We start from the raw sequence: 115,343 nt of genomic DNA, 5'->3' as shown, positions 1-115,343 counted from the left end.
GTGCGTCCCGCGCTGAAGTGGTGGACGAACCGCCCCGGTGCCCTGCTGGCCAACCATGTCCCCCTCGCCGCCGCACTGGCGCTGGCCTCGGCCTGGGCCACCAGCGCGCTCGGACTGCATGTGATCTTCGGTGCGCTGCTGGCCGGGATCATCATGCCCCGCCAGCCCGACGGCGCCCCGGACAGCCAGGTGCTGCGCCCGCTGCAGGAGACGGGCGGCCTGCTGCTGCCGGTGTTCTTCACGATCTCCGGGATGTCGGTCCAGCTCAGCGGGCTGCACGCCTCCGACCTGTTGCTCCTGCTGGTGATATGCGCCGCCGCGATGGTGGGCAAGGTGACCGCCGGCACCCTGTCGGCCCGGGGCGGTGCGCGGCTGCCCTGGCGCGACTCGCTGCTGATCGGTGTGCTGCTCAACACCCGGGGGCTGACCGAACTCATCGTGCTCAACGTCGGGTTGCAGGCCGGGGTGATCGGCCCCCGGCTGTACGCGCTGCTGGTCGTGATGGCGCTCTTCACCACGGCGGCCACCGGACCGCTGATCCGCCCGCTGTACCGTCCGGCCGACGCGCAGGCGGCCGGACCACCCGCCACGACCGGCCCCGGCGAGGACGGCACCCCGGACTCCGGGCAGGCCCCGGCCGTCGGCGCCGAGCCGACGCCGCAGCCGTAGGCCGCAGCCGTAGCCCGTAGCCGTAGCGCCACCGGACCCGGCGCCACCGGCCGTGGCGCCGCGTGCCGGGCCGAACCGGCCGGGCCCTCGGCCCGACCCGCGGCCCGGCCGTCGGCCCTCGGTCAGAACGGCACCGGGGCGATGTCCGCCTCGGCCCGCTGGCTGCTGGCGGCGGCGACGGTCGCCGGGTGGCTCTCGCCCAGCGTCCGGCGGAACCGGGTCAGGGTGTCGGTGTGCAGCACCGTGGCCTCGTCCACGCGTTCCAGCGCACGCAGGTCCAGAGCGACGTTGTTGGCGCAGGCCAGGGTGGTCGGGTGGTCCGGACCGATGTCACGCCTGAGGATCTCCAGGCTCTGCCGGTCCAGTTCCAGGGCCTCCGTGTGGCGCCCCAGCGCGCTGAGGTGGTTGGCCATGCCGAGCGCCGTGGTCACGGTGAGGATGTTCTCGTCGCCCAGCGACTCGCGCATGCCCCGCAACGCCATGTCGAGGTGTTCCCCGGCGGCGTCGAGCTCGCCCAGGTGGCGCAGGGTGATGGCCACGTTCGTACGGGCCGACAGGGTGTAGGGGTGAGCAGGGCCCAGCTGGGCGGCGTAGCGCTCGACGGTCGCCTCGCCCACCTCCCGGGACCGCTCCAGCTGGCCGTCCTGCCGCAGGTCGACGACCAGGTTGGCCGCGAAGGCGATGGCGTCCGGGTGGTCGGCCCCGTAACGGCTCCGGACCTGCGCCAGCCCCAGTTCGGCGAGTTGCAGCGCCCCGTCGTGGTCGCCGGCGCGCCGACGGCACACCGCGAGCACCCGGGCACAGGTGATGCTGGCCGGGTTGTCCTCGCCGTAGTTGGCGAGGTAGCGGGCGTAGACGTCCTCCTGGTGGACCAGCGCTCCCAGGTAGTCGCCGACCTCGCGCATGTCGAGGGACAGGCCGCTGAGGGTGTTCAGGGTGTCGAGGTGGTTCTCGCCGAGGGTGAGGCCACGCAGCCGGGCCGTCTCCGCGTCCCGCTCGCGGGCCTCCTGGTACAGGCCCATCAGCCGCAGGCCGATGCCCAGGCTGTGCGCCGCGCGGAGGGTCGCCGGGTCGTCCTCGCCGAAGGCGCGCAAGGAGCGTTCGTAGACCGACCGGTTGATGTCCAGCGCCTGCGCCATCTCGGCCCTCAGCCGCAGTCCGCTGGTCAGCTGGATGAGGGCGTCCAGGGTGCCCTCGTCGTCCTCGCCCGCGACCCGGACGTACGTGTCCGCGGTGCGCTGCATCATGGCGGCGGCTTCCTCGTACTCGCCCACCCTGCGCAGCAGGAAGGCCAGCCACTTCGCCATCTCCAGCGTCTGCTGGTCCTCGGCGCCGAACTTCCCGGTCCACACCTGGAGCGCCTCGCGCGCCAGGGAGACCGCGCCGTCGAAGTCACCCCAGATGGAGAGGAACTCCACCACGTCCCGGATCAGGCCGCGCACCCAGGGCGAGTCGCACTCCACGGCCCGGGACACCACGATGTGCGGCAGCAGCTGCTGGTAGCGCGGCCACAGCTCCCGGGAGCCGGGGCTGTTGGGGTTGGCGTCGGCGAGCAGCAGGTGCGCGCCGTGCCGCATGTCCGCCTGCTGCTGCGGGGACATGCGGTTGACCAGGACCGCCTGGACCAGACGGTGCAGCTGGATGGTGTCGTGCCGGTGCTCGATGCGGGCCAGCGCGTAGACGTTGATCTCCCGGATGGCCCGGCCGAGCCGGATCGGGTGGCGCAGGGCCTCGTCGATCTCGGGCGCGATGGTGCTGCGCGAGTTGTTGAAGAGGGTCCGCGAGATCGGCTCGGGGGCGAAGAAGGAGCAGACCTGGAGGAGCTGGAGCGCGGCGGGATTGCGCTGTTCCAGCTGGCGCAGCGAGACGTCCCAGGCGGCGGCCACCGACATGGGGTAGTCCGGCGACGGGACGAGTTCCAGCATCAGCTCCGCGATCTTCTCCCGGATCAGCCCCAGGTACTCGTCCACGGCCATGCCGGTGACGGCCTGCCAGGCCGCGGCCTGCTCGATGGCGAGGGGCAGGTCGCCCAGCTCCTCGGCGAGCAGGTCGGCGTCGGCGTCGCTCAGGTCGCGGGCCCGGCGGCGCAGCAGCGCCTTGCTCTCCTCACGGGTGAAGACGTCCACGGAGAGGGTCCTGGCCACCCGGTCCCACTCCTGGTTCCGGGAGGTGATGAGGATCTTGCCGGTGCCGCCGGTCGGGAAGTAGGGGCGTACGGCCTCGACGTTCTCGGCGTTGTCGAACACCAGGAGCCAGCGGTCGTAGGGCTCGCCCCGGCGCAGCGCCTCGCGCACCGCCGGGACCGCCCGGTTGGCCTCCGTGCCCACGTTCAGGTCGAGCCGGTGGGCGAGTTCGGTGAGCGCGGTCAGGATCATCGTGGGCTGTTCGGAGGGGATCCACCAGATCACGTCGTACTCGGCGGTGTGCCGGTACACGTATTCGATGGCGATCTGGGACTTCCCGACACCGCCCATGCCGTGCAGGGTGTGCGGCAGCACCGCCGAGGTGTCGCCCGTCAGCAACTGCTCGTGCACCTGTGCGAGAAGTTCCTCCCGCCCGGTGAAATTGGGGTTGTTCGGCGGCACGTTGCCCCAGACCACCGGTACGGAGGCGCGCTGCGGGGTGGCCGGACGGGACTGCGGTGCGGCCGGGTCCGGGACCGTCCTGCCGGGTGACAGGAGACCGGCGCCCGGCTGTCCGTCGGCACTCGGAACGGGAATCTCCCGCACCGGAGTCCCGCTCGCGGATCCTTCCGCTGCGTGCTGGTGCTCACTGGCAGTGGTGTCGGTCATGTCCGGGCCGCCCAAATCTGAATTTACAACATCTTCATTACGGACATCGTGGCCTAATTGCCGCGAATTCTCGGTGATCGACGCACCCTGAGGGGCCCCTTCCAGGGCTGCCCCGACCCGGCGGGCGCGCCGCAGGTAGGGCCCCGACAACGCGCGCAGCACGGCCAGTTCGACACGCACGAACGGCAGGCTCTCCGCCGTCACCTGTGGAACCGGCTCCTCCTCCGGGGCGAGCAGCGCACCGTGCAGCCCGCGGGCCGCCTCGAACCGGTCGCCGTAGAACTCGGAGACCGAGCTCACCACCCGGGCCGTGTCCGCGCGCATCGCGCCCGCCAGCAGCGCTTCGCGCGCGCCGTCGACGAACTCCAGCGGCGCGGGCGCGACGGCGCTCTGCGCCCCGGCGGGCGACGGCTGCTCCAGCAGGCCGCTCAGGAAGAGCTCGGCCAGATGGGCCGGCCGCGCCTCGGGCACCAGTCTGCGCCGTACGTCCCGCACCAGGCGGGGCTCCAGGATAGCGGCGGCGAGATGGGTGGCCAGCCGGAAGGCGATGGGGGTGGCCTGGCTGCGGAAGCGCCGGATCCGCTCCTGCACCGAGGGGGCCGGGACGACCGGCGGCGGCTCGTCGAGGTCCGCCTCGGACGTCTCGGGCGCGCCCAGCAGCAGGACCGGGGCCTCGACCCAGCCGGGCTCCGTACCGGCCACCAGACCGGCCCAGCGGCCCAGCCACCGGGCGTCCAGCTCAAGGACCGGGACCGCCGCGGTCCAGGTGCCGGGCGGCGGGTCGAACGGATCGTGCCACTCGGCCGGGAAGTCCACGGCCAGTTCGGTGGTGCGGGCCCCCGCGCGGGGGCTGCGCAGCCGCGCCGGCCGGGGCGCCAGCGCGGTGCGGTGCCAGTCCCGCTGGGACAGCAGGTGCACCACCGCCACCGGCCCGGCCGCCGACCAGAGCTCCAGCGCCCGCCGGCCGGCCTCGGTCCGCCACAGCGGCCCCAGGCCGTCGGTCAGGACCAGGACGATGCGACGGCCGGTGCGGTCCACCAGCTCGCCGGGGACACCGTGGACGCCGTGCTCCGGGTACGGCCCGCGCAGTACCGCCTCCGGCCCCCGGGCGGTCTCGCGCAGGCCGAGCCGGCGCACCCGGACATCACGGAAGGCACCCAGCCGCTCCGCCACGGCGGTGAACTCGGCGACCGTCTGCTCCCAGATCACCAGGGTGGCGTGGTCGTCCACGACCACGACCAGCTCGAACCGGCGCTCGTCCGCCGACCGGGTGTAGGGCACCCACACGCCGTCCTCGGCGGCGCGTTCGGCGGTGGTCTCCTCGTCCAGCTCGACCTCGGACGCCGAGGGCACCAGCTGCTTCAGGGGCCGCAGCGCACGGGTGATCCCCGCCGCGTCCCCCAGGTCCGGCACCTCCTCGGGCGGCCCGGCCGCCTCCGCCGCCTCGGCGCCGGCCCGCCGGGCCGCCCGCTCCCGCGCGGAACCGGGACCGGCGCCCTCCGGCCCGGCGGGCGGCAACGGCAGGAACAGCACCTCGGCCAGGTCGCCCGGCTCGTCCCGCGGCTCGCCGCCGACGGACCCGCCCGCCGTTCCGGCACCGTTCCCGGCCGCCGTGGGGCCGACGGCCCCGCCCTCCGTGGCGCCGCCCGCCCCGCCCGTTCCGTCCGTCCCGCCCGTCGTACTGTCGCCGGCCGAACTGCCGCCGGCCCCGGCCGTACGGCCCGACCCGCCTGCCTCGCCTGTCTCGCCTGCCGCGTCCGCCCCGCCCGGCCGGCCCGTGCCGTTCGCCCCGTTCACCCCGTGCGCCCGGCCGCCGCGGCCGGACTCCGGTGCCGCGTCGAGGGTTTCGGGCAGCCCGGAGAGGCCCGACAGCCCGGTCGGCCGGGGCTGCGGCGGGCGGTCCGACGCCGGCAGCCGCGCCGCCAGCGTCTGGTACGCGTGCAGCCAGAGGGCCTCCGCCACTTCGAAGGCCTCCGGACGGGCACGCGAGTCCTCTCCCATCAGGGCGCCCCCGACAGCTCACGCCAGAGGGCCTCCAGCAGCTCGCCCCAGGACTCGTCGTCCTCCCGGACCCCGGCCGTGCGCAGGAACACGGCGTTGAGCAGCTGGTCGGTGGCCAGCCCGCCGTTCTGCCGGCTGCGCTCCACGAACGCCCGGATCATGTCGTCGTACCGGCCCTCCTGGTCCCGGAAGTGCGCGGCGATCATGGTGGCCAGCTGGTCCTCGCGGGGCGGGGAGACGTCCAGCCGGACACAGCGGCGCAGGAAGGCCGGCGGGAACTGCCGTTCCCCGTTGCTGGTGATGACGACGAACGGGAAGGCCCGGCACCGGACCCGGCCGTCCGTCACCGTGACCGTGGCGTCCGGGTCGTCGGTGAACACCCGTGCCCGGCCCTCGTGATGACGGGCTCTGACCAGCTCGGGGATGTCGTACGAGCCGTTCTCCAGCACATGGAGGAGGTCGCTGGGCAGGTCGATGTCGCTCTTGTCCAGCTCGTCGATGAGCAGGACGCGGGGCAGCTCGTACGGGAGCAGGGCGGTGCCGAGCGGGCCGAGCCGCACGAAATCCCCGATCCGTGGCCCGGTGCCGCCCTCCGGTGCCGCCGACGCGGCCGCGTCCGCCGCCTCCGGGGTTCCGCCGGCGGCCGGGCCCCGCCCGAGGGAGGCCTGGGCCCGGCCGATCGCGTCGTACTCGTACAGACCGGAACGCAGGGTGCTGCGTGAGGTGATCCCCCAGTGCAGCACCCGGCCCAGGCCCAGCTCACGCGCGACCAGATAGGCCAGCGTGGACTTCCCGATACCGGGCCGGCCGGTCACCAGCAGCGGCCTGCGCAGCAGCAGCGCCGTGTTGATCATGTCGATGTCGTGCGGGTTCTGCCGGGAGGTGGTGCGGCCCACGCTGCCGAGCCGCCGGTCGGTCTCGGCGCTCTCGGAGGGTACGGGCGGCAGCACCGGGCCGCCGTCGAAGTCCCGCCAGCCGGGCGGCGGGGGCAGCACGTCGGCGAGGCGGATGTCGGGCAGCGGCTGCCCCGTGCCCCGGTAGATCCACCAACTACGGCTGGCCGGACCGCCGTTGTGGCCGTTCCCCACCGGGTGCTGGACGCGGCTCATGAGGCCCCCTCGTCGTTGTGTCCGCCGCGTACGCTCCCGGGATCCGACGCCGGGTATTCGGACCAGTCCACCATCCGGTTCGGGTTGTCGAGGAGCACCGCGAGATGACGTCCCGCGTGCGCATCGCGCTGCGCCGCGGCGGCGGTGGCCGCCTCGTTCCGCAACTGCCGTACGCGTTGCGGCATTTCGGCGGCGGTTCCCTTCAGCAGCTTGTCGACCCGCTTCCTGAGGTCGCCCGGGGGTGTGGGCCGGCGGTCCCAGACCGCCAGCGGCACCCCGGCCCGCAGCGCGGCCTCCAGCATGGCCTGACGGCCGCCTGGTCCGGGCAGCGGCGGTCCGGTGAGCGCGACCGACACCAGCCGCTCGTCCGCGACGAGCGTGCTGCTCCACCGCACGGGGTCGTGGCCGCGCTCCCCCGTGGTGTCCCAGTGGCAGACGATCCGGGGGGCGGCCGCCAGCTGCTGCCAGCGGTTGCGCCAGCGCCGGTGGTACCGCCGGGCCCGCATCCGCTCCAGACTCCGCAGCGCCACCGGGTAGTCCAGGCACAGCGCGGTCGCGGCGGACGGGTCGGAGGCCGTCGGCAGCCATTCCATGGGATGGTTCAGCAACTGGAGCGGCAGTACGAACTCCAGTACCGGCCTGCCGGGTTGCTCGCCCCAGTCCTCCTCGACGCTCTCGACCAACTGCTCGACCGCGGCCTCGATCCCGCCCAGGGCCACGATCTGGTCCTCTCCGCGCTCCGGCCGCCAGGAGCCCGGACGCCGCTGACGCCAGTGCGACAGCAGGTACTCGTCCGAGCTCATCCCGTGTTTGCTCAACTGGACAACGAGGCAGGCCGGAGCCGGTTCCGCGGCAGCTCCCCGGGCGATCTGCGAGCGCAGGGCCCCGAGGGGTTTCTCCAGGTCGAGCCGGGTGCTCTGATCGTCGTTCCAGCCGCGCAGGCCGTCGATGACCTGCCGGTCCGCGCCGCCCGCCGCGCCCGCCGCCATCGCGTGCTCCACCAGGACCAGCACCGGGAGCAGGCCGTCGGGGCGGGCGTTGGCCCCGGCGAGGAAGTCGAAGGCCTCCTGGAGGCTGCCGACCGGGTGCGCCGGAAGCGGCAGGTCACCGGCGGCCGCGTACAGCAGGCCCTGTGCGTCCGGATGCGGCAGGCGGGCCAACAGCGAGCGTGCTCTGCGGAGTTCGGGTTCGGGCAGCACCGCGAGCACCGGTGAGGCGGTGACCAGCTCCACGATCCGCAGGACCGGGATCGAGCCGGGGTCGTACACCTGGAGGGTGTCCACCAACACCGAGAGTCCCGCGGGCCGCTGCCAGCAGGCTCGGGCTATCTCCATAATGTCGTGCCGCTTACGGTCGTGTCGCCGGACGTTGGCTAACTCGGGTAACCGGCCCGCCAGCATGTCGATCAAGAGATCGCGCCCTCCCGGTGCATCGAGTCCCGACACCGCGCACATCTGGTCTACCAGCTCATGCTCGAACCCCGCCGCATGACCGCCGTTTCTCCCACTGAACAAAAGTCCCCCCGTCACGGCTCCGGCGTCCCCCAACTCCCTCCCGTTGCAGAGCAGTCCGGGTGCCGCAGCCCTGGGTCCAGGGTATGGCCCAGGCCTTACACGTGGCCACCCCGGAAGCGCAATGACCGGCATCCGCCGGACGGCCGCACGGACGTGCGCAAAGCCGGGCGCGGCGGGCCCGTCGGCACGGCTTCTCGCCCGTGTCCTAAGGTCGTCCGGTGACGAACACCAGCGCGACGCGTGCCCACGACCTCGACGGCATACGTCCGGCGCCGGCCCCCCTCGGGCGGCTGGACCGGCTGCGCCGGTTCGGTTACGCCGGGGCCCCGCCGCACACCGACGTCCGGGAACGCCTGGTCCCGCCCTTCCCCCGGCCCGCCACCCGCCCCTGGCTGCTCCTGGGCCTCGGCCCGGACCGGGCCGGGCGCCTCGCGCGGGCGACGGAGTGGCTGGGCCCGCTGCTCGTCGCCGTCCTGGCCGGCGCCCTCCGCTTCTGGCACCTCGGCCGGCCGCGCGACCTCATCTTCGACGAGACGTACTACGCCAAGGACGCCTGGGCACTGCTGCACCTCGGGTACGAGGGCACCTGGCCGGACCGCACGGTCGCCGACCCCCGGATCCTGGCGCACCCCCAGGTGATCTCGCTCTCCGACGCCGGCTCCTTCGTCGCGCACCCGCCGACGGGCAAGTGGCTGATCGCCGTCGGCGAGGGGCTGTTCGGCCTCGACCCCGTCGGCTGGCGCTTCATGACGGCGCTGCTGGGCACCCTGTCGGTGTTCATGCTGTGCCGTATCGGCCGCCGCCTGTTCCGTTCGACGTTCCTGGGCTGTCTGGCCGGGGCGCTGATGGCGATCGACGGCCTGCACCTGGTGATGAGCCGCACCGCCCTGCTGGACCTCGTCGTCATGTTCTTCGTGCTGGCCGCCTTCGGCTGCCTGCTGATCGACCGGGACCGGGCGCGGGCCCGGCTCGCGGCGGCCCTGCCGGCCGACCCGGCGGGCCGGGTGCGTCCGGACGCCGGCACCGGTGACCGGGCCGGTACGGGGCGGCGGCCCTGGCGCCTCGCGGCCGGCGTCCTCCTCGGCCTGGCCGCCTCGACCAAGTGGAACGGCCTGTACGTCCTGGTCTTCTTCGTGGTCCTGACGCTGCTGTGGGACGTCGGCGCCCGCCGCGTGGCCGGGGCGAGCCACCCCTACCGGGCGGTGCTGCGCCGGGACCTCCCCTGGTCGGTCCTCGCCCTGGTCCCGACCGCCGTGCTGACCTACCTGGTGACCTGGACCGGCTGGTTCCTGTCCGACGACGGCTGGGGCCGGCACTGGGCGGACGGCCGCGGCGGCACCTGGTCGTGGATACCGGCCCCGCTGCGCAGCCTCTGGCACTACGAGTACCTCGTCTACCAGTTCAACGTGAACCTGCACTCGCCGCACAAGTACCAGTCGAACCCCTGGAGCTGGCTGGTCCTCGGCCGTCCCGTGCTGTTCGCCTACACCTCCCCGGAGCCCGGCCAGGACGGCTGCACCACCGCGTCCGCCTGCACCCGCACGGTCCTCGCCCTGGGCACCCCGGTGCTGTGGTGGTCGGCCTGCTTCGCCCTGGCCTACCTGCTGTACCGGTGGGCGCTGCGCCGCGACTGGCGGGCCGGCGCGATCCTCTGCGCGGTGGCGGCCGGTTACCTCCCCTGGTTCCTCTACCAGGACCGCACGGTCTTCTCCTTCTACGCCGTGGTCTTCGTGCCGTACCTGTGCCTGGCCGTGGCGATGATGCTCGGTGCCGTGCTGGGCCCGCCGGGCGCGGACCGCCGGCGCCGTACCCGGGGCGCGGTGGCCGCGGGGACGCTGGTGCTCCTCATCGCCTGGAACTTCGTCTACTTCTACCCGATCTACACCGGGCAGACGATTCCCTACAGCGGCTGGCAGGCCAGGATGTGGCTCGACACCTGGATCTGAGGGCCGCCTGCCGCCGGGGCTCAGCCCAGCGCGGCCCTCTCGCCGGTGCGGACGGCGCGCAGGACCCGGTCGACGGTCTCCCGCCGCTCACCCACCGGTGCCGTGTAGCCGACGACCTCGCGGACGGCCCGGTCGCCGAGCGTCCGGGAGATCACCCAGGCGCCGAGGTACTGCGAGGCCATGCAGCCGCCGGCCGTGGCGATGTTCCCCGCGCTGTGGAACGGCGCGTCCAGCACGGGGACCCCGAGGTCCTCGACGAAGGGCCGGCTGACCGTGTCCGTGCACGCGGGCCGGCCGTCCAGCAGGCCGAGCCGGGCCAGTACCAGGGCGCCTGAGCACTGCGAGCCGATCAGCTGGCGTGCGGGGTCGAGCGGCAGCCGGGAGAGCAGCCGGTCGTCGGCGACCACGTCCCGGGTGCGCACCCCGCTGCCGATCAGCACGGCGCCGGCCTCGGCGACGAACTCCAGCGGCCGCTGCCCGTGCACCTCGACGCCGTTCATGGACGTGACGACCGGGGCGGGCGTGGTGAGGAACGCCTCCAGCCCGTCCCCCCGGCACCGGTTGACCAGCGCGGCGGCGATGAAGGAGTCGAGCTCGTTGAACCCGTCGAAGGTGACCACGGCTACCTGCATCGCGACTCCTCCGGTCCGGCACCGGACACCCACACTACGGTCAGCGGTGGGCCGAGGCCGTGGGCCTGGGCGTGGGCTCCCGGCCCGCCGCGCGGACCGAGGCATGGCCGGGCCGGGGGTCGGGGCTGGAACCGGCACCGGGAACGGCACCGGTACCGGTGCCGGGTCCGCCGGCCGCCTCGGTCGCCGTCCTCCCCGCGTGGTGGCGGGGTACGACGTCCTGGGGGAAGGTCAGCTGTCCGTTCATCCACTGCAGGGCGGCGGGCATCTCCCGTACCCAGGTGGGGAAGTTGTGGCTGCCGTTCTCGGGGAGGATGGAGACGACCCGCATGGGCGCCTTGACGGCCTTGATGAAGGCCTCGGTCTGCGCATACCCCTTCTCGCCGTGCCTGCTGTTGGCGACCAGTACCGAGACCTGCGGCGCGGGCAGGTGCTTCAGCCGCCACATCAGGTCGTGGCCGTCGACCCGGGCCTGGCGGTCGGGACCGCCGCCGAAGAGGTTGCCCGTCGTGGGGTCGTCCTTGACCTGGTAGTCGGGCGACAGGGCGGCGGCCGTGGTGTAGACGCCGGGGTCGCGCATGGCGAGCTGGAGGGCGCAACTGCCGCCCGAGGAGTACCCCATGACGCCCCAGGAGTTCGCGTCGTGGCCGGCCCGGTAGACGGACTTGATCGCGTCCGGGAGGTCCTTGGCCAGGAACGTCTCGGTCTGCGGTCCGCCGGGGACGTCCACGCACTCGGTGTCCCGCGGCGGGGCGATGGTGGGCCGGATCATCACCATGATCGTCGGCTGCATCCGGCCCCTGCGCTGGAGCTCGCCGGCGGTCTGCGAGACCCGCAGGTGCTGGGCGAGGTTGAAGATGCTGCCCGGGTAGCCGCTGAGCGCGACGACCACCGGGAAGCGCATGCGGTGGTACGCCTTCTGGAAGTACTGCGGCGGCAGATAGACGAAGGCCGGGTCGACCACGCCGGTGCGGCGGCCGATGATCTTCACCGACTCCACCCGGCCGACGGCCGCCGCGGGCCCGCTCGGCAGCCCGCTGACCCGGCTCAACTGCTGGTCCCCGGCGGGCTGCACGAGCGACGCCCCGCGGACGCTGCTTATGCCGTTCACCGAGCCGCCGCCGTTCCCGCCGGCCGCCTGCGTCACGCCGACGGGAGCGGTGTCGACGTTGCCCAACAGCTCGTTCCAGGAGCCGAAGAACTGGTACGACGAGTTCACCGCGCACGCGAACGCCGCGACGATCGTCACCTGCGTCACCGCGATGGCCCCGAGCCGCCCGAGCACGTGCAGCGGACCTGGCTTGGCGAACCGCGGCCACAGCCAGACCAGCAGCAGCACACACAGGGCGGCCAGCGCCGTCAGCGCGTATACGGTCGTTCGACTGGTCAAACCCATGTCACTCAGTCCCTGGTTTCCCTGCCCGTGCCTCGTCGCTTCCGCACAGGAGGAGGGCGGAACAGCCTTCCGCGTTCCGTAACGAGGGATTCAGGAAGAAGACATGACCTGTTGGGCCATGTCGGGCAGGGGCCGTCCGGCGGGATGGTGACGAACGTCATTGACACGGCGGATCACCGGAGGTTGTCATGAACACATGGTTCTGACCGGGCGCCGTACGCTGCTCGACGCCGCCCGGGTCCAGACGGCGGCGCGTCCCGGAGTGCTCTTCCACGGGCCCGCCGGCATCGGCAAGTCCACGCTCGTGGCGGCCCTCGCCGCCGACGCCCCCGCGGCCGGCACCGTACTGCGCTGCGCGCCCGCCGAGGAGGACGCCCGGCTGCCGTTCGCGGGGCTCGTCGACCTGTTCGCCGGGGTCCCGGAGAGCCGGCTGGAGACGCTGCCGCCCGAGCCCCGGGCGGCGCTGCGGACGGCCCTGCTGCGCGGCGGCGGACCGGCGGACGGCCGCGGGCTGCTCGCCGTGCGCGTCGCCGTCCTCGACGCGCTGCGCGCCCTGGCCGCCGGCGGACCCGTCCTGCTGGTCGTCGACGGCCTCCAGTGGCTCGACGAACCGACCGCCGACGTCCTCGCCTACGCCGTGTGCCGGCTCGACGGTCCCGGCGTCCGGATGCTCGCCGCCGAGCGGGTGGCGGACGGCGGCCAGCCGGAGCGGCTGCGCTGCTGCCCGCCCGGCACCGTCGAACTCCCCGTGCCGCCCCTGACGGACGACGAGACCGCCCGCCTCGTCCGCACCGACCTCGGCACCGACCTGCCCCCGACCGTGCTGCGGGAGATCCAGCGGACCGCCGCCGGAAACCCCTACTACGCGCGTGAGTTGGGGCGCGCGGCGCTGCGCGCCCCGGCGCCCGCCGGGTTCGGCGCGCTGCCCCCGGTGCCGGAGGGACTGCGCACCCTCCTGCTGGCGCGGGTCCGTGCGCTGCCGGAGCCGGTGCGGCACGCCCTCCTCGTCGCGAGCGCCGCCGCCCGCCCCAGCCTCACCCTGCTGCGCGCCGCCGGGCTGCCCGACCCGGCCGCCGACCTCGCCCAGGCGGAGCGGGCCGGCATCGCGACGGCCGACGCCGACGGGGTCGTACGCTTCCGGCACCCCGTGCTCCGGGCCGCCGTGCACGCCGACGCGGACGGACACGGGCGGCGGCAGGCGCACGCGCTGTTGGCCGGCGCGGTGCCCGAACCGGTGGAGCGGGCCCGTCATCTCGGGCTCGCCCATCCGTACGAGGACGAGACCACGGCCCGCACCCTGATGTCCGCGGCCGGGTCCGCGCGCCGTGACGGCGACCCCGGCACCGCCTTCGAACTGGCCGTCCTCGCCGCCCGCCGGACCCCGGCCGGCCACCCGGCGGAACGTGCCGAACGGCTGCTGGCCGCCGCCGAGTACGCCTGCGACGCCGGACGCACCGAGGAGGCGGGCGAGGCCGCCGGGGCGGTGCTCGCCCGGTCGGACTCGGCGGCGCAGCGGGTACGGGCCCGCCTGGTCCTGCTGCGCGGCGCCGGGCAGGCCCTGGAGGGCGCCGAGGACCTGATCTCGGACGGCCTGCGGGACGCGGCCGGTGATCCGCGCGCCGAGGCCCGGCTGCACAGCTGGGCGGCCGTACGCGGCCTGCTGTGCGGGGAGTTGGCGGAGGCGGCCGGGCATGCCCGGCGGGCCGCCCGGCAGGCGGGCGCGGCCGGCGACACCGACACCAGGATCGACGCGCTCGCCACCCTCGCCCGGGTACGGTCCCTGGCCGGAGACCCGGTCGCCGCCGACGCCGCACTGACAGAGGCACTGACCGTACTCCGCCACGCCCCACCAGCACCCTGCGCCACCAACCACGACAACACCACAACCGACACAACCCACCCCAACCCACCAGCGCCCCAAAGGGGCGCGGGGAACTGCGCGACCAGCCACGACGGCGCCGCAGCCGGCACACGGCATGTCGCGGCGCCCCCGGACACCGCAGCGCCCCCGGACACCGCGGCGCCCCCGGACACCGCGGCGCTCCCGGCGGAGCGTTCCGGTGGGCCGGAGAGGCGGCGGCTGATTCGGATGCGGGCCATCCTCGCCCTGGACTCCGACCGGGTGACCGAGGCCCGCGACCAGGTCGTGCCGCTGCTCGCCGCGACCGGGGAGCCGGCCGGGGCGGAGGAGACCGTCGCGACCCTGGTGGCGCTGACCCGCATCCAGGTGCGCGCCGGGCAGTGCCGGGAGGCGCTGCGCACCGCGGCCCGCTGCTCGCGCGCCCTGCCCCGGGCGGCTCCGGCGCTGTACGCGGCGGCGCTCGCGGCGACCGCCGGCGGAGCCGCCGACGAGGCCCGGCGGCTGGCCGCGCAGGCGGTCCGCGCCTCGGAGGCGGACGGCGACCGGCTGTTCCTGCTGCGGGCGCTCGCGGTGCTCGGGCAGGCCGAACTGCTCGGCGGCGATCCGCGGGGAGCGGCTGCCGCCGTCGAGGCTCTGCAGCGCGTCAGGGAACTCGGCGAGGCCATGTGCGCCGCTGACCCGCCGTTGCTGCTCTGGCACGGCGACCTGGCCGAGGCCCTGGTGCTGCTGGGCGAGACGGACGCGGCCGGGGCCGTGCTCCACGACGCCCGGGAGCGGCTGCCGGACGGCGCGCCCGGCAGCGTCCTGGCCGCGCTGGACCGGGCGGAGGGACTGCGCGAGGCGGGCCTGGGCCGGGCCCGGGAGGGGGCGGTACGGCTGCGCGCCGCCGTCGACCGGCTGCGCCGGCTGCCGCTGCCCGTCGAACTGGTACGCACCCTGATCGCACTCGGCGCGGTCGAGCGCCGCGCCCGCCGCCGGAACGCGGCCCGCCAGGCGCTCGCCGAGGCCCTGGAGACGGCGACCCGTATCGGCGCGGCCCCGCTCGCGTCCCGGGCCCGGGACGAACTGGCCCGGCTGGCCGCCTGGGAGCGCGGCGGCGAGACGGGCGCGCGCGGGCCCGAACTGACGCCCGCGGAGGCCCGGATCGCCGAACTGGTCGGCGGCGGGGCGACCAACAGGGAGGTCGCCGCCGAGCTGTTCATCAGCGTCAAGACGGTGGAGGGGGCGCTGTCCCGGGTCTACCGCAAGTTCGGCGTGCGCTCGCGTACCGCGCTGGCGCACGCGATGGCGGTCGCCGTCATCGCGGCCGGCGCGGCGGTGGACACCGGTGACGACGACCGGCCCGGCCCGGCCGCCCAGACGGTGACGGTGAGTCAGCCCGTCCGGGCCCGGCTGCCCCGGCCGCTCGACACACGCCGTTGACATGACATCCGCAGTTAACACGTGACGCAAGGGTTCCCCCGCTTACGGGGGTGCGGCCGGAGTTCCTACGGTGATCCCGTTCCGCTTCCGGGACGCAACTCCCCACCCCCCACTCTCCATTCCTCGGAGGACCCCAGTGAAGTCACGCCTGAAGCTGCTCGGCCTGATCGCCGCGCCGGCCCTGGTCACGGCCGTCGTTCCGGCCGCATACGCGGTAGGCGCCCCGCACACCGCGCGGGCCGCCGTCGCCGGAGACGTCCTGCCCGGCCTCAAGCACGACGCCGCCCGCACCGGCGAGGTGGCGGCCGGCAAGCGGATATCCGTGGCGATCAGCCTGACCCCCCGGGGCGGCACCGCGCTCGACACCTTCGTGGCGAAGGTCAGCGACCCGCACTCGGCCTCCTACGGCCACTACCTGACCAAGGGCCGGTTCGCGGCCCGCTTCGGCCGGACCGACGCCGAGGTCAAGCAGCTGAAGGACTACCTGCGTTCGCAGGGCGTCACCGTCGGCAGGGTGCACTCGGGCAACCTGCTGGTCGACGCCAGCGGCACCGCCGCCCAGCTCCAGAAGGCCTTCGGCACCCGGCTGTCGACCTGGAAGGACGCCGCCTCGGGCCGGTCCTTCTACGCCAACGACAGCGCGCCGACGCTCCCGTCCTCCCTCGCCTCCATCGTCAGCGACGTGGCGGGCCTCAACAACCGGGTCCAGCTGCACCACCAGGCGACCCCGCACACCGTCTCCCCGCACGACGGTCCGGGCGGCGGCTACACCCCGGCCCAGCTCAAGGGCGGCTACAACGTCTCCAGCACGTACACCGGCAGCGGCCAGAAGATCGCGCTGCTGGAGTTCGACGGCTTCCAGCAGTCCAACATCACCAAGTACGACAACAACTACAGCCTCGGGTCGCCCACCCCGACCGTGTCCAAGGTGGACGGCGGCTCCGGCTCGCTCGGTGACGGCCAGGTCGAGGTCGAGCTGGACATCGAGGTCCTGCACGCGATCGCCCCGAAGGCGAACGTGACGGTCTTCGAGGGCCCCAACTCCGACGCCGGCGAGGTCGACACGTACCAGGCCATCGTCGACAGCGGCATCCCGACCACCTCGATCAGCTGGGGCGCCGCGGAGTCGGCCCGCACCACCTCCAACATCAACGCGGTGGACGCGGTCTTCAAGGCGGGCGCCGCCGAGGGCCTCGGCTTCTACGCGGCCTCCGGTGACGACGGCTCCGACGACGCGGGCGACGGCGGCACCTCCGTCGACTACCCGGCCAGCGACCCGTACGTCACGGGCGTCGGCGGCACCAAGCTGACCGTCACCTCCGCCAATGCCTTCAGCAAGGAGGTGGCCTGGTCCGGCGGCGGTGGCGGCAGGTCCACCGTCTTCAAGATCCCGAGCTGGCAGACGGCGGTCCAGAAGAGCGCCGGCGGCGGCTACCGCCAGGTCCCGGACGTCTCGGCGCACGCCAACCCGAGCCCCGGCGTCTCCATCTACTCGCAGGGCTCCTGGTCCTCGGTCGGCGGCACCAGCGCGGCGGCCCCCGAGTGGGCGGCGTTCGCGGCCCTCTACAACCAGCAGGCCGCGGCGAAGGGCAAGGCCGACCTCGGCTTCGCCAACCCCGCCCTCTACACGGCGAGCGGCACCGGCTTCCACGACATCACCAGCGGCAGCAACGGCGCCTACTCCGCGGCCACCGGCTGGGACTTCACCACCGGCTGGGGCTCCTACAACGCCACGACCCTGGCGGCCAAGCTCCTCGGCTGATCCACACCCTGAACCGACCGCCCCTGCGCACCCCGGGATCCGTCCCGGCCCGCGCGGGGGCGGTCGCGCGCCCGGGGGATCAGGATCTGCGCAGGACCCGGTTGGCCCCCGCCACGACCGTGGTCACGAGCACCCAGCCCACGCTGACCAGGACGACCACCACCCACTGCATGGCGCCGTGGGAGCTGTACGAGCGCTCCTGCCCGAAGTCGACCACCGGAAGCAGCAGGTCGAGGGTGTACACGGCCGGCTGGAAGTCCGGGGGCGTGCCGTCGCCGTAGGGCGACGGCGGCCGGGCCGCGAACAGCACCGTGCCGACGGTGAAGAAGACGGCGAGCAGCAGCACCGCGCGCAGCGGCCGGTAGCCGTAGCCGACGGTGAGGTCCTGGAGGAGGCTCCAGATCCGGGCGGGCCAGGCCAGGGTGGCCCGCCTGCGGCGCTGTTTGGCGAGCAGGACGAGGCGGGCGTCGGCGTCCCGGCCGTGGCGCCGGTAGTTGGCGGCCAGTTGCTCGTAGGGCTGCGGTGCGAAACCGGCCGGGTCGCGGTCGAGCCAGGTCAGCCGCCGGTGTCCGGGCAGCGCCGGCTTGGCGCTGTCGTAGGCGAGACCCTCCAGGACCAGCGAGCGGGACCAGCCGGCCGGGTCGTCGCGCAGTACGCCGACCCGGGTGTGGCTGAGGTCGACGATGCCCTGCGGTGCCTCGCGGGGCTTCAGCGTCAGCTCGGCGGCCGCGGAGCGCCGGCAGATCAGGGCCCGCTCCCCCGCCGGAACGTCCAGCAGGGCGTTCTCGAAACAGAGCCTGGCCCGTACGGTGATGCTGCTGAGGGAGATCCGGCCGTGCGCGGTCAGCCCGTCGCAGCAGTTGAACTCCGCGCCCACCTCTATGCCGTTGGCCCGCAGGGCGGCGGCCCCGGCCAGGCCGGTCAGCTCGGCGCCCTCGAACAGGGCGGAGCCGCCGACCCGGGCGTCGCAGAGGTCCACCGTCCCCTGCGAGGTGAAGCCGGCCCGGCAGTCGAGGTCGCCGCCGACATGCAGGCGGTGGGCCCTGAGCGCGGTGCCGGCCGGATGGTGCAGCCGGGCCCGCCGCAGCACGACGCTGCCCCGCACCGAGGTGTCCCGCATGTCGACGCTCCCCCGCACACCGAACCCCGAGCCGGCCTGTATATCGCCGCCGACCGAGGCGCAGAGCAGTTGGAGAGCGGGTTCACCGCCGGGGGCGTCCGGGCCGGTGAGGGTGGCGTCCTCCAGATGCAGCGAACCGCCTATCGAGGCACCGTAGAGGTCGATGCCCCCGTCGCCGGAGAACCCCCGGTCGAGGTAGAGGCCGCCGCCCACGGTGAGTTCGGGGGCCTGGAGACAGGCCCGGTCCCCCTGGAGCCGGGCGCCGCGGAAGCCGAGCGTGTCCTGCACCCGGGAGCTCCCCAGCCGGACCGGCCCGGTGCACACCAGTCCGGTCGCGGAGAGGTGTTCCTCGACGGCGAGCGACCGCGCGTCGACGGCCGCCGTGCCGTCGGGCACCCGCACCGTCGAGCGGTCGAGCAGCAGATGCGTACCGACGGTCAGGGAGCGGAGGTTGAGCGTGCCGTCGAGGGCGCAGCCCACGATCTCGCACTCCTGGCCCACCCGCGCCCCGGCCGCGCTCAGTCCGGGCAGGGCGCAGTCCTTGAGCTGGAGCACACCGAACTGCCCGCCGTCGAAGCAGGGCACCTCCTCGAAGCGGCAGGCGTCGAGGCGGATCGCGCCCTGGACGGCCGCCTCGGCCAGGTCCAGGGTGCCGGTGATCCGGGCACCGCGGAGCCTGAGCCGGGCCAGCCGCCCCGGTGCGGGCCGCGGCGCGGCGACGAGCAGCCACCGCAGGGCCTCGGCCCGTACCTCCGGCACGTCCTCGCACCACTCGCCGTGCCGGTACGCCTCCCACAGCCGGCGTTCGTGCGCGTCCCAGTCGTCCGGCGGGCCGTCGTCCGACACCCTGTGATCCCCCTTCACACACGTCCCGCGAGCGGCGGCGGAGCAGGACGTTGCTACCCGGCCGGAACGCAGATCACGCCTGGCACGGCCGGGAGACCGGAACGGCCGGGAGGGGGGTCACCTGACGTCGACGAAGTCGCCCGTCGCCGTGGCCGGGCCGGTGGTGGCGGTGCCGGCGAAGACGTACCGGAAGTAGCCGTCCGCCTTGGCCTTGGTGGTGGTCCGCAGCGCGCCGCCGGTGCCGGTGGTGACGGTCTTCAGGGTGGTGTAGACGGAGCTGCCCTTCTTGCGGAACTGCAGCTTGACCGACTGGCCCTGGTAGCCGGTGTAGCTGCCGCTCGTCCAGTTGGCGCGGGTCAGCTTGCCGGTGACCGTGATGGTCCTGCCCTTCTTCACCGGCTCCGGCGCGGCGTTCACCGTGGCCTTGGCGAGCCGCTTGACCGAGGCGTGGCCCGCGGCGTCGATCTCCGTCCAGTCGTCGGTGCGGTCCTGCGCCCCGGCGAGCACGTTCCAGGTACCGGCGAGGCCGTTGTGGTCGAGGTCGCGGGCGGCGTCCACGGCGATGCTCACCGTGCAGGACGCGGTGGTGGGGTCGGTGGACGACTGGGTGCACGTACCCGCCGGGTACGCCCCCAGGGTGCCGTCCTCGTCGTCGGTGTTCGGGCCGTGCCACAGGTAGGCCCAGGACGCGGCGATGCCGTCCGGGTCGGTGGCCGTCCAGGTGATCGTGACGGTCTTCTTCGTGGTCAGGCCGAGCACGATGTCCTTGCCGCCGTTGACGACGACGTCCGAGAACGTGGTGTCACTGGCCGCGGCCGGTGCCACCGCGTGGGCGGTCGCCGGAATCACGGACATGGACAGGGCGGTCGTGAGGCTCGCGACGGCGATGGCCGGGCGGATACGCATGGGGTCCCCCTCCGGGACGGCAGGCCGCGCCGTCTCCCCGCGGCGGGCCTGATGGTGTGTCATCAGTGGCTAGACCCACGAGGGGCGGTCCCGGTTGCCCTGTTGTTCGGACGGATGTCCGCATCCGGCAACCCGGCGGCCCGGCCCGGCCACGGCGGACCTCGCCCTCGCCTGTCCCCGACTGTCCCAGGCGCGTCCCAGCGGCGCCGCGTCACCGCAGGTCAGCGACGCCCGACCGTCCCGGCGTCCCGGTTGCGGAGCAGCGGGCCCGCGGCCGGGCGGGCGCTGCCAGCCTGGTCGGTGCCGGGATCTCCCGGCCACTCGGACAGAGGGGGAACACCAGATGGGACAGAGGACGCTTCTGCGGGGCCTGACCCTCGCCGTGGCAGCGGTCCTGCCCTTGTGCGGGCCGGCGGCGGTGCAGGCGGCGGAGTCCGCCGCGGCCACCGCGGTCGCGGTCTGCGGGCACACGAGCGCGCAGCCCACCCTGCGACAGGGATCGACGGGGGACGCGGCGGTCGAGGCGCAGTGCGAGCTGAACCTGGCGACGAAGCCGAGCCGGTACACGCCGATCGCGGCCGACGGCTCGTTCGGGCCGGCCACGGCGACGCGGGTCGAGGAGTTCCAGCGGTGTGCCGGGCTGAGCGTGGACGGGGTGATCGGCCCGCAGACCTGGGCGGCGCTGAACACCTGGTCCGCGCAGCCGCACAGCTGCGCGACCCAGGGCACGTCCGGCACCGCGCAGACGGCCGTGTGCGGCCACACCGCCACCCGCCCGACCCTGCAACGGGGCGCGACGGGCACCGAGGTCGAGGAACTGCAGTGCCGGCTGAACCTGGCCATGGAGCCGTTCCACTATCCGCCGCTGACGATCGACGGCGACTTCGGAGGCGGCACCGAGGGCCGGGTCGAGGAGTTCCAGAGCTGCGCCGGCCTCGGCACCGACGGCGTCGTGGGCCCCAACACCTGGGCGAAGCTGGCGGACTGGTCCGGCCTTGACACCTACTGCACGCCGCCGCGCCCCGCCGGCTACCCGATCGAGGGCCTGGACACCGCCGAGTACCAGCACCCGGACGGCGCGCCGATCGACTGGAACGCCGTGCGGGACTCGGGCGTCGAGTTCGCGACGGTCAAGGCCACCCGGGGCCTGAACGTCACCGACGGGTACCTGGCCACCGACCTCGTGGCGGCCAGGGCGGCGGGCCTGGCCGTCGCGCCGTACCACTTCTACACGGGCACCGCGCCCGACACCGGTGGCGCCCAGGCCGACCGGTTCATCGCCGCGGTGCGGGCGACCGGCTACACCGGACAGCGCGCGGGCGACCTGCCGCCGGTGTTCGACCTGGAGCGCATGGACGACGGCAGCGAACGCTGCCCCGCCTACGGCACCGTGGCCGACGCCCAGGCCTGGCTCGACAAGGTGGAGGCGGCCTTCGGGCGGACTCCGGTCATCTACACCCAGAAGTCCTTCCTGGACGACTGCCTGGGCTCGACCACCGCCTTCGCCCGGTATCCGCTGCAACTCGCGGACTACCGCCGGTCGATCACCCAGCCTCCGGTGCCGGACGGCTCGACGACCTGGACGATGTGGCAGTACACCGACGCCGCGCTGTTCCCGGGCCTCCAGGCACCGGCGACCGGCGACGTGTTCAACGGCACCCAGGCCGACCTGGACCGGCTGGCCAACCGCGGCACCGGCCTCACCGCCGCTCCTCCGGAGTGACCAGTACGCGTACGTCCCACGGGCCGAGGTCCAGTGCCGTGCCCGTGGGGACCGCGGTGCCGTCCAGGGCGTCCGTCAGATCGGCCGGCGCCGCCACCCGGGCGGGCTCCCAGCTCCAGTTGTGGACGATGTGCACCCGGCGTCCGTCGGGCGCCGTGCCGGTCGTCGCCGTGACGGACGCCGGCAGGTCGCCCCAGCCGCTGCGGGCGGCCGGTGCCAGCCAGTCGGCCAGGGCGCGGGCGAGGTCCCGGCCGGGCACCGTGCCGACGTACGTGACCCGGCCCTCGCCGTGGCGGCGGGTGGTGACGGCGGGCCAGCGGCCGAAGTGCGGGTGCTCGTACTCGGCGAGGACGTCGGCGTCGGCGACCGTCAGGCCGTCGGCCCAGTGGGTCGCCGTCGCGGTGTCCGGCAGCCGGAGGGGGCCGCCGGGTACGGCGCGGACCGGGACGGCGCGGGTGAGGTTGCTGAACTCGTCGTACGACACTCCCGCGGCGTCGGAGAGACGGGCGGGGGCCGTCTCGTGCCGGGCCCGTGCCTCGTGGTCGGCGTAGCCGGTGCGGGGGCCGAGCACCAGGTGGCCGCCGGCGTGGGCGTATGCGGCGAGCCAGTCGAGCGTGGTGTCGTCGGCGATGTAGAGGGCGGGGACGACGAGGACCGGGTGGCGGCGGACGGCCTCCCGGGGCGTCAGGCCCTCCCGCTCCCCGCGCGGGTCGTGCAGCTGACGGGCGTGGACGATGCGGACCTGGCGGCCGGCGTCGAAGGCGCCGCGGTAGAAGGGGTCGAGGATGCGGTGGTAGGCGGCCGGGTCCGGTTCGCCGTCGGGGGTCGCGAGCGGCGGGTACTTCTGCATCAGCCACTTGCTGGGGGTGGAGTAGACGATCGTGATGTCGGCGTCGGGTTCAAGACCGGCGACGAGCGGTCCGGCGGCCTCGAACTCCGTGCCCAGCGAGGCGAGTTCCCGGTACGTGCGGCCCGGCCGGCCACTGTGCGGCAGGACCCCGCCCCAGTAGGTCTCCGCGCCGAAGCGCAGGGTCTGCCACTGCCAGTACTCGATCATGCGGGCCCCGCGGCCGACGAGAGCCCAGGCGGCCTGGCGCCACTGGCCGTCGTAGGCGGGGCGGTTGTCCCACGGGAAGCCGATGGAGGACGCGTTGGTCTCGGTGACCAGGAAGGGCTCCTGGCGTGAGGAGAACATCCAGTCGGCGGTCTGGTAGAGCGCCCACAGACCGGTCGTCATCCACATCTGCTCGTGGTCGTCGGGGGTCGGGTCGGGGAGCAGGAGACCGTCCTGCATGGCGTAGTAGGGGTTGCCGGTGGCGATGTCGAGGCGGTCGGTGAGTTCGTCGTCCTCGACGGCGGGACGCGTGTAGGAGATGCAGGTGGTGACGAACTGTCCGGGCCGGGCGTACTCGCGGACGAGGTCGGCCTGCCAGCCGATGAACTCGGTGCACTCGCGGGCCTGGAACTCCCGCCAGGCGACGTCGTACTGGGGCTGCACGTTGCCGTCCGGGGTCCACAGGTCGGCCCAGGTGGACAGGCGGTGGGACCAGTAGACCAGGCCCCACTCCCGGTTGAGGGTCTCGACGTCGCCGTACCTGGCACGCAGGTGGTCGGTGAAGCGCTGGAAGACGCCGCGGTTGTGGAAGAGCTCCAGACCCGGTTCGTTGTCCACCTGGAAGCCGATGACCGCCGGGTGGCCGGCGTACCGGGCCACGACCTTGCGGATCACCCGCTCGGCGTGGAAGCGGAAGGCGGGGTGGGTGAAGTCGACCTCCTGGCGGGCGCCCCAGCCGATGCGCTCACCGGTGCGCCGCTCGCCCGTGATCTCGGGGTACTGGCGGGCCAGCCACGGTGGCACGGCGTACGTGGGGGTGCCGAGGATGACGGAGATGCCGCGCTCGTGGGCGCCGTCCAGCACCGGCTGCAGCCAGTCGAGTTCGAAGCGGCCGTTCTCCGGTTCCCAGGTCGACCAGACCGATTCGCCGACCCGGATCACGGTGAAGCGGGCGTCGGCCATCAGGTCGAGGTCGGTCTTCAGCTGCTCGTCGGGCCGTACGTCCGGGCCGTACGCGGGCTGGTACTCGTGGTAGTAGGCAGCACCGAACAGAACGCGGGCGGGCAGATCCGCCATGGACAAACCTCCGGAGAGTAGGGGGTGTTACTGCTTGACGCCGCCGGTGGCCAACCCGCTCTGCCAGTACCGCTGGAGCAGGAGGAAGGCCAGGACGAGCGGGACGACCGAGATCAGGGAGCCGGTCACGACGAGGGCGAGCATGTCGCTGCTGGCTCCGGCGCCGCCGTTCTGGGCCTGGGCGGCCCAGGAGGAGAGCCCGACCGTGATGGGGTAAAGGTTCGGGTCGTTGAGCATGATCAGCGGCAGGAAGTAGTTGTTCCAGGTGGCGACGAGCGTGAACAGTACGACGGTCACCAGGCCGGGTGCCAGCAGCCGCAGCGCGATGGTGCAGAAGATCCGGACCTCTCCGGCGCCGTCCATGCGGGCCGCCTCGACGATGCTGTCGGGGACGGCGTCCTCGGCGTAGATCCGCATGAGGTAGAGGCCGAAGGGGCTGACGAGCGAGGGCAGGATGACGGCCCAGGGGGTGTTGACCAGGCCCGCCTTGGCGAAGAGCAGGTAGGTGGGGATGGCCAGCGCGGTGGTCGGGATCATGATGGCGCCCAGGACCAGGTTGAAGGCGGCGCCGTGTCCACGGAAGCGGTACTTGGCGAAGCCGTACCCGGCGGCGGCCGCGAGCAGTGCGGCACCGGCCGCGCTGACGCCCGCGTACAGGACGGTGTTGAGCAGCCAGCGGCCGAAGACACCGTCGTCCTGGGTGAAGGTGGCCCTGACGTTCGACAGCAGCTGCGGGGCGTGCGAGAACCACAGACCGAAGCTGTTGAACAGGTCCTGGGTGCTCTTGGTGGAGGCGATGAGCAGCCAGCACAGGGGCAGCAGGAAGTAGGCCAGGACGGCCAGCATGGCGATCGTCAGCGGGGTGCTGCGCCGGTGGGCCGACGACCGGCGCCGCGACCGCGCCGCGGCGGGCGGCCGCCCGGCCTTCGAGGAGGTGGCGGCCGTGGGGGTCACGGTGGTCATGAGGTCCTCCCGCGGTTCGCCGTGAGCAGGAAGGCGTACGACACGATCACGATGACCAGCCCGAGGATGAAGGACACCGTGGCCGCGTAGTTGGTCTGCTGGCTGATGAAGGCGACGGAGTAGGCGTACAGGTTGGCGGTGTAGGAGCTGTCGATGACGTCCGGCGCGACCTTCATCAGCAGGTTCGGTTCGTTGAACAGCTGGAAGCTGCCGATCACCGAGAACAGCAGGGTGAGGGTCAGCGCCGGGCGCAGCGCGGGGAGTTTGATGGACCAGGCGATCCGCCAGGCTCCGGCGCCGTCCATGGCGGCCGCCTCGTAGAGCTCGGCGGGGATGGTGCGCAGCGCCGCGTACAGGATGATCATGTTGTAGCCGGCGAACTCCCAGGTCACGATGTTCGCCAGACTGCCGAGCATCCAGCTGTCGCTGAGGAAGTGCGGGGCCGGCAGGTGGAGGTCGTGGCTGATCTGGGCGAAGGGGCCGAAGTCCGGGCCGTAGAGGTAGCCCCACATGAGGGCGGCGATCACGCTCGGGACGGCGTACGGGACGAAGATGCCGAGCCGGATGACCCGGGCGAGCCGCAGCAGGCCGCTGTCCAGCGCGAGCGCGAGGACGAGGGCGAGCAGCAGCATCACGGGGACCTGGATGACGAAGAACAGCGCCACGCGGCCGATGCCCTTGAGGAGGAGCGGGTCCTTCAGGGCCGTCACGTAGTTGTCCAGGCCGACGAAGGTCGAGCCGCCGATCAGCCGCTCCTGGAAGAGGCTCAGGTAGGCGGCGTAGCCGAGCGGGGCCAGGAAGAGCAGCAGGAACAGCGCCATGAACGGGGCGATGAACAGGGCGCCCGCCGTGCCGTGGCCCCGGCGGGCCGGGGTGGTGGCCATCGTCAGCCTCCCTTGACCGTGAAGCCCTGGCTCTTGGCGAAGGTCGTGATGCGCGACTGCCAGGAACCGAGGGCGCGGACGGTGTCGGACTTGTCGGCGAGGGACTTGCCGACGGTCTCGGTCCAGTCCGTGGCCACCCGGTCGAGGAACGGCGGCCACTGGAAGGACGGGTCGACCTCGGTGCTGATCTCGGCGAAGACCTTGTTGACCTTCTGGCCGCCGTAGAAGGCGGGCGCGTCCCCGAGGAAGGAGGAGTCGGCGAGCAGTGCCTTGGTCGCCGGGAAGAAGAACTGCTCGGTGGCGAACATCCTGGCGCTGGCCGGGTCGCTGTTGAGGAACTGCGCGAACACCGCGGCCGCGACCGGGTTCTTGGTGGAGCGGACGACCGCGGTGGTCGAGCCGCCCCAGTTGCCGGCACTGGGCTTGGCGGCGTCCCACTGCGGGAGCGGGGCCACCCGCCACTTGCCGGCGGTGGCCTTGGCCGAGCCGGAGAGGAAGGCCGGGCCCCAGGCCCCGGTGAGCCAGGTGGCGTACTTGCCCTTGTTGAGGGCGGCGTACCAGCCGTCGGTGAAGTCCGGCTCGACGCCGATCACGCCCTCCTTGGCGAGGGCGCCCCAGTAGTCGCCGAGCTTCCTGGAGACCGCGTCGTCGACGCTGACGGTGATGTCGCTCCTGCCGGAGGTCACGTACGGCTTGCCGCCCGCCTGCCAGAGCAGGCCGTGCCAGGCGGCGGGCTGGTTGGCCGCGAGGTTGGTGAGGTAGACGTCCGGGTCGGCCTTGTGGAGCTTGCGGGCCGCCGCGGCGAACTCGTCCCAGGTGGTGGGGACTTCGATGCCGTGCTTGTCGAAGATGTCCTTGCGGTACAGCATGCCCATCGGGCCGGTGTCCTGGGGGATCGCCCAGACCTCGCCGCCGCTGCCGCTGACCTGGCCCCAGGTCCAGTCCACGAAGGTGGACTTGAGCTTGGCGGCGCCGTACGGGCGCAGGTCCAGCAGGCTGTCGGTGACGGTGAACGTCGGAATGGCCTGGAACTCCAGCTGCACCATGTCCGGGGCGCCGCTGCCGGCCTTGAGCGCGGTGCGCAGCTTGGTGTACTGGGGCGTGCCCTGACCGGCGTTGACGACCTTGACCTTGACGGCCGGGTACTTCTTCTCGAAGAGCGCGACCTCCTTGTCGATGTTCGGGACCCAGGTCCAGAACGTCAGCTCGGTCGGGGTCTTCATGGCCTTGTCGATGTCGGCCTGGCTGACCGCCTTGGCGGAGGAACCGCCGGTGGAGCCGCCGTCGCCGCCGCAGGCGGTCAGGGTGGCGGCCAGTGACAGCGCGCCCGTGGCGGCGAGGAAACCACGACGGGTCAGGGGCGACGGGGAGGGGCTGGCGAAGGGTCCGGACATGGTGAACTCCCGCAGAAGGGTGTGAGGGATCGGCACACCGGTCGACGGCGTGCTGAATTCGGGTGGGTGAGGCGTTGTGTGCGGCGATGACGGGCGGGGCAGGGAGGGCGGGGCCTGTCAGGGGAGGCGCCCTCCCTGCCGGCTCTGGCCCGGGCCCGTCATGCGTACCGGGTACGGGTGCTGAGAGAGGATCACGCCGGTGCGGGCGTGACGGGGAGCGAGCGGCGGCGGCCGGTGCGGGGCCTGTTCGAGGCCTGGGACCGGTCGTACCCGCTGTCGGGGAGCCGGGGCGACGCCGGTGGCGGTGTGGGCGCGGGCGTCACGGGGCCGGGGTGGTGCTGGTGCGGTGTTCGGCGCTCGGGCGCCGGTGGCAGTGCCGAGGGGTGCGGGTGGCTGTGGTGTGGGCGGGTCTCCGTTCCTGGGTGGGACCGTGCGCGGTCGGGTGCGGGTGGTGCGTGGGGGGCGGGGGGTCGGGGGGTGCGGGGGGGGCGTGCGTGCGGCCGGGTGCGAGGCGGCCGCGTGCGGTCAGTCGTGCGGGGAGCGTGCGGTCCGGATGCCGCCCGGTGTCGTGCCGGGCCGCGGGGGCGCGGTCGCCGAGGAGCGGACGACGAGTTCGACCGGTGGGTCGGTCATCGGCAGCGGGTCGGCCTGCGGGCTCTCGATGGCGTGCACCAGGAGTTTCAGGCCGTCCTGCGCCATGGCGTCGAACGGCTGACGCACCGTGGTCAGCGGCGGGGTCACGTAGGCGGCGAGGGGGATGTCGTCGAAGCCGACCACGCTGACGTCCTCCGGCACCCGCCGCCCGGCTTCCGTCAGCGCGCGGATCAGGCCGATGGCCATGTCGTCGTTGGCGGCGAACACCGCGGTCACGCCGGGGTCGGCGGCCAGCTGCCGGCCGGCCGCGTAGCCGGAGGCTGCCGACCAGTCGCCCTCGACGAACGGTGGCCGGGGCCGGCCGTGCGCGGCGAGCGCCGAGCGCCATCCGTCGAGGCGGTCCCGGGCCGAGTACCAGCGCTGCGGGCCGGCGAGGTGGTGGACGGTGGGGTGGCCCAGCTCCAGCAGGTGCTCGGTGGCGGCCCGTGCCATCTGGCCGGAGACGATCCCGGCGGTCACCAGGTGGGGGGCGGGGAACGGCGGGGGTGCGCCGAGGACGAGGACCGGCACGTCGACCCGGGAGGAGAGATCCGCGCCGCCCTCCTCGTCGATGGGCTCGGAGATGACGATGCCGTCCACGCCCTGGTCGAGCAGCGAGTCCACGGCGCCGGCGATGCCCGCCGTGTCACCTTCCATGGTGTTGACGACACGGAGCGCGTAGCCGTTGTCCCGCACGGCACGCTCGACGCCCATGAGCAGCGAGGCCGGACCGTACAGGGCCGTGCCGAGCGTCACCACACCGATGGACCTGGTGCGACCGGAGGCCAGGACGCGGGCCGCGTTGTTCGAGCGGTAGCCGAGTTCGTCGGCGGCCGCCAGGACGCGACGGCGCACGTCGGCGGAGACGTAGGGCTCGTCGTTCATGACCCGGGACACGGTCTTCTGCGACACCCCGGCCAGGCGTGCGACGTCCACGCTGCGCGGTGCGGCCCCTGCGCCGCGCCCTGCCCCTGATGTCATGGTGTCTCCCGATCGTCGGCATCCGAATCCTAGTGCCCGTCTGCCGTATGACTGCGCTGTCATGACTGCGCAGTCATATCTACGCAACGGGACGGGGCACGTCAAGACCTCGCGCAATATCTCTGCGAGGGGGCCTTGCCCGCGGGGCCGGGAGAAGCGGCACCGGCCATCACCGGGAGGCCGGGCCGGCCACGGCGGCGATCCCACGGTTCGCGATGCCGGTCGCGGCCTCCTGGAAGAGCGCCGTCGTTCGTGAACCGCCGCTCCGGGATCCGTCGCTTTGCGTCTCGCCGGCCGGACGCCAGAGCGAAGGCACCCCGGCCCTGGCCGCACACGACGTGCCGGCACCCGCGGGATCGCTCTACGCACACGAGCCCTTCACCGTGCTGAAGCTCCAAGGCCCCGCGCTACGGGCGGGGCCGTCCCCCTACAACACCCCCGACGACGTGGACCGGCTCCTGGACGGCCTCGCCGCCTTCCTCTGACCCAAGGCGCCTACGGGCCGGAAGTGGTGGCATCGCGACGAGGCGGGTCCTCGCGGAATTCCCCCTTGGCATGTTTCGGGATCACGAACGAGGGCCGGCCCCAAAAGACGAGAGAGATCTGGGCCACGAGCCCGAGGAGAAAAACAGTCAGCCCTGCGGTCGCGATTCCCAACGCGACCGGGTTCGCCGCGGCCGGGCTCCCCGCGGGCGGCAGCCAGACGCCCCCGAGCAGAAGGAGCGTCAAGCCGCTCAGGCAGACGGCGTCGAGTACACAACCGCATTCGAGCCTTCGGCGGGATTTCGGACCGAGAAGCCGCGAAAAAGCCATCACCGACGTGGGCGCCGTAGCATCACGCCAATACCTGACCGCTCGCACCCAGGAGCGGGCGGAAAGAGCGGCGAAAGCGACGGCACCCGCAAGGGCGGTCCAGGACATCACGGCCAACACCAGTTTCCTGCCACGGTCGATCACCACTACGCTGAGCTGGTTCTGCACTCTGGCCACGAAGCGGGCCACCGGGCTAGCGGTCAATGAGCCAGCGGACGCCTTCGAACAAAAACGCACCAAGCATGATGACGATCGGAATGACGAGAACCAACTCCATGTAGCCACGGGACGGCACCTCGACCACTTCGCCGCTGGGCTCTACCGCACGGGTGCGCCGCGCCACGTCGATTTCATCGCGGATGTGCACGGCCCTTCCGACAGCGGGCCAACCGTTGAACGCTTCGAGCGACACCGGCTCTTCCCGGCCTTCGACACGGACCTGAACACCCCGCCCTTCCTTCACATCCACCTCACGGATACACGCCCAGGGAATCGTGTAAGTGGCGGAGAAGTTCCTGACAATGAGCGCATCGTGCTCGCTGCGCACTCCCGGCCGTAGAAGGCTCAAGGCATACAGCACCAGCAGCGAATAGGTTCCACTCAAAGCCGATACCTTGAAGAAGGTCGGATCGGAGCTATGCCACAGAGTCCATGCTTCGAAGACGGCGAAGCCCAGGATGAGCATCCAGCCGAATATCTGTCTGTCCCGCCACCGCTTCACGACCAACCGCCTTCCGCCCCTGTGCAGGGCGTCCGCCCGGCACAGGGGTGCACTCTTGTCGCTGACCGACTAGCCACGCCACTCCTCAGAAAAGTCCCCTGATCCTGCTCCAGGTCGATGACGCTGCCGACCGCCCTGCGGTCCAGCCGGATGTCGCCGCCGACCGCCCCGCATTCCAGCCCGACTTCATCCCGTTCCACGCCCCCTTGCCCACCTGCAACCCGAATTTTCCTTCTCTGAGTGCGCCAACACCGGCCACCGTAGTGACGACACCGATCACGCAATCCGTGCTCAGTCCCCCCGTGGCGCAAGAGCGGGCTGTCGTATACACACCGAGAACTGAGGCCACTACGGCCGCAACTGTTCCACAGGCTACATATGCGGTGCCTTCGGTGGCGGCACCTGCGATTGCGCAGTACCCCGCCGCGCCTGCCGCTGCCAGACCGACCCACTTGACGACGGTGTCCCCCGTGTCCCAGAAACTGTGACCGCTGTCCGCATCGGCCTTCGCGGCAGCCAGCTCGCGCTTGAGCTCCTGGTTCTTCCGCCTCTCAGCAGCAAGCTCCCGCTTGAGCTCCTCCGCCTTGCGGGCTTCACTCGTGCTGCTCGTGCTACTCGTGCTACTCGTGCTGCTCTTGCTGCTCGCGTGCGCTGTTCCGCTGCTGCATTTGTGCGTGTCGCAGTAGTGGCTGGAGCCCTTGTAGTCGCTCGACCCGGGGTCTTGTTCGGAGTGGTAGTCGCCGTATGTGCCGTTGTTGCCGGAGCAGAAGTGAGCCCCGCAGCTTTCCAGGCCGGTGGGGTCGCTCTCGGTGACGGGGTTGCTGCCGGCGTAGGTGTAGCCGCCGAGTTCCTGGGGGCTGGTGGCTTCGAAGACGGGGTCGAGGCTGATGAAGCGGCCGAGAGTGGGGTCGTATTCGCGGGCGCCGATGTCGGTGAGGCCGGTGGTGGTGTCGGTGGTCTTGTCGAGGAAGGTGCGGTTGTCGGCCCAGGTGGTCGTGGTACCGCGGGCGTTGCCGTAGGGGTCGAACTGGCGCCAGGTGGGGGTCTGCGCGGTGTTGTCGAGGGAGAGGGTGTTGGTGCCGTGCTGGTCGGAGGCGAGTTCGAAGCCGTAGTTGGTGCCCGTACCGGTGCGGACGATGGTGGCGCCGCCGGGGGCGGTGTAGTAGCGCACGCCGGTGGCGGTGCCGGCGGAGTCGTTCAGCGTGATCTGTTCGCTGCCGAGGTAGAGGGTGGTGGTGCCGGGGTCGATCTGGAGGAGCAGGTTGCCGTCGGCGTCGTAGATGTAGCTGGTGGTGGTGCCGGTGGTGCTGTTGGAGATGTTGGTGAGCTGTTCGGCGTTGTTCCAGGTGAGGGTCTGGTCGCCGGTGCCGGTGGTGCGGGTTTTGGTGTTGCCGGCGGCGTCGTAGGTGTAGCTGGTGGAGCTGGTGTTGCCACCGGTGTTGGTGGTGCCGGTGAGGGTGTTGGGCTGGGTGCTGGACCAGGCGCTGGTGGTGAGGGTGTCGTTGCCGGTGCCGGAGACGGTGTGCTGGGTCTGGGTGAGCCGGTTGCCGATGTCGTCGTAGGTCCAGCTGGTCCAGTACGTGCCGCCGCTGATGCCGTCGCCGACCATGCTGTGGTCACTGCTGGTGGGCGTGGCGTTGCAGGTGTCCGTGGCGGTCGAGGCGGTGGTCCACGCACTGGTGAGGCGGTCGAGGGGGTCGTAGGCGTAGCACTGGGTCTCGGCCGTGCTGCTGGAGCCGGAACGGGTCTCGGTCTGGCTGGTGACGTTCCCGGACAGGTCGTACTTGTAGGCGGTCTCGTCGACGCTGGAGGGGCTGGTGGTGGAACGGGTGACGAGTTGGTCGGTCAGGTCGGCAGTGTGGGCGTCGTAGCTGTCGGTGACGGCGGCGTAGGAGGTGGCGGAGCCGAGCTGGACCTGGGCGACCTGGTCGTAGGCACTGTAAGTGGTGCTCTGCAGGTAGCTGTAGGCACTGGTGGCCAGCGCGTTGGGTTCGTCGTCGTTGTTGTAGCCGTGGGTGACGGTCTCGGCCGGCAGTCCGCCGCCCAGCGCGTAACCGTCGGTCCACAGCAGCCCGTTGACGCTGGTGTAGGAGTGCGTGATCTTCCACGTCTTGCCCAGGACACTGCCCTGTGCGCCGGAGGGGATGATGGTCTCCTCGCCCAGGGACTCACCGAACACGTTGAAGTTCACGGCCTGCTGGACGTAGGCGTAGCCGCCGCTGTACGAGGTCGCGGTGGTGACGTGTCCGACCGGATAGGTCATCCCGGAGATCGCGGTGTCGGCGTTGTCGTACACCCAGGCCGCGGTCTGGTTGCCCGGTGAGCTGGTCGACGTGTACGCGGTCTGATCGGCGGTCGCCGCGGCGTACTCGCCCGTCTTCCGGTCGAGCGCGTCGTAGGTGTAGGAGACGTAATCGCCGCGGGAGTCCTTGGTCTGCAGAAGGTTCCCGTCCGCGTCGTACGCCATCGTGGAGGTGCCGGCGGTCGGGTCGGTCGTGGAGACCACCTCACCAGCCAGGTCATAGGTGTTGGTCCACACCTGGTTCTTGGCGTCGGTGACGGTGGACTGCTGGTTGTGCCCGTCGAAGCCGTAGGTGGTGGCGGTGGTAGCACCGCCGGTCAGGTAGAAAATGCCGGTGGCGGCGTTCAGCGGCGTGGTGAGGGTGGGTGCGGTGGTGTATTCGTCGAGTTCGCCGGTGCGGCCGAGCGGGTCGGTGCGGGTGGTCTTGGTGACGCCGCCCGTGGGCGGGATGACGGTGGTGGCATCGCCGTTGTAGACCGTGGTGGTGGTCGAGACGACCGAGGCGTTCTTCTCGGAGATGTCGTAGACCTGCCGGCCGAGCCCGTCGTAGGTGTACACGTCCTGGTCGGCGACCTGGTTGTCGGCCACCGAGTCCAGCGCCAGCGTCGGGGTGGTGGTGGAGTCCCAGTAGTCGTTGTTCTTCTTCGCCGTCCAGCCGCGCGAGTCGTACAGGGTGTCGTCGATCAGACGGCCGCCCTGGGGCGTGTAGGTCTGGATCTGGCGGGTGCGGCCCAGGGAGTCCTCGATACTGACCGAGGTGAGGTAACCGCTGTTGTCGTTGAGGGTGCTGGTCACCACGCCCGACAGGGAGGTGCCGGACAGCGTGTAGGTGTAGGTGAGGTTCGCCAGCGAAGTGGTCGCGCGCGAGTTCTTCCACACCGACGTCGCCCGGCCCAGCGCGTCGTACTGGACGGTCGTCACCACATGGTTGACATCGGTGCTGGTGAGAGTGAGCCCGCGTTCCGGATCGAGGGTCGCGCTGGCGGCGTGGACAACCCCGCTCACCGTGGGCTGGGTCACCGTCTGACCAGTGGTCAGGTAGGCGGAGTTGACCGTGTAGCTGGTCGTGGTGGTGTTGCCGTTGCCGTCGGTCGTCCCGGACAGGCGGTGGTAGGTGCTGTCGTAGGTGTTCCTCGCCGTGGTCCGCCAGGTGAACGCGCCCGAGCCGTAGTCGGTGGCCTTGCGGACCATCGTGACCAGCCCCGTCGTCGGGGCGGCCGACTGCGGGAACGTGGTGGAGAAGGTGGCGTCGTCGTAGAACGTGCGGATGGCGGAGACGACCTGGTCAGGGCGGTTGACACTGGCCGGTGCACCCAGGGTGTTCAGCCCGTTGGGCACGGAGGCGGTGGAGCCCTCGGTGAAGCCCGAGCAGGCCACCGAGTCTTCTTCGGTGGAGGAGACCAGGCCGACGAGGTTGGCGCTGGTGTTGGCGGGGGCGTAGGTGGTGGCGGTGCACCGGTCGTAGTCGGTGTCGGCCGGCACAGTGTGCGTGTAGGTGTAGGTCGGCAGGCCGAAGTCGTCGTCGGAACGGGTGGCGTCGTACGTCGTGTCGGTCTCGTTGTACCGCCAGCTCGTGCTGCCCTTGTCGGTCAGCCGCTGGCGGGTCCACTCCTCCGCGGTCCCACTCGCCTTGGCGGTCAGGTCCGGCAGGCCGGACCGGGTACGGGTCGCGGTGGCGGCAGAGATCCAGTACGAGGTGATGGTGGAGTGGTCGACGCCCCCGCCGTTGCCGAGGTAGGAGGCGGACTCCAGTATCCGCCCGGCGAGTTCCGGGGAGTCGGTGTGGCTGCCACCCTGGGAGTCGGTGAGCGGGACGCTGCGGGTCGAGGTGGACGAGAGCCAGTCGCCGTCCATGCCCTGGTAGTAGGAGTCGACCTGCTTGGTCTGGGCATCACCCGAACCGTTACCCGTGGTCGTGGTCACCTGCTGGTAGCCACGCCACTGCCCATAGGTGCGGTACTTCGCCTTGGTGGTCTCGTCGTCGTCGTAGTGCCAGGCCGCACCGCTGTAGGAGTAGTCCGTCTCCTTCGCCGCCGAACCACCGGTGGTGTCGGTCTCCAACACCTCCTGCACCGCGTACTTGTTGAACCAGTCCAGCATCGGACTGATGTAACCGCTGGGCGTCCAGTACTCGGGGAAGCAGGAGGCGGTGTTCGAGGACGGGGTAGCCGAGGTCGAGCAGGCGGTCGGCAGCGTGTAGGAGACACCCGTCACGCCGCCCAACTCGTTGGTGATCGCCGTGATGCGGTAGCGGAACAGGCCCGGGTAGGTGGCGGTGCTCACCCGGTTCTCCAGGGCGGAGCCGGTGAACTTCACCGCCGGCATGGCGATCGACGAGGTCGAACCGCCCGCCGTGGTGTCCGCACCGGTCCGCTGCACCGAGGACAGCCACAGCGTCGCACTCGTCGCATCCCCGGTGGAGGGCTCCGTCTGCGTCAGCGCGTAGGAGTCGACCGTGACGTACCCGCTGGAGGACACCGAGTACTGCTGCGTGGTGATGGAGGTGAGGCGGACGGTGGAGAAGAACGACGGTCCGTGCGCGCTGCAGGTGGCCCCGGAGGCGCAGATCAGGTCGTAGGGGACGTCGGGGTAGTAGGAGGCGTTGGAGGAGGTCTCCGAACTGCCGCAGTTGCTGCTGGTGGAGGTGCAGCGCACCGACGCGCCGTACACGATCTTGTCGGGGACGGTGCCGTAGGGGCCGGTGGCGGTCGTGAAGCCGTAGTCGATGTGCGCGAGGTAGGAGTCACGCACGTACTTGACCTCGGAGTCCCCGTTGTGGGCGCCGTAGTAGTTGGTGTCCTGCTTGTAGTAGTACGCCATGGCGTCGCCGGTGGGGGTGGTGACGTAGTCCAGGTGCCACTTGTAGGCCATCGTGCAGTAGCTGCTGGTGGCCGTGGAGTCGTAGCAGGGATCACCGGAGTGGGCGGCGTACACCCGCTCGGAGTCCACCGAGTTCGTCGTGTCGTTCCCCGACGCCCAGCCGGGCAGCTCGTTGCGGCCGAAGTAGTACTTCGTGCCGTCCCGCTCCGTGATCACCCAGTACGACGTGTCGTAGGTGCCGGATCCGTTGGACGAACCGGTCACCTTCGTGACGGTCTCGCCGTTGTCGTCGGACAGCTTGTAGGTCGAGGTGTCCTTGTCATAGACGATCGACGTCGAGGAGCCGTCCAACGACATGGTCAGGATCGGGCCGTCGTAGCACTCGTCCGACGTGGTCACCGAACCGGCGCTGCCCTCGGGGGAGTCGGCACAGGGCGTGAACTCCTGTGCCACGAAGGAGTCCTGGGTGGTCCAGCCGTCACCCACCCAGGACGACTGGGCCTGGGTGTTGGCCGTCTTCCCGTCCACGCTGCTGGAGTTGTAGGACAGCGAGGCGTCCGGGGCCAGCGACGTCGTGGCCGCCGGTGACTCCACCTTGTAGGTGTAGGTGAAGGCACCCGAGGAACCCGACTGCGCCCAAGAGCCCGCGGACGACAGAGTCGAGGCGTAGTTGCCGCCGCCTCCGCCCTCCTGACCGGTCGAGTCCGTAGCCGCGATCACGGTGGCCGCACCGGACGTCGAGGCCGCCTGCGCCGTCGCAGTCCCGGCGACCGAACCGGTGTAGACAGCCGAAACAGCAGCCCCCGCCGTGCTTGCCGCGGCGTTCTTCACCGAGCCCGTACCGGCGAGCGTGACATCGGCGGAGACAGTCGCCTTGTTGGGATCGTTGAGGGACGTCAGCGGCGTCTGCGCACGGCACTTGGCGAGTTGAGGCATCGTCAGCGCGCATGCGGGCAGCTCCACCAGACGCAGCCGGGAAGCGTAGTTACCGCCGAGCGCCTGGCTGAACGCACCGTAGTCCAGGCCCACTTTCATGCGGCCCGCCCCCGACACGGCGCTCGCACCGCTCGACGCGGCAGCCAAGGACCAGACCGGACCGGACACGCCCAGCCGCTTCGACAGCGACCGCGACCGGACCGAAACCCGCACCGTCGACGGGCCGGCATAGCCGCCCTTGCGAGGAGCAACCGCCTGTGCCCACACCGGTGTTCCCGCCGCAGTGGCCTTGGAGCCCGTGGTCGCCGAGTGCTTCGGCGCCGCGAGCTTCAGGGTCCCGGCCTTGGCGGTCGGCCACGCCGTCCGGGTCGGTACGACCGTGTGCCGGGTGGCATCGGAGAGACGAACACGCTTGTGCGGAACGGGCTTCAGACCCGTGACCGAACGGCCCAGATCCGCCTTCGGCTTCGCGGCCGGCTTGCCGGCCGTCGCCGATGACAAGGTCAGCGCGGTGGCCGTCGCCCCGAAGGCCACGCTCAGACACAGCGACCAGGCCAGCACCGCGGCCCACCCCGCCAGGAGCCTCCCGGCCGTGCGCCGGTACCGGGCTCCTGCCGCTCCGCTGTTTCCGCGCGCACGTCTACCGGACACGACTCCCCCTCGTCATGACGACATGGCGAAATACCGAACGGCCGCCTCGGCACATGACCGAACCGGCATTCGCCCGCCCGACGGAAAGAGATACATGAAGGTTCAATCCAGTTGAATAAGGAGTGGGAAAAAACGAAGCCGAGAAGGTCCACAAACTTCGCCAGAAAGAGACATTCAAGGCATGTACATGCTGTGATCTGAGTCACAGATCTCCACGTCAGGACGCCAGTTACTCATACGGTGGCGCGGCCCCACTCGCATCAAATCCGGAATCTATGGGTTCCCCATGAGAGGCGGCCGCCGCGACGGATCGCCAATTGGACGCCAAGGGATCTTTGCGAAACATTGACGATCGCGCGAGGGGACGCCAACCCGCGCCGGGGCATAGCGTGCGGAATTTTCCATCGGTATGAATATTTGGGGGGAAAGAAAGTGCAAAGGAATTCGCGGACGTCTCTGCCCCGTTCGTGGGCGCGCCGCATATTCGTCGGTGCTACCGCTCTCGCGGTCTCGGGCGCCGTGGGTCTTCCCGGCCTCGCCCAAGCGGCCACCACGTCGCACACCGGCGGGACACCTCACTCGTCGGCCCGCGCTTCCCGCGGGCTGAGTGAGGCGCAGGCCCTGGCGAAGGCCCGGTCGACCGGCAAGGCGGTCCAGGCGACGGCGGAGACGACGGACTCCTCGACGCTCACCGCGAACCCGAACGGCACGCTGACGCTCAGACAGACCATCGCCCCGGTCCGCAAACTGGTCCACGGCAGCTGGAAGAGCCTGGACCCGACGCTGGTGCGTGCCGCGGACGGCACCATCTCCCCCAAGGTGTCGACCAGTTCACTGGCCCTGTCCGGCGGCGGCACGGGAGCCCCGCTGGCGGTCATGCGGGCCGGCAGCGGCTCCCTGGCCGTCTCCCTCTCCTCGGCGTTCACCCTGCGCACGCCCACGCTGTCGGGTGCCACGGCGACGTACCACGACGTCCTGCCGGATGTGGACCTCGCGGTCACCGCGCAGGACACCGGCGGGTTCAGTGAGGTCCTGGTCGTCAGGAACGCCACCGCCGCCACCAACCCCGCACTCACCGACCTGAACCTGGCCACCAAGGCCACGGGCGTGACCCTGGCCAGTGACGCGGCCGGCGACATCACCGCCGAGGACCACGCCGGGCGGACCGTGTTCTCGGCCACCGCCCCCACCATGTGGGACTCCAGCCGACCCGCCGCGAACACCCCGAAGACCACCGACCCGCGCACCGGGCAGACCGTCGACAGGCGCAGTGGCGTGCCCCTCGCCTCCAGTCCCGCCTCGCCGGGCGACGGCGCCCGCAGGACGAGCCTGAAGGCCGCCTACCACCGCGGGCACATCAGCCTGTCACCACAGCGCACCCTGCTGAGAGGGAAGAAGACCGTCTACCCGGTCTACATCGACCCGTCCTTCACCGCGTCCGGCCAGACCGACACCGTCCAGGCATGGGCGTTCGTCGACAGCGAGTGGCCCAGCACCGCGTTCTACAAGCCCGCCACCTCCACCCCCGGCCCCCTGCACGTCGGTTACACCGACTGGACCTCCGACGTCTCCACCAACCGGGCCTACTTCCAGACCAGCATCCACAGCGGTGTCTGGGGCGCGGACGACATCGTCTCCTCCGACATCTCCTTCTACGAGAACTGGTCGGCGTCCTGCACCAAGGAGGAAGTCGACCTCTACGCGACCAACCCGATCTCCTCCAGCACCACGTGGAACAACCAGCCCAAGCACCTCTCGCTCGGCGAACTCGACTCCCAGACCGTCGCCCACGGCTGGTCCACCTCGTGCGGGCCCGCGGACGTCACCTTCGACATCCACACGCTCATGGAGCAGGCCGCCGCCGGCAAGTGGTCGAAGGCCACCTTCGAGCTGAAGGCCGCCGACGAGGGCGACGACCTGGCCTGGAAGCAGTTCAGCAAGCAGGCCACCATCACCACCACCTACGACCACAAGCCCAACACCCCGACCTCGCTGACCACCAGCCCCAGCACCAGCTGCACCGCCGCCACCCCCACCTCGCTGGGCCTGGGCGACGTCACCCTGCGGGCCGGGGTGTCCGACCCGGACGGCACCACCAGCCCGCTCACCGCGAACTTCACCCTGAAGAACATGGCGAGCAACGCCACCTACACCCGGGCCATCAACGCCACCAGCGGCACCACCGCGAGCACCCTCTACTCCCACACCAGCAGCTCGGGACCCTTCCTGGCGCTGACCGCGAAGACCGAGTTCGCCTGGTATCTCACCGTCACCGACCAGGATCTGACGAGCAGTCAGTCTAAGACCTGCCACTTCTACTACGACCCCACCGCTCCCGGCGCCCCCACCATCACCCCCGTCACATCCACCACGAGCCAGTGCTCCGAGCTCACCGACAGCCCCTCCGGCGACAGCCAGTGCACGGTGGGCACGGCCGCGAGCTTCACGATCACGGACACCAACACCAGCAGCGCGCCCGGCAGTTACCGCTACCAGCTCAACGGCGGCAACCCGGTCAGCGTCACCGCCGCCACCACCAGTCCCTACACCGCCACCATCTCCCTGAAGCCGACCACCCAGACCGGCGTCCTGACCGTCACCGCCGTCGGCACCAGCGGCAACATCGGTGACACCTACGACTACCGGTTCATCGCCCAGGCCCCCGCCACCGCCACCACCGGCGACCTCAACGGCGACGGCAACGCCGACCTGCTCACCACCGGCGGCAAGAACTCCCTGCCCGCCGGACTCTGGCAGGCCACCGGCACCGGAAGCGGCAAGATCAACGCGGTCGCCCGCAACATCGGCATCGACGGCAACGGCGTCTCCACCACCCAGACCGCCACCTCCTTCACCGGCACCGAGGCCATCACCGGCCACTTCTTCACCGGCTCCGGCTTCAACGACGTCCTGGACTACGGCTACGACACCGCCACCGGCGCCGTCAGCGGCGAGATCCTGCGCGGCCAGGGCGACGGCACCGACCTCCAGCCCGTCGACTCCCTCCCCGTCACCAACTCCACCGGCGTCTTCGCCCTGACCACCACCACCTTCAACGACGACGGCACCACCACCGACACCACCACTCCCGCCACCTCCCTCGCCACCGGCGGCAGCCTCTACAACACCGTCAACGGCGATGCCTCGACGGGCTACCCCGACCTCCTGCTGCTGATCAACGGCTCCCTCTACGACGAGCCCTCCGACGTGGGCGCGGCCCTGTACCCGGGTGCCGACCAGGCCACCGACCTGGCCGACTACAACCCGTACTGCCTCGCCCAGAACACCAGCACCAGCGCCGCCTGCACCACCGACTGGAGCGGCTGGACCGTCACCAGCACCCTCGACGCAAGCGGCCTGCCCGAGCTGTTCGCCCGCGACACCAGCACCGACACCAGCGACCCCTCCCACGGCCAGCTCTGGTACCTCAGCCCCGCCAACCTCCAGACCCTGACCTACGACTCCCTCTCCAACGGCGCCACCGACACCACCCTCACCTCCGTCGAAGCCGCCACCACCGGCTGGGACTCGGTCAGCCAGCCCACCCTCCAGGCCGCCGACGTCAACAACGACGCCACGCCCGACCTGTGGACCGTCAGCAGCACCGGCACCGCCACCGCCACCGCCCACGAGATGACCCTCTCCGGCAGCACCGCCACCTTCACCACCCCCACCGGCCAGGCCCTGAGCACCGACACCCACGACTGGCCGCTCAACGACTACGACACCACCGCCCTCACCGCCGACGACTCGGCCAGCGCGATCACCCTGACCGGCACCAGCGGCGTCACCGCCCCCGAAGGCGGCCTCTTCGACCCCGACGTCCAGCTCGACGCCACCGACCACGACTACCTCCAGGGCGGCAAGGCCCTGGACCTGACCAAGTCCTTCACCGTCTCCGTCTGGGCCGACCCCACCGCCTACGGCGGCGCCGTCCTCTCCCAGAGCGGCAGCGCCGACTCCGGCATCCTGCTCCTGTCCACCACGGACGGCTGGCAGTTCAGCCTCAACACCGGCGCCGGCACCGCCTGGGCCTTCGACACCGTCACCGGCGGCACCGTCCACCTCGGCACCTGGGCCCACCTGACCGCCACCTACGACAAGACCACCGGCGTCATGAACCTCTACGTCGACGACGTCTTCGTCGCCACCGGCAACCACACCGCCCCCAGCACCGGCGCGAGCGGCAACTTCCAGCTCGGCGACGCCCTGAACGCCTCGGCCCGCACCGACTACTTCAGCGGCGAACTCGCCCGCGCCCGCACCTGGACCGGCGCCGTCGTACCCCCGGCCCAGCCCTACACCCCGGCCGGCTACCACCAGGCCGTCACCCCCACCCGCATCCTCGACACCCGCAGCAGCAGCCTGCTCACCTACACCAGCGGCATCACCGCCGGTGCCAGCACCGTCACCTCCGACTCCGTCACCCACCTCAAGATCGCGGGCGACACCGTCACCACACCGGTCAGCGGCGCCCCCACCACCGTCCCCAGCACCGTCACCGCGGTCGCCGTCGACGTCACCGTCACCGCCGAGACCGACCACGGCTACGTCACCACCTACGCCGACGGCACCCAGCGCCCCTACACCTCGTCGGCCAACTTCACCGAGAGCACCACCAGAACCGGCTACCAGATCGTCCCCGTCGGCAACGACGGCAAGATCGACCTCTACACCCACCTCGACACCAGCAGCGGCACCGCCGCCCTCGTCGTCGACCTCACCGGCTACTTCACCAGCGACGCCACCCTCACCGGCAACCAGACCTACACCCCGCTGAGCAGCGCGGTCCGCGCCCTGGACACCCGCTCCAGCGTCGCCCACACCAGCCTGACCAGCACCGGCACCGTGGCCGTCGGCACCAACTTCACCCTCCAGGTCACCGGGCTGAACGGCGTGCCCGGCAACGCCACCGCGGTCGCCGTCAACCTCGCCGCCGCCAATGCCGCCGGCACCGGCTTCCTCCAGGCCTACGCCACCGGATACGCCCCCAGCGCCGACACCAGCCTCAGCTTCAACACCGGCAACGCCATCGCCTCACTCTCCGGCGACGTCCCCATCGGAACCTCCGGAACCATCACCATCTCCGTCCACAGCAACGCCACCGCCGTGATCGCCGACATCTCGGGCTACTACACCACCAGCACCACCGGCCAGAAGTTCCACACCATCAACCCCACCCGCCTCGTCGACACCCGTAGCGGCCTCGGCGGAAGCTCCAGCCCGGTGGCCTCCCTGAGCACCTACACCCTCTCCACCAGCACCACCCAGCAGGTCACCGCGGCCACCACCCCGACCCTCGCCGCCCTGCTCACCGTGACCGGCCCCACCGGCAGCGGCTACGCCATCGCCTACCCCACGGCCGTCGGCAAACCCGCCACCAGCAGCGTCAACTGGGGCACCGGCGACACCCTCGCCAACCTCACCCTCACCCCCACCGACACCAACGGACAGATCAGCATCTACAACAACAGCGACGGCACCGTCGACTTCATCGTCGACTGCAGCGGCTACTACACCTGACCGATCCCCGAAGCCGGTTCCGGGCGTCAGCACCCACAAGCTGACGTCGATGGCCTCCGCCCACAAGGCGGGGGCCATCCTCGGCCACCGGGACCTCAGCCGTGGCACAGCACGCGAACGGCGCAGGCGTCGCCCCGAAGCGCGTCCAGGCAGTCGCCGAAACGGACCTGATGTTCGTACGCCGCTTCGCCTGACGTTCGTCCGCGACCCCGCCTGACGGGATCCGGGCCGGACCCGGTCGGCGGACCCGGTCGCCGGACCCGGTCGCCGGACCCGGTCGCCGGGCGCGGTCGCCGGGCGCGGCCCACCGGACGGGCGGGGGCGGTCGTCCGGTCACCGGACGTCGGCCCCCTTGACGACCGCGTTCTGCACGGCGCCGGTCAGGAGCGTGACCAGTTCGTCGACGACCGGAGGACGGACGCCGGGTCTGCTGACGGCGAGGATCTCGCGGTGGAGCGGCGTGACCCCCGGCGGCAGCAGCACCCTCTCGACTCCGGTGTCGCGTCCCGCGCCGAGGAGGGTGGCCGGGATCAGGCCCACCGCGAGGCCGGCTCGGATCATGGCGAGCATGCTGTGCAGGTCGTCGGTCTCCAGGGTCACCTCGGGCGCGATCCCGAGTTCTCCGGCCCAGCGCTCCAGCAGCCGCCGGTCGGGGTTGTGCGCGTGCCCGGAGACCCACTCCCGTTCCAGGCACGCGGCCAGCTCCACCGGGCGCCGGCGTCCCGGCTCGGCACCGGCGACCAGGACCAGCGGTTCGCGCCCCAGGACGGTGATCGTCAACGCCTCGGACGGGGCCGGCGGGTCCTCGGGCAGGTACCGGTAGGCGACGAACAGGTCCATGTCCCCCGACCGCACCCTCGGCAGCCCCTCGTCCGTCTCCACGACGACGAGACGGATCCGGGGCCCCGGGCGGCGCCCCCTGAGCGTGGACAGGACCTGCGGGAACAGGTGGCTCATGGCGCTGGGGTAGGTCCCGACGCGCAGTTCGGCGATCTCGCGGTTCGCGATGCCGCTCGCGGCGTCCTGGAACCGCGCGGTCGCGTCGAAGAGCGTCCCGGTCGCCTGGGCGAGGGAACGGCCGGCCGCGGTGAGGATCAGCCGGCTGCCGGGGCGGCGGACGATCAGTTCGACGCCCATGCCGCGTTCCAGCGCGGCGATGTGCTGGGACACCGCCGAGGGCACATAGCCGAGTTCCACCGCGGCCCCGGCCATCGAACCTCGGCGCACCACGGCCAGGAAGGTGGCCAGGAGCTTCAGATCCGGCTGAGACTTCATGGTCCGTGAACTTTCTCTTCGGGATCCATCGCTTTACGTGTCGCGAGGTGGACGCCAGAGTAAAGGCACCCCGACGCCCGGCACTCCGCCCGACAGAAAGCCGAGACCATGGCTCTCGATCTCACCGCCCTGCGGGCCCACTTCCCCTCTCTCGCCACCGGCCTCGCCTACTTCGACGGTCCGGGCGGCACGCAGACCCCACGCCCCGTCGCCGACGCCATCGCCGCGACGCTGACCGGCCCCCTGTCCAACCGGGGAACCATCGGCCCGTCCGAACTCAACGCCGAGCACGCCGTCGCGGACTTCCGCTCCGCCTACGCCGACCTGCTCCGCATGCCCGCGAACGGCATCGTCCACGGCCGCAGCGCCACCCAGCTCACCTACGACTTCTCGCGCCATCTGGCCAAGACCTGGCAGGCGGGCGACGAGATCATCGTCAGCCGCCTGGACCACGACGCCAACGTCCGCCCCTGGGTCCAGGCGGCCGAGCGCGCCGGAGTGACGGTCCGCTGGATCGAGATCGACGCCGACACCGCGCAACTGGACCTCGACTCCTACGAGCGGGCCCTCTCCCCCCGGACCCGGCTGGTCGCGGTCACCGCCGCCTCCAACGTGCTGGGCACCAAGCCGCCCGTCCGCGCGATCGCCGACCGGGCCCACGAGGCCGGCGCCCTGGTGTACGTCGACGGCGTCCACTACGCCGCGCACCACCTCGTGGACGTGCCCGCCCTCGGAGCCGACCTGTTCGTCTGCTCGCCGTACAAGTTCCTGGGGCCGCACTGCGGAGTGCTCGCGGCGGCCCCCGGACTCCTCGAGAACCTGCGCCCGGACAAGCTCCTGCCCTCCCCCGACACCGTCCCCGAACGCTTCGAGTTCGGCACCCTCCCCTACGAGATCCTCGCGGGCGCCACCGCGGCCGTCGACTTCCTCGCCGCGACGGACCCCGGCACGTCGGGCACCCAGATCTCGCGCAGAGAGCGTCTGGCGCGGTCCCTGGCCTCCCTGCACGAGCACGAGCAGTCGCTGCGCACGAGGCTCCAGGAGGGCCTGGAGGCCCTGGGCGACGCCGTCACCCTGCACTCGAAAGCCCCCGACCGCACCCCGACGGTCCTGATGACCCTCGACGGCCGCGACGCGCGCGAGGCCCAGACCCACCTGGCCGCACGCGACGTGCTGGCACCCGCGGGATCGTTCTACGCGCACGAGCCCTTCACCGCGCTGAAGCTCCAGGGCCCCGCGCTACGGGCGGGCCTGGCCCCCTACAACACCCCCGACGACGTGGACCGGCTCCTGGACGGCCTCGCCGCCTTCCTCTGACCCATGAGGCGGCAGGGGTGCGTCAGCCGACCGCGGCGTCCTCCACCTCCCAGCGCAGCAGGTCGCCCGGCTGGCACTGGAGCACTTCGCAGAGGGCGGCGAGCGTCGCGAAGCGCACCGCCTTGGCGCGCCCGTTCTTGAGTACCGCCAGGTTGGCGGGCGTGATCCCGACGCGGTCCGCGAGCTCGCCCACGGACATCTTCCGCCGGGCCAGCATGACGTCGATGTCGACGACGATCGGCATCAGATCACCTCGTCCAACTCGGCCTGCATCTGCGCCGCTTCGACGTCCCGCGCGACGGCCTGGGCGAGCAGCATCCGCAGTACGAGCACGATGAGCGCGACGCCCAGGATGGCCACGCCGATCCCGGCCATGATGACGCTGACCCCCGGGTCGTCCCGCTGGCCCGGCGCGTTGAGGGCCGTGACCGCGAACCACACGAGGGCGGCCGACACGATCGCACCGATCACACCGTCCACGTACCGGAAGGCGGCGTGGGAGAAGACGGTTCCGCGTCGCACCATCGTCACCAGCCGCCCCACGCAGACCACCGCGACCTGGACCGACACCATGCCCAGGATCACGATCACACGCAACGGGGTCAACGGGAGCGCCCCGTCCGCCGGCTTGGCGACCAACGCCCACACCATCCCCGCCTGCACGAACACGGTGCCGACGAACACCACCACGAGCACCGCCCGCAGCGCCCCCACTGTCAGCTTTCCCATGACCCACCATCCCATCGACTCACGATGGGAATCTATCGACTATCGATAGACGAAGCAAGGGGCGGCGACCGCCCACCGCGGGCTTCGAGGGTTTCGGCGGGCTGCTCGCCCCCTGAGCTGTCGACCGGGAATCCTGCCGGCGATCCGGTCGTACCGTGGCGGTCGAGGGCCCCTCGCGTCGGTCTTCGGTGTCGCGGTCCTCGCTCTCGCGGGCCTGCTCGCGGTCATGGCCTCCGGGTGGCCCGGTGCACGAAAGCGGGTGGCAGGTTGGTCCACACCGTCTTCGAGCGTTCCAACCGGTCGAAACGGCAGGCCAGTTCGGCGGTGAAGTGACGGGCGGGCGGAGTCCAGGCCGCGTGCAGGTACGCGAAGGTGGTGAACCGGCCGCCGGGCGCCAGGACTTCGGACACGGCATCCAGGATGTGCCCGCGCCGGTCCTGCGGCATGACCGTCCACGGCAGCCCGGAGACCACCGCGTCGACCGGTTCGCCCACCGCCGCGGCCAGCTCGGCCGCGGACCCCTGGACCACGGTCAGCCGTGCGTCGCGCCGGGTGGCCGACAGCCGCGCGGCGAGCACCGGGTTGAGCTCGACGGCGACAAGCCGGGCGCCGGGCGCCAGCCGGGCGAGGATCGCGTCGGTGAACACCCCGGTCCCCGGGCCGAGTTCGGCGACGAGCCGGGCCCGCTCCAGGCCGATGCCCTCGGTCATCGCGTACGCCAGCCGTCGTGAACTGGCCGCCACGGCACCGGTCATGAGGGGCCGTCTGAGGAACTCGGTGGTGATCGACATGGCGGCCATGGTGGAAACGCCCCGGGTGGCCGCGCGTCGTATCCCCGGCCGGTGTCCGTACGACTGCGGGAGGACCCCGTGACGCCCGCCAGGACGATGCCGGGGACCGGTCCCCGGCCGTAGCGTGAGGCGGTGCAACGGCTGATCGAGACCCTGCCCCGACTGCGGCGCGGACATCCGTGGCTGACGGACCTGCTGCTGGTCGTGCTGGTTGCCGTGCCCCCGGTGATCCGCCCCCAGCCGGGCTGGCGGCCCGTCTGGGCACAGGCGGCCGTGTACGCCGCCCTGGTGCTGCCCCTGCTGTGGCGCCGCCGCCGGCCGGTGCTCGTCGCGGCCCTGGTGACGGCCGGGTTCTGGGCGCAGTACCTCGGACAGGTGTGGGGACAGGAACCGGGACGCGGCGCCGTCGCCCTGGCCGCGGTCCTGGCCACCCTCACGGTGCGCGGCCTGCGCCGGGCCGCCGCGGCGACGGTGATCTGTGCCGCCGGCTGCGTTGTTCTGTGGATTCCCGCCTGGCAGCGGGACTACGGGGGCCCGGGTGCCCGCGGCGCCTGGCTCACCCCGCTCGCGGTGGGGCTGCTGCTGGCCGGGGCCTGGGTGTTCGGCGAGTACGTCCGTGCCCGGCGCGCCTATGTCGCCGAGTTCGAGCGGCGGGCCGCGCTCGCCGAGTCGGAACGCCTCGCCCTGGCCCGGGTCGCCGTCGCCGAGGAGCGGGCTCGCATCGCCCGCGAGATCCACGACGTCCTCGCGCACAGCGTGAGCGTGATGGTGCTGAACGCCGAGGGCGGCAGGCTGATGCGGCACACCGACCCCACGGTCGTCGACCGCACCCTCGGCGTCATCAGCGCGACCGGCCGCGACGCCCTGGACGAACTGCGCCGGCTGCTGGAGGTGCTGCGCGCCCCCGACGCGGACGCCCCGGCCGGCGACCCCGGACCCGGATCCGGCGACGGTGGGGCCGGCGAGTCCCTCGCGGCCGATCTGCGGCGGCTGGTCGGGCGCCTCAACACGAACGGCACGCGCGCCCGGCTGGACCTCCGCGGAGAGCCGGGCGGCCTTCCGGCGGATCTCACCGTGCAGACGTACCGCATCGTGCAGGAGGCGCTCACCAACGTCGTCAAGCACGCGCCGCCGAACGCCACGATCCGCGTCCGGGTCGACACCGGTACCGAGGGGCCCGGACGGCTGGTCCGGGTCCGGGTGGAGAACTCGGCCGGAGCGGGCCCGGGGGCCGTCCCGGAGCACCCCGTCCGACTGCTCCCCTGCGGTCACGGACTCACCGGCATGCGCGAACGCACCGCCCTGTACGGCGGGAGCGTCGACGCCGGCCCCACACCCGACGGGGGCTACCGGGTCACCGCCTCCCTGCGCCCCACCGAGCCCGAGCCCGAGCCCGCCGAGGCGACGCCATGACCGGCCCGCCCCCCACCCCGTCGTCGTCGCGGGTGCTCATCTGCGACGACCAGGAACTGATCCGGATGGGACTGCGCATGGTCATCGACAGCCAGCCCGATCTCACCGTGGTGGGCGAGGCCGCCGACGGCGACGCGGCGATCGCGGGTGTGGCCGCCCTGGAGCCGGACCTCGTCCTGATGGACGTACGCATGCCCGGCCTGGACGGGCTCGCCGCGACCGAGCAGCTCTGCGCGCAGCCCCATGGGCCCCGGATCCTCGTCGTCACCACCTTCGACCTCGACGAGTACGCCTACGCGGCCCTGCGTGCCGGCGCGAACGGCTTCCTCGTCAAGGACGCCCCCGCCGAGGAGATCCTGGTGACCGTCCGGGCGGTGCTGCGGGGCGAGGTCGTGCTGGCGCCCTCGCTGACCCGGCGCCTGGTCGACCGCTTCGTCCTGCGATCCCCCACGTCGGCGCCCGCCCAGCGCAGCCGCCTGGCCGCGCTCACCGAGCGGGAGCGGGAGGTCCTCGCCCTGGTCGCCCGGGGACTGGCCAACGGCGAGATCGCCGACCGCCTCTTCGTCGGGGAGACGACCGTGAAGACCCACCTCGGCCGCATCCTGACCAAACTCGGCCTCCGCGACCGCGTCCACGCGGTGATCTTCGCCTACGAGAGCGGGCTGGTACGGGCCGGGGACTGACTGCCCGGCAGACCGCCCGCGACGGAGACCGGGGTTCGCGAACGGCCGGGACCAGCCGCACCGGGTCCGGTGCCGCTGTTTCGCGCCTGGGGCCGGCAGCCGCCGGATGCGCTCGTGCTCGGCCGTCATCTGCGGTGTGGCGAGGAAGTCGTCGAGATCCGCGGACACCTCGTGGTCGATGTCCTCGACGGAGCGGATGGCGAGTTCGTAGAGCTCGCCGCGCCGGTTCTGCTCCGGGTAGCTCTGCCGGTGCGCCAACACGATGATGGCGGTGAGGACTCCGGGGTCCAGATCGTCATCGGCCAGGATGCCGTCATAGATCGTCGCGAGCGCGTCGTGCAGCTCGGCGGCGCTGATCGTCAGGACGTCCGCGCACGCGGTGGTCAGTGCAGCCCGGGCCTCTTCCGTGAGTTCGTCCTCGGCCGCACCGCGCAGCAGCTCCGGCCGCACCAGACGGGTGACCGTCTCCTCGCCGAAGGCACGAGCACTGCCCTCGGTGCCCCCGACGATCAGCCGGAGAACGTCCGCCTCAAGCTCGCTGTACTTCACGCCCGCAGCCCAAGCGGGGTGTGACCGGGATCCACGCCGAAGGAGCAACGAAATGAGCCCCAGGCCCTGATGCGCTCGGACTCACCTGCGCCGACGACCGGCAGGGTCGCGTTCGGCGACGTGCCGGGCGACAGGGCGACGCCGGGCCGCGCACACCCTTCCAGGGAGCGGGCAGAGGCGTGCACAAGCTCGCCTTTGTCCGGGGGTCAGGCGCGGGGCCGGCGAACAGCGGCGGTGAAGATCTGCGCACGGCCGGTGCGCGTGTCGGTCCAGACCGGGTGGAAGACATCGCCGGGAGCAGCGGCCAGTCCCTGGTAGTTGCCGAGCCAGTGCGTGCTGCCGGTGTCGATGGCCTGCCGGGGATCGAAGGCCCGCGTGGTGACGCGCAGCGGCGGCCCGAAGGCGGGTTGCGCGGACGCGGCCGGCACCGGATCCGAGATGTGGAGCAGGACGTCCATGCGCAGTGTTGCCAGGGACAGGGCATAGACGGAGATCGCGATGCGGTGGTCGTCGGCGATGGCGACTTGGGGTTGCAGGTAGACCGTCTCGTCACTGGCCGCCACGGTCATCGGTGTACTCCACGTCGGTGTGGGGTCGGTGGGGCCGGCCGATGTCGTCAGCAGCAGTCGCGACATCCCGGTCGCGTCGTCGAAGCCTGTGACGGCCGCGCACACGAGACCGCCGTCGGCCGCAGCCGCAAGAGCCGGGCCGCTCTTCGCGGTGACGTCTCCCAGACCCGGCGCCATGGCCGGCACCCCGGCCACCGTGAACGGCTCCGTGAACGTCTCGCCGTGGTCGCCGGAGGTGACAGCTCTGATGAGCACGTCACCACTCGGGGAGGGGGTGAAGTAGGCGACGGTGAGCGAGCCGTCCGGTCCGGCGGCGGCGACGGGGGCGATGGCCCTGGCGCCTGCGGCCGGATCAAGTGCACGCGGGGGCTGGAAGGTCCGGCCGCCGTCGGTGGAGCGGGCGATGACCACACCGTCGTCGGCGGTGCCGTACATCCCCGCGGCGAGGTACAGAGGCGCGGGTGTGCGGTGGCTTCCGGTGCCGATCGTGAGGCTGGGATGGTCCACCAGCCCAGCGCCACCCGCGATCGCCGTGGTCGACGGACGGAAACCGCGCCCACCGTCGTCGCTGCGCCACATCAGGACGTCACCGTGGCGCGGCGGCCCCTGGGTGGCCACGACACAGCACACGAACGCGCGGCCACGGCTGTCGAAGGCCACGGTCGGATTGCCGTCGAAGTCCGGTACCAGGCCGGGCAGCAGGCCCCGCGCGCGCCAGGTGCTGCCGGCGTCGAACGACGTGTACGCGGCTACGCCGATGTCGGCTCCGACGAACACCCGGCAGACGGCCAGGAGGTTGTGCGGATCGAGTGGATCGACCGCGACGACCGGTTCGATGCACGCGGCGAAAGCATCATCGGTGACCCGTGTGTTGCCGGGCGCCTTGACTTCTTCTCGCCTCGCCGGCGTCGTCGTCCGTGGCAGATTGCGGGCCGCCATCCACGACAACACCGACACCGGCACACCAGCGAAGGTTCGCCGCGACACGATTCGATCGAATGCTCCCATGGCAAAGGTCCCTTCTGGCCCGCCGATCGCCGCCTCGGCGAGGGCATCCGGCTCACACGTCGAGGTCATGGCTGATGGTGCGCGCTTCACCGCGCCTTGTCATCGACCCGTGGTATGCCGTCCGTGGTCTGACGGAACGCACCAAGAGTCATCCGCGGGAACGAGTGACATGCCACGGGTCCTGATCAGCGGACTGGCAACTCTGAGGGGGAGCCGACGACCGGGTGGCCGAATTCCAGGAGCGCCGTCAGCCCACCGTTTCCGACTGCTACCTCGTTGCGGGCCAGGCAAGGAGTTCGGCCGTTGGCGGCTACGCGGGGCACAGGGCGGTGGTCATCAGGGCGAGGGCCGCGGGGCCGGCGTCGGCGTCGGCGTCGGCGTCGGTGCCCCAGTCGGTCCAGTCCACGGTGACCTGGCGGGTGCCGTCGAGAGTGTGGAAGGAGACGGTGCGGTAGCCGGGAGTGCCGCCGCCGTGGCCCACGATCGTGCCGCAGGGGAGCGTGGCGATCTCCAGGCCGAGTCCCCAGCCGCCGCCGCTGGGGTCGGCGGTCATCTCGCGCAGCTCGGCCGGGCGCAGGAGGCCGCCGGTGAGCAGGGTGCGGAAGAAGTGGTCGAGGTCTGCGGTGCTGGAGATGATCTCGCCGGCAGCACCGGCGACGGACATGTTGACGGTGGTGTAGTCGACCGGGACGAGTGTCCCGTCCCCTTTCTCCACCGGTTCGTAGCCGTGGGAGTGGGGCCCGGTGAGGAAGGGAGAGGAGCCCGGCAGGCGGGTGTCCCGGAGTCCGAGGGGCCGGATGATGCGCTGGTCGATCTCGGTGCGGTAGGAGCGGCCGGTGACCTTTTCGATGATCATGCCGAGCACGATGTAGTCCGTGTTGGAGTAGTGGTGGTCGGTGCCCGGCGGGAACAGCAGAGGGCGGTTCCGGTCTCCGTCCTTGACGGCCCGTCGGACCAGTTCGGCGGCTGTCCAGGTGCGGAAGCGGTCACGGGGGACGTCGCCGTCGAGCAGCCCGTCGGTGTACTCGGGCAGGCCGCTGGCGTGCTGGAGCAGATCCCGGACCGTGATCCGGTCGCCTCCGGGGGCGGGGACGAGGCCGGGGAGCCACCGCTCGGCGGTGTCGGACAGGCGCAGCCGTCCCTCGCCCACCAGCTGGAGCACCACGGTGGCGGTGAACGTCTTGGTGACGCTTCCGGCGCGGAAGCGGCCGTCGACGGGGGCCGGTTGCCGGCCGCCCAGCCTGGACCTGCCGCTGCTGCCACGCCATACGGCGTCCCCCTGGCGGACCTCGGCGACCGCGCCGACCGCGCCGGTCGCCGTCACCCGGTCCAGCGCCGCCTGCAACGCGGTGCCGTCCGGTGCCGCGGCGGACGGTGCGGCGACCGCACCGCCCGCCGTGGGAACCAGCGCGCACACCGTCAGCAGTGCCGACATCCCGAATCGTGAGCCCCTCATCGCTCTCCCGCCCTCACTGTTTCCTGTGATCCCCGTCGTAGCGGCGTGGACGATGGTGCCGTCCACGCCAGTACGACAAATCCACCCGGGGGACGAAGGGGTTTCCCTGAACAACGGTCCGGCCACCCCGAGGCCGGGATCGGGGGTTTCCCTGGCCTCGCCGATTCCGCCGGGCGCGGCGGCTGTTGTGGTGGTAACGCGAAAGTGCCTTCCTGACCTGGGGCGATGAACCTCGCTGAGGGATTTCTGCCGATCCGGGCGGAGGGCGGGGGGGGTCGGACATGCCGAGGCGTGGCTGCCGGCGGATCTCGCCGATGCCACCGCCCTCTCCCGCGCACTCGGCCGGGTCACGGCCGCTTCGGCCGCGCGGGACCGGACATGATCCAGGCAGGACCACCACCGGCCTGGCGGTGGCGAAGCCATTGCCGATCCGGCCGTACTGCGAAACCGGGCAGGGATGTTCAGCCCCGTCGCCTCGACACCGACGGCCTGGAGAGTGCTCGCCGACCGACGGGAAGGCACTGGCTTGTCCGCGCTGGGCCCGCGCCCGGTCCCGCGAAGTCGCCTGACTGCAGGCCACCGACCTCGCTGTGCCCGAGCGGTGAAAACACCCCGACCACGCGCCAGTCGACGATCGACGACGTCTCCTCACCGCTACCGAGAAAGCCGATTAGTCTGCCGGAATGGAGAGCGTCGAGCCGTCGCCCGCCGTCGGCGTGGGGCAATGAACGGCTTCGCGGGGCATGTATGGGTCCTCTCCCTCGTCGCGGCGGTCTGCTCACTGATCATGGTTCGTCTGCTGGCCGTACGCAGGACCGCCGGTTCCTCCCTCACGGGAGCCGTCGTGCTCACGCTGGCCGTCGCCGCGATCCCCGCCGTACGCGGTGAACCGCCGCACTACGTGGCGGGGGTCGCGCTGACGGCCGGTGGGGTGGTGGCGGTCGTCTGGGCGACGGGCCGCTCCCGCAGGCGGCGGTCGGCCCGCCGGTCCGCGCTGGCGGAGTACGAGGCAGGCACGGCGGCGGTCCCGCTGTTCGCGGCGCTGGCGGAACGGGACCGGCTGGCCGCGGAGCTGCACGACGTGGCCGCGCATCGGCTGACCGGGATCGTGGTGGCCGCGGGCGCCGCGCTCAGGCTCGCCGACCGGGAACGGACCGGTGACGCGCTGCGCCACGCCGACGAGGCGGGCCGGGAGGCCGTCCGCGAACTGGAGCGCCTCACCGAGCTGGACGCGACCGCGGCCGGCTTCACCGAGGTCGACGCGCTGGCCGCCGCGCACGCGGTGGACTACCGGCGCACGGTCGACGAGGCACCGGCGGGCAGTACGGAAGCGACGTACCGGGTCGTCCGGGAGGCGTTGACCAACGCGGCTCGGTACGCCGAGGGCGCGACCGTGCGCGTCCGGATCGACCCGACGGACGACCGGGACCAGCCCGTACGGGCCGGCGGCGATCACCTGTTCGTCGTCACCGTCACGGACGACGGCGGTACGGCCGTCGAGCCGGGCCTCGGCACCGGACGCGGTCTCGCTGGGCTGGCGGTCACGGTCACCGCGACGGGCGGGACGTTCCGGGCCGGACCTCATGGTGAGGGAGCGGGCTGGCGCGTGCGGGCCTCGCTGCCTGCGGGCACGGTTCTTCCCCTCCGCCGGTGGCCCCGGTGGCGTGGGACGGCCGCGCTCGACTACGCGCTGGTGGCCCTGGCGATCGCACTGTCGCTCGGTGCGAGCCTGCTGTCGGCCGACGTACCGGCCCCGTTCGGCGGCCTGCTGCCCGCGCTGGTGACCGTCGTGCTGTCGGGCCTGCACGCCGTGCCGCTGGCCTGGCGTTCACGGGCGCCCGGCCGCGCGCTCGCGGCGGTGCTGTCGGCGCTGCTGCTGTGGTGGACCTGCGACCGGACGGGCTGGACCCAGCCGCCGGTGAGCGACATCTTCCTGGTGTACGGGTGGGTCGAGCTGACTCTCGTCCACAGCGTCGGGTTGCGTCTGCCCTGGCGCCGGGGCCTGTTCGCGCCGCTCGCCGTGGCCGCCGTGGGCGGGCTCGCGCTGGCGAGCGGCAGCGGCATCACCGGCAGCCGTACGGTGGCCTGGGCCGTGCTGGCGGGCGTGCTGGTTCTCCCCGCCCTCGCCGTCTGGTCGTGGGGGCGCCGGACCGCCCGGCGGCATGAGCGGCTGTGGGCCGCGGACACCCGGCGGCGGGTCCTGCTCGACGGGGAGGCGGACGCGGCGGTGTCCGCGCAGCGTCTGCTGTTCGCCGCCGGGCTGCGGGACACGGCGCTCCGGCACGCGCGGGCGGTCGTCGCCGCGGCGGAGGAGGGGGATCTGCGGGCCGTACGGGAAGAGGCCCGCGCCGGGCTGACCGCTCTGCGGGACCTGCTGTCCGGGCTGCGCGCAGGGGACGACGCCGACGGCGCCCCTCCGCCCACCGTCTCCGGGATCACCGCGCTGGCCGCGCGCCACGGCGCCGTCGTCCGGTACGTCGGAGCACGTCGTCCGCTGCCCGCCGCCGTGGAGGTCTTCGCGTACCGGACCGCCTCCGCGCTCATGGCCGTGGGCGTCACCCTCACCGTGCGCACGCTCCCCGACGGCATGGAGGTCTCCGGTCCGGCACCCGCCGTTCCCGGGGTGGAGCGGCGGCTGCGCGCCCTCACGGACGCCGCCGGCGGTACCCTCTCGACGACCGACCGCGGTGCGGTCCGCGTGTGGCTCCCGGAGGCGTTCCCATGGCGATCAGAGTGACCGTCGCGGACGACCAGGCCGTCGTACGGGCCGGGATCGCGGCGATCCTCGACGCGGAAGACGACCTGTGCGTCGTCGGGCAGGCGGCGGACGGCGACACGGCGGTCGAACTCGCGCTGTCGGCGCGGCCGGACGTCGCGCTGATGGATGTCCGCATGCCGGGGATCGGCGGGCTCGCGGCGACCGCCGCGATCACCGAACGCAGCCCCGCGACCCGTGTTCTGGTGCTCACCACCTTCGGTCTCGACGAGTACCTGTTCGCCGCGCTGCGCGCCGGAGCCGCCGGTTTCCTGCTCAAGGACGCCGAGCCGGAGCGGGTGATCGACGCGGTACGGGTGGTCCACGGGGGCGCCGCGCTGCTCGATCCGGCGGTGACCCGCACGCTGATCGACCGGTTCACGGACGGGCCCGGCCCGCTGGACCCCTCCCGCCTCTCCCCGCTCACGCCGCGCGAGACGGAAGTGCTGCGGCAGGTCGCGCGCGGGCTGTCCAACGCGGAGATCGCGGGAGTGCTGGGGGTGAGCGCGGCGACCGTGAAGGACCATGTGTCGGTCGTGCTGGGGAAGTTGGGGGTGCGGGATCGGGTGCAGGCGACGATCGCGGCGTATGAGACGGGGTTGATCAGGCCTGGTGGTGGGGGGTGAGGGCGGGTGCGGATGTGTCTGCCGGGCGCGGGAGTGTCGATCCGACTGCCGGACGGCCCCTGACACTTGGCGCGGCACCGCGCCTGCCGTACCTCAAGCCGGTTCCCCCGCCGCAAGGAGGGGACGGCACCCCGCCGCACGGCGGCCTTCACCCCCGCCGAAACCGTCCCTGAGCCGGACGGACAGCGCGCGTCGGCTTTCTAGCCTCGAAGGCATGTCACGCATACTTCTCCGCCGTGTCGCCGGCGGTGCCCTGTTGTTCCTGGCGCTCCTGCTGACCCCTGCCGTGGCGGTGGCAGGTTTCCTGGCCGCGGCATTCGTCACCGCGAGCGTGCCGGTCCTGGTCGTCGTCGGTCTCGTCTGCGGCGCCCTGGCCGGCGGGCTGCCGGTCCGGGCGGCGTTCGCCCTGTTCGGCCTCGACCGCCGCCCGGCGCGGCGGGCGTCCGCGTTCCTCACGGCCGGCCTGACCGCGGCCGTCGCCGTCCTCGCCGCCGTCACCGTCCTGCGTCCGATGCCCACCACGACGGCCGCCCCCGCCCCGCCCGGCGTGCGGTTCTGGGATCTGCCGACCGGTTCACGCATCGCCTACGTCCATGCCCCCGCCGCGGGCAAGGCCAGACCGACCCCGGTGATCTTCCTGCACGGTGGTCCTGGTACCCCCGGCGAGGGCGTCCCCACCGGGGGCCGTGAACTCGCGGCGGACGGCTTCGACGTCTACTCCTACGACCAGCTCGGCGCCGGCCGCTCCACCCGGCTGCGGGACGTCACCGGATACACCGTCGCCCGCCAGGTCGCCGACCTGGAGGCGATCCGGCGCACACTCGGTGCCGACCGGATCATCCTGGTCGGCCAGTCCTGGGGCGGATCGCTCACCGCCCAGTACCTGGCCGCCCATGGCGAACACGTCGCCAAAGCGGTCTTCACCTCGCCGGGCGCGCTGTGGGGCCGTCAATACCCCGGCTCCAGGGCCGGGGAACCCTGGAACCGTCTCTCCCCCGCCCAGAAGGCCCGGCTCGACCGGCTGGACAGCGCACCCCGCATCATCGCGGCGAGCCTGCTCCTGGGGATCAACCCCGGCGCCGCGCACGCGCTGGTCGGCGACGGCGAGGTGGACCACTGGATGCACGAAGTCGCCCTCCAGGGAAAGGACAGCACCTCGTGCGAGGCCGCTCCGCCCACCACCGCGCACGACAACCCTCAGGGCTTCTACAGCAACCAGATGACCGTCAGGGACTTCGAGAAGCTCCCCGACCCCCGGCCCCGTCTGCGCACCCTGCGCGTCCCCTCTCTGATCATGCGAGGGGAGTGCGACTTCATCAGGCCCGCCGTGACCGCCGAGTACCACCACACCCTCGCAGGCTCCGCGTTGGTGACCGTCAAGGGAGCCGGACACTCCGTCTCGGGCGAACAGCCCCGCCGCTACACCGCACTGCTGCGGGCCTTCCTCCTGGACGAACCGCTGCCGACGAGCACCGGCTGAGTCCGGAACGGGCGGTCGGGCCGGGGGAGCTTTCTGGGGCACCAGCCCCTGCCGCGCGACCCGCAAACGCGGGCAACGGATCGCCCCGGAGAAACCGTCGGCTTGGACACGGCTACGCCGTCCCGGCCCCTGTACGGCCCCTGGGTCTCGGCATCGATCCTCAGAGCAGTCGCCCCGGCGGCGGGCGACAGCGAAGCTCGCCTACTCCGCCGCAGGTCAGATGGGCTGGGGCTCCCCCGACCACCGCCGGACGCCCAACCCACGGGCAGTGGATTCAGTCCGTTCAGGCAGAGTTGACGCCCCGACACCCAAAAATCACACCAGACTCCGCGGCTTCCCCGCTGCGCCTCCGGAGTCCCGCGCCGCCAAACACCATGAGAAGTGGACGCGTTCACATCACCTCCCGCAAGGGGAGCGCCGTCCTGCTGCCGGACGAGGACCTCATCTCCTGGCCGGACACCGTGCATCTCCCGCACTCCCCCAGGAACGCCCGTCGCCTGCTCGACTCCATCACCGAGACGGAGTTGATCACGGTCCAGGCGGGGTACCGCTACTGGCACCCCGCCCAGGACGGTCATCGGCCGAAGTCCGCTGCGGCCCCGTCAGAACGCGAAGTCGCGAGGCTCCCCACGCAGTGTGATCCAGCGGAGTTCGGTGAATTCCTCCGCCGCGAAACCCGTGCCGAAGCGGCCCCAGCCGCTCTCCTTCACACCACCGAAGGGCATGTTCGGCTCGTCGTTGACCGGTTGGTCGTTGACATGCACTATCCCGGCCTCAAGGCGGCGGGCGATGTCCAGTCCACGATGGGCTCCGCCGGTCAGGACACCCGCGGTCAGTCCGTAGCGGGAGGCGTTCGCGCGCTCCACGGCATGGTCGGCGTCGTCGACCGTCTCCAGGATGACGACCGGCCCGAAGGTCTCGTCGAAGGCGAGTTCGGCGCCCTCGGGGACGTCGGTCAGGACGGTGGGCGGGTAACACGGCGGCTCGGCCGTGCCCCCGGTCAGGAGACGTGCGCCCATCGAGACGGCCTCCTCGACGCGGCGGTCCAGGAGGGACAGCGCCCATTTGTTGATCACCGGTCCGACCACGGTACGAGGATCGTGCGGGTCACCGACGGGCAGCGCCGCCGCCTTCTCGGTGAAGAGGCGGGTGAACTCCTGCGCGATCGGCCGCTCGACGTAGATACGGCGGGCGCACATGCACACCTGCCCCTGGTGCACGAACGCGCCGTAGACCGCGGCGTCGACCGCGTAGGCCAGGTCGGCGTCGGCGAGGACGAGGAGCGGGTTCTGGCCGCTGAGCTGGAGGACGATGCGCTTGAGGTGGCGGCCGGCCGTCTCGGCGAGGCGGCGTCCGGTGGGCGTGGAGCCGGTGAAGTTGATGCGGCGCACCGCGGGATGCGAGATGAGCGCGTCCGCCACGGCGCCGGCGTCGCCGGGGGCATGGGTGATCACGTTGAGGACGCCCGGCGGGAGTCCGGCCTCGGCGAAGATCTCGGCCCAGAGCGTGCCGCCGGTGAGGGGCGACTCCTCGGACGGCTTGAGGACGACGGTGTTGCCGAGGGCGATCGGGCCGACGATGCTGCGACCGGACAGCACCAGGGAGGCGTTCCACGGGGCGATGGCCGCGACGACTCCGACCGGCTGGCGGACGGCGAGCGCCCGGGTGCCGGGGATGTCGGAGGGCAGCACCTGTCCGACAGCGGTGTAGGGGAGTCCGGCGGCCTGGCGGAGCAGGGAGACGCTGAAGTCCAGCTGGACCGTCGCGTAGTGGCGGCCGCACCCCGTCTCCCTCGTCAGGAGGCCGATGACCTCCTCGCGACGGCGGTCGAGGAGGTCGCCCGCGCGCAGCAGGACCCGCTGTCGCTCGGCCGGCAGCGCGTCGGCCCACCCGGCGAAGGCCGCCTGGGCGGCGTCCACCGCCCGGCGGGCGTCCTCGGCGTCGCCCGCGGCGACCGTCGCCATGACGGATCCGGTCCACGGGTCGTGGTCGGGGTAGGTCCCTCCGCCCAGCGGCTCGGTCCACTCGCCGCCGATGTGGTGGCGCACCGTGAGCGGGCGGGCCGGACGGCCCGCGTCCGTCGCCGTGGGGTCAGGAACGTTCACCTGGTCAAGTCTCCCTCGATGACGACCGGGGACGGGCCCCCTGCCGCCGCAGATGGTAACCGACAGGTAGCAACTGGACGTGCAGCCGGTCGTTCAGCAGGCTCCACAGCCCGCGCGGGAGGAAGAGGGCGAAGGCGACGGCGGCCAGGCCGAGCCCGATGAGGTACCAGGCTCCCTGGTCGGCGAAGAAGTACTGCACGGCGAAGAAGAGGACGGCGCCGATGATCGGCCCTTCGAAGGTGCCGATCCCGCCGACCAGCACCATGAAGATCATGTACGCCGACCACTGCACCCCGAAGATCGACTGGGGCTGGATGAAGAGCGTGTTGGCCAGGGTGAGGGCGCCCGCGGCGCCGCATCCGAAGCCGGCGAGGACGAACAGCATGAGCTTGAGCGGTCTGACCCGCACGCCGAGCGAGGCGGCGGCGTCCTCGTCGTCGCGGATCGCCTGCAGAGCCGCTCCGGTGCGGTGCCGCAGCAGGAGGAAGAGCAGGACGAGCAGGAGGACGGCGAAGGCGAGGGTGAGCCAGTAGGTGAAGGCGCGGCGCACCTCGGGGGCGTAACCGCTGAGCCCCTGGAGGGAGACGCCGGTTCCGCCTCCGAGGCTCTGGTCGAGCATCACGAACAGGGCGATCGCCTCGGCGACGACCCAGGTGCCCACGGCGAACTGGCCGCCGCGCAGCCGCAGGACGAGCAGCGAGAGCACCGCCGCGAGCACGGCGGAGGCGAGGGATGCCAGGACGACGGCGAGGTACGGCTGTATGCCGCGCTGGGTGAGGTAGATCGTGCCGTAGGCGCCGAACCCGATGAACGCCTGCTGGCCGACCGAGACGAGCCCGGCGTATCCGGCCAGGGCGTTCCACATGACGGCGAGGATGAGGAAGACCAGCAGGCTGGTGAGTTGCTGGACGACGTTCGCGCTGAGGATCTGGGGAACGGCGAACAGGGCGATCGCGACGAGGACGAGGGCGCTGGAACCGATGCGGGACGCCAGGCCGGCGCGCTGGACGGACCATGCGCCGGGCGGGGCGGGAGCGGCTGCTGTGGTCATGCGTGGGCTCTCCGGGTGGCGATGAACCGGCCGCGGGGTCCGGCCAGGATGACGAGGAAGACCAGGTGCCCGGCGAGGATCGAGTACTGCGGGTCGATCTGGGCGCCGAGGGTCTGGGCGATGCCGAGGACGACGCCGCCGGTCAGCGTGCCCCACAGGGATCCCAGACCGCCGATGACCACCGCTTCGAAGGCGAAGACGAGCTGGGTCGGGCCGCTGGAGGCGTCGAAGGTGGAGTGGAGGGCCAGGAAGGTCCCGGCCAGGGCGGCCACCGCGACGGCGATCGCGGCGGCGCGGGCGTAGACGGACGCCGCCGGTACGCCCACGAGCGCCGCGGTGTCGGGGTCCTGGGCGGTGGCACGCATCTCCCGGCCGAATCCGGTGCGTTGCAGCAGGAACTGGAGTGCGCCCAGGACCCCGACGGCCACGGCGAGGATCAGCACGCCGAGGTAGGGAACGGACAGCTGGTCGGTGATCTTCCAGCTGCCGGTCGACAGCGAGCCCACGGACGGGCCCAGCGAGCGCACGTCCGGGGAGAAGATCTGCAGCAGGGCGTTCTGCAGGACGATGGCGAGTCCGAAGGTCGTGAGCAGAGGGGTGAGTTCTCCGCCGCGCAGGCTGCGGGCGAGGACGGTGCGCTGGAGCGCGTAGCCGAGGGCGAGCATCACCGGGAGCACCGCGAGCAGCGCCAGGAACGGTGACACGTCGGCCCGGTCGGAGACCCACCAGACCCCGAACGCGCCGAGGACGGCGAGGTCGCCGTGGGCGAGGTTGATGATGCGCATGACGCCGAACAGCAGGGACAGGCCGCAGGCGAAGAGGGCGTACAGGCCGCCGAGGAAGAGACCCTGGACGAGGGCGTTGATCCAGCTCATGTCCGCTCCGGGGTGGGGTGGGCCGCCGGTGTCTCGACCGGGGCGGAGGTCGTGCCGGCACGGCCGAGGCCGAAGTAGGCGTCGGTGACCTGGTCGCGGGTGACCTCGCCGACGGGGGTGTCGAGGACGACGCGGCCTTCGAGCATGCAGACCACGCGGTCCGCCACCGACATCGCGCGGCTGAGGTCCTGCTCGACCAGGACGACGGTGGCGCCGTCGGCGATGAGCGCCGTGAGTGACTCGTAGACGGAATCGACGGCGACCGGTGCGAGGCCGAGCGAGACCTCGTCGACCAGCAGCAGCCTGGGGTTGGTCATCAGGGCGCGGCCGATGGAAGTGGCCTGCTGCTGGCCGCCGGACAGGCTGCCGGCCCTCTTGTGGCGGATCGGCCGCAGAAGGGGGAAGGCGTCCAGGACGGTGTCGACGCTCCATGGTCCGGGCCTGGCGCGGCGGCCGGCGACGAGCAGGTTCTCCTCCACGGTGAGGTCGGGGAAGAGCTTGCGGCCTTCGGGTACGAGGGCCAGGCCCCGTGTCACGCGTCGGTGCGCCGCCAGGCCGGTGATGTCGTCCCCGTCGAAGGTGACGGTTCCGCCGGCGGCCGGGTGGGCCCCGGCCACGGTGCGCAACAAGGTTGATTTTCCTGCCCCGTTGGCGCCCACCAGGGCGACCGCCTCGCCGTCGGACACCGTCAGCGACAGGTCGCGTACCGCCGGGAGGAGTCCGTGGCGGGCGTCGAGGTGGGAGATGTGCAGCAGGTCAGCCATGGCTGCCCCTTCCCAGGTAGGCGTCGACGACATGCGCGTCGCGCAGGACGGCCTGCGGCTCGCCCTCGGCGAGGACGCGCCCGGCGTCCATGCACACCAGGCGGTCGATGACCTGGACCAGCACGTGGACGATGTGCTCGATCCACACGATGCTGATGCCGAGGGTCCGCAACTGCTTGATGGTGCCGACGAGTTCGGCGGCCTCGGCGTCGGTGAGGCCGCCGCCGATCTCGTCGAGGAGCAGGACGCACGGGTCGGTCGCCAGGGAGCGGGCGAGTTCGAGCCGTTTGCGGTGCAGCAGGCCGAGGCTCTCGGCACGCCGGTTGGCGAGGTCGATCAGACCGCAGAGTTCCAGGACCTCGACGCACCGCCGGTGGGTGGCGCGCCGCGACAGCCGGGTGCCGTAGGAGGCGCCTACCAGGACGTTCTCCAGAACGGTCATCCCGCCGAAGGGGCGCGGGATCTGGAACGCCCGGCCGATTCCCTGCCGGCACCGCAGCTCCGGTCGCATCGACGTGACGTCGTGGCCGTCGAGGCGGATGGTGCCCCGGTCGGGTGTGACCGATCCGGCCAGGGCGTTCAACAGGGTGGTCTTCCCTGCGCCGTTGGGGCCCACGATGCCGACCGCCTCGCCGGCGCCGACGTGGAAGTCGACGCCGTCCAGGACGCGCAGGTCACCGTAGTTCAGGGTCAGTCCGGCCCCCACCAGGACGGGCGGCGACTCCTGCGTCCTCGTGGGGTCGGCTGCCGGGGTGCTCACGGCGCTCATGAGGTGTAGGGGTGCAGGCGCGCGGCGACGGGGACGTTGGGGTCGCTGGAGTTCTCGCACAGGACGAAGTCCAGCTTGTACGGACTGCCCTTGGCCGCCTGCACCCACTGGCCGCCGAGGATGGGGGTGGCGACGACGTTGGCGTTGGGTCCCTTGCCCCACTGGAGCCTGCCGACCGGGGTCTGCACGTCGAGACCGGCGATCGCCTTGGCGACGGCCTTCTTGTCCTTGGGGTCGGTGGCGGCCTGGAACGCCGCCGCGGCGGCGTCGAACAGGGCCAGGCTGGGGCCGAGTTGCTGGGTCCACTGCTTGCCGGACGACTTCTGGTAGCCGTCGGCCAGATCCTTGGAGGAGATCTTGGTGAGGGAGGAGCTGTAGGGGAAGGTCGGGGTCCAGTAGGCGCCGCCCGCGATGCCGACGCCGATGGAGCCCAGCGCCTCGACCTGGGAGGGGAACAGGCCCGTCTTGGCGACCTGCACGATCTTGGGCCGGTAGCCCTGCTGCGCCGCCTGCCGCCAGAAGGTGGCGAAGTCGGAGGGGATGGGGAAGGTGTTGAAGATCTCGCAGTGCTCGGACTTGAAGCGGGCGATCTGCGACGAGTAGTCGTTGGTGCCGTCGGTGTAGGCGCCGGGATCGACGATGTCGTAGCCGTCCTTCTCCAGCAGGGGGCCCAGTGCCTGCCGGATGGCGTTGCCGTCGGAGTCGTTGGGCCACATGACGCCGGTCTTCTTGTTCGTCTTCACCTGCGGCCACAGATGCGTGTAGGCCTGGTGGAACTGCTCGACGCCGAAGCAGAAGTGGAAGGTGTACCGGTAGGCCTGCTTCTGGGTCGGCTTGGCTCCCCGGCCGAAGTACCAGGCCTCCCAGGGGACGACGGTGGAGATGCACGGGACGCCGGCGGCCTCGCACGCGTCGGAGACCGGGTTGACCGTCTCCGGCGTCGACGTGGTGAGCATCAGGTCGACGCCCTCGGCGTTGATCAGGTCGTTGGCCACCTGGGATCCGCGCTGCGGATTGGACTGGCCGTCCTTGTCGATGATCTTGACCTGGTACTTCTTGCCGCCGATGGTCAGGCCGTCGGCGAAGGCCTTGCGGGCCAGACCGAGCACGTACGCGTCCGGCTCGCCGAAACCGGCCGCGGCGCCGGTGCGCGGGCTGACGAACCCGATCTTCAGCGTGGCCGCTCCGCCGCTGCCGCCGCTGCCGCCGCTGCCGACCTTGCAGGCGGCGAGCAGCGGACTTGCCAGGGCGAGTCCGGACATACCGAGTCCCGCCGTACGCAGAATCTGGCGTCTGCTGGGTTCGGGAGACGGTTCGGACATAGGAGACTCAGGCATGTTTGCCCTCCTGGTGAACCAAAGGTGGGGGGAACGTAGGAGTGGCTGTCACGAAAGTCAACGCGGCGTTCTAATAATTGAAACAATCGGCACTACCCTGCGGGCATGACTACACCGACACCACCGTCGGCATCCGCCGCAGGGTTCTCCCAGTCCCTGGAACGTGGGCTGCTGATCCTCTCGTCGTTCAGCGAGAACCGTCCCGTGCTGGGCATTTCCGACCTGGGGCGCGCGGTCGGCCTCAACCGCAGCACCACCTACCGGTACGTGGCGACACTCGCCAAACTCGGCTATCTGCAACAGGATCCGGACTCCCGGAAGTACTCCCTGGGGCCCCGGGTCGTCGACCTCGGATTCGCGGCGATCAACTCCATGGAGATCACCCGCGTCGCCGGGCCGTTCCTGCAGGCCCTGTCGGACGAGACCGGCTACACCGTGAGCATGGCCGTGCTCGACGGCCCGGACATCGTGTACGTGGACCGGCGGCGCAGCGGGCGCGCGGGCACCTTCGCCATGGGCCTCCATCTGCACGTCGGCTCCCGGCTTCCGGCCTACTGCACGTCGATGGGCAAGGTCCTGCTCGCGCACCAGGAGCCGGCCGTACTGCGTGACCTGGTCGATCGCACGGATCTCGCCCGCCGGGGTCCGAAGACGATCACCGCGCGGGAGCAGCTCATGGTGGCGCTGGCACGGGTGCGGCGTACCGGGTTCGCGCTCAACGACGAGGAACTCGCGCCCGGGCTGCGGTCGCTGGCCGCGCCGGTGCGGGACCGGTCCGGCGCCGTGGTGGCCGCGGTCAACGTCGCGGTGCACCTCACGGTGTGGAACGCCTCGGTGGAATCCGTCATGTCGCGCCTGGAGGCCCCCTTGCGGCGGGCCACGACGGAGATCTCCACCCGGCTCGGTCATCGGCCGCAGGCCTGATCCGAAGGGACACGCAGGCGATGTTGTTCGAATAATTGAAACAGACATCCCTGCATACGGAACAGTACAACCTCGGTTCATTGACACCGGCTCCGGACGGGCGCAGACTCACGCCGCCACAGTCTGTGGAACTTATTTCACCAGGCGAACAGGCTGAGTGGAGCTGTTCCCTGTGTCCCAGGAGCCGCCATGCGTATACAAGCCGCCGTCTTCGACAAGCAGGACGGCCCGTTCCGGCTCCAGGACGTCGAGCTGGACGAGCCGGGCACGGGCGAGGTCCTCGTGCGGATCGCGGCCACCGGCATCTGCCACACCGACGGCCTGGCACGCCACGGTGACCTTCCCTTCCCCGCCCCCGGGGTGCTCGGCCACGAAGGCTCCGGTGTCGTGACCGCAGTGGGTCCCGGCGTCACGTCGGTGCAGGAGGGCGACCATGTCGTCATCGGCTGGCCCTGGTGCGGCGAGTGCCGCAACTGCCTGGCCGGTGAGCCCCGTTACTGCGCCCGGCTCGGCGAACTCCTCGTCGGCGGAGTCCGGCCGGGCACCGGGACCTCCGCCCTGCGCCGCCCGGACGGGGGCGCCCTCCACGGACACTTCTTCGGCCAGTCGTCGTTCGCCACGCACTCCCTGACGCGGGCCAACAGCCTGGTGAAGGTCCCGCACGACATCCCGCTCGACCTGCTCGGACCCCTGGCCTGCGGGCTGTCCACCGGAGCGGGCGCCGTGCTGAACACGCTGCGCCCGCAGACCGGCTCCAGTCTCGTGATCTACGGCACCGGCTCGGTGGGGCTGGCCGCCGTCATGGCGGCCCGCAACAGCGGCGCGACCACGATCATCGCGGTCGACCGGCACACCTCCCGGCTGGAGCTGGCGGCGGAACTCGGCGCCACACACACCGTGAACGCCACCGACACGGACCCCGTCGCCGCCGTCCAGGACATCTGCGGCGGGCCCGCCGACAACGCCCTGGAGTGCACCGGCATCCTCTCCGTCGTGCGCCAGGCCGCGGACTCGGTCGGCATGCTCGGCACCTGCGCGCTCATCGGCGGCGCCCCGGCGGGAGCCGAGTTCACCCTCGACCACCTCACCACCCTGTGGGGCAAGCGCATCGTGGGCGTCCTCGGCGGCGGCGGTCGCAGTACCCAACTCATCGGCGCGCTCATCGAGTTGTATCGCCAGGGCCGCTTTCCCATGGAACGCCTCGTCTCCTGGTTCGCCTTCGACCAGATCGAGCAGGCGCTGGAGGCGTCGTACTCCGGCGACGTCATCAAGCCGATCGTCCGGATGCCCGCCTGATCGTCCGCGTGCCCGCCTGATCGTCCGCATGACCGCCTGAGCCGCGCACACCCCGTGGCCCTGCCACGACCGCCCCGCACCGAAAGAAGCCCTTCATGTCCCTCACCCGTGAACTCCACATCGGCGGCAAGGACGTGCCCGCCCTCTCCGGCCGCACCGCCGAGGACATCAACCCCTACACCGGCGAGGTCTACGCGACCGTCGCCGCGGCCGGTCCCCAGGACGTGACCCGGGCCGTGGACGCCGCCGACGCGGCGTTCGCCGAATGGGCCGCGGTCTCGCCGTTCGCCCGTCGCGCGATCTTCCTCAGGGCCGCCGACCTGCTGGACGCACGTGCCGAGCAGGTGGCCGACCTCATGGCCCACGAGGCCGGGGGCACCCGCCCCTGGGCGTTCTTCAACGTGGGGCTGGCGGCGAACATCCTGCGGGAGGCGGCCGCCGCCATCACCGCACCGCGCGGTGCGGTGCTCAGCGCCCAGGAGGAGGGCGCGCTGGGCCTGGCCGTGCGGGAACCGCTGGGCGTGGTCGCGGCGTTCGCGCCGTGGAACGCTCCGGTCATCCTCGGTGTCCGGGCCGTGGCGGCGCCGCTCGCCGCCGGCAACACGGTCGTCGTCAAGCCCAGCGAGGACGCGCCGATCGCCTGCGGACTGCTGGTCGCGGACGTGCTGCGCGAGGCGGGACTGCCCGACGGGGTGCTCAACGTGGTCACCAACGCCCGGGAGGACGCGGCGGAGATCGCCGAGGTGCTGATCGCCGATCCGCGGGTGCGTGCCGTGAACTTCACCGGCTCCACCGGGGTCGGCCGGATCATCGGCACCCACGCGGCGAAGCACCTCAAGCCGGCCGTGCTCGAACTGGGCGGCAAGAACGCGGTGATCGTCCTGGACGACGCGGACGTGGACTACGCCGTCGACGCCGTCACCTTCAGCGTGTTCATGAACTCCGGGCAGATCTGCATGTCGGGCGACCGCATCCTCGTACACGAGTCGCTGGCCGAGGAGTTCACGCGGAAGTTCACCGCCAAGGTCGCCTCCCTCCGAGCCGGGGACCCCGCCCTGCCGCACACCGTGGTGGGCCCGCTGGTCACCGCCTCCGCCGCGCAGCGCGTCGCCGCTCTGGTGGAGGACGCGGTCGCCAAGGGCGCCGCCGTGCTGGCGGGCGGCGGACGGCCGGAGGGCGCGGTGCACGCGGCGACCGTGCTCACCGGCGTCCCCAAGGACGCGGACCTGTACTACGCGGAGGCCTTCGGACCGGTCTGCGTCGTCGAGACGTTCGGCGACGACGACACCGCCGTGGCCGTCGCCAACGACACCGACAATGGTCTGACCTGCGGCATCATCACCGAGAACGCCACCCACGGGCTGACCGTCGCCCGTCGCGTCCGGACGGGCATCGTGCACATCAACGACCAGTCCGTGGCCGACGAGCCCCACGCGCCCTTCGGCGGCGTGAAGGCCTCCGGATACGGCCGGTTCGGTGGACGGTGGGGCATCGAGGCGTTCTCCAACACCCGCTGGGTGACGATCGCGACCCAGCAGGCCCACTACCCCTTCTGATCGTTCCGGCCCTGCTCCGCCTGTCCGGGAGTCACGTCGGTCACCAGTCCCCGGATCCCCTTGCGGAAGTCGATCGGGGAACGGCCCGTGCGTTGTATGAAGTACTTGCTGAACTGGGAGGCCGTGATGAAACCGAGGTGGTCCGAGATCTGTGCCGCGGTCTCGTCACCGTGCGCCAGCAGACGCTTCGCCTCCAGCACGACCCGGCGGTCGATGAACTCCTTCGCGCTGAGCCCGGCGCCCGCCAGCGTCGCCCGGGCGAGGGTACGCCCCGAATAGCCGAGCATGTGCGCGTAGTCCTCCACCCGTCGGGTGGCGGTGAAGTGCCGCTCGACCGCGTCACGGAACCGCAGATAGGTCTCGTCCGGCTCCGGTGCGGGGCTGTCGGCCGGGACGGTGAGATGGGCCAGCCGCAGCAGGAGGACGGCGAGGAGGTGGCGCAGGGCCGCCATGTGTATGTCCAGAGGCAGGTGACCGAGCGCCTGGAACTCGCGGCTCAGGTGTTCCGCGGCCATGGTCACCGCCTCGGCGTCGGCGGCGGCGGGAGTGGTGACGACCGGTGCGTGCGGATCGTCGACCCGGGCGGCCGTCGCCGTGCCCGGGTCCAGCACGTCCTGCTGGAAGAGGATCAGCGTGCCCTCTGCCCTGGCGAGGTCGCCCCACTGATGCACCTGCCCCGGGCGCACCCACAGCCAGGAGCCCGGCCGCAGGGCGTGGCCGTTGAAGTCGACGACGTGCCGGAGTTCGCCCGCAGTGAGCGTGAGCAGGTGGTGGAAGTCGGGGCGTTGGGGCCGCGCGAGGGTGTCCTCGGAGACGCGCCGCCGTAGCTCCGCCAGCGGCATGACCTCGATACCGGCGGGAGTGCCCGCGGGCGCGGCGAACGGGATCTCCGGGATCTCGCGCGGCGAGCGGTGTCGGTTTTTGGCCATCATCAGTCGGAAGTTTATCCGGCTTTCCCTGCGGGGCCTTCGTACGTTGGTCGTGCCGCTGTGGATACGGAACGTCTCCTTGGCGGAAAGAGGAAAGGACGGCACGTGGCAGCGCGGTACCCACCGAGTGCTCGCCGTCGAGCCCGGCCTGAGCCCCCTCCCGTGGCCACGGCCCGGGCCGCGGGTCCGGACGGCCCGCTGTCCCGTGCCGAAGAACCGACCACGGCCTTCGACGAGTACATGAACCAGGTGTCCGTGGCACTGGAAGGGATCCTCGCGTAGTGAGCACCATGAGCAACGCTCCCGCCTCGACCGCACCGGCACATGACACCGTCCGCGCCTGGCTGGAGGAGGCCGATCGGGTCCTGATCGCGGCCGGCGCGGGTCTGAGCGCGGCCGCCGGCTACGACTACGGTGACACCGAACGCTTCCGGGAACTGCTGCCGGCGCTGTACCGGCTCGGCCTGCGTTCGCGCTACCTGCTCGGCGCGCCCCTGCCGAAGGACATGATGTGGGGCTACTGGGCCGTCCACATCGACGACATCCGCTTCAGCCCCGAACCCAACCCCCTCTACCGCAGGCTGAGGGAGCTGGTCGGCGACCGCGACCACTGGGTGATGACATCCAACGTCGATGCCCTCTTCTCCCGCAACGGCTTCGAGGCGGACCGGGTCCACACCCCGCAGGGCGACTACGGCCGCCTCCAGTGCACGGTCCCGTGCACACGGGACACCTGGTCCAGCAGACCGTTCCTCGACACGGTCCTTGCCGCGTACGACCGCGACACCGGCCGGGTCACCGACCCTCGGGCCCTGCCGCGCTGCCCTCGCTGCGGTGCCGACGTCTTCCCCAACGTCCGCGTCGGTCCCGAGTTCGTCGACGACTCCTATCTGCCCGCAGGGCGGCAGCTGGTCCGATGGCTCGACGCCGCGCCCGCGGACAGCGCCTTGCTGGTGCTGGAGATCGGTGCCGGTTTCAGTACCCCCGGCGTCATCCGCCGGCCCATGGAGAACCTGGTGCGCCAGACCCCCCGGGCCCGGCTCGTCCGGATCAATCCCGCCCATTCCGACGTCCCCGCGGACCTCGGGACACGAGCTCTGTCCGTTCCCCTCGGAGCGGACCGGCTCCTCGACGGGCTCGATCCCTGAACTGCACCGGCAGTGCACCTCCGTCACCACAGGAAGAAATGTCACGTCATGTCCGAGGTATCCGCGGTATCCGTCCCGCCGATCGCCGTGACCGGCTCCACCGGCCGGCTGGGCGGGCGCGTCGCCCGACGGCTGGCTGACCAGGGCATCCCGCAGAAGCTCCTGGTCCGCAGCCCGGAACGTGCTCCGCGGCTTCCCGACACGGCGGCCGTCCGAGCCGACTACGCCGACCAGGACACCGTACGGGAGGCCCTCGCCGGCACCCGCACCGTCTTCATGGTCTCCGCCTCGGAGAGCGCCGACCGGCTCGCCCGGCACCAGGCGTTCGTGGACGCCGCCGCGGAGGCAGGTGTCCGGCACCTGGTGTACGTCTCCTTCTACGGCGCGGCACCCGACGCCACCTTCACCCTGGCACGCGACCACTTCCACACCGAGCAGCACATCCGCGCGAGCGGCTTGGCGTACACCTTCCTCCGGGACAACTTCTACGCGGAGTTCGTCCCCGACCTCGTCGGCGAGGACGGCGTCATCCGCGGCCCGGCCGGGCAGGGCCGCGCCGCGTTCGTCGGTCAGGACGACATCGCCGACGCGGCCGCCGCGGTGCTGTCCCGGCCGGACGTCCACGCGGGCGTGGCCCACGACCTGACCGGGCCCGAGTCCCTCACGCTGGAGGAGGCGGCCGTCATCCTGTCCGAGCAGCTCGGACGCACCGTCGCCTACCGGCAGGAGACGGTCGAGGAGGCCTACGCCTCCCGTACCTCCTCCGGAGCTCCGCCGTGGCAGCTGGACGCCTGGGTGTCCACCTACACGGCCATCGCGTCCGGCGAACTCGACGGTGTCAGCGACGCCGTGCCCCGCCTCACCGGCCACCCCGCCACGCCCCTCGCCGACATCGTCCGCGCGCAGGGAGCCGGCCCACACACCCCGAAAAGGTAGGCCGTCGCATTCTGACCATCGCTGGTCCCTTTTCATGCCGGTGAACCGGGCGCCGTCGGCATGGTTTGAACAGGTCACCACTCCACCGCCGGTCCATCCCTCGCAGGTCCGCGAACAAGGAAGACAGCCATGAGCAACGCAAAGAACACCGTCCTCCAGGCCGCCGCCGAGCTGTTCGGCGACAAGGACCCCTCCGCGGTGGACCGCTGGTTGGCCGCGGACTACAAGCAGCACAGCGCCCTCGCCGCCGACGGCCCCGAGGCCCTCCGCGGACTCGTCGCCAGTCTCGGCGAGGACTTCCGCCACGAGGGCGCCCGGGTCATCGCCGACGGCGACCTGGTCGCCCTGCACGGCACCTACCACGGCTTCGGTCCGGACCCGCTCGTCGGGTTCGACATCTTCCGGGTCGACGCCGCCGGCAAGCTGGCCGAGCACTGGGACGCCCTGACCCCGCAGGTCAAGGCCACCGTCTCCGGCCGCTCCCAGACCGACGGCCCCACCGCGGTCACCGAGACCGACAAGACCGGCGCCAACCGTGCCCTGGTGGCCGAGTTCGCCGAGAGGGTCCTCGTCGGCGCCGACTACTCGGTGCTCACCGACTACATCTCCACCGAGACCTACCACCAGCACAACACCGAGGCCGCCGACGGCCTCGACGGCTTCGGGGCGGCCGCCGCAAAGTGGGCCGAGGAGGGCAAGAACCTCGTCTACACGAAGGTCCACAAGGTCATCGCCGAGGGCGACTTCGTCCTGACACAGTCCGAGGGCGAGTTCGGCGTGCCCGTCGCCTACTACGACCTCTTCCGTGTCGCGGACGGCAAGATCGTCGAGCACTGGGACGTCATCGCGCCCGTCCCGGCCGAACTGCCGCACGACAACGGCCTGTTCTGACCAGCCTGTACGCCGCCCGGACCACCGGACACGTCGACGGAGCGCAAGGCATGAGCAACATCGCCTACGCGGGAAAGACGTACAGGTTCAGCGTCGACAACGGCGTCGTCTTCCACAACACCTGCACGTCGGCACACTCGAAGAGCTGTGATCCCCCCCTCCCCCGCCGATCGTCCGGCCCCGCGCGTGCCGGCGTGCGGGGCCGGGTCATCGGCGCACCTCGTTCACCCGCCCCACCCGGAGCCTTTGATGATTCCGATCCGCGCCGAGTCCGATGCCTCCGCCGGGACGGAGACGCAGCTCTCCGCACTGCCCCTGACCGCTTACCGGTCAGCCGTCGCCCTCGACAAGCCCTTCCGCCCGACGGCGGCCCCGGCCACAGCCGCCCGGCTGGACGCCCACGTACGCTCGGCACTGCACCTGCTCAGCGCCGATCCGGCCGTCTCCCGGCTCGGGCTGCGGTCCGAGTCACTGAGGAGCCTCGCCGATGCCGATTCCCATGCCGGCGGAGCAACGGCCCGCAGGGTGCTGCGCGCTCTGCTGACCGTCCGTGAACCCGGTCCGCTGCCGGAAGGAGCGGACCGGGAGCTGGACGCGCTGCTCGGTGCGGAGCGGCAGCTGCGGCCCGCTGTCCCGGCGCTGGAACTGCGCACGGTCGAGGAGGAGTTCCACGGCACGGCGTTCCCCGCCGCGGCCGAGACCGTACTGTGGCGGGGAGACATCACCACGCTCGCCGCGGACGCCGTGGTCAACGCCGCCAACAGCGAACTGCTCGGCTGTTTCCGCCCGCTGCACCCCTGCATCGACAACGCCATCCACAATGCCGCCGGACCTCGTCTGCGCGACGACTGCCACACGATCATCACGGCGCAACGAGCCCTCGAACCCACCGGTACGGCCAAGATCACCCGTGGCTACCACCTGCCCGCCCGGTACGTCCTGCACACCATCGGCCCTGTCGTCCGGAGCCGTCCGCACGCGCATGACGCGCAGGCGCTCGCCTCCTCCTACCGGGCCTGCCTGGACCTCGCCGCCGAAGTGGAGACCATCCGCACCGTCGCCCTCTGCGCAGTCAGCACCGGCGTCTTCGGCTATCCCAAGGAGGAGGCCGCACCGGTCGCGCTGCACACCGTCGCGGACTGGATCGCGGCGCATCCTGGACGGTTCGACCGCGTGGTGTTCACGGTGTTCGAGGACGACGACGAACTGGCCTACCGGCACGTCCTCCACGTAGGCACCCGCCCCTGATCCGACGTCCTTCACACGTTCAGCCGCCGATGCCGCGGGCGCAAACGGTGAAGCCTGGCAGGAACAGGGCGGACGAACAACCCGGCACCTTCGCCGAGATCCCGGGCTCCGGGAACATCGGAGCACGCCGCCGCGTCCGCTCACACGAGTACACACAAGTCGCAGGCAGCGGATTTCACTCCGCCGGCCCCAAGTCCCGAATCCGAGCGCCCGAAGGGATGCTTCCGCAGGTCAGGGGGCACTTCTGGAGGGCCGGTGGGACTCGTCCCACGGCCGACGGATCACGAGTCCTTCGAGGATCTTGGCGACCCTTGTCGATCCCTGCTCATCTTTGGCGTTTCCCCAGGTCGTGCGTACTGATCAGCGTCAGTCCTGCGTGCTGCTCGTCGATCTGTTCCTGGCCCCTCGATGGCCCCTGGCCGCATCCGTCCAGTTCAGCCGGAAGAATGGAACCTTCGTACAGCGGAGTCCCTTACCGACGAGATGATGCTCCTCACCTGGCCCCACGGCGGAACATCATCCCTGACGTCAAGAGGCAGGTTTGTCCACCGACCTGGGTCGCGGCGTCGATCGGATCAGCCGAGGACGTAGGTCTCGTCACCGAAGTCAGCGACGATCTTCAACTCGCCGCCGAGCGCCTTGACGTAAGCGGCCAGGGTGTCGACCTCGCTGCGCTCCAACTGGCCCTTCTCGATGCGCGAGACGCGGGCCTGGGTGACGCCCATGGCTTCGGCAACCTGGACCTGTGTGGTGTGCTGCCGCTTCCGCAACTCGGCGAGGCGATGCACACGGGAGGCCAGGACCATCGCCTGCGGGTCCTTGAGGTGATCAGTCATCGCGCCCCGTCCTCTCCATCGATTCGCCTCAGATGCCCCGCGTACGCCTGCTCCGCCTGGGGCACGGCGACGCGGTACCAGCCGGACCAGTTGCCCGCCTTGTCACCGCCCACCAGGATCACGGCTGGCGGTCCGGGTCGAACACGAACAGCAACCGCACCTCCGTGGCCCCTGCCGACCCCGGGCGGAGCTCCTGAGGTTCGACAGCTCCGAACCCTTGATCGTGTCCACCGGAGGCCGACCCAGCGCGGGACCTTCCTCCTGGAGGGCGGTGACAGCCTGGCTGACCCGAACCAGAGTGTCGCGGTCAGTACGGCGCAGTTCGTGAAGCCACGAGAGAGCCGACTCGACCACGACGATCTTCCAGGCCACGCATACGCCCCCATCTGCAATTTATTACACTGGCGGCATACACCACTGCCGTCATGATGGGAGTGCCCGAGGTTCCCGCGGTCACCTCCGCACTCGATGAAAGCCACGAAGGCAGGAATCGTCGAGGAAGCCGAAGACCGACCGGGGCCGCAGCCGAGCCCAGCTACGTCGGATGCCCACGCTCCGCTTCCATGCTCCAGAAGGCAAGACTGTCTTCGGTGGCGCGGGTCTCGGGGTGCTGCGGACCAAGTACACGAAGCTGATCGGCGAGTAACCGCGCAAGAGCTTCCGCTGCGCCGGCCGGGTCGCCGGCCCTGCCGGTCCAGTGGGCGAGGTGGTGGCGTGCGGAGAACGTGTGGGGATGCTCGGGCCCCAGCACACGCAGCCGATCGACCAGCAGTTCTGACTCGGCGACCACAGCGCCCGCCGCGTCCCCCGTCTCGGCCTTCCACTGCGCAAGGTTGTGGCGAGTGGTCAGCGTGTCAGGGTGGTCCGGGCCGAGGACACGCAGCCTGTCGGCCAGCAGTTCCGTCGTGGCGACAACAGCACCTGACGGATCTCCGCCCTTTCCCCGCCAGTACGCGAGATTCGCGCGTGTGGTGAGTGCGTCTGGATGGTCTGCCCCCAGCACACGCAGACGATCGGCCGACAACTGCCCCAGTTCGCTGACCGCGGTGTGCGCGTCGCCGCTCTCTCCGCGCCAGGAGGCAAGGTCGTGACGGGTCGCGAGCGTGTCGGGGTGATCCGGGCCCAGCACCCTCAGCTGATGGACCAGAAGCTGCTCGAATTCGGACACGGCCGTCCCGGGGTCCCCGGCTTTCCCCCGCCATCGAGCCAGATCGTGGCGCGTACTCAGGGTATGGGGATGGTCGGCTCCCAGCACTCTCAGCTGATCAGCCAGGAGGCGTTCGAAGTCGGAAGCGGCGCCGACCGGATCTCCCGCTTCGCCTCTCCAGATGGCCAGGTGAAGGCGGACGGCACGGGACTTGAGGTGGTCGGGCCCCAGCAGCTCCGAGGTGTCCGCGAGCAACTGCTCGCACGCTGTCACGGCTTCGGCTGGGCTGCCTGCTGCTCCCGTCCAATGGGCCACGTTGAGCCGTGCGGTGAGGGTCTGGCTGTGATCGGGGCCAAGAATCCGCAGCGACGCCTCCAGCACCCGTCTGGATTCTTCACCGGCTCCGGCCGGATCACCCGCCCGGCCCCGCAAGGCGGCCTTGTCTCCGCGGGTGGCCAAGGTGTCGGGGTGATCCGGGCCCAGCACACGTATCCGATCAGCCAGTAACTCCGCGTAGCCCGCCTTGGCGCGGGTCAGGTCTCCCGTCTCGCCCTGCCAGGTGATCAAGTGGTGCCGGACGGTCAATGTGTCCGCGTGGTCGTGACCCAGGTGCCGGCAGGCCGTCTTGTGGAGATCCTGGAAGTACATCCGCGCCGCGCTCGCCGAGCCCGTCAGTCCCAGGCTCTCGCCGGTACGAAGGAGCACGGCGTGGCAGCCGGACGTCCACAGTGCGGTACCTGCGTGAGAGATCACTGCTTCGGCATTGGCCCGCAGGGTCTGCGTGAGAGCTGAGTCGCGCTCGGCCGTGGGCCATACGGCGGTGAGTGCCTCTGCGCAGGTGACAACAAGGCTGTCCTGTACGGAAGAAGGCAGGGTGTCGCGAGTGGCGCGCTGGATGAGGCCATGAACACGGACTCGCTCATGGGGGCCGTCAGTCGTGTGATCGATCAGGCTGAGCCGGTCCAGGCACCACAGTGCTCCGGCCGCGTCCTCCACGCCGACCGGGTCGGAGGGTCCGTGCACCCCCGCGGGTCGATGATCGGTGAGGTAGCGCAGAACCGGAGGACTGGTCAGCACGGCCAGGGGGATTCCGTTGGCATCCAGCACGCTGGCAAGGTGCAGCATGGGGCGGGCCAGTCCGGCCGGAGGTAACCGATCCGCGTGCTCGATGGACAGGGACCAAGTGGCTTGCAGGGCCGCACGGTGATCGTCCGGCAAGCCGCTGTTGTCCGGAACCAGATCGGCGAGCCTCCGGGACCGGTCGGCAAGCCGCGCGCGATATGCCGCGCAGTCCAGCCCGAGATCGACGAGGTAGGCGGCTGCCTGGGCAAGGGCCAGCGGCAGGTGGCCCAAGTCTGCGGCAAGGCCGGCCATCTGCACCGGCTCGTCCCTGCGGCCCAGCGCGGCAAGCTGAGTTCGCAGGTAGCTCGCCGCCTCGGCAGGGGTGAACAGACCTACGTCGATATGGACACGGCTCCGTGCACGGAGGGCCGCGTCGCGGCGGCGAGTGGTGATCAGGACCTGACCGCCGGGGTGAGCGGGCGGCCAGAGGCCACGGAGGTCAGCCGGGTCGGCCAGGTCATCGAGCACGATGAGCCATCGGCGATCGGTCGTCTCGGCCCACGCCAGGAAACGAGCGGCTGCCTGCTCGGAGTCGCGTGAGTCCGCTGCTGCCACGTCCGCCCCGAGCCGACTGTAGGAGCTGACGATCGACTCGCGACTGGACGCCGTGACCCAGGCCATGAGGTCCACAGCCCTGTCCGCCCATGAACGACGAGCGTGGTGCGCGGCCAGTTGGGTCTTGCCGACACCGCCTGTCCCGGACAGGACTTGGCACAGCACCGCGGTGCCACCGCCTGCTAGGGCACGTGCTAACTCCTCCACGGCGCCACGGTGTTGGAAGCACTCCGCTTGCCGCGGAACCACGCCGAAGGCATGGGGCCACGTCACCGGCGCCGATGGCGCCGCGTGGTAGTCGAAGTGGTTGATGTTGTGGGCGGCGACACTGTGGTGGCGCGCATGAATCGATGGGCCTGTGAAGTCGGAGATCGCCGGGGTGGCCCCAGGGGTCGTCAGTTGTGCCCTGGGCCCGGCCTCTGAGGGTTTCCGATCGTCACGTCGCCCATCACGCCGGCAGCAGCCGATCCTCTGTCGGCGCGGATGTCGACTGTTCCCTCGACGGTGAGTCCGCCGTCACCGGCAGACATCCCGCCGAACGGCCGTTGCCCGTACCTGACCAATTCGTCGAGTTGCCGGGCCAACTCCCCACGGTCCTCGTCGTCGGCATCGTCCAGGAGGTCGTGAAATCGAGTCTGCCAGGCAGCCAGCACCCTCGCGCGGGCCTGTTCCCGTGCCTCGGGTCCAGCGCGCTCCAACTCGGCGACTGACCCGTCAAGTCGTTCCAGATGGAACCTCTGCGCCGCCCCGTCTCCACGGCCGAAGAGCCGTGCCACGCGTTGGCGCATGCCCTGCCAGGCGTCGGTGCCGGCGGCGGAGGCCACCGCCGCCCCGGCCGCTGACGCCAGCGCGACCAACGTCTGATCCAACATGCCGTCCCCCGATGCATACCGCAGTGCGATGGACCCACCACCGAGCGTACTGGCGTATCGGGCGTCAACCCAGACACGCGCAGACAAGCGCAGGACGATGAGGCTTCGGCTGTCAGGGATCGTTGTCAGGGATGGTTCCCGGCATACATTCAGCCGGCCATTGCGTAGCGTTGCGGCGCGCAGCCTCTCTCACGTGTTCTTGCCCGGTTCGGCCGCCCGAAGACACCGCCGACCGGACACACCCTTCGCCGCCCCGGCCCCGGTACGGCCCCTGGGTCTTGGCATCGGCCCTCGGAGCAGCCGCCCGGACAGCGAGCGACAACCTCGATCCTCCACTCCGCCGCAGGTCAGAGAGGTTCGGACTCCGCCGAGCGCCGCCGAGCCCCGAACTCGCGAGCAGCGGATTCGGTCCGTTCAGGCAGAGTTGACGCCCCGACACCCAGAAATGAATGCTCCCGCAGGTCACAGACCTGCGCCGGCGCAACGGACTGGCTTACCGACGGGATGCTGCTCCACCCCTCGTCCCGGGGTGGAGCAGCGTCCCTGACGTCCACCGGCTCGTCCGATCAGGCGGCGGGACGTTGCCCCGAACGCCGGGGACGGGACATCGGCCCTACTGACCACCGCGCAGGCATCACGCCGGGCCGCCCTCGTGGGTCAGTCCGTTCTGATGCTGTCCAGCACGTTCAGCCTCGCGGCCCGTCGGGCCGGCCACAGCGCCGCCAGCAGACCCACCAGCGCCGCACCGGCGATGTACGCGGCGAGCTGCGCGTACGGCAGAACGGTCGTGAGTCCGGTCATCGCGCTGCTCAGCAGCCGTACGCCGGCCCAGGCCAGGAAGCTGCCGATGGCGATGCCCAGTGCCGCGCCGAAGGACGCGATCAGGACCGACTCCAGGCGGACCATCCGCCGCACCGCAACGCGGGACAGTCCGACCGCTCTGAGCATGCCTATCTCGCGCTTCCGCTCCAGTACGGCCATGGCAAGGGTGTTGACGACGCCCAGGGCCGCAATGACCACGGACAGGGCGAGCAGTGCGTACATGGCGTCCAGCAGCAGGTTGATCTGCGAACTGAAGTGGTCCCGCATCTGCTGCTTGGTACGGACGTTGACGAGCGGGTTGTCGCCGGTGGAATCCTTGAGCGCCTGTTGCAGTGACGCGGTGGCCCCGGTGGCCCCCTTGACCAGGACCGTGCTGTAGAACGGCGCGGTGGTGTGCGGGCTCAGCACCGACCGGCTCATCAGCACGGATCCGAGTACCTCACTGTTCTGGTAGACCCCGCCGACCGTCAGCCGGCCGCGGCTGCCGTCCGGATAGGTCACCGGGACCGTACTGCCGACTGTCCAGCCGTCGTCGGCCGCGTGGTTCTCGTCGACCAGGATCTGGCCCCGTCCAAGGGCCGCGGTGGAGCCGTCGACCATGTTCGGGACGATCAGCTGGTCGAAGCTCTCCGCGTCCACGCCGGTGACAGGAAGGTCCTTGCCGCCTGCGCGAAGGTGCTGGTCGTCCAGCGCGCTGTACGCGGCCACGCCCGGGGTCCTGGCGATCTCGGGCAGCAGCGTCGGAGCGACCGGCAGACTGAGCAGCGCACTGACCGCGTAGTCGGCCCTCATGTTCTGGGTGACCTGCTTGTCGATGGCGTGGGTGACGGACGCGCCGAGGACCGTCAACGCGCTGATCAAGGTGATACCGACGGTGAGTGCCGAGGCGGTAGCGGCGGTGCGCCGCGGGTTGCGCGCCGCGTTCTGCCGGGCCAGTGTGCCGGAGATCCCGAACAGCCGGGTGCAGAGCGGGCCGACCAGTGCGATCGCCGGCCGGGCCAGTGCGGGAGTGAGAACGAACACTCCGACCAGCGTGCTCACCGCACCACCCACGACCAGCAGGTTACCGGCCGAGCCACCCCTGGCGGCCCCCCAGAGGACCAGTGCCAGGCCGACTCCGGCCAGGGCGACGCCGATGCTGTTGCGAACGACGAGGCTTCTGCGGGTGGCTGGGGTGTCGATGCCGCGCATCGCGGCGACCGGGGCCACGCGGGAGGCACGCAGACCGGGCAGCAGCGCAGCGAGGGCGGTGACCGTTGTCCCGGTGAGCAGGGTGACGAGAACAGTGGTGGGCGACACGACCAGCGTGCTGGTGGAGACCTGGCTGCCCATGGAGCCCATGAGGCCCTGGAGCGCGGCACCGATGCCGATGCCCGTGACCAGGCCGGCCGCTGAGGCGCCGGCACCCACGAGCAGGGCTTCCAGCAGCACCGAAGTGGTGATCTGGCGGCGACTGGCTCCGATGGCCCGCAGCAGTGCCAGCTCACGGGTGCGCTGTGCGATCAGCATGGTGAAGGTGTTGGCGATGAGGAAGACGCCGACGAACAGGGCGATCCCGGCGAAGGCCAGCAGTACGTTCCGCATCCCGGACATGCCGCTCCGCGCCTTTGCCGCCGTGTCCGCGTCGAGCCGGGCGCCGGTCTTCACCGTGATGTTCCTGCTGTGCGGGACGACCGGCAGGATTTCGCCGCGCAGCTCGTTCTGGCTGGTGCCGGGTGTCGCGACGACCTGGATGCTGTCGTACTGGCCCGGCTCGAGGTAGAGGCGCTGCGCGGTGGCGGTGTCGAACAGGACGAGTGAGCCGCCGGCCCTGACCTGCGGGTCGTCGGTGGTGAAGATGCCGGTGACCGTCATCTCCAGCACCGGCCCGTTGACGGCCGCCCGCACGGTGTCGCCGATCCTGAAGCCGTTGTCGCTCGCGGTCCTTTGATCGATGGCGATCATGCCCGCCGAGGTGGGTCCGGTGCCCTGTGCCATCGGGTACTCGGGGTCCGGTCCGCCCGTGGCGGGAACCCAGTTGGCGCCCCGGGTGTTGCCGCGGCTGCCGATGAGGTCGCCGTGCGGGTCGGAGAGCCCGGCGAAGCCGGCGACGGTGCCGCGTGCCGAACGCGTTCCCGGCAGAGCGGCGATCCTGCGCACCGTGGACTCGGTCAGCGGACTCCGGACGCCGGTGTTCTGTCCGGCCCCCGAGTCCGTGTCCGTGCTCACGGCGGTGTCGGTGACCTGGACCGAGGTCCGTGAGGAGCTGTCGGAGACACTGTCCTTGACGGACTGCCCGATCGTGTCGGAGAAGATCAGGGTTCCGGCGACGAAGGCTGTGCCGAGGAGCACAGCCAGCATCGTCATCAGCAGACGGCCTTTGTGGGCCCGCACATTGCCAAGCGCGGTGCGATACATGGTGGTCGGCTCCTCTTCAGCTGGTGCGGGCCACGGCGTCAAGACGACGCATGCGGTCCAGGACGCTGTCCGCGGTCGGGGCCCGCAGGTCGTCGACGATGCGGCCGTCCGCGAGGAACACCACGCGGTCCGCGTACGAGGCGGCGATCGGGTCGTGGGTGACCATCACCACGGTCTGTCCGAGATCGCGTACGCAGTCGCGGAGGAAGGAGAGGATCTGCGCGCCGGAGCGCGAGTCCAGGTTGCCGGTGGGCTCGTCGGCGAAAATGATCTCCGGTCGGGAGGCCAGGGCACGGGCGCAGGCCACCCGCTGCTGCTGGCCGCCCGAGAGCTGGGACGGTCGGTGGCCGAGGCGGTCGGCCAGGCCGACGGCTGCCACCACCCGGTCCAGCCATGCCTGGTCGGGCTTTCGTCCGGCGATGGCCATGGGAAGAGTGATGTTCTCCAGCGCGGTGAGTGTCGCCAGCAGGTTGAACGACTGGAAGACGAACCCGATCCGGTCCCGGCGCATCGTGGTGAGCCGCTTGTCGTCGAGGCCACCCAGTTCGGTGTCGCCGATCCGGGCGGAGCCCGCGGTGACCGGTTCCAGGCCGGCCATGCAGTGCATCAGTGTGGACTTGCCGGAGCCGGACGGACCCATGATGGCGGTGAACTGCCCCCGCAGGAACTCGACACCGAGGTTGTCCAGGGCAGTGACGTGGGTCCCGCCCTCGCCGTAGATCTTGCTGAGGCCGACAGCGGACGCTGCTGCTGTGAGGGAATCGCGGGTCACCGGGCTTCTCCAGTCGTCAGGGGCTCTCAAGGTGACGGGCGTGCGGCACCCGGCGCATCTGCCTGGAGGCATACGCCGCAGGGCCGATGCCCCGCCCTGCCCGCGCGCCTACGCTCAAGCCATGCGTCCTGATCCGCGCCCCCCGCTGCCGGCCCGGCTACGGCCGGGACACCGGCTCGCGCTGGAGCTCGCGGGTTCCACCGCGTACGGCCTGTCGGCCTGGGCTCTGCCCGCCCACGGCACCGGCCTCCGGCTCGTGGCGGCAGCCGCCGCGGCCGTACTGCTCACCGTGGCCTGGGCAGTCGGCCGGCACCGTCCGCTCGCCGCCTTCGGCGCGGCACTGTCGGCCTTCTGGCTGGCCCCGCTGGCCGAGGTCCCGCCGGGCGGGACGCTCGGATTCCTGGCGTCGGGGCCGATGGCATGGGTGCTGTACCTCGTGGCCGCCACCTGCCGTATCCGTACGGCGGCGGTCGTTCTCGTACTCTCCCTCTCCGGTGCGGTGGCCACCGCGCTGCCGGACTTCACGCACCGCGGCGGGATCGTCCCCTTCGCACTGGTCTTCGTCACCGCCTGGACGACCGGTTACGCGGTGCGGCAACGGCGCGGGTACGCGCGGGAACTGCTCGCGCAGACCATCGCCCAGGAACGGTTGCGGATCGCCCGGGAGCTGCACGATGTGGTGGCCCACGGCATGAGCGTGATCACCGTCCAGGCGGGCTACGGCCACCTGGTGATCGACGACCGGCCCGACCGGGCCCGCGCCGCGCTCGACGTCATCGCGACCACAGGCCGCGAGACAACCACCGAGATGCGGCGGCTGCTCGGCGTTCTGCGTACGGAGGACACCGCCCCCGCGCTCGCACCGGCCCCCGGGCTGGCCGACCTTGACCGGCTGCTGGCCTTGACGGCCGAAGCGGGCGTACAGGTCGAGCTGGTGATCACCGGCAACCCTCGCGCCCTGCCCGTCGGGATCGACACATCGGCGTACCGCATCGTCCAGGAGGCCCTCACCAACGTGGTGAAGCACGCCGGAACCTCCCGCGCCCGCGCCCGTATCGGCTACGGGCCTGACGAACTGCTCATCGAGATCACCGACCAGGGACAGGGCCGCCCGGGCCACACGGGACCAGGCCATGGCCTCATCGGCATGCGGGAACGGGCCGCCATGTGCGGGGGCGACTTCCGGGCCGGACCGGTGCCCGGGGGCGGTTTCCAGGTCGGCGTCCACCTGCCGCTCACCGCCCCGGACTTCACCGGAAGCCACGCATGACGGTCCGCGTCGTCGTGGCGGACGACCAGACCCTGGTACGCGCCGGCCTGTGCGGCATCATCGGCACCGCACCGGACCTGGCAGTGGTCGGCGAGGCGGCCACCGGCACCGAAGCCGCCGCCCTCGCCCTCGACACACACCCCGACGTCGTCCTCATGGACGTCCGGATGCCCGGCATGGACGGCATCGAGGCCTGCCGGCGCATCACGGGCACCGGCACCGTACGGGTCCTCATGCTCACCACCTTCGACCTGGACGAATATGTCTACGGTGCGCTGCGCGCCGGAGCCAGCGGCTTTCTGCTCAAGGACGCCCCGCCGGCGGATCTGCTCGCCGCCGTCCGCGTGGTCGCCGCCGGCGACGCACTGCTCGCCCCGGGCGTCACCAGGCGGCTGATCAAGGAGTTCGCCGCCCGGTCGGCCCCCGCACCCGCGATGCCGACAGGCATCACCAAACGCGAACGCGAAGTCCTGGTCCTGGTCGCCGAGGGCCTGTCCAACTCCGAGATCGCCCGGCACCTGCACATCACCCAGGGAACCGCCAAGACCCACGTGGGACACCTCCTGACCAAACTGGGGGCCCGCGACCGGGTGCAACTGGTGGTCCTCGCCCACCGCACCGGCCTGGCCGACGGGAGCTCATAGGGCTGCCGTGGAGTGGCACACCACCACCGACCAACCAGGCGGATCATGGGGCAGACAACGGCACTGACGGCCCCCGGTTCTGGTGGTAGATCGCGTTCACGACCTCCCGGAGACCACAGGTGCCGGGGCCGTGTCCGACCGGCTCACCCGGTCCTGTTTCCAGGCCGTGATCACCGGCTCGATCAACGCCCACCGCTCGTCCGACAAGTCGCTCGGTCAGGGTCGTCTCCGAACCGGGAGTGAAGGGGGCTCAAACCCCCTCAGCGGCCGCTGCACCACCCAAGGCCTCGCACACACCACCCGCGGCAACCTACCCCGTCGCCGGACCGCGACATCTGCACAGGTCAGAGCGGCGTGGATCCATACTGACCGCCACGGAGCCGAACCCGCGAGCAGCGGATTCACTCCGCTCAGGCGAAGTTGACGATCCGACACCCAGAAATGAATGTTCCCGCAGGTCACAGACCTGCGCTGGTGGGGCGGGTGGGACTCGAACCCACGGCCGACGGATTATGAGTCCGCTGCTCTAACCGGCTGAGCTACCGCCCCATAGCGGCGTGTCGCGTACATGTGTGCGCGCCGTCTGCCGCAGCATAGCCGCTCATACGATCTCCTGCCTCGGCTGGTCGGCTTCTGCGGACGTTCCCGACCCTGAGGACATCACCGCAGGCCCGGCGGTTCCCGCGGACATGAAAAAGGACCCCACCAGGGGTCCTCGTTCAGCATGCTCCCCCGACTGGACTCGAACCAGTAACCTGCCGGTTAACAGCCGGCTGCTCTGCCAATTGAGCTACGGAGGACCGAGCTCCCCCGACTGGACTCGAACCAGTAACCTGCCGGTTAACAGCCGGCTGCTCTGCCAATTGAGCTACGGAGGAATGCCTCGTCGCATCGAACGTGGCCGCCTGGGTATTCGCCAGGAAGCGCCCGCTCGCTGCGACACATACATTAGCGCAAGCAGGGGGGTGCTCCGCCAATCGGTACTCCCCACGAGACTCCCCCACGAGGGAAGGGTGGCCGTCATGCGCTACAAGCTCACGTTCGTCGTCGGGCTCGCACTGGGTTACGTGCTCGGTACCAGGGCCGGGCGCGAGCGCTACGAGCAGCTGAAGAAGTCCGCCCGGCAGGTCGCCCAGAACCCCGCGGTCCGCAACACCGCCGAGACCGCCGCGCAGCAGGGCCGCGTCTACGCCGGCAAGGCCTTCCACACGGTCAGCGTGAAGGTCGGCGACCACATGCCCGACTCGGTGGCGGCCCGGGTCCGTTCCCTGCGCGAGCGCAACACCAACGGCGTAGCCGGGGACGACTGGGGCACCAGCAACACGTAGGCCGGCTTTCCGGCGCGCCCGGCCGCAACTCCCCAGGGGTGCGGGGAACTGCGCGAACGTCCCCCCACGCGCCCGCACCCGGCCGCCGGCCCTCACCCCAACGGCGCCCGTCGGCCGAACCACAGCGGCGCGTGCGGCAGAATTTCGGGCATGGGGATAGTCGCCGGGTTGGACAGCTCACCGGATTTCACTCGCATCGTGGTCTGCGACACGGACACGGGTGCGGTGCTCCGCCAGGGGTACGCACCGCACCCGGTCGACACGCCGGACGGCGCGGCGCGCCCCAGTGACGTCGACCCGCAGGCCTGGCTGCTCTCCCTCGGCGAGGCCGCCGGCGGCGGGCTCCTGGAGGGCGTGCAGGCCATCGGCGTGTCCGCGCAGCAGAACGCGCTGGTCCCGCTGGACGCCCAGGGCAACACCGTCCGCCCCGCGATGGTCGGCGGCGACAAGCGCGCCCAGGTCGCGGCCGCCGATCTCATCGACGCGCTGGGCGGCCGGGAGGCCTGGGCGCAGGCGGTGGGGAGCGTGCCGCAGGCCGCGCAGCCCGTCACCAAGCTGCGCTGGCTGGCGAAGACCGAGCCGGAGAACGCCCGGCGGACCGCCGTACTGCTGCAGGCCCACGACTGGCTGGTGTGGCAGCTGCTGGGACGGCCGGTCAGAAGGACCACCGACCGGGGCGGGGCCTCCGGGACCGGGTACTGGTCCGCGGCCACCGGCGGCTACCGGCCCGACCTCGTCGAACTCGCCCTCGGGCATCAGACGATGCTGCCCGAGGTGATCGGGCCCTCCGACGCGGCCGGGACCACCCCGGAAGGGCTGCTGATCTCCGCGGGGACCGGCGAGACCATGGCCGCCGCCTTCGGGCTGGGGCTCGGGTTCGGGGACGCCGTGGTCTCGCTCGGCGCCTCGGGGTCGGTCATGGCCGTGCACCCGGAGGCGCTCGCCGACACCTCCGGGATGATCACCTCGCTCGCCGACGCCACCGGCATGCACCTGCCGGTCGTCACCACGCTCAATGCCGTACGGGCCCTGCGCGGGACCGCCGAGCTGCTCGGGCTGCCCGATCTGGAGGCCCTCTCCGACCTGGCGATGAAATCGACGCCGGGCTCGCACGGGCTGGTCATGCTGCCGTACCTGGAGGGCGAGCGGACGCCGAACCTGCCGCACACCGCCGGGATGCTGGCCGGGCTGCGCCGGGAGTCGATGCGGGCCGAGCATCTGGCGCGGGCGTCCTTCGAGGGCATGCTGTGCGGGCTCGCCGACGCGCTGGACGTGCTGCGCAACCGGGGTGTCGAGGTGCGGCGGGTCTTCCTGCTGGGGCAGGCCGCCGAGCTGCCGGCCGTACAGGCGGCGGCGCCGATGCTGTTCGGCGCGCAGGTCGTCGTACCGCAGCCGGCGGACTACGCGGCGATCGGGGCGGCGCGGCAGGCGGCCTGGGCGCTCGGGGTCTCGCAGGGGGCCCTGGACCCGCGCACCCCGCCGGTGTGGCAGGGGGCGGCCGCGCAGGTGCTGGACCCCGGGGACGAACTGGCGGTCGGGCAGGCGGTGCGCCAGCAGTACGTCTCGGTGCGGGAGCAGACCCATCCGGGGGCGTTCCGGGCGTAAACGCCACGAAGCGAACGCGCGCGTACGCCCGCGTCCGTCCGCTGTCGGGTTAATCGGTTGAGGTAACGCGGGTGGAGTGTCGGACGATAGGGGCCTAGGGCAAGCGACCCCGCCTTCGCGGGCAAGCGAACCCGCCCCCACCGCCGACTCCGAGAGACGTAGCGTGCTCATACGACTTCTGCGGACCTATCTCAGGCCCTACAGGAAACCCATCTCGATCCTGGTGCTGCTGCAGTTCCTGCAGACCTGCGCCACTCTCTACCTGCCCACGCTCAACGCACACATCATCGACAACGGCGTCGTGAAGGGTGACACGGATTACATCCTGTCCTTCGGTGCCCTGATGATCGGCATCTCGCTCGCACAGGTCGTGTGCAACATCGGTGCGGTGTACTACGGCGCCCGGACCGCGTCGGCGCTCGGCCGGGACGTGCGGACCGCCGTCTTCGACCGGGTGCAGTCCTTCTCCTCGCGTGAGGTGGGTCACTTCGGGGCGCCCTCACTCATCACCCGTACGACGAACGACGTACAGCAGGTCCAGATGCTGGTCCTGATGGCGTTCACCCTGATGGCGTCGGCGCCCATCATGTGCGTCGGCGGCATCGTGCTCGCCCTCGGCCTGGACGTTCCGCTGTCCGGGGTGCTGGTCGCCGTCGTACCCGTGCTGGGCATCTCCGTCGCCCTGATCGTGCGCCGGCTGCGGCCGCTGTTCCGGGCCATGCAGGTGCGCCTCGACACGGTGAACCGGGTGCTGCGCGAGCAGATCACCGGCAACCGGGTGATCCGCGCGTTCGTGCGCGACGAGTACGAGCAGGGCCGGTTCGGGAAGGCCAACGGCGACCTGACCGAGATGCAGCTGGCCACCGGCAACATGCTCGCGCTGATGTTCCCGATCGTCATGACGACGGTGAACGTGTCGTCGATCGCCGTGGTGTGGTTCGGTGCCCGGCGGATCGACAGCGGCCAGATGGCGATCGGCGATCTGACCGCCTTCCTCGCCTACCTCATGCAGATCGTGATGTCCGTGATGATGGCCACCTTCATGTTCATGATGGTGCCGCGCGCGGAGGTCTGCGCCGAGCGCATCGAGGAGGTCCTGGACACCGAGTCCAGCGTCGTCCCGCCGCTCGCGCCGGTCACCGAGCTGCGCCGGCACGGCCATCTGGAGATCCGGGCCGCGGGCTTCTGCTATCCGGGTGCCGAGGAGCCGGTGCTCAAGGCCGTCGACCTGGTGGCCCGGCCCGGCGAGGTGACCGCCGTGATCGGCTCCACCGGCAGCGGCAAGTCCACCCTGCTCGGCCTGGTGGCGCGCCTCTTCGACGCCACCGACGGCCAGGTCCTGGTGGACGGGGAGGACGTCTCCGGCCTCGAACCGAAGCTGCTCGCGAAGACCGTGGGCCTGGTCCCGCAGAAGCCGTACCTGTTCGCCGGGACCGTCGCGACCAATCTGCGCTACGGCAACCCGGACGCCACCGACGAGGAGCTCTGGCACGCGCTGCAGGTGGCGCAGGCCAAGGGCTTCGTCGAGAAGCTGGAGGGCGGGCTGAACGCGCCCATCGCCCAGGGCGGTACGAACGTGTCCGGCGGCCAGCGCCAGCGGCTCGCCATCGCCCGTACGCTCGTGCAGCGACCGGAGATCTACCTCTTCGACGACTCCTTCTCCGCCCTCGACTACGCGACCGACGCGGCCCTGCGCGCCGCGCTCGGCCGGGAGACGGCCGAGGCGACCGTCGTCATCGTCGCCCAGCGGGTGGCGACCATCAGGGACGCCGACCGGATCGTCGTCCTCGACGAGGGACGGGTCGTCGGCACCGGCCGGCACCAGGAACTCATGGCCGGCAACGAGACCTACCGGGAGATCGTGCTCTCCCAGCTGACGGAAGCGGAGGCCGCCTGATGGCCGGGCCCATGGGACGCATGATGGCCGGGGGCGGCCCCGACCAGCGCTCGATGGACTTCAAGAACTCGGGCAAACGGCTGGTCGCCCGGTTCAAACCCGAACGCGTCACGATCTACGTGCTGCTGGTCTGCGTGGTGGCGAGCGTCACGCTCAACGTGATCGGCCCCAAGATCCTCGGCAAGGCCACCGACCTGGTCTTCGCCGGTGTCATCGGCAAGCAGATGCCCGCCGGGACCACCAAGGACCAGGTCCTCGCGGGCATGCGCGAGCGCGGCCAGGACACGGTCGCCGACATGCTCAGGAGCACCGACTTCACCCCGGGCAAGGGCATCGACTTCGACCGGGTCGGTCACGTCCTGCTGTTCGCGCTCTGTACGTACCTCGTCGCCGGCCTGCTGATGGCGGTGGCGACCCGGATGGTCAACCGGGCCGTCAACCGCACGATGTACCGGATGCGCGAGGACGTCCAGGCGAAGCTGTCCCGCCTGCCGCTGTCCTACTTCGACAAGCGGCAGCGCGGCGAGGTGCTCTCCCGCGCCACCAACGACATCGACAACATCGGCCAGACCCTCCAGCAGTCGATGGGCCAGCTCATCAACTCGCTGCTCACCATCATCGGCGTGCTCGCGGTGATGTTCTGGGTGTCCTGGATCCTGGCGCTGGTGGCCCTGGCCACCGTGCCGCTGTCCTTCCTGGTCGCCACCCGCATCGGCAAGCGCTCGCAGCCGCACTTCGTGCAGCAGTGGCGGACCACCGGCAAGCTGAACGCCCACGTCGAGGAGATGTACACCGGGCACACCCTGGTGAAGGTGTTCGGCCGCCAGGACGAGTCGGCGCAGCAGTTCGCCGAGCAGAACGAGGCACTGTACGAGGCCGGGTTCAGGGCGCAGTTCAACAGCGGTGTGATGCAGCCGCTGATGATGTTCGTGTCGAACCTGAACTACGTGCTGGTCGCGGTGGTGGGCGGCCTGCGGGTCGCGTCGGGCTCGCTCTCCATCGGTGACGTCCAGGCCTTCATCCAGTACTCCCGGCAGTTCTCGATGCCGCTGACCCAGGTCGCCTCCATGGCCAACCTGGTGCAGTCCGGTGTCGCCTCCGCCGAGCGGATCTTCGAACTCCTCGACGCGGAGGAGCAGACGGCCGACCCGGTGCCGGGCGAGCGTCCCGCCGAACTGCGCGGCCTGGTCGCCCTGGAGCACGTCTCCTTCCGGTACGACCCGGAGAAGCCGCTCATCGAGGACCTGTCGCTGACGGTCGAGCCCGGTCACACGGTGGCGATCGTCGGCCCGACCGGCGCCGGCAAGACCACCCTCGTCAACCTGCTGATGCGGTTCTACGACGTCTCCGGCGGCCGGATCACCCTCGACGGCGTCGACATCACCCGCATGTCCCGCAACGAACTGCGGGCCGGGATCGGCATGGTGCTCCAGGACACCTGGCTGTTCGGCGGCTCGATCGCGGAGAACATCGCGTACGGCTCCGCGCGCGAGGTCACCCGGGGCGAGATCGAGGAGGCCGCACGGGCGGCCCACGCGGACCGGTTCGTCCGGACCCTCCCCGACGGCTACGACACGGTCATCGACGACGAGGGCACGGGCGTCAGCGCCGGTGAGAAACAGCTCATCACCATCGCGCGGGCGTTCCTGTCCGACCCGACGATCCTGGTGCTCGACGAGGCGACGTCGTCGGTCGACACCCGCACCGAGGTCCTGATCCAGAAGGCGATGGCCAAACTGGCGGACGGCCGGACGTCGTTCGTCATCGCCCACCGGCTGTCGACGATCCGGGACGCGGACACCATCCTGGTGATGGAGAACGGGTCGATCGTGGAACAGGGCGCGCACGCGGACCTGCTGGCCGCGGACGGGGCGTACGCCCGGCTGTACAAGGCGCAGTTCGCGCAGGCGGTGGCAGAGGTGGACTGAGCGGGTGCGGTGCGTCGTGGGCGCGGGGCGGGGGGTTTCACTTGCCCGCGCTTGCGGGGTACCGCCCGCGCCCACCCGTGCCGCCCTGCGGCACGCCTGCCCGCGGCTGAGAAGGAGCGGCGGGCGAAGCGCCCCGTAAGGGGCGCGGGGAACTGCGCGAGCAACCCCCACGCACCCGCAGCCGAAATCAGTCCAGATAGCCCCTCAGCTGATCCGCGAACGCGTGATCCCGCAGCTTGTTCAAGGTCTTCGACTCGATCTGCCGGATCCGTTCCCGCGTCACCCCGAAGATCCGGCCGATCTCCTCCAGCGTCCGAGGCCGCCCGTCGGCCAGCCCGTACCGCAGCTGGACCACCTTCCGCTCCCGCTCCCCGAGCGTGGACAGCACCGCCTCCAGGTGCTCCCGCAGCAGCAGGAACGCCGCCGACTCGACCGGGCTCGCCGCGTCGCCGTCCTCGATGAGGTCACCGAGGGCGACGTCGTCCTCCTCGCCGACGGGGGCGTGCAGCGACACCGGTTCCTGGGCGAGCCGCAGCACCTCGCCCACCCTCTCCGGCGGCAGATCCAGATGCGCGGCGACCTCGTCGGACGTCGGCTCGTAGCCCCGTTCCTGGAGCATCCGGCGCTGGACCCGGACGACCCGGTTGATCAGCTCCACCACGTGCACCGGCACCCGGATGGTGCGGGCCTGGTCGGCCAGGGCCCGGGACATGGCCTGGCGGATCCACCAGGTCGCGTACGTCGAGAACTTGTAGCCGCGGGCGTAGTCGAACTTCTCGACGGCGCGGATCAGGCCGAGGTTTCCCTCCTGCACCAGGTCGAGCATGGTCAGGCCGCGGCCGACGTACCGCTTCGCGACCGACACCACCAGCCGCAGGTTCGCCTCGATGAGGCGGCGCTTGGCCATCCGCCCCATGACGACCAGCCGGTCCAGGTCCAGCGCCAGCTCGCTGTCGAGGTCGGGGGCGCCGCTCAGCTTCTCCTCGGCGAACAGACCGGCCTCGACGCGGCGGGCGAGTTCGACCTCCTCGGCGGCCGTGAGCAGCGGGATGCGGCCGATCTCGCGCAGGTACTGGCGGAACAGGTCCGAGGACGGGCCGCCGGTGTCGGCACGGACGGCGGCCGGCTGCTCGGCGGGCTCGGTCTCGGGCTCCGGGTCGGGGGCGTCGGCCGCGAGTTCGTCCGCGGGCGGGCCCTCCGGCTCGGTCTCGGGGTGCAGCGTGGCCCGGCTCTGCGGCGGTACGCCGGCACAGCCGCCGCTGTCGGCTTCCGGTTCGTCCGTGAGCGTGCTGCTGCCGTCTGTCTGGGTCAGGGTCTGGGTCTGCACGGGGGCGACCTCCAGGATGATCGCTGCCAGGGGGTGCGGCAGCGGTACTTCGGGGGCGGAGACGACGGCCTCGCCGCTGTCCGTCCCGTACGCGATGAGTGGAACGGCGGGGGTGTGGGACCCGTCGATGACGGGCCGGCCGCGCTCCGAGGACTCAGGCACCGCCCCCAGTGTGGGGTAAGACACATCGCCGCCACGAGGGGCGTGCGGTGACTTTTTGCGTCCGGCCCGTGACCGCGCGGTTATCCTGCCGGCCGGCCGGGGCTCAGAGGGCGGCCGGGCCCTGCTCGCGCAGTGCCTGTCCGTACTGCTGGAGGACCCACAACTCGTTCTGCACGGAGGCGAGTTGGGCCGGGTCGCCGCCATTGCCGAGGCGGGTGAGGGTGATCTGGATCTCGTGGATACGGCGGTCCACGGCCCGGCGGCGGACGGTCACGAGTTGTTCGCCCGCGTAGTTCTCGTCGACCGTGCGGCGCATGATCGCCTCGACGGCGAGTTCGGTGACCATCGCGCGGACCGTGTCGTCGGCGGCCGTGTCACGGACCCGGACCAGGTATTCCTGCGGATCCTGGACGCCGTACTCGGCGCCGCCCGCCTCCATGATGGTCCGCCGTACGGCCGCGTACGGCTCGGCGGTGAACTCGTCGATGCCGTACGCGTCGAAGGCCGGGGAGACCAGCTCGGGGCGCTGCAGGGCGAGCTTCAGCAGCTCGCGCTCGGTGGCGAAGACGGCGTTGCGGAGGTTGAGGGCGGGGCCGGAGACGGCGGGACGCGAGCCGGCGGTGTCGTACGACGGCTGCTGCGGCCCGCGGGCCGCACCGGTCTCCCTGCCGCCGCCCTTCTCGCGGGCCCAGCGGGCCAGCTGGGCCACCCGCTTGACCACGAACTGGGTGTCGAGGATGCCGAGCATTCCGGCGAGTTGGACGGCGACCTCGTGCTGGGCACCGCTGTTCTTGATCCGGGCGACGATCGGCGCCGCCTCGTCGAGCGCGGCGGCGCGGCCCGCCGGGGTGTCCAGGTCGTAGCGGGCGACGATCTGGCGGAGCGCGAACTCGAACAGCGGGGTGCGGGGTTCGGCCAGGTCGGCGACCGCCTCGTCGCCCTTGGCCAGGCGCAGCTCGCAGGGGTCCATGCCGTCGGGGGCGATGGCGATGTACGTCTCGGCGGCGAACTTCTGGTCGTCCTCGAAGGCGCGCAGGGCCGCCTTCTGCCCGGCCGCGTCGCCGTCGAAGGTGAAGATCACCCGGGCCGAGCCGTTGTCCATCAGCAGCCGGCGCAGGATCTTGATGTGCTCGCCGCCGAAGGCGGTACCGCAGGTGGCGATCGCGGTCGTGACCCCGGCCAGGTGGCAGGCCATGACGTCGGTGTAGCCCTCGACCACGACCGCCCGGCTGGCCTTCGCGATGCTCTGCTTGGCGAGGTCGATGCCGTACAGGACCTGGGACTTCTTGTAGATCGCGGTGTCGGGCGTGTTGAGGTACTTGGGCCCGTTGTCCGCCTCGTACAGCTTGCGGGCACCGAAGCCGACGACCTCGCCGCCGATGTCCCGGATCGGCCACATGAGCCTGCCCCGGAACCGGTCGATGGGACCCCGCCTGCCCTCCTGCGACAGCCCCGACAGCAGCAGTTCCTTGTCGGTGAAGCCCTGGCCGCGCAGATAGCGGGTGAGGTGGTCCCAGCCCTGGGGGCTGTAGCCGACGCCGAAGTGGACGGCGGCGGCCTGGTCGAAGCCGCGTTCGGCCAGGAAGACCCGGCCGGTCTCGGCCTCGGGGCCGGTGGCGAGCTGCTCGGCGTACCAGACGGCGGCGATCTTGTGCGCCTCGACCAGCCGGATCCGCTCCCCGCGCTGGTGGGACGGGTTGTACCCGCCCTCCTCGTAACGCAGGGTGATGCCGACGCGGGCGGCCAGCCGCTCGACCGCCTCCGAGAAGGAGAGGTGGTCCACCTTCATCACGAAGGTGAGGGTGTCACCGCCCTCCTGGCAGCCGAAGCAGTGGAAGAGTCCCTTGCTCGGGCTGACCTGGAAGGACGGCGACTTCTCGTCGTGGAACGGGCAGAGTCCCTTGAGGTTCCCGCCGCCCGCGTTGCGCAGCTGAAGGTACTCGGACACAACGGCGTCGATCGGGACCGCGTCCCGAACCGCCTTCACATCCTCGTCATTGATCCGTCCAGCCACGGATGAATTCTACGGTCACTCAAGCGCCCCGAAGGGGCGCGGGGAACTCCGTGAGCAACCACGACGGCGCCGCACCCGCGACACCACAGTCCCCGGCAACCCACTAGGCGCCCAGGCTGTCCAACGGCACATGCGGATCCGCCAACGCGTCGGTGTCCACCACAGCCCCCGAAGTGATCAGCTTCTGGATCGGCTCTGTGACATCCCACACGTTCACGTTCATCCCGGCCAGCACCCGCCCCTCCTTCGCCCAGAACGCGATGAACTCCCGCTTGCCCACGTCCCCGCGGATCACCACCTGGTCGTACGACCCCGGCGGCGCCCACCCGCTGTACTCCATGCCCAGGTCGTACTGGTCGGTGAAGAAGTAGGGCACCCGGTCGTACGTGACGTCCTGCCCCAGCATGGCGCGGGCCGCCGCCGGGCCGCCGTTCAGCGCGTTGGCCCAGTGCTCCACGCGGAGCCTCGTGTCGAACAGCGCGTTCGGGAAGGCGGCCACGTCGCCGGCCGCGTAGATGTCCGGGTCGGAGGTCCGCAGCCGTTCGTCGACCGCGATGCCCCCGCCGGACGCCCGGTCGACGAGCTCCAGCCCGGCCGCCTCGGCCAGTCCGACCCGCGGCGCCGCGCCGATCGCCGCGAGGACGTCGTGCGCCGGGTGCTCCTCGCCGTCGTCGGTGCGCGCGGCGAGCACCATGCCGTCCTGGCCGACGATCTCGGTGAGCCGCGCCCCGAAGTGGAAGCGGACCCCGTGCTCCCGGTGCAGCTGGGCGAAGACGTTGCCCAGTTCGGGGCCGAGCACGCTGTGCAGCGGGGTCGGGCCGTGTTCGATGACGGTGACCTCGGCACCGTACGTCCGGGCCGCCGCCGCGACCTCCAGGCCGATCCAGCCGGCGCCCGCGATGACGAGGTGTCCGTTGTCCCGGCCGAGCGCGGCGAGGACGCCCTTGAGGCGCTCGGCGTGCGCGAGGCGGCGCAGGTGGTGGACGCCGGCCAGGTCGGTGCCGGGGATGTCGAGGCGGCGGGGCTCCGCTCCGGTGGCGAGCAGCAGCTTGTCGTAGCGCACGAGGGTGCCGTCGTCACCGAACCGGACGGTCTTCGCGGCGCGGTCGATGTGGTCCACGGTCTGGCCGAGGTGCAGTTCGATGTCGTGCTGCGCGTACCAGGCGGGCTCGTGCACGAAGACGCTGTCGCGTTCCGCCTTGCCGAGCAGGTACCCCTTGGAGAGCGGCGGCCGCTCGTAGGGGTGGTCGCGTTCGTCGCAGATCAGTATCACCCGGCCGGTGAAGCCCTCGGCTCGGAGCGTCTCGGCCGCCTTCGCGCCGGCGAGTCCGCCTCCGACGATGACGAATGTCTGGTCCGCGTCGACCACTTGGTGCCTCCTCGTAAGGGTGCCGCCACATATGCCGCCCACATGCGCCGCACTGTGAGCCTCCCGCACGCAGCGTGATGCGGGAAGGGGGAGTGACCCCCGCTGACTCGATCATGACCCGATCAGGCCACAGGGAGTCGCGGAGAGTCACGAACTGTTCACATACGTCCCGTCAGTCGCGCGTGCAGCGACCGCGCGGACGCGTCGGTGAGCGACGCGATCTGATCGACGATCACCCGCTTGCGGGCGTGGTCGTCGTCGGCAGTTTCGAACAGCGCCCGGAACTGCGGGTCGAGTCCGTCGGGCGCGCGGGCGGTGAGCGCCTCGGCGAGTTCGGCGACGACGACCCGCTGGTCGGCGCGGAGCCGCTCCTGCTCGTCGCGCTGCATGACGTACCGGTGGGCGATGGCCTTGAGTACCGCGCACTCCATTCTGGCCTCGCGCGGTACGACGAGTTCGGCGCCGTACCGGGTGAGCCGGCCGCCGCCGTACGCCTCCCGGGTGGCGCCCTCCGCGGCCAGGCAGAACCGGCCGATGAGCTGGCTGGTGGCGTCCTTGAGGCGGGCCTGGGCGACCGCGGTGCCGTCGTAGCCGTGCGGCCACCACTCCTCGTCCTGGAGCCGGTCGAGGGCGGCGGCGAGTTCGTCGGGGTCGGTGCCGGCGGGCACGTACAGGCCGACGGCGACGGCGAACACCGCCTGCCGTTCCGGCTCCGCGGACAGGCAGTCGGGGTCGATGTGACCGGCGTGCAGGCCGTCCTCGACGTCGTGCACGGAGTAGGCGACGTCGTCCGACCAGTCCATGACCTGGGCCTCGAAGCAGGTGCGGGTGCCGGGGGCCTCCTTGCGGACCCAGTCGAAGACCGGCCGGTCGTCCTCGTACACCCCGAACTTGCGCGAGGCCGGGTCGGTGGGGTGCGCGCCGCGCGGCCAGGGGTACTTGGTGGCCGCGTCCAGGGCGGCGCGGGTGAGGTTGAGGCCGACGGAGCCCTCGGGGGTGAACCGCTTGGGCTCGATGCGGGTGAGCAGCCGCAGCGACTGGGCGTTGCCCTCGAAACCGCCGCAGTCGTCGGCGAATTCGTTCAGCGCGTGCTCGCCGTTGTGGCCGAAGGGCGGGTGGCCGAGGTCGTGGGAGAGGCAGGCGGCCTCCACGAGGTCGGGGTCGCAGCCGAGGGCGGCGCCCAGTTCCCGGCCGACCTGGGCGCATTCGAGGGAGTGGGTGAGGCGGGTGCGGGGGCTGGCGTCCCATGCCTGGGCGGAGGTGCCGGGGGTGACGACCTGGGTCTTGCCGGCGAGCCTGCGCAGGGCGGCGGAGTGCAGGATGCGGGCGCGGTCGCGCTGGAAGGCGGTGCGGCCGGGGCGCTTGTCGGGTTCGGGGGCCCAGCGGTCGGCTGACGCCGGGTCGTAGGCCGAGGAGGGTGCGGGTGCGGGGACTGCCATGGTTCGACAGTACGGGTTGGCGGTGACAAAACGGGGGTTGTGGGGTGCCTGCCCGTCTGCCGGGTTCCGTCCGGCTCGCGCCGGCGGGCGGGCGCGAGCGCGCGGCCGGGGCGGCGGAGACGTGCTCCGCCGCCCCGGGCGCGGTTCGGGTCGCCGGGCGGAGTGCGGCCCGGGGAGGGTCAGCTGCCGAGGGTGGCGTCGTGGAAGATCCGGAGCACGCCGGCCTCGACGGGCTCGCCGATCATCTTGGTGCAGGCGGCCGTGCTCTCCTTCGACCAGGCGAAGCCCACCACCGAGGCGGCACCCTTGGCCTTCGCATCGACCTTGTCGATGTCGGTCTTCACGCGATTCGCGAAAGCGTCCGCCGGCTCCTCGGCGGTCTCCACCTTGATCTCGACCAGGAAGCGGTCGCCGAGGAAGAGGTCCGCACGGGAGCCTCCGGTGGTGTCCACGGTGTAGGACGGCTGCCGGGACACCTGCACGTCCGCGTCGTCCAGCGCGAGGTAGAGCTCGACCTCCAGCCAGGACTCCCAGCCGCCCGCGGTCTTGCAGACCCTCAAGATGCGTTCCTCGTTGGCCTTCGCCCATGCGACGGCCGTCCGGATGAACACCTCGTGGAGGTCCAGGTCCGCCCTGGTGTCCTGGGAGCTCTGCGACTGGCTGCTCGGCTCGTTCGAGGGCTCGTAGTTGCCGACGGGCTGACCGGGGTACTCCTCCCTGGAGGAGGAGTCCTGCGAGGAGGAGTCCTGCGAGGAGGAGCCCTCCTCCGAGTTGGAGTGCTTGCCCTCGCTCTCCTCGCCGTTGTCGACCAACTCGACCTTCTGGCGCTTGGTCGGAACCTGCTTGCCGCTGCCGTCGTCCTTCCGCTTGGTCCCGGTCGACACGGTTCTCTGCGGAGAGTACTGCGGCTCGTCCTCGGAGATGTCTTCGGAGAAGTCTTCGGACATGGGGTTCCCCTCCCTGGTCGGTGCCGAGAATCCTCCGATATGGGCGATGTCCTGTAACTGCCGATACAAGTCAGATGAAGCGACTTGCATATGACATCACTGTTTATATACGTGGCTTCCGCCTCACCGACCACACACGAAATACGGTCGGACATGGCCGATCGGCTGGTCAGGACTCGGGCGGGCAAGGGGAGTCGACGCGCGTGCGCCCCGCGCCGCGCTGTCCGGAAACCGCGCCGGGACGGCGTTCGGGCTGCCTGGCGACCGCGCCCGGTGGTCAGCCGCCCGCGACATCCTCAAGGACGTTCACGTGCCGCCTCAGGCAGCCGCGGCCGCCGGTGTTCCGAGCGCGTGCGCGTAGCGGTGGAGGATCAGCTCGGCCATCGCGGCATGTGCTCCCAGGGGGGCCGCCGCCACGCCCGGCGCCGCCGCGGCGCACTGGGTCGCGAAGCGGCCCGGGGCCGTGAAGTAGGAGGCGACGGCGATGTGGTGACGGCCCCTCGCGCGCAGGGCGGTGATCGCTTCCGGGACCGTCGGGGTCGCCGCCGAGGCGTAGGCGGGGAGGACCGGGACGCCCAGGCGGGCGGCGAGGAGGCCGGCCATGCGGTCCGTGTCGATCCTGGACTCCGGGTCCCGGGAGCCCGCCGCCGCCAGGACCACGGCGCTCGCGGGCCGGCGGCGCCAGCCCGCCTCCAGCAGGCGGGCGTGCAGGGTGTCGGCCAGCAGGGGGTGCGGGCCGAGCGGTGCGGCGAGGCGCGTCCGGGCACCGGCGGCAACCGCCATCTCCGGGATGTCCTGCTTGACGTGGTAGCCGCGGCCCAGGAGGAGCGGGACGAGGACGGCCTCGGTGTCCCCGAGAGCGGCGAGGGTGTCCGGGAGCAGCGGCTCGTTCAGCTCGATGTGACCGAGGTGCACGGACAGGCCGGGGCACCGCGCGCGCACCCGGTCCATGAGCGCCCGCACGGTGCTGAGCGCGCGCGGGTCGCGGCTGCCGTGGGCCACCAGGACCAGGGCGGGCGGGCCGGGGCGCGGGGAGAGGTCGGTCACCGTCATGCGAGGATCCTCCCCGCGCGAGGTTGCACCTCCGTTGCCTGACCGTCACGAGTCTTTTCCGGCGCTTCACGGTACGAACCCGCACGGTGTGAGCGAACCGGAGCGTCCTGCGCCGCGTCCTCCATGGTCGAGGCCCACAGGGGGGAACACCCGTATGAAGATCCGCCGTCCGAGGCTGCCGCGGACCCGCACCGGCCGGCGGCGTCTGGTGCAGAGTGTGATGGCCGGCTGCGTGCTGGCGCTGCTGCCGGCCACCTGGCTGTACGTCTCGACGGCCGGCCGGCTGCGCACGGTGGCGGACGTGCCGCGCACCGACGTCGCGGTCGTCTTCGGCGCGGGCCTGTGGGACGGCGAGCCCTCGCCGTACCTCGCGAACCGCCTGAACGCGGCGGCGGCCCTGTACAAGGCGGGCCGGGTCAAGGTGGTCCTCGTCACCGGCGACAACAGCCGCAAGGACTACGACGAGCCGGACGCCATGCGCGCCTACCTGACCGAGCACGGCGTCCCCGGCACGCGCATCGTCAGCGACTACGCCGGCTTCGACACCTGGGACTCCTGCGTCCGCGCGAAGAAGATCTTCGGTGTGGACCGGGCCGTGCTGATCAGCCAGGGGTTCCACATCCGGCGGGCGGTGGCGCTGTGCGAGGCGGCGGGCGTGACGTCGTACGGGGTCGGGGTGGACGCCAAGCACGACGTGACCTGGTACTACGGGGGGACGCGGGAGGTCTTCGCGGCGGCGAAGGCGGCCCTCGACGTGGTCTTCGAGCCGAACCCCCAGTTCCTGGGCAGGAAGGAACCGGGGGTGGCCAGGGCCTTGGCGGACAGCGCCCCGTAAGGGGCGCGGGGAACTGCGCGACCGGCCACGACGGCGCCGCAGACGGCAGACGGCAGATCGCGGGACTTCCGGCGGAACGCTCAGGAGCGCCGCGCCGTCGTCCTCACCGGGTGACCGTCACCGGGCCCGCCGTGCGTTCCCCGGCGAGCCGCAGCACCGGCCGTTCCCGGGACGGGACGGCCCGGCCGAGGTGTTCGAGGCCGCCGTCGGGGGTCCAGCGGCCGAGGTCGCGGGTGCGGAACATGGCGCGGCCCTCGCCGAGGAACGGGTCGGGGGCGTACCGCTCGGCGTTCAGGGCGTCGTCGCCGAGGTAGCCGGCCGAGACGCCGTCGCCGCCCGCCCACACCTCACCGGTCTCGCCGATGGGCAGCGGGCGCCGGTCCGCGCCGAGGACGTACACCGTGTTGTTGGGGGTGGGCCGGCCGGTGGCGGGCCGGCCGGCGACCGGCGTGTGGCGGCCCATGGTGGTGACGACGGTCGCCTCGGCCGGCCCGCGGCAGTGGAAGAAGGCGGCCCGGCGCGACCAGCGGTCGGCGAGCGGAGCCGGGCAGGGTTCCCCGACGACGGCGACCGTGCGGACGCGCGGGCAGCCGGCGGGGTCGAGGCCGGACAGCACGGCCGGGCTGGTGATCAGGACGCTCGCGGTACGGGTCGCGGCGTCGGTGTCCGTGCCGCGGATGGCCAGGGTGGCGCCGTGGGCGAGGCAGCCGAGGATCTCCCAGACCGCCAGGTCGGAGGCGATGCCCAGGAGTTGGACGACCCGGTCGCCGGGGCGGATGCCGAACCCGCCGGGTTCGGTGAGCAACAGGTTGGCGATGTTGCGGTGGGTGAGCTGCACGCCGTGGCGGCGGCCGGCGGGCCCGGGGACGAAGAGGACGCAGCAGCTGTCGTCGGGGTGCGGTGGCAGCAGCGGCACGGGGCCGGGGTCGTACGGCGCCGGGTCGTCGAGGGCGATCAGCCGGTGGTCGGCGGGGAGGGGGACGCGCGGGGCGTGTTCCTTCTGGGTGAGGACCACCCGGGTGCGGGCGGTGCGGATGACATGGGCGAGCTGGGCCGGGGGTGTACGGCCGATGTCCTGGGGGACGTAGGCGGCACCCGCCTTGAGGACGGCCAGCAGGCCGACCAGGGTCGGGATGGAACGGCGGGCGAACAGGCCGACGCGGTCGCCGGGGCGGACGCCCTCGCGGACCAGGCGGGCGGCCAGGGCACCGGCGTAGCGGTCGAGTTCGCCGTAGGTGAGGGTCGCGCCGTGGTGTTCGGCGGCGACGGAGTGCGGGTGGACGATCGCATGCCGCTCGACGGCGCGGTGCACGAGCGGTTCGTGGACGGGTACGTCGGCGCCGCGGCCGTACTGCCAGAAGAGGTGCTGGTCGCGGGGGGTGAGGTGACGCAGAGGCATGGCTCGGAGACCTCCTGGCTGGCTCTCTCGCGTGGGGGGGGGAGGCCGAGTCCGGGTGCGGCGGGGGCCCGGTCAGGGCGGTGTGTGGGCGGTGCGTGTGGGGAGGTGGGTGTGGGGCGGTGGCGTGTCGAGCGCCGTACGGGGGCTTGCTGGGACTTACGGGCCTACGGGCTTACGGGGCGCGGGGTTTGTGCGGTCCCGCGTCGGCTTGCCGGGGCTTGCCGGGTCCTGCGGGGCCTGCCGGGCTGTGGTGGCAGACGACGACTGTAGTGGGGCCCCTTGGAGACTCAAACGGGGCGGGATCGGCCAACGAGGGGTGGGGAACGAGCCACGCGCGGGTTCCGGTGCCCGGGGCGTCGCGATGGGGCGGCCGCACCGGGCGGATCCGGGCCGACCTGCGCGGACATGAGCCGGAGCGGGGGGCGCGTACCGGTCCGGGCCGGGGCACGCACCGGCCCGTTCCGGCACCCGTCGGCCGTGCCCGAGCCCCGCGCCGGAGGCCGTCGGACCGGTATCGGTTCTCACGATGGCTGGGATCCGGACGGGAGTTGGCCGTTTCGGCCGCGCAACAGGAGTCCGTCACGGGCCGTAACACACCGGAAGCACGCTGGGCGACGCGGAGACCGCCTCGACGCCCGCCCACCCCGCACCGCGACCCGCGGTACGGGTCGGCCCAGTCGCCCCTGCCCGCCGGGCGGGCGTCGAGGTCCCCGACGGGCAGGGACACGGAGAACCGGTGCGCCGGTGAGCCGCCGCTGAGGCACCCCGCCGCCCCGCCGCCACCCCCACCCCTACCCCCACCCCCGCCCTGCCGGTGTCAGCGGTGGGTCAGCCAGTCGCCGCCGTCGATGCGCCGGCCGTCGGCGCGCAGGTTTCCGGCCACGACGGGCCCGGCGACGTACACCCAGGCCCGCACCGCCGCCCCGTCCCGCAGCCGTACGACCTCCCGCGCCACGCGCACGTACAGGCTCGCCGGGTCCTGAGGCACGCACTCCTCCAGCTCGTCGAGTTCCAGGAGGAGCCGGTCGTACGACTCGGGGCGCGCGGTGACGAGTTCGCCGCGCACCGCCGCCGCCCCGGGCTCCTCGACGACGTAGGGATAGCCGGGCCCGTCGTAGAGCGCCGCGCCGTCGAGGCGGCCGGGTTCCTCGGTCTCCGTCCGCCCCCGCAGGAACGCGTCGTGGTTGACCTCGCCGGGGCGGAGCGTGCCGTAGACGAAGAACGGGAGGTGGCGGGGGTCGCGGGTGGTCACAGGAAGGATTCTCCACCCCCTCCGTCTCCACACACTTCTCCATGGAGGCGCTATGGACATGACTTGTCATGCCCACTTAAATCACTGTCGTCATCAGCGCCACCCCCACGCCTTCGAGGCGCACCTCCAAGGAGACCGATGAGCCGGACCCGGAACACCCGAGCCTCCCGTCTCGCCACGGCCGGCGTCGCCGCCACCACCGCGACCCTGCTGGCCGCCGCGCTCTCCCCCGCCGCCCACGCCGACGCCAGACCGACCCGGGCCGCCGCGATCGCGAACGCGGCGCAGGCGCTCGTCCAGCATGCCGCCGCCCTCGGCCTCACGCCCACCGAGAGCACCTCGGTCCGTGACGTGATCGTGGACAAGAACGGTACCCAGCACGTCCGTTACGACCGCACGTACCGCGAACTCCCGGTCCTGGGCGGCGACTTCGTCGTCCACCTCAAGTCGGACGGCGCCTACCGCAGCGCCGACCGGGCGACCCGCGCCAAGATATCCCTCGCCTCGATCGTCCCGGACGTCTCCGCCCCGAGGGCCGCCGACCTCGCGGTGAACGCCCTGCGCGCGGCGAACCTTGGCGACGCGCTGAAGCAGGTGCGCGCCAGGCCGCAGCTGGTCGTCGACGCCCTGCACGGCACCCCGAAGCTGGCCTGGCGCACCAACGCCGTCGGCAAGGACTCGCTCGGCAACCCGGTCGCCCGCACGGTGCTGACGAACGCCCGCACCGGCGCCCAGATCGACGCCTGGGACAGCATCGAGACGGCGACGGGCGACGGCAAGTCGCTGTACAGCGGCACGGTCCCGCTGGAGACGACCCTCTCCGGGTCGTCCTACAACCTCACGGACCCCAGCCGCGGCAACACCTACACCGGGGACGCGGCGAACAAGACCGACCTGTGCATCTTCGGCATCTGCATCAGCCGGGCGCCGTCGACGGTGTTCACGGACGCCGACAACCACTGGGGCACGGGAGCCACGACCGACCGCTCCTCGGCGGCCGTCGACGCCCAGTACGGCACCAACGAGACCTGGGACTACTACAAGAACGTCCACGGCCGCAGCGGCATCGCGGGCGACGGCAAGGGCTCGTACAACCGCGTCCACTACGGCAACAGCTACAACAACGCCTTCTGGGACGACAGTTGCTTCTGCATGACGTACGGCGACGGCGACGGGACGACCTTCGGTCCGCTGGTGGCCCTTGACGTGGCGGGCCACGAGATGACGCACGGGGTCACCTCCAAGACGGCGGCGCTGACGTACTCGGGCGAGTCCGGCGGCCTGAACGAGGCGACCTCCGACATCCTCGGCACGCTGGTGGAGTGGTACGCGAACAACTCCTCCGACCCCGGCGACTACCTGATCGGCGAGAAGATCGTCCGCTCCGGCTTCGGCAAGGCGGCGCTGCGGTTCATGGACCAGCCGTCCAAGGACGGGAGTTCGGCGGACTACTGGAGTTCGTCGGTCGGGAACCTCGACGTGCACTACTCGTCGGGCGTCGCGAACCACTTCGCCTATCTCCTCGCGGAGGGCAGCGGCGCGAAGACCATCAACGGGGTCAGCTACAACTCCCCGACGTACAACGGCTCGACGGTCACCGGCATCGGCCGCGACAAGCTGGGGGCGATCTGGTACCGCGCGCTGACGGTCTACATGACGTCCTCGACGAACTACGCGGGCGCCCGGACGGCGACCCTCAACGCGGCACGGGACCTGTACGGCGCGAGCAGCACGGAGTACAGCACGGTGGCCGCGGCATGGAGCGCGGTCAACGTGAACTGAGCGGCGCCCGCACCCTGGAGACCTGACGGCGGCCGCCCCGGCGAACGAACCGGGGCGGCCGTCACATACACCCCGGACAACAGGGAACAGCGCAATTCGAGGAAACGCGGAATTCAGGAATACCGAGCACTTCCTGAGGGGATCCCATGGCGACGATGTGCAGTTTCGGTGACGGTATACGGAATTCCCGAACTCCTCTGTCCCGGAGACCACTTGCGGCAATTCCCCGAGTGGACTAACTAGATAAATCATGAACTTGTTCAGCCGCCCCCACACGGCCCGCCGCAACCCCGCGGTCTCCCCGCGCCCGACGGCAGCGCCCTCCTCCCCCACCTCGGCCCCGGTCCTCCTCGACCCCGCCCTCGCCGCCCTCACCGGCGAGTGGATCATCGACCCGGCGCACAGCAGAATCGGTTTCTCGGTCCGGCACGCGATGGTGACGACGGTCCGCGGGGCCTTCACCGAGTACCAGAGCCGCCTCTACTTCGACGGCCGCGACCCGTCCCGCTCCCAGGCGGAGATCATCCTGTCCACGGCGAGCGTCGACACGGGCGTGGAACAGCGCGACGCCCATCTGACCGGCCGCGACTTCCTCGACTCCGCGACCTATCCGCGGATGCGTTTCCAGAGCACGGCGGTACGCCTGAAAGCCCCGGACGTCTACGTCATGACCGGTGACCTGGCCATCAAGAACGCGACACGCCCGGTGGACCTGGAACTGACCTGCATAGGCACCGTCACGGACCCCTTCGGCTACGAACGCGTCGGCTTCGACGGCACCACCACCATCAACCGCATGGACTGGGGCCTGTCCTACGACTCCCGGCTGGCGGAGGGCGGCGCGATGGTGAGCGAGACGGTGCGGCTGCAGTTCGACATCGCGGCGATCCGGCTGGTGCCGGAGGGGGGCTGAGGCGGCGGACCGACCGCGGGGCGGCTCCGGCCGACGGCCGGGCCGGCGGAGGGCTGCCGCGTGCTCGCGGCCCCGGTCGTCGCGCCCGGGTTCTTGCCGGACCAGGGACGTGCGGGTGTCCTGATTGCTACCCTCATGTCCTGCTGACGGTTCGGCTGGGGCTCAAGGGGGAGCATGAAGCCGCGTTTGCTCTTCGTCCACGGCGTGGGCGGCCCGCGGAGTCCGGCCGCCGAACTCGACACCTGGCTGCGGGCGCTGGCCGACGGAGGCCGTCGGGCGGGACACGCGCGGCGATTCCTGGACCTGACGCAGGGCTGGGCGGCCGATGCCCGGTTCGTCTACTACGGCCACCTGTTCGGCCGCCCCCAGGAGCAGGGCGGGGAGCCGGGCGACCCGGACGATCCGGAGAACGCCGACGCGACCGAGGCCGAGCTCGTCCGTGAGCTCTTCCAGGAGGCGGTGGCCGCATGGCTGGCCGGGTCCGCCGACGAGCAGGAGACCGGACCGCTGCGGCACGCCCTGGCACAGCTCGCCCCCGAAGGCGGTGCACAGGGTGCCGGTGCGGTCGTCCGGCAGGTTCTCGACTGCGCGAACACGCTCCTGTCGGCACCCGGGCTGCGCACTGTGGGCACGTGGGCCAGCGCCGGGCTGATGGTGGGTCAGCTGCGTCAGGTGATCCGGTATCTGCGGCGCGCGGAGCGGGACGACGGGGGATCGACCCTCGACACCCGGGTCCGCCGCTGTCTCCACCAGGAACTGGACTCCCGTGTTCCCACCATCGTGCTGGCCCATTCGCTGGGAACCGTGGTCGCGTTGGAGGCCCTCCACACGCACGACGGGGAAGTCCCGCTGTTCGTCACCCTGGGCTCGCCCATCGGGATGCGTGCCGCCGTCGGCCGGCGGATCCGGCCGCAGCCCCTGCGGGTTCCCGAACCGGTCGGCAGATGGCTCAACTTCTGGGACAGGGACGACCTCATAGCCGTCCGGCCGCAACTCGAGAAGTCCCTTCTCCCGAACCGCCGGGGTGTCCTGCCCCGCAGCGCGCGCGTCGACTCGGACGGTGTCTGGGTGCACCCGGCCGTCAAGTACCTGGCCCAGCCAGGAGTGGCAGGCCCCGTGATCGAGGCGATCGAGAGAGCCACGACGCCATGACCGGGCCGGCCCCCCGCAGACACGCGCTCGTCATCGCGCCGCAGTGTGCCGAACTGGAGGTGCTCGCCGGACTCGACGCCGTGGCACAGGACCTGTACCGGACGCTCACCGATCAGTGGACCGGCGCGTGCGGGCCGAGCCCCGTCTCCGGTTCCGCACTGCTGCACGGCACCTCGGTCGGCCAGGCCCTCATCGAGAGGGTGCTCCGTGAGGCGGCCCTGGCGGCAGGAGCCGAGCAGGCCGTCCTCGTGGTCGCCCTGGTCGGGCACGGCATCGTCTCGGGCCGGAATCCCACCCTCTTCCTGATGGCGGGCGACTCGCACCGGGACGTCACCGGATCCGCGGTGAACGTCGGGGAGATCCTCACGCGCGCCCTGGAGACACCCGGACTGCCCGGGGTGATCCTGCTCGTCGACACCTGCCACGCGGGCGGCGGAGTGCCCGACCTCAAGGCGTTCGACGGGGGTGTGCGCAGAGGGGCGGCCGACTTCGCCATGCTGTCGGCGGTCGGTGCCGCGCAGACGGCACACGGACTCGCCTTCTCCCGGGGCATCTCGCGCGTACTGACCGAAGGCATCGCCGGCGCCGGTGAACTGCTGCCTCCCACGAAGGTGCTCCGCGCGGTACGGGACGCCGTTCCGGGGCAGGACGCGCGGCACGTGAGCTACGAAGGGAGCAGGTTCGGCCAGCCCCTGTGGCTCGCCCGCAACGCCAGCCACCGGCCGGACGGGTCCGCGCTCGGTCCCCGGGCGACCGCCGAACTGCGGTCCGCGCTGGCGCCGTTGGGCGGAACCTCGGTGTTTCCGGAACCGGTGTCCGGTGCCGACGCGCTGCGTCGGCTGCACACCGGTCTGCAGGCCCGGGAGCACGCCGACCCCGCGGCGCTGGCCTGGGCGTTGCGTGTCGTGCACAGCGCCCTGGACAGCGTCCGCACCGTCGAGTTCCTCTCCGCGTGGCCGGGAGAGCACCCCCTCACCTCGGAACGCCTCCGCCGAGCCCTGTGGCTGGCCGCGGGACGGCCTGCGGCACCCCTGCCGGAGAGCACGGGCACCGCACTGCTCACGGACGCCGTGGAGTACCTGCGGCTGCACACGCCGGGTGACACCGGGACGAGGAACGCCAGGCTCGCCCACTTCGTGGCCGCGCTGGCCGTCGACGACGGACTCACGGCCCGGCATCCGGCGCTCCTCGCCTGGGCGGCCGCGATCGGCGTACGGATCGAACTCGCCGAGGCCTTCGGCGCGGTGGCGCAGCGCGGCACCAAGGCCCGGCTGCGGCTCGTCGTCAGTCTGCACGCCGCGGTGGCCGACCAGTGGCCCGAGACCCTGGAGGCATGGCTGCTGGACCGGGGCGAGGTGTTCGCCCACGAGGACAGGTTCGACTGTCCGCCCACCCAGCAGGGCGTCGAACGCGAACTGGAGCGTGCGGTGCGGTGGGCGTCCGCGCAGGCGCGACGGATCGGGGTACGGCCGTACTCCGTGGACGTGGCCGCCTCGGCCGCGCTGCTGCTGCGCTGGCGGCCCGAGCTGACCTCCTTCGGCGAGTTGCTGGGCCGCCGGTACGACGTCCTGCTGCGCTGGAGCGAACGGCTCTGCCCGCCCGAGCACCTGTGGTGGATCAACGAGAGCGCCCGGGAGAAGCTTGAGCAGATCACCGCGTGGGGAGCGGGCCGGGCCCCGGTCGACTGGCTCGGTGAGCAGGACATGGCCCGCGCCGACGAGTTGAAGGCACGGTTGGAGCGGGGCGAGTTCGACCGGGCCGTCGCGCTGGCGCACCGGCCGCCGCGCTTCGAGAAACTCATGGAGACCCTCCTGGCGTACGCCCCGATCGTGCTGTGGCCCGGCGTCGAGGACTGCACGCGGGAAGGGTTCCAGGCCAGCCTCGACAAGTTCTGGCACCTGCTGCCGGCGGAGTTCTGCGAGGCGTACCGGTGCAGCTGGCGCCGGAGCGTGCCGGGACAGCCCGACGGCCGGGAGCAACTGGCGCTGTGGCGCACGATCTGGCACGACCCGGAATGGCTCGACTTCTGCGACTGGTTCGGCCGGTACACCGTGACGGGGGAGAACGCCTCATGACCTGGCAGCCCTTCTATGTCGGGAACGGTATCCCGCGGGACGTGGAGCTCGGGGATCCGCCGCCGTGGCGGAGCTTTCCCCGGCAGGCCCTGCACAAGGAGTTCCAGCCGCCCCCCGGCCTGGTCAGTGCCGTCAACGCCGCACTGGCCCTGCGCCGGCCGCTCCTGCTGACCGGCGCGGCAGGGTCCGGAAAGTCCACGGTGATCGAACAGGTCGCCGCGGAACTGAAACTCGGCGAGGTGCTGCGCTGGCACATCACCTCCCGCAGCACCCTGGGCGAGTCCCTCTACCGGTACGACGCCCTCGGCCGGATCCACGCCCAGCGGCTCGGCGGCCACGACGACATCGGGCCCTTCCTGGAGCTGGGGCCGCTGGGCACGGCGCTCGTCGCGGTGGAACGCCCGCGCGCACTCCTGGTCGACGAGATCGACAAGAGCGACCTGGACCTGCCGAGCGACCTGCTCGACGTGCTGGAACGCGGCGACTTCGAGATCCCTGAACTGGCCCGGTACACGGAGACCAGCGACACCGTCGAGGTACGCCAGTGGCGCAGTGCCGACATCACGTCCGTTCACCGCGGGCGGGTCCAGTGCCGGCAGTTCCCGTTCATCGTGATGACGAGCAACGGCGAACGGGACTTCCCGGCGGCCTTCCTGAGGCGCTGCATTCGGTTCACCATGCCGAAGCCGACTGTCGAGGCGCTGCGCAAGGTGGTCGAGGCACACCTGCGAACCAGCGTCGACGGGGACCGGGCCGACACGGTGGACGAACTGATCACGTCGTTCGTCCAACGGGTCGCGGCGGGCGAGAGCCTCGCCGTCGACCAGCTCCTGAACGCGATTCACCTGCTGACCGGACCGTCCGGACTGGCCGGTGAGGACGGGGACGCGGTGCTGGCCCTCGTCCTGCGAGAGCTGTCCCGTGCCTGATCACGCCATGCCCGGGGACGACCCGCTGGCACGGCTTCTCACCACTCTGACCGCGGTCGCGCCGGACTGGGGCACCACGGATCTGGCCGACGCGCTCTGGCTGGCCGCACGGATCGACGGGAACACCGGCGACTGGTCCGGGCGATCCGCGTCGGACCTGCCCGAGGACGCGTCACCCGCGCCGGAGGCCGCCGCGCCGGATACCGGTCCGCAGCCCGGCGCTCCGGCGGCCGACCTCCATGAGCGGCTGACCGGGACCCCGGTCCGGATTCCCGGTGACGCGGTGGCCGTGCCACCGGCGGCGGCCCTGCCCCTGGCACTGGAGACGGGGCGCGCCGTGCGACCGTGGAAGCGGCGCTGGCCGCACGGCCGCCGGTCGGCTCTGGACATCGACGCCACCGTGGACGGTTACGCCCGCAGCGGAGAGTTGCTGCCGGTCTTCGGCCCCGCGCCGGAACGGTGGTTCGACCTGACCGTGGTGGTGGACCGGTCGCCCGCGATGCGGGTGTGGCAGGAGACCGTCACCGACTTCGCCGCCGTGCTGGACCGCCTCGGGGCCTTTCGCACGCTCCAGATCTGCGACCTGCTCCTGACCGACGGCGGGCCCGAACTCAGGGACCGGCAGGCCGAGTCCATGGGCCACGGCCGGCTCCGCTCCGCCGACGGCCGGCGGCTGGTCATCGTGGTCTCCGACTGCGCGGCCGCCGGCTGGCGGGACGCCGCCGTATGGCGGCTGCTGCGTGAGTGGGCCTCCTCGACGCCGGTCGCGCTGCTCAATCCGCTGCCGGTGAAGCTGTGGCGCAGAACGGGTCTCGACCTGCCGGCGGTGCGCGTCTTCTCGGCGACGCCGGGCGCGGTCAACGCCCGTCTCTCCTTCGACCTGCCGCCCCTGCTGCCCGAGGGGGAGGCGGCGCCGGACGGCGGATGGCAGCCCGTCCCCGTCCTGTCGCTGTCCCCGCACGCGCTCGACCGCTGGTCCCGCACGGTGATGCGCCGGGCCCCCGAGGGATGCGGAGCGGTACTCGTGCCTTCCTGGGGACGGCCCGCGAGCGCCGTCGGGCGCGGGGCCCGGCCGGTGACCGCCGACGACTTCGTGCGGACCGCCTCCGCACCGGCGGTGCGGCTCGCCGTCCTGTGCTCCACGTTCAGCAGGCTGAGCATCCGCCTGCTGCATCTCGTCCGGCAGGAGCTGGTGCCCGAGGCATCCACGGCGGACATCGCCGAGGTCCTGGTCAGCGGCCTGTTCGCGCTGGGCACGGGCGACGACGGAACGACCGAGCTGAGCCTGTCCGAGCCGGTACGCCGCCAACTGCAGCAGCACCTCGCACAGCACGAGATGTGGCGGATCAACGAGGCGCTCAACCGCCATGTCGCGGCGCTGGAGAGCAGGAGCCGGCAGATCCCGTCCATGGCGCACGACCGGACGGCGACCGCCGGGATCCAGGCGGAGATCCAGGCGTTCGCCCAGGCGTCACGGCAGACTCTTGAGCTGCTCGGGCTGGTCACGCGGGAGGAACCGGAAACCCGGGAGGAGCGGGCGGAGCCGACTCCGGCCCTGCCGGCCGCACCGGCGCAGCGCTCGGCCGCGACGACACGGGGCCCTTCGCAGTCCCACAGACCGCCCTACTTCTACCTCTCCTATGCCCACACCCCGCAGTGGGGTCCGGACAGTGGCGACCCCGACCACTGGGTGCGGGTCCTGTTCAACGACCTGTGCGACCACATCATGGCGCTCACCGACCTGCCCGCGGGGTCACCGGCCGGGTTCATGGACCGGGAGATGCGGTCCGGGGAGGGCTGGCCCGAGAAGCTGAGCGAGAACCTCGCGACCTGCCGGGTGTTCGTTCCGCTGTTCTCGCCGCGCTACTTCTCCAGCGAGACGTGCGGCCGCGAGTGGTACGCCTTCCACGAACGGATGCTGAACGCCCGGACCACCGGGACGGCCACCGCCTCGCCCATCGTGCCCGCCCTGTGGGCGCCCGTCGACATGAGCGAACTACCCGACTCCGTACGGCACATCCACATCGAGAACCTCGCGCTCGGCAGGAGCTACCTCAACAGCGGGATCTACGGGCTGATCAAGCTCAGCCGGCTGCGCGACGAGTACGACGAGACCGTGTTCGGCCTCGCCGAGCGCATCGTGCAGGCGGCCGGCGAGTCCCGGCTGCCGCCCGGACTCGCCCGGGACTACGAGAGCACCCCGAGCGCCTTCAAACCGCGCGGCACCGGACCCCGGCACATCCGGCTGACCGTTCTCGCTCCCACCCGGGACTCCGTGCCCGGCCACCGCGACACCGGGCCGTACGGGGACGACGCGCTGGACTGGAACCCGTACCGCGCGGAGTCCGCAAGGCCGTTGCCCGTCCTCGCCGAGGAGCTGATCCGCTCCCTGGACTACCGGGTGACCGTCTCCAACTTCGACGACGAGGAACTGACCGGAGGTTCGAGAGACCCCCATGAACCCTCCAGGCCGACCATCCTGCTCCTTGACGAGTGGGCGCTGACCGACGAGGAACGCCGCGCCAGGCTGAAGACGTTCGACGCGTACGCCCGCCCGTGGGTGAGCGCGATCGTGCCGCGCTCCCGGACGGACCTGCAGAACCACGGACAGCAAGGGCGCCGGCTCGCCGGGGAACTGGAACGGGTGATGCCGACGATCCTGCAGCGGACCCGGCGCAGCGACGCCCGGATCGCCGTCAACGGCGTCCCCACACTCAAGTCCTTCACCAGGGTGCTGCCCCAGGTGGTCGCCTACACGACCCAGCAGTTCCTGAAGAACGCGGAGGTCCGGCTCCCGCCGGGCCCGCACGTCCCCAGACCTCTTCTGGCGGACCCCTACCCGCCGTCCGACCCGCCCGTGGGAGACGCCCCCGACGGAGAGGCGTGACGGCCGCCGGGGTGACATCCGGGGGAGCCGCCCGGAGCCGCCGAACCCGTTCGGCCCCGGTCTCCTCCGGCATCGGGCCACCGAGGACGAACGGCGCGAGCCCGTCGTGCTCCGGGACGGCCCGGCGGTGCGGCCGGCGCGGGTCGCAGGGGCCGCCGCGGACGGGGGTCACCCGTTCACTCCCCCCGGCAGCCGCCGTTCGTGTGTTCTTCATACCGGTGCCTGTGCGACCCCCTTGACCTGCCCGAACTCCCCCTCAACGGGGTTCGGGGTCCCCCGCCGTGACACCCGTTCATCCCAAAACTGACGGTGCCTCAGAGAGCGGGGCCGGGCGGTTGGCTTTTACCTCGGTAGAGCAAGGGAGTGGACGACCTCGACGAGGGAGCACCATGCGACGCACCGCCCGACTGCTGACCGGGACCGCGCTGGTCGTGGCCGCGGCCGGACTCGCCGTCGCGCCGGCGTACGGCGGCGCCACCGGCAGCCTCGACGTGTACCCGTCGAGCGCGGCGGCCGGGGCTCAGGTCACCGTGAACACGGCGGTGTGCGGCGCGAAGGGAACGGCGGTCGGGGACGCCAGTTCCGTCGGCGCCGGCCCGTTCACCCTTGCGCCCAGTACGCACGAGGGCGAGGCGATCGGCCAGTTCCAGGTGCCGTCGAGCGCGCAACCGGGGACGTACGAGATCGTCGCGAAGTGCGCCGAGGGGAACCGGCAGGTGACCGGGGACCTGGTGGTGGCACTGGCGCCGGCCGCGGGACAGCTTCAGCCCCACGGCAGTGTGAAGACGGGGGTCGGTGGTGCCTTCGGCTCCGACCCCGCGCAGACCGCGGCGGGCGTGGCGGCTCTGGCCGTCGCCGCCGCGGGCGGTACCTGGCTCCTGCATCGCCGGGCGAGAGGCGATGTGATCTGACGGACACCCTCCGCTGTCCGTCCGCCGGTACCGCACATCCCACCCCCTCCGGGTCCGACGCCCCTCGCGGCCCGGAGGGGGTAGGGGGTCACGTCCGCCGGCGGCTCTCACCGCCGCCGACGCCTCACCCCCTGGTCACAGGCTCCGACCTCCGGGAGAGGGGTTCACATGCGCAGGATCGGGGACACCGCGATAGCCGCGGTCACCGTCGTGGCCCTCGGCTCCGGCGTATGGCTGCTCGGCCCCGGCGCCGGACCGCACACCCCGCCGCCCCAGCCGTCCGCCGCCGAGGGCCGCCCCGACCCCGGCGAGGAACGCCTCGAAGCCCCCGCGCTGCCGCCCTCGCCGCCCACCCGGATCCGCATCCCCGCCATCCGGGTGAACGCGCCCCTCATGGGCCTCGCCCTCACCCCCGCCGGCAGCCTCGACGTCCCGCCCGCCGGGCAGAAGAACCTCGCCGGCTGGTACGAGGCCGGCACCACCCCCGGCGAGACCGGCACCGCCATCGTCGCCGGGCACGTCGACAACACCGAGGGCCCCGCCGTCTTCTACGACCTCGGCGCCCTCAGACGCGGCGCGGCCATCGAGGTGGACCGGCGGGACGGCGGCGTCGCCGTGTTCAGCGTCGACGCGGTGGAGGTCTACCAGGCCCGCGACTTCCCCGACGAGAAGGTGTACGGTGCCGCGAAACGCCCCGAGCTCCGCGTCATCACCTGCGGCGGCGGTTACTCGCGTACGACCGGCTACCAGGGGAACGTCGTCGTCTTCGCCCACCTGACCGGCAGCCGCTGAGCCACGGCCGACGGTCCAGAAGGGTGAGCGCAGCCGCTCCCCCGCGTCGCCGCACCGGCACCGCACCGGCGCCGCGCGTTTCCCCCGCCTCACAGGCCCCGCCGTCCCTCCCCCGGACCCCTCACACCCGCCCGCCGCCCCCGAAGAGGGCAGCGTTCCTCGCGGGAAACAGCTGTGATGCGGCCGGGTAACGTCGGCCGCGCAGGCTCCTGGGCATGACCTCGAATACGCGTGTGGCGGTGAACGGCGCAGGCCCCACGGGCGCCCGTCCCGCCCGGCGGCGCGTAGAGCCAGGCACCCCCGTGACGCGCGACGCACCCGGGACGCCTGTCGCCGACGAGGAGCACCGCCGCCCCCTGCACCGCCTGCTCACCAACGATGGAGGCTCCTGATGACCGCCACCCCCGGGGCCACCCCCACGCTCGTGCTCGTCGGTCACGGCATGGTCGGCCAGCGCTTCCTGGAGGCGCTCGCCGAACGCGGCCTGACCGCCACGCACCGCGTGGTCGTACTGTGCGAGGAGCCGCGCCCCGCATACGACCGGGTCGCCCTCACCTCGTACTTCTCGGGCCGGACGGCCGACGAACTCTCCCTGACCGACATGGAGTTCATCGCCGCCCACGGCATCGAGCTGTACGTCGGCGACCCGGCGGAGACGATCGACCGTGCGGCGCGGACGGTGACGGCACGCTCCGGAAGGGCCTTCGCGTACGACACGCTCGTACTCGCCACCGGCTCCTACCCGTTCGTGCCTCCGGTCCCGCACAAGGACGCGACCGGCTGCTTCGTCTACCGCACGATCGACGACCTGCTCGCGATCGAGGAGTACGCGAGGTCGGGGGCGACCGTGGGCGCGGTGGTCGGCGGCGGGCTGCTGGGGCTGGAGGCGGCCGGCGCGCTGAAGGGGCTCGGACTCACCTCCCACATCGTGGAGTTCGCGCCGAGGCTGATGCCGGTGCAGGTGGACGAGGGGGGCGGCGCGGCCCTGCTGCGCACCATCGAGGAGATGGGCCTGACCGTCCACACGGGCGTCGGCACGCAGGAGATCGTGGTCGACTCCGAAGGCGCCGTGACGGGCATGAAGCTGTCCGACGGTTCCGAACTCGCCACCGACATGGTGGTGTTCAGCGCCGGCGTGCGGCCCAGGGACCAGCTCGCCCGGGACTGCGGTCTGACGGTCGGCGAGCGCGGTGGCATCACGGTCGACGAGCAGTGCCGTACCGTCGCCGACCCGCACGTGTTCGCGATCGGCGAGTGCGCGCTGGCCGCGGACGGCCGGGTGTACGGCCTGGTGGCGCCGGGCTACGAGCAGGCCGAGACGGCCGCGGCGACGATCGCCTCCGACGAGGCCGCCTTCACCGGCGCCGACCTGTCCACCAAGCTGAAGCTGCTCGGCGTGGACGTGGCCTCCTTCGGAGACGCGCACGGCACCGCCGAGGACTGCCTGGACGTCGTCTACTCCGACGCCCGTTCGGGCCTGTACAAGAAGCTGGTCATCGGCCGGGACGGCACCCTGCTCGGCGGCGTCCTGGTCGGCGACGCGGACGCGTACGGCACGCTGAAGGCCTTCACCGGTTCGGTGCCGCCGGTCTCCCCCGAGTCGCTGGTGCTGCCGGCCGGCGCGAGCGGCGGTGCCCAGCTCGGCCCGTCCGCCCTCCCCGACGAGGCGGTCATCTGCTCCTGCCACAACGTCAGCAAGGGCACCATCCGCGGCGCGGTGACCGAGCACTCCTGCACCACCGTGCCGGAGGTGAAGAAGTGCACCAAGGCCGGTACCGGCTGCGGGAGTTGCGTGAAGGTGCTCGGGCAGCTGGTCACGGCGGAGCTGGAGGCGTCCGGGGTCGAGGTCGACAAGGGGCTGTGCGGCTGCTTCGCGCAGACCCGCGAGGAGCTCTACGAGATCGTCCTCGCGCTGCGCGTCAACACCTACCGGGACCTGCTCGACCGTTACGGCCGGGAGGGCGCCCGGGGCGGCGACG

The 115,343-nt window shown here is 71.6% G+C and carries 77 protein-coding genes, 3 tRNA genes and 2 pseudogenes (2 of these 82 only partly in view); 38 read left to right on the top strand and 44 right to left on the bottom strand.

What is annotated here, in order from left to right:
- Nucleotides 1–669, top strand: partial view of a cation:proton antiporter gene (locus IEZ11_RS06815; RefSeq protein ID WP_189261655.1) — the 3' portion only. It extends 663 nt beyond the left edge of the window; 669 of the gene's 1,332 nt are visible here — the last part of the coding sequence; its start codon lies beyond the left edge, outside the window; it ends in the stop codon at nt 667–669.
- A gap of 122 nt (nt 670–791) precedes the next feature.
- On the opposite strand, the gene fxsT (IEZ11_RS06810) is transcribed toward IEZ11_RS06815, so the two are convergent.
- The 3 genes from fxsT (IEZ11_RS06810) to IEZ11_RS06800 are packed head-to-tail and all read right to left on the bottom strand — an operon-like array spanning nt 792 to nt 8,025.
- Nucleotides 792–5,462: an FxSxx-COOH system tetratricopeptide repeat protein gene (gene fxsT, locus IEZ11_RS06810; protein ID WP_189261654.1), complete on the bottom strand. Its 4,671-nt coding sequence runs from the start codon at nt 5,460–5,462 to the stop codon at nt 792–794.
- Nucleotides 5,462–6,571: an AAA family ATPase gene (locus tag IEZ11_RS06805; protein WP_189261653.1), complete on the bottom strand. Its 1,110-nt coding sequence runs from the start codon at nt 6,569–6,571 to the stop codon at nt 5,462–5,464. Before IEZ11_RS06805 ends, fxsT (IEZ11_RS06810) begins: the two co-directional genes overlap by 1 nt.
- The gene (locus IEZ11_RS06800; RefSeq protein ID WP_229712847.1) at nt 6,568–8,025 is read right to left on the bottom strand and encodes a VMAP-C domain-containing protein; all 1,458 of its coding nucleotides are present in this window, start codon (nt 8,023–8,025) and stop codon (nt 6,568–6,570) included. The genes IEZ11_RS06805 and IEZ11_RS06800 overlap by 4 nt, the downstream gene beginning before the upstream one ends.
- Nucleotides 8,026–8,303: 278 nt before the next feature.
- Between IEZ11_RS06800 and IEZ11_RS06795 the strand changes: the two genes are divergently transcribed.
- A complete protein-coding gene (locus IEZ11_RS06795) occupies nt 8,304–10,031 on the top strand; it encodes a dolichyl-phosphate-mannose--protein mannosyltransferase (protein ID WP_373294840.1) in 1,728 nt (575 codons plus the stop codon).
- A 20-nt stretch (nt 10,032–10,051) separates the two neighbouring features.
- Here IEZ11_RS06795 and IEZ11_RS06790 read toward each other — a convergent pair whose 3' ends face one another.
- On the bottom strand, nt 10,052–10,663 hold the full coding sequence (locus tag IEZ11_RS06790; RefSeq protein ID WP_189261651.1) for a type 1 glutamine amidotransferase family protein: 612 nt from the start codon (nt 10,661–10,663) through the stop codon (nt 10,052–10,054).
- 40 nt (nt 10,664–10,703) lie between these two features.
- Nucleotides 10,704–12,059, bottom strand: coding sequence for an alpha/beta hydrolase (locus tag IEZ11_RS06785; RefSeq protein WP_189261650.1), 1,356 nt, complete (start codon nt 12,057–12,059; stop codon nt 10,704–10,706).
- 196 nt (nt 12,060–12,255) lie between these two features.
- Here IEZ11_RS06785 and IEZ11_RS06780 point away from each other — a divergent pair, with 196 nt between their 5' ends.
- Nucleotides 12,256–15,342, top strand: coding sequence for a helix-turn-helix transcriptional regulator (locus tag IEZ11_RS06780; RefSeq protein ID WP_189261649.1), 3,087 nt, complete (start codon nt 12,256–12,258; stop codon nt 15,340–15,342).
- Between the two features lie 136 nt (nt 15,343–15,478).
- Complete coding sequence (locus IEZ11_RS06775; RefSeq protein WP_189261648.1) at nt 15,479–17,104, top strand: S53 family peptidase; 1,626 nt, start codon at nt 15,479–15,481, stop codon at nt 17,102–17,104.
- 79 nt (nt 17,105–17,183) lie between these two features.
- Here the strand turns inward: IEZ11_RS06775 and IEZ11_RS06770 are convergent, their stop codons facing one another.
- Together IEZ11_RS06770 and IEZ11_RS06765 are read right to left on the bottom strand one after the other, a co-directional pair.
- Complete coding sequence (locus tag IEZ11_RS06770; RefSeq protein ID WP_189261647.1) at nt 17,184–19,070, bottom strand: hypothetical protein; 1,887 nt, start codon at nt 19,068–19,070, stop codon at nt 17,184–17,186.
- A 117-nt stretch (nt 19,071–19,187) separates the two neighbouring features.
- Nucleotides 19,188–19,976 (bottom strand): hypothetical protein, encoded by a 789-nt coding sequence (locus tag IEZ11_RS06765; protein ID WP_189261646.1) that lies wholly within the window; start codon nt 19,974–19,976, stop codon nt 19,188–19,190.
- Between the two features lie 343 nt (nt 19,977–20,319).
- Here IEZ11_RS06765 and IEZ11_RS51890 point away from each other — a divergent pair, with 343 nt between their 5' ends.
- Complete coding sequence (locus IEZ11_RS51890) at nt 20,320–21,699, top strand: GH25 family lysozyme (RefSeq protein WP_189261645.1); 1,380 nt, start codon at nt 20,320–20,322, stop codon at nt 21,697–21,699.
- Here IEZ11_RS51890 and IEZ11_RS06755 read toward each other — a convergent pair.
- The 8 genes from IEZ11_RS06755 to IEZ11_RS06720 form a co-directional block, all read right to left on the bottom strand.
- A complete protein-coding gene (locus IEZ11_RS06755; protein ID WP_189261644.1) occupies nt 21,677–23,830 on the bottom strand; it encodes a beta-galactosidase in 2,154 nt (717 codons plus the stop codon). The genes IEZ11_RS51890 and IEZ11_RS06755 overlap by 23 nt on opposite strands.
- Nucleotides 23,831–23,857: 27 nt before the next feature.
- Nucleotides 23,858–24,793 carry a carbohydrate ABC transporter permease gene (locus IEZ11_RS06750; protein WP_189261643.1) on the bottom strand — a complete coding sequence of 312 codons (936 nt, stop codon included), beginning with the start codon at nt 24,791–24,793 and terminating at the stop codon, nt 23,858–23,860.
- On the bottom strand, nt 24,790–25,677 hold the full coding sequence (locus IEZ11_RS06745; RefSeq protein ID WP_189261642.1) for a carbohydrate ABC transporter permease: 888 nt from the start codon (nt 25,675–25,677) through the stop codon (nt 24,790–24,792). The genes IEZ11_RS06750 and IEZ11_RS06745 overlap by 4 nt, the downstream gene beginning before the upstream one ends.
- A 2-nt stretch (nt 25,678–25,679) precedes the next feature.
- Nucleotides 25,680–27,071, bottom strand: coding sequence for an ABC transporter substrate-binding protein (locus IEZ11_RS06740; RefSeq protein ID WP_189261641.1), 1,392 nt, complete (start codon nt 27,069–27,071; stop codon nt 25,680–25,682).
- Nucleotides 27,072–27,596: 525 nt separating this feature from the next.
- Nucleotides 27,597–28,640 (bottom strand): LacI family DNA-binding transcriptional regulator, encoded by a 1,044-nt coding sequence (locus IEZ11_RS06735; RefSeq protein ID WP_373294839.1) that lies wholly within the window; start codon nt 28,638–28,640, stop codon nt 27,597–27,599.
- Nucleotides 28,641–29,180: 540 nt separating this feature from the next.
- Entirely contained in the window at nt 29,181–29,687 is a 507-nt protein-coding gene (locus tag IEZ11_RS06730) for a hypothetical protein (protein WP_189261639.1), read from the bottom strand.
- Nucleotides 29,688–29,691: 4 nt separating this feature from the next.
- Nucleotides 29,692–30,183, bottom strand: coding sequence for a PH domain-containing protein (locus IEZ11_RS06725; protein WP_189261638.1), 492 nt, complete (start codon nt 30,181–30,183; stop codon nt 29,692–29,694).
- Between the two features lie 121 nt (nt 30,184–30,304).
- On the bottom strand, nt 30,305–36,928 hold the full coding sequence (locus IEZ11_RS06720; RefSeq protein WP_189261637.1) for an RHS repeat domain-containing protein: 6,624 nt from the start codon (nt 36,926–36,928) through the stop codon (nt 30,305–30,307).
- Nucleotides 36,929–37,447: 519 nt separating this feature from the next.
- On the opposite strand from IEZ11_RS06720, the gene IEZ11_RS51885 reads away from it, so the two are divergent.
- A complete protein-coding gene (locus tag IEZ11_RS51885; protein WP_189261636.1) occupies nt 37,448–42,451 on the top strand; it encodes a LamG-like jellyroll fold domain-containing protein in 5,004 nt (1,667 codons plus the stop codon).
- Between the two features lie 333 nt (nt 42,452–42,784).
- On the opposite strand, the gene IEZ11_RS06710 is transcribed toward IEZ11_RS51885, so the two are convergent.
- The gene (locus tag IEZ11_RS06710; protein WP_189261635.1) at nt 42,785–43,726 is read right to left on the bottom strand and encodes a LysR family transcriptional regulator; all 942 of its coding nucleotides are present in this window, start codon (nt 43,724–43,726) and stop codon (nt 42,785–42,787) included.
- 108 nt (nt 43,727–43,834) lie between these two features.
- Here IEZ11_RS06710 and IEZ11_RS06705 point away from each other — a divergent pair, with 108 nt between their 5' ends.
- Complete coding sequence (locus tag IEZ11_RS06705; RefSeq protein WP_189261634.1) at nt 43,835–45,043, top strand: cysteine desulfurase-like protein; 1,209 nt, start codon at nt 43,835–43,837, stop codon at nt 45,041–45,043.
- Nucleotides 45,044–45,065: 22 nt separating this feature from the next.
- On the opposite strand, the gene IEZ11_RS06700 is transcribed toward IEZ11_RS06705, so the two are convergent.
- From IEZ11_RS06700 to IEZ11_RS06690, 3 genes are all read right to left on the bottom strand, one after another.
- Entirely contained in the window at nt 45,066–45,287 is a 222-nt protein-coding gene (locus IEZ11_RS06700; protein WP_189261633.1) for a helix-turn-helix domain-containing protein, read from the bottom strand.
- Nucleotides 45,287–45,772 (bottom strand): DUF2975 domain-containing protein, encoded by a 486-nt coding sequence (locus IEZ11_RS06695; RefSeq protein WP_189261632.1) that lies wholly within the window; start codon nt 45,770–45,772, stop codon nt 45,287–45,289. The genes IEZ11_RS06700 and IEZ11_RS06695 overlap by 1 nt, the downstream gene beginning before the upstream one ends.
- A 224-nt stretch (nt 45,773–45,996) precedes the next feature.
- Nucleotides 45,997–46,563 (bottom strand): class I SAM-dependent methyltransferase, encoded by a 567-nt coding sequence (locus tag IEZ11_RS06690; protein WP_189261631.1) that lies wholly within the window; start codon nt 46,561–46,563, stop codon nt 45,997–45,999.
- A 132-nt stretch (nt 46,564–46,695) separates the two neighbouring features.
- Here IEZ11_RS06690 and IEZ11_RS06685 point away from each other — a divergent pair, with 132 nt between their 5' ends.
- From IEZ11_RS06685 to IEZ11_RS06675, 3 genes are all read left to right on the top strand, one after another.
- The gene (locus tag IEZ11_RS06685; protein WP_189261630.1) at nt 46,696–47,976 is read left to right on the top strand and encodes a sensor histidine kinase; all 1,281 of its coding nucleotides are present in this window, start codon (nt 46,696–46,698) and stop codon (nt 47,974–47,976) included.
- Nucleotides 47,973–48,659, top strand: a complete 687-nt coding sequence (locus tag IEZ11_RS06680; protein ID WP_189261629.1) for a response regulator — start codon at nt 47,973–47,975, stop codon at nt 48,657–48,659. The genes IEZ11_RS06685 and IEZ11_RS06680 overlap by 4 nt, the downstream gene beginning before the upstream one ends.
- 69 nt (nt 48,660–48,728) lie before the next feature.
- The gene (locus IEZ11_RS06675; RefSeq protein WP_189261628.1) at nt 48,729–49,232 is read left to right on the top strand and encodes a hypothetical protein; all 504 of its coding nucleotides are present in this window, start codon (nt 48,729–48,731) and stop codon (nt 49,230–49,232) included.
- A 182-nt stretch (nt 49,233–49,414) separates the two neighbouring features.
- Here the strand turns inward: IEZ11_RS06675 and IEZ11_RS06670 are convergent, their stop codons facing one another.
- Both IEZ11_RS06670 and IEZ11_RS06665 read right to left on the bottom strand, forming a co-directional pair.
- On the bottom strand, nt 49,415–50,764 hold the full coding sequence (locus tag IEZ11_RS06670) for a sialidase family protein (protein WP_189261627.1): 1,350 nt from the start codon (nt 50,762–50,764) through the stop codon (nt 49,415–49,417).
- Nucleotides 50,765–51,095: 331 nt separating this feature from the next.
- On the bottom strand, nt 51,096–52,241 hold the full coding sequence (locus tag IEZ11_RS06665; protein ID WP_189261626.1) for a serine hydrolase domain-containing protein: 1,146 nt from the start codon (nt 52,239–52,241) through the stop codon (nt 51,096–51,098).
- Nucleotides 52,242–52,483: 242 nt separating this feature from the next.
- On the opposite strand from IEZ11_RS06665, the pseudogene IEZ11_RS50590 reads away from it, so the two are divergent.
- From IEZ11_RS50590 to IEZ11_RS06645, 5 genes and pseudogenes are all read left to right on the top strand, one after another.
- Nucleotides 52,484–52,807, top strand: a pseudogene (locus IEZ11_RS50590) (IS1380 family transposase); the annotation flags it as partial.
- A 158-nt stretch (nt 52,808–52,965) separates the two neighbouring features.
- Complete coding sequence (locus IEZ11_RS06660) at nt 52,966–54,978, top strand: ATP-binding protein (protein WP_189261625.1); 2,013 nt, start codon at nt 52,966–52,968, stop codon at nt 54,976–54,978.
- A complete protein-coding gene (locus tag IEZ11_RS06655; protein ID WP_189261624.1) occupies nt 54,963–55,622 on the top strand; it encodes a response regulator in 660 nt (219 codons plus the stop codon). Before IEZ11_RS06660 ends, IEZ11_RS06655 begins: the two co-directional genes overlap by 16 nt.
- Before the next feature lie 214 nt (nt 55,623–55,836).
- Entirely contained in the window at nt 55,837–57,102 is a 1,266-nt protein-coding gene (locus tag IEZ11_RS06650; RefSeq protein WP_189261623.1) for an alpha/beta fold hydrolase, read from the top strand.
- A gap of 389 nt (nt 57,103–57,491) precedes the next feature.
- Nucleotides 57,492–57,626: pseudogene (locus IEZ11_RS06645) on the top strand (type II toxin-antitoxin system Phd/YefM family antitoxin); the annotation flags it as partial.
- A gap of 78 nt (nt 57,627–57,704) precedes the next feature.
- On the opposite strand, the gene IEZ11_RS06640 reads toward IEZ11_RS06645, so the two are convergent.
- From IEZ11_RS06640 to IEZ11_RS06615, 6 genes are read right to left on the bottom strand one after another with little or no spacing between them, the layout of a single operon-like run.
- Nucleotides 57,705–59,207, bottom strand: a complete 1,503-nt coding sequence (locus tag IEZ11_RS06640; protein ID WP_189261622.1) for an aldehyde dehydrogenase family protein — start codon at nt 59,205–59,207, stop codon at nt 57,705–57,707.
- Between the two features lie 4 nt (nt 59,208–59,211).
- Nucleotides 59,212–60,258 (bottom strand): branched-chain amino acid ABC transporter permease, encoded by a 1,047-nt coding sequence (locus IEZ11_RS06635; RefSeq protein ID WP_189261621.1) that lies wholly within the window; start codon nt 60,256–60,258, stop codon nt 59,212–59,214.
- A complete protein-coding gene (locus IEZ11_RS06630; protein WP_189261620.1) occupies nt 60,255–61,133 on the bottom strand; it encodes a branched-chain amino acid ABC transporter permease in 879 nt (292 codons plus the stop codon). Before IEZ11_RS06630 ends, IEZ11_RS06635 begins: the two co-directional genes overlap by 4 nt.
- Nucleotides 61,130–61,897, bottom strand: coding sequence for an ABC transporter ATP-binding protein (locus IEZ11_RS06625; RefSeq protein WP_189261619.1), 768 nt, complete (start codon nt 61,895–61,897; stop codon nt 61,130–61,132). Before IEZ11_RS06625 ends, IEZ11_RS06630 begins: the two co-directional genes overlap by 4 nt.
- Nucleotides 61,890–62,657 (bottom strand): ABC transporter ATP-binding protein, encoded by a 768-nt coding sequence (locus IEZ11_RS06620; protein WP_229712830.1) that lies wholly within the window; start codon nt 62,655–62,657, stop codon nt 61,890–61,892. Before IEZ11_RS06620 ends, IEZ11_RS06625 begins: the two co-directional genes overlap by 8 nt.
- Before the next feature lie 5 nt (nt 62,658–62,662).
- The gene (locus IEZ11_RS06615; protein WP_229712829.1) at nt 62,663–64,003 is read right to left on the bottom strand and encodes an ABC transporter substrate-binding protein; all 1,341 of its coding nucleotides are present in this window, start codon (nt 64,001–64,003) and stop codon (nt 62,663–62,665) included.
- Between the two features lie 105 nt (nt 64,004–64,108).
- Here IEZ11_RS06615 and IEZ11_RS06610 point away from each other — a divergent pair, with 105 nt between their 5' ends.
- The 3 genes from IEZ11_RS06610 to IEZ11_RS06600 all read left to right on the top strand — a co-directional run bounded on the left by IEZ11_RS06610 (nt 64,109) and on the right by IEZ11_RS06600 (nt 67,779).
- Nucleotides 64,109–64,927: an IclR family transcriptional regulator gene (locus IEZ11_RS06610; protein ID WP_189261617.1), complete on the top strand. Its 819-nt coding sequence runs from the start codon at nt 64,109–64,111 to the stop codon at nt 64,925–64,927.
- Nucleotides 64,928–65,116: 189 nt separating this feature from the next.
- Entirely contained in the window at nt 65,117–66,223 is a 1,107-nt protein-coding gene (locus tag IEZ11_RS06605) for an NAD(P)-dependent alcohol dehydrogenase (protein ID WP_189261616.1), read from the top strand.
- A gap of 95 nt (nt 66,224–66,318) precedes the next feature.
- Nucleotides 66,319–67,779, top strand: a complete 1,461-nt coding sequence (locus IEZ11_RS06600) for an aldehyde dehydrogenase family protein (protein ID WP_189261615.1) — start codon at nt 66,319–66,321, stop codon at nt 67,777–67,779.
- On the opposite strand, the gene IEZ11_RS06595 is transcribed toward IEZ11_RS06600, so the two are convergent.
- Entirely contained in the window at nt 67,767–68,711 is a 945-nt protein-coding gene (locus tag IEZ11_RS06595) for a helix-turn-helix domain-containing protein (protein ID WP_189261614.1), read from the bottom strand. The two genes, IEZ11_RS06600 and IEZ11_RS06595, sit on opposite strands and share 13 nt — an antisense overlap.
- A gap of 287 nt (nt 68,712–68,998) precedes the next feature.
- Here IEZ11_RS06595 and IEZ11_RS06590 point away from each other — a divergent pair, with 287 nt between their 5' ends.
- The 4 genes from IEZ11_RS06590 to IEZ11_RS06575 all read left to right on the top strand — a co-directional run bounded on the left by IEZ11_RS06590 (nt 68,999) and on the right by IEZ11_RS06575 (nt 72,931).
- Complete coding sequence (locus IEZ11_RS06590; protein ID WP_189261613.1) at nt 68,999–69,856, top strand: SIR2 family NAD-dependent protein deacylase; 858 nt, start codon at nt 68,999–69,001, stop codon at nt 69,854–69,856.
- 48 nt (nt 69,857–69,904) lie between these two features.
- Complete coding sequence (locus IEZ11_RS06585) at nt 69,905–70,792, top strand: SDR family oxidoreductase (RefSeq protein ID WP_189261612.1); 888 nt, start codon at nt 69,905–69,907, stop codon at nt 70,790–70,792.
- Between the two features lie 129 nt (nt 70,793–70,921).
- A complete protein-coding gene (locus IEZ11_RS06580) occupies nt 70,922–71,683 on the top strand; it encodes a nuclear transport factor 2 family protein (protein ID WP_189261611.1) in 762 nt (253 codons plus the stop codon).
- Between the two features lie 249 nt (nt 71,684–71,932).
- Nucleotides 71,933–72,931 (top strand): macro domain-containing protein, encoded by a 999-nt coding sequence (locus IEZ11_RS06575; RefSeq protein ID WP_189261610.1) that lies wholly within the window; start codon nt 71,933–71,935, stop codon nt 72,929–72,931.
- Between the two features lie 575 nt (nt 72,932–73,506).
- Here the strand turns inward: IEZ11_RS06575 and IEZ11_RS06570 are convergent.
- The 5 genes from IEZ11_RS06570 to IEZ11_RS06550 form a co-directional block, all read right to left on the bottom strand.
- The gene (locus IEZ11_RS06570) at nt 73,507–73,767 is read right to left on the bottom strand and encodes a helix-turn-helix domain-containing protein (protein ID WP_189261609.1); all 261 of its coding nucleotides are present in this window, start codon (nt 73,765–73,767) and stop codon (nt 73,507–73,509) included.
- A 535-nt stretch (nt 73,768–74,302) separates the two neighbouring features.
- Nucleotides 74,303–76,840 carry an FxSxx-COOH system tetratricopeptide repeat protein gene (fxsT, locus tag IEZ11_RS06565; RefSeq protein ID WP_189261756.1) on the bottom strand — a complete coding sequence of 846 codons (2,538 nt, stop codon included), beginning with the start codon at nt 76,838–76,840 and terminating at the stop codon, nt 74,303–74,305.
- A 146-nt stretch (nt 76,841–76,986) separates the two neighbouring features.
- The gene (locus IEZ11_RS06560; RefSeq protein ID WP_229712827.1) at nt 76,987–77,448 is read right to left on the bottom strand and encodes a hypothetical protein; all 462 of its coding nucleotides are present in this window, start codon (nt 77,446–77,448) and stop codon (nt 76,987–76,989) included.
- Nucleotides 77,449–78,120: 672 nt separating this feature from the next.
- Nucleotides 78,121–80,682, bottom strand: coding sequence for an ABC transporter permease (locus IEZ11_RS06555; protein WP_189261608.1), 2,562 nt, complete (start codon nt 80,680–80,682; stop codon nt 78,121–78,123).
- A gap of 16 nt (nt 80,683–80,698) precedes the next feature.
- Nucleotides 80,699–81,454, bottom strand: coding sequence for an ABC transporter ATP-binding protein (locus IEZ11_RS06550; protein ID WP_229712826.1), 756 nt, complete (start codon nt 81,452–81,454; stop codon nt 80,699–80,701).
- 121 nt (nt 81,455–81,575) lie between these two features.
- On the opposite strand from IEZ11_RS06550, the gene IEZ11_RS06545 reads away from it, so the two are divergent.
- Together IEZ11_RS06545 and IEZ11_RS06540 are read left to right on the top strand one after the other, a co-directional pair.
- On the top strand, nt 81,576–82,724 hold the full coding sequence (locus tag IEZ11_RS06545) for a sensor histidine kinase (protein ID WP_189261606.1): 1,149 nt from the start codon (nt 81,576–81,578) through the stop codon (nt 82,722–82,724).
- Complete coding sequence (locus tag IEZ11_RS06540; RefSeq protein WP_189261605.1) at nt 82,721–83,368, top strand: response regulator; 648 nt, start codon at nt 82,721–82,723, stop codon at nt 83,366–83,368. Before IEZ11_RS06545 ends, IEZ11_RS06540 begins: the two co-directional genes overlap by 4 nt.
- 472 nt (nt 83,369–83,840) lie before the next feature.
- Here the strand turns inward: IEZ11_RS06540 and IEZ11_RS06535 are convergent.
- The 3 genes from IEZ11_RS06535 to IEZ11_RS06525 all read right to left on the bottom strand — a co-directional run bounded on the left by IEZ11_RS06535 (nt 83,841) and on the right by IEZ11_RS06525 (nt 84,246).
- Nucleotides 83,841–83,917: transfer RNA gene (locus IEZ11_RS06535), tRNA-Ile, on the bottom strand.
- 178 nt (nt 83,918–84,095) lie between these two features.
- Nucleotides 84,096–84,168, bottom strand: a tRNA-Asn gene (locus tag IEZ11_RS06530).
- 5 nt (nt 84,169–84,173) lie between these two features.
- A tRNA-Asn gene (locus IEZ11_RS06525) sits at nt 84,174–84,246 on the bottom strand.
- A gap of 144 nt (nt 84,247–84,390) precedes the next feature.
- On the opposite strand from IEZ11_RS06525, the gene IEZ11_RS06520 reads away from it, so the two are divergent.
- The 4 genes from IEZ11_RS06520 (at nt 84,391) to IEZ11_RS06505 (ending at nt 90,126) form a co-directional block, all read left to right on the top strand.
- Nucleotides 84,391–84,696 carry a YtxH domain-containing protein gene (locus IEZ11_RS06520; RefSeq protein WP_189261604.1) on the top strand — a complete coding sequence of 102 codons (306 nt, stop codon included), beginning with the start codon at nt 84,391–84,393 and terminating at the stop codon, nt 84,694–84,696.
- 150 nt (nt 84,697–84,846) lie between these two features.
- Entirely contained in the window at nt 84,847–86,301 is a 1,455-nt protein-coding gene (locus IEZ11_RS06515) for an FGGY family carbohydrate kinase (protein ID WP_189261603.1), read from the top strand.
- 163 nt (nt 86,302–86,464) lie between these two features.
- On the top strand, nt 86,465–88,198 hold the full coding sequence (locus IEZ11_RS06510; protein ID WP_189261602.1) for an ABC transporter ATP-binding protein: 1,734 nt from the start codon (nt 86,465–86,467) through the stop codon (nt 88,196–88,198).
- Nucleotides 88,198–90,126, top strand: coding sequence for an ABC transporter ATP-binding protein (locus tag IEZ11_RS06505; RefSeq protein WP_189261601.1), 1,929 nt, complete (start codon nt 88,198–88,200; stop codon nt 90,124–90,126). Before IEZ11_RS06510 ends, IEZ11_RS06505 begins: the two co-directional genes overlap by 1 nt.
- Nucleotides 90,127–90,313: 187 nt before the next feature.
- On the opposite strand, the gene IEZ11_RS06500 is transcribed toward IEZ11_RS06505, so the two are convergent.
- From IEZ11_RS06500 to IEZ11_RS06475, 6 genes are all read right to left on the bottom strand, one after another.
- A complete protein-coding gene (locus IEZ11_RS06500) occupies nt 90,314–91,615 on the bottom strand; it encodes an RNA polymerase sigma factor (RefSeq protein WP_189261600.1) in 1,302 nt (433 codons plus the stop codon).
- A 103-nt stretch (nt 91,616–91,718) separates the two neighbouring features.
- On the bottom strand, nt 91,719–93,629 hold the full coding sequence (gene dnaG / locus IEZ11_RS06495) for a DNA primase (protein ID WP_189261599.1): 1,911 nt from the start codon (nt 93,627–93,629) through the stop codon (nt 91,719–91,721).
- Nucleotides 93,630–93,732: 103 nt separating this feature from the next.
- Entirely contained in the window at nt 93,733–94,998 is a 1,266-nt protein-coding gene (locus IEZ11_RS06490; protein WP_189261598.1) for an NAD(P)/FAD-dependent oxidoreductase, read from the bottom strand.
- 158 nt (nt 94,999–95,156) lie between these two features.
- Nucleotides 95,157–96,437 carry a deoxyguanosinetriphosphate triphosphohydrolase gene (locus tag IEZ11_RS06485; RefSeq protein WP_189261597.1) on the bottom strand — a complete coding sequence of 427 codons (1,281 nt, stop codon included), beginning with the start codon at nt 96,435–96,437 and terminating at the stop codon, nt 95,157–95,159.
- Between the two features lie 179 nt (nt 96,438–96,616).
- Nucleotides 96,617–97,384 (bottom strand): hypothetical protein, encoded by a 768-nt coding sequence (locus IEZ11_RS06480; RefSeq protein ID WP_189261596.1) that lies wholly within the window; start codon nt 97,382–97,384, stop codon nt 96,617–96,619.
- A 318-nt stretch (nt 97,385–97,702) separates the two neighbouring features.
- A complete protein-coding gene (locus IEZ11_RS06475) occupies nt 97,703–98,437 on the bottom strand; it encodes a sirohydrochlorin chelatase (RefSeq protein ID WP_189261595.1) in 735 nt (244 codons plus the stop codon).
- Between the two features lie 154 nt (nt 98,438–98,591).
- Between IEZ11_RS06475 and IEZ11_RS06470 the strand changes: the two genes are divergently transcribed.
- Nucleotides 98,592–99,272 (top strand): SanA/YdcF family protein, encoded by a 681-nt coding sequence (locus IEZ11_RS06470; RefSeq protein ID WP_189261594.1) that lies wholly within the window; start codon nt 98,592–98,594, stop codon nt 99,270–99,272.
- Nucleotides 99,273–99,375: 103 nt separating this feature from the next.
- Here IEZ11_RS06470 and IEZ11_RS06465 read toward each other — a convergent pair whose 3' ends face one another.
- Both IEZ11_RS06465 and IEZ11_RS06460 read right to left on the bottom strand, forming a co-directional pair.
- Nucleotides 99,376–100,671, bottom strand: a complete 1,296-nt coding sequence (locus IEZ11_RS06465) for an AMP-binding protein (RefSeq protein WP_189261593.1) — start codon at nt 100,669–100,671, stop codon at nt 99,376–99,378.
- An 817-nt stretch (nt 100,672–101,488) separates the two neighbouring features.
- Nucleotides 101,489–101,923, bottom strand: a complete 435-nt coding sequence (locus IEZ11_RS06460; RefSeq protein WP_229712825.1) for a gamma-glutamylcyclotransferase family protein — start codon at nt 101,921–101,923, stop codon at nt 101,489–101,491.
- A gap of 138 nt (nt 101,924–102,061) precedes the next feature.
- Here IEZ11_RS06460 and IEZ11_RS06455 point away from each other — a divergent pair, with 138 nt between their 5' ends.
- The 9 genes from IEZ11_RS06455 to nirB all read left to right on the top strand — a co-directional run.
- The gene (locus IEZ11_RS06455) at nt 102,062–103,705 is read left to right on the top strand and encodes a M4 family metallopeptidase (protein WP_189261591.1); all 1,644 of its coding nucleotides are present in this window, start codon (nt 102,062–102,064) and stop codon (nt 103,703–103,705) included.
- A gap of 250 nt (nt 103,706–103,955) precedes the next feature.
- The gene (locus tag IEZ11_RS06450) at nt 103,956–104,618 is read left to right on the top strand and encodes a YceI family protein (RefSeq protein ID WP_189261590.1); all 663 of its coding nucleotides are present in this window, start codon (nt 103,956–103,958) and stop codon (nt 104,616–104,618) included.
- 174 nt (nt 104,619–104,792) lie between these two features.
- On the top strand, nt 104,793–105,770 hold the full coding sequence (locus tag IEZ11_RS06445) for an alpha/beta hydrolase (RefSeq protein ID WP_189261589.1): 978 nt from the start codon (nt 104,793–104,795) through the stop codon (nt 105,768–105,770).
- A complete protein-coding gene (locus tag IEZ11_RS06440) occupies nt 105,767–107,845 on the top strand; it encodes a vWA-MoxR associated conflict system protein (protein ID WP_189261588.1) in 2,079 nt (692 codons plus the stop codon). The genes IEZ11_RS06445 and IEZ11_RS06440 overlap by 4 nt, the downstream gene beginning before the upstream one ends.
- The gene (locus tag IEZ11_RS06435) at nt 107,842–108,774 is read left to right on the top strand and encodes an AAA family ATPase (RefSeq protein WP_189261587.1); all 933 of its coding nucleotides are present in this window, start codon (nt 107,842–107,844) and stop codon (nt 108,772–108,774) included. The genes IEZ11_RS06440 and IEZ11_RS06435 overlap by 4 nt, the downstream gene beginning before the upstream one ends.
- A complete protein-coding gene (locus tag IEZ11_RS50580) occupies nt 108,767–111,661 on the top strand; it encodes a TIR-like protein FxsC (protein ID WP_229712824.1) in 2,895 nt (964 codons plus the stop codon). Before IEZ11_RS06435 ends, IEZ11_RS50580 begins: the two co-directional genes overlap by 8 nt.
- Before the next feature lie 389 nt (nt 111,662–112,050).
- The gene (locus tag IEZ11_RS06425) at nt 112,051–112,572 is read left to right on the top strand and encodes a GVDTG sorting domain-containing protein (protein WP_189261586.1); all 522 of its coding nucleotides are present in this window, start codon (nt 112,051–112,053) and stop codon (nt 112,570–112,572) included.
- Between the two features lie 168 nt (nt 112,573–112,740).
- Nucleotides 112,741–113,364 carry a class F sortase gene (locus tag IEZ11_RS06420; RefSeq protein WP_189261585.1) on the top strand — a complete coding sequence of 208 codons (624 nt, stop codon included), beginning with the start codon at nt 112,741–112,743 and terminating at the stop codon, nt 113,362–113,364.
- A gap of 391 nt (nt 113,365–113,755) precedes the next feature.
- A protein-coding gene (nirB, locus tag IEZ11_RS06415; protein ID WP_189261584.1) for a nitrite reductase large subunit NirB crosses the window boundary here: on the top strand, nt 113,756–115,343 show its 5' portion. It continues 1,022 nt past the right edge of the window; the window shows 1,588 of its 2,610 coding nt (coding positions 1–1,588); it begins with the start codon at nt 113,756–113,758; its stop codon lies off the right edge, out of view.

This window comes from Streptomyces fuscichromogenes, assembly GCF_014645815.1.
GTDB classification, from domain to species: domain Bacteria; phylum Actinomycetota; class Actinomycetes; order Streptomycetales; family Streptomycetaceae; genus Streptomyces; species Streptomyces fuscichromogenes.
The sequence above is the reverse complement of the archived record's forward strand: the minus strand, read 5'-3'. Positions and strand labels throughout refer to the sequence as shown.

What these genes read in the sequence shown, in the direction of transcription:
- fxsT (WP_189261654.1), bottom strand. Translation starts at nt 5,462, where the DNA reads ATGGGAGAGGACTCGCGTGCCCGTCCGGAGGCCTTCGAAGTGGCGGAG.
- IEZ11_RS06805 (WP_189261653.1), bottom strand. Translation starts at nt 6,571, where the DNA reads ATGAGCCGCGTCCAGCACCCGGTGGGGAACGGCCACAACGGCGGTCCG.
- IEZ11_RS06800 (WP_229712847.1), bottom strand. Translation starts at nt 8,025, where the DNA reads ATGTGCGCGGTGTCGGGACTCGATGCACCGGGAGGGCGCGATCTCTTG.
- IEZ11_RS06790 (WP_189261651.1), bottom strand. Translation starts at nt 10,663, where the DNA reads ATGCAGGTAGCCGTGGTCACCTTCGACGGGTTCAACGAGCTCGACTCC.
- IEZ11_RS06785 (WP_189261650.1), bottom strand. Translation starts at nt 12,059, where the DNA reads ATGGGTTTGACCAGTCGAACGACCGTATACGCGCTGACGGCGCTGGCC.
- IEZ11_RS06780 (WP_189261649.1), top strand. Translation starts at nt 12,256, where the DNA reads ATGGTTCTGACCGGGCGCCGTACGCTGCTCGACGCCGCCCGGGTCCAG.
- IEZ11_RS06765 (WP_189261646.1), bottom strand. Translation starts at nt 19,976, where the DNA reads ATGCGTATCCGCCCGGCCATCGCCGTCGCGAGCCTCACGACCGCCCTG.
- IEZ11_RS51890 (WP_189261645.1), top strand. Translation starts at nt 20,320, where the DNA reads ATGGGACAGAGGACGCTTCTGCGGGGCCTGACCCTCGCCGTGGCAGCG.
- IEZ11_RS06755 (WP_189261644.1), bottom strand. Translation starts at nt 23,830, where the DNA reads ATGGCGGATCTGCCCGCCCGCGTTCTGTTCGGTGCTGCCTACTACCAC.
- IEZ11_RS06750 (WP_189261643.1), bottom strand. Translation starts at nt 24,793, where the DNA reads ATGACCACCGTGACCCCCACGGCCGCCACCTCCTCGAAGGCCGGGCGG.
- IEZ11_RS06745 (WP_189261642.1), bottom strand. Translation starts at nt 25,677, where the DNA reads ATGGCCACCACCCCGGCCCGCCGGGGCCACGGCACGGCGGGCGCCCTG.
- IEZ11_RS06740 (WP_189261641.1), bottom strand. Translation starts at nt 27,071, where the DNA reads ATGTCCGGACCCTTCGCCAGCCCCTCCCCGTCGCCCCTGACCCGTCGT.
- IEZ11_RS06725 (WP_189261638.1), bottom strand. Translation starts at nt 30,183, where the DNA reads ATGCTCATCCTGGGCTTCGCCGTCTTCGAAGCATGGACTCTGTGGCAT.
- IEZ11_RS06710 (WP_189261635.1), bottom strand. Translation starts at nt 43,726, where the DNA reads ATGAAGTCTCAGCCGGATCTGAAGCTCCTGGCCACCTTCCTGGCCGTG.
- IEZ11_RS06705 (WP_189261634.1), top strand. Translation starts at nt 43,835, where the DNA reads ATGGCTCTCGATCTCACCGCCCTGCGGGCCCACTTCCCCTCTCTCGCC.
- IEZ11_RS06700 (WP_189261633.1), bottom strand. Translation starts at nt 45,287, where the DNA reads ATGCCGATCGTCGTCGACATCGACGTCATGCTGGCCCGGCGGAAGATG.
- IEZ11_RS06695 (WP_189261632.1), bottom strand. Translation starts at nt 45,772, where the DNA reads ATGGGAAAGCTGACAGTGGGGGCGCTGCGGGCGGTGCTCGTGGTGGTG.
- IEZ11_RS06690 (WP_189261631.1), bottom strand. Translation starts at nt 46,563, where the DNA reads ATGTCGATCACCACCGAGTTCCTCAGACGGCCCCTCATGACCGGTGCC.
- IEZ11_RS06680 (WP_189261629.1), top strand. Translation starts at nt 47,973, where the DNA reads ATGACCGGCCCGCCCCCCACCCCGTCGTCGTCGCGGGTGCTCATCTGC.
- IEZ11_RS06665 (WP_189261626.1), bottom strand. Translation starts at nt 52,241, where the DNA reads ATGAGGGGCTCACGATTCGGGATGTCGGCACTGCTGACGGTGTGCGCG.
- IEZ11_RS06660 (WP_189261625.1), top strand. Translation starts at nt 52,966, where the DNA reads ATGAACGGCTTCGCGGGGCATGTATGGGTCCTCTCCCTCGTCGCGGCG.
- IEZ11_RS06655 (WP_189261624.1), top strand. Translation starts at nt 54,963, where the DNA reads ATGGCGATCAGAGTGACCGTCGCGGACGACCAGGCCGTCGTACGGGCC.
- IEZ11_RS06650 (WP_189261623.1), top strand. Translation starts at nt 55,837, where the DNA reads ATGTCACGCATACTTCTCCGCCGTGTCGCCGGCGGTGCCCTGTTGTTC.
- IEZ11_RS06635 (WP_189261621.1), bottom strand. Translation starts at nt 60,258, where the DNA reads ATGACCACAGCAGCCGCTCCCGCCCCGCCCGGCGCATGGTCCGTCCAG.
- IEZ11_RS06630 (WP_189261620.1), bottom strand. Translation starts at nt 61,133, where the DNA reads ATGAGCTGGATCAACGCCCTCGTCCAGGGTCTCTTCCTCGGCGGCCTG.
- IEZ11_RS06625 (WP_189261619.1), bottom strand. Translation starts at nt 61,897, where the DNA reads ATGGCTGACCTGCTGCACATCTCCCACCTCGACGCCCGCCACGGACTC.
- IEZ11_RS06615 (WP_229712829.1), bottom strand. Translation starts at nt 64,003, where the DNA reads ATGCCTGAGTCTCCTATGTCCGAACCGTCTCCCGAACCCAGCAGACGC.
- IEZ11_RS06610 (WP_189261617.1), top strand. Translation starts at nt 64,109, where the DNA reads ATGACTACACCGACACCACCGTCGGCATCCGCCGCAGGGTTCTCCCAG.
- IEZ11_RS06605 (WP_189261616.1), top strand. Translation starts at nt 65,117, where the DNA reads ATGCGTATACAAGCCGCCGTCTTCGACAAGCAGGACGGCCCGTTCCGG.
- IEZ11_RS06600 (WP_189261615.1), top strand. Translation starts at nt 66,319, where the DNA reads ATGTCCCTCACCCGTGAACTCCACATCGGCGGCAAGGACGTGCCCGCC.
- IEZ11_RS06595 (WP_189261614.1), bottom strand. Translation starts at nt 68,711, where the DNA reads ATGATGGCCAAAAACCGACACCGCTCGCCGCGCGAGATCCCGGAGATC.
- IEZ11_RS06590 (WP_189261613.1), top strand. Translation starts at nt 68,999, where the DNA reads ATGAGCAACGCTCCCGCCTCGACCGCACCGGCACATGACACCGTCCGC.
- IEZ11_RS06585 (WP_189261612.1), top strand. Translation starts at nt 69,905, where the DNA reads ATGTCCGAGGTATCCGCGGTATCCGTCCCGCCGATCGCCGTGACCGGC.
- IEZ11_RS06580 (WP_189261611.1), top strand. Translation starts at nt 70,922, where the DNA reads ATGAGCAACGCAAAGAACACCGTCCTCCAGGCCGCCGCCGAGCTGTTC.
- IEZ11_RS06575 (WP_189261610.1), top strand. Translation starts at nt 71,933, where the DNA reads ATGATTCCGATCCGCGCCGAGTCCGATGCCTCCGCCGGGACGGAGACG.
- IEZ11_RS06570 (WP_189261609.1), bottom strand. Translation starts at nt 73,767, where the DNA reads ATGACTGATCACCTCAAGGACCCGCAGGCGATGGTCCTGGCCTCCCGT.
- IEZ11_RS06555 (WP_189261608.1), bottom strand. Translation starts at nt 80,682, where the DNA reads ATGTATCGCACCGCGCTTGGCAATGTGCGGGCCCACAAAGGCCGTCTG.
- IEZ11_RS06545 (WP_189261606.1), top strand. Translation starts at nt 81,576, where the DNA reads ATGCGTCCTGATCCGCGCCCCCCGCTGCCGGCCCGGCTACGGCCGGGA.
- IEZ11_RS06540 (WP_189261605.1), top strand. Translation starts at nt 82,721, where the DNA reads ATGACGGTCCGCGTCGTCGTGGCGGACGACCAGACCCTGGTACGCGCC.
- IEZ11_RS06520 (WP_189261604.1), top strand. Translation starts at nt 84,391, where the DNA reads ATGCGCTACAAGCTCACGTTCGTCGTCGGGCTCGCACTGGGTTACGTG.
- IEZ11_RS06515 (WP_189261603.1), top strand. Translation starts at nt 84,847, where the DNA reads ATGGGGATAGTCGCCGGGTTGGACAGCTCACCGGATTTCACTCGCATC.
- IEZ11_RS06505 (WP_189261601.1), top strand. Translation starts at nt 88,198, where the DNA reads ATGGCCGGGCCCATGGGACGCATGATGGCCGGGGGCGGCCCCGACCAG.
- IEZ11_RS06485 (WP_189261597.1), bottom strand. Translation starts at nt 96,437, where the DNA reads ATGGCAGTCCCCGCACCCGCACCCTCCTCGGCCTACGACCCGGCGTCA.
- IEZ11_RS06480 (WP_189261596.1), bottom strand. Translation starts at nt 97,384, where the DNA reads ATGTCCGAAGACTTCTCCGAAGACATCTCCGAGGACGAGCCGCAGTAC.
- IEZ11_RS06475 (WP_189261595.1), bottom strand. Translation starts at nt 98,437, where the DNA reads ATGACGGTGACCGACCTCTCCCCGCGCCCCGGCCCGCCCGCCCTGGTC.
- IEZ11_RS06470 (WP_189261594.1), top strand. Translation starts at nt 98,592, where the DNA reads ATGAAGATCCGCCGTCCGAGGCTGCCGCGGACCCGCACCGGCCGGCGG.
- IEZ11_RS06465 (WP_189261593.1), bottom strand. Translation starts at nt 100,671, where the DNA reads ATGCCTCTGCGTCACCTCACCCCCCGCGACCAGCACCTCTTCTGGCAG.
- IEZ11_RS06455 (WP_189261591.1), top strand. Translation starts at nt 102,062, where the DNA reads ATGAGCCGGACCCGGAACACCCGAGCCTCCCGTCTCGCCACGGCCGGC.
- IEZ11_RS06450 (WP_189261590.1), top strand. Translation starts at nt 103,956, where the DNA reads ATGAACTTGTTCAGCCGCCCCCACACGGCCCGCCGCAACCCCGCGGTC.
- IEZ11_RS06445 (WP_189261589.1), top strand. Translation starts at nt 104,793, where the DNA reads ATGAAGCCGCGTTTGCTCTTCGTCCACGGCGTGGGCGGCCCGCGGAGT.
- IEZ11_RS06440 (WP_189261588.1), top strand. Translation starts at nt 105,767, where the DNA reads ATGACCGGGCCGGCCCCCCGCAGACACGCGCTCGTCATCGCGCCGCAG.
- IEZ11_RS06435 (WP_189261587.1), top strand. Translation starts at nt 107,842, where the DNA reads ATGACCTGGCAGCCCTTCTATGTCGGGAACGGTATCCCGCGGGACGTG.
- IEZ11_RS06425 (WP_189261586.1), top strand. Translation starts at nt 112,051, where the DNA reads ATGCGACGCACCGCCCGACTGCTGACCGGGACCGCGCTGGTCGTGGCC.
- IEZ11_RS06420 (WP_189261585.1), top strand. Translation starts at nt 112,741, where the DNA reads ATGCGCAGGATCGGGGACACCGCGATAGCCGCGGTCACCGTCGTGGCC.